The organism is Candidatus Rhabdochlamydia oedothoracis (assembly GCF_019453995.1).
GTDB classification, from domain to species: Bacteria; Chlamydiota; Chlamydiia; order Chlamydiales; family Rhabdochlamydiaceae; genus Rhabdochlamydia; species Rhabdochlamydia oedothoracis.
In genome coordinates, this window is sequence record NZ_CP075587.1 from 1,662,665 (window position 1) to 1,778,007 (window position 115,343).

General features: G+C 36.5%; 100 protein-coding genes, 3 tRNA genes, 3 rRNA genes and 24 pseudogenes (2 of these 130 running past the window's edge). 70 read left to right on the top strand and 60 right to left on the bottom strand.

What is annotated here, in order from left to right:
• A protein-coding gene (locus RHABOEDO_RS09165) for a DUF3638 domain-containing protein (RefSeq protein ID WP_215216644.1) crosses the window boundary here: on the bottom strand, positions 1-3,786 show its 5' portion. Its footprint begins 5,922 nt before the window's first position; only the first 3,786 of its 9,708 coding nucleotides appear in the window; its start codon is at positions 3,784-3,786; its stop codon lies beyond the left edge, outside the window.
• A 167-nt stretch (positions 3,787-3,953) separates the two neighbouring features.
• Between RHABOEDO_RS09165 and RHABOEDO_RS09170 the strand changes: the two genes are divergently transcribed.
• The 3 genes from RHABOEDO_RS09170 to RHABOEDO_RS09180 all read left to right on the top strand — a co-directional run bounded on the left by RHABOEDO_RS09170 (position 3,954) and on the right by RHABOEDO_RS09180 (position 5,512).
• Positions 3,954-4,214: a hypothetical protein gene (locus RHABOEDO_RS09170; protein WP_215216643.1), complete on the top strand. Its 261-nt coding sequence runs from the start codon at positions 3,954-3,956 to the stop codon at positions 4,212-4,214.
• Positions 4,215-4,289: 75 nt separating this feature from the next.
• The gene (locus RHABOEDO_RS09175) at positions 4,290-5,174 is read left to right on the top strand and encodes an RluA family pseudouridine synthase (protein ID WP_245397515.1); all 885 of its coding nucleotides are present in this window, start codon (positions 4,290-4,292) and stop codon (positions 5,172-5,174) included.
• Positions 5,175-5,269: 95 nt separating this feature from the next.
• Positions 5,270-5,512, top strand: coding sequence for a KH domain-containing protein (locus tag RHABOEDO_RS09180; protein ID WP_194844732.1), 243 nt, complete (start codon positions 5,270-5,272; stop codon positions 5,510-5,512).
• A gap of 15 nt (positions 5,513-5,527) precedes the next feature.
• Here the strand turns inward: RHABOEDO_RS09180 and RHABOEDO_RS09185 are convergent, their stop codons facing one another.
• From RHABOEDO_RS09185 to RHABOEDO_RS09195, 3 genes are all read right to left on the bottom strand, one after another.
• Positions 5,528-8,191 (bottom strand): hypothetical protein, encoded by a 2,664-nt coding sequence (locus RHABOEDO_RS09185; protein WP_215216641.1) that lies wholly within the window; start codon positions 8,189-8,191, stop codon positions 5,528-5,530.
• Positions 8,192-8,219: 28 nt separating this feature from the next.
• Positions 8,220-8,292, bottom strand: a tRNA-Arg gene (locus RHABOEDO_RS09190).
• Between the two features lie 153 nt (positions 8,293-8,445).
• Positions 8,446-10,053, bottom strand: a complete 1,608-nt coding sequence (locus tag RHABOEDO_RS09195; RefSeq protein ID WP_215216640.1) for a secretin GspD/PilQ domain-containing protein — start codon at positions 10,051-10,053, stop codon at positions 8,446-8,448.
• Positions 10,054-10,232: 179 nt separating this feature from the next.
• On the opposite strand from RHABOEDO_RS09195, the gene dapB reads away from it, so the two are divergent.
• Positions 10,233-10,979, top strand: a complete 747-nt coding sequence (gene dapB, locus RHABOEDO_RS09200) for a 4-hydroxy-tetrahydrodipicolinate reductase (protein WP_215216639.1) — start codon at positions 10,233-10,235, stop codon at positions 10,977-10,979.
• A 306-nt stretch (positions 10,980-11,285) separates the two neighbouring features.
• On the opposite strand, the gene RHABOEDO_RS09205 is transcribed toward dapB, so the two are convergent.
• The gene (locus RHABOEDO_RS09205) at positions 11,286-11,525 is read right to left on the bottom strand and encodes a hypothetical protein (RefSeq protein ID WP_220017579.1); all 240 of its coding nucleotides are present in this window, start codon (positions 11,523-11,525) and stop codon (positions 11,286-11,288) included.
• On the opposite strand from RHABOEDO_RS09205, the gene RHABOEDO_RS09210 reads away from it, so the two are divergent.
• The 12 genes and pseudogenes from RHABOEDO_RS09210 to RHABOEDO_RS11005 form a co-directional block, all read left to right on the top strand.
• Positions 11,524-12,006 (top strand): hypothetical protein, encoded by a 483-nt coding sequence (locus RHABOEDO_RS09210; protein WP_215216638.1) that lies wholly within the window; start codon positions 11,524-11,526, stop codon positions 12,004-12,006. The genes RHABOEDO_RS09205 and RHABOEDO_RS09210 overlap by 2 nt on opposite strands.
• 191 nt (positions 12,007-12,197) lie before the next feature.
• Complete coding sequence (locus tag RHABOEDO_RS09215; RefSeq protein WP_215216636.1) at positions 12,198-13,019, top strand: hypothetical protein; 822 nt, start codon at positions 12,198-12,200, stop codon at positions 13,017-13,019.
• On the top strand, positions 13,006-13,839 hold the full coding sequence (gene kdsA / locus RHABOEDO_RS09220) for a 3-deoxy-8-phosphooctulonate synthase (protein WP_245397516.1): 834 nt from the start codon (positions 13,006-13,008) through the stop codon (positions 13,837-13,839). The genes RHABOEDO_RS09215 and kdsA overlap by 14 nt, the downstream gene beginning before the upstream one ends.
• Positions 13,833-14,426, top strand: coding sequence for a hypothetical protein (locus tag RHABOEDO_RS09225; protein WP_215216635.1), 594 nt, complete (start codon positions 13,833-13,835; stop codon positions 14,424-14,426). The genes kdsA and RHABOEDO_RS09225 overlap by 7 nt, the downstream gene beginning before the upstream one ends.
• Positions 14,427-14,430: 4 nt before the next feature.
• A complete protein-coding gene (locus RHABOEDO_RS09230) occupies positions 14,431-15,873 on the top strand; it encodes a hypothetical protein (RefSeq protein WP_215216634.1) in 1,443 nt (480 codons plus the stop codon).
• Positions 15,874-15,931: 58 nt separating this feature from the next.
• Positions 15,932-16,663: an LPS export ABC transporter ATP-binding protein gene (gene lptB / locus RHABOEDO_RS09235; protein ID WP_215216646.1), complete on the top strand. Its 732-nt coding sequence runs from the start codon at positions 15,932-15,934 to the stop codon at positions 16,661-16,663.
• A gap of 95 nt (positions 16,664-16,758) precedes the next feature.
• Positions 16,759-17,184: a nucleoside-diphosphate kinase gene (gene ndk / locus RHABOEDO_RS09240; protein WP_215216633.1), complete on the top strand. Its 426-nt coding sequence runs from the start codon at positions 16,759-16,761 to the stop codon at positions 17,182-17,184.
• A 119-nt stretch (positions 17,185-17,303) separates the two neighbouring features.
• Positions 17,304-18,325: pseudogene (locus RHABOEDO_RS09245) on the top strand (IS481 family transposase).
• A 262-nt stretch (positions 18,326-18,587) separates the two neighbouring features.
• Complete coding sequence (locus tag RHABOEDO_RS09250) at positions 18,588-19,601, top strand: IS30 family transposase (protein ID WP_215216525.1); 1,014 nt, start codon at positions 18,588-18,590, stop codon at positions 19,599-19,601.
• Positions 19,602-19,771: 170 nt separating this feature from the next.
• A complete protein-coding gene (locus tag RHABOEDO_RS09255) occupies positions 19,772-20,125 on the top strand; it encodes a transposase (protein ID WP_215217041.1) in 354 nt (117 codons plus the stop codon).
• The gene (locus tag RHABOEDO_RS09260) at positions 20,082-20,597 is read left to right on the top strand and encodes a transposase (protein ID WP_215216393.1); all 516 of its coding nucleotides are present in this window, start codon (positions 20,082-20,084) and stop codon (positions 20,595-20,597) included. The genes RHABOEDO_RS09255 and RHABOEDO_RS09260 overlap by 44 nt, the downstream gene beginning before the upstream one ends.
• A gap of 17 nt (positions 20,598-20,614) precedes the next feature.
• Positions 20,615-20,967: pseudogene (locus RHABOEDO_RS11005) on the top strand (transposase); the annotation flags it as partial.
• Between the two features lie 19 nt (positions 20,968-20,986).
• Here the strand turns inward: RHABOEDO_RS11005 and RHABOEDO_RS09275 are convergent.
• Genes RHABOEDO_RS09275 through RHABOEDO_RS09285 form a run of 3 tightly spaced genes read right to left on the bottom strand, consistent with a single transcriptional unit; the run spans position 20,987 to position 22,929 of the window.
• Positions 20,987-21,526, bottom strand: a complete 540-nt coding sequence (locus RHABOEDO_RS09275) for an IS630 family transposase (RefSeq protein ID WP_320412789.1) — start codon at positions 21,524-21,526, stop codon at positions 20,987-20,989.
• Positions 21,478-21,846 carry an IS630 transposase-related protein gene (locus RHABOEDO_RS09280; RefSeq protein ID WP_215216866.1) on the bottom strand — a complete coding sequence of 123 codons (369 nt, stop codon included), beginning with the start codon at positions 21,844-21,846 and terminating at the stop codon, positions 21,478-21,480. The genes RHABOEDO_RS09275 and RHABOEDO_RS09280 overlap by 49 nt, the downstream gene beginning before the upstream one ends.
• A 48-nt stretch (positions 21,847-21,894) precedes the next feature.
• Positions 21,895-22,929, bottom strand: coding sequence for an IS630 family transposase (locus tag RHABOEDO_RS09285; protein ID WP_220017482.1), 1,035 nt, complete (start codon positions 22,927-22,929; stop codon positions 21,895-21,897).
• A gap of 133 nt (positions 22,930-23,062) precedes the next feature.
• Between RHABOEDO_RS09285 and RHABOEDO_RS09290 the strand changes: the two are divergent.
• The 3 genes and pseudogenes from RHABOEDO_RS09290 to RHABOEDO_RS09300 all read left to right on the top strand — a co-directional run.
• Positions 23,063-23,323: pseudogene (locus RHABOEDO_RS09290) on the top strand (transposase); the annotation flags it as partial.
• A gap of 111 nt (positions 23,324-23,434) precedes the next feature.
• Positions 23,435-23,692 (top strand): annotated as a pseudogene (locus RHABOEDO_RS09295) (helix-turn-helix domain-containing protein); the annotation flags it as partial.
• On the top strand, positions 23,693-24,178 hold the full coding sequence (locus tag RHABOEDO_RS09300; RefSeq protein WP_281069582.1) for an IS630 family transposase: 486 nt from the start codon (positions 23,693-23,695) through the stop codon (positions 24,176-24,178). It begins immediately after the preceding pseudogene.
• A gap of 99 nt (positions 24,179-24,277) precedes the next feature.
• On the opposite strand, the gene RHABOEDO_RS09305 is transcribed toward RHABOEDO_RS09300, so the two are convergent.
• The 3 genes from RHABOEDO_RS09305 to RHABOEDO_RS09315 are packed head-to-tail and all read right to left on the bottom strand — an operon-like array spanning position 24,278 to position 30,691.
• A complete protein-coding gene (locus RHABOEDO_RS09305) occupies positions 24,278-26,068 on the bottom strand; it encodes a phosphoenolpyruvate carboxykinase (GTP) (RefSeq protein ID WP_215217393.1) in 1,791 nt (596 codons plus the stop codon).
• Between the two features lie 24 nt (positions 26,069-26,092).
• Entirely contained in the window at positions 26,093-27,187 is a 1,095-nt protein-coding gene (locus RHABOEDO_RS09310; RefSeq protein WP_245397518.1) for a rod shape-determining protein, read from the bottom strand.
• Positions 27,188-27,202: 15 nt separating this feature from the next.
• Complete coding sequence (locus RHABOEDO_RS09315; protein WP_215217394.1) at positions 27,203-30,691, bottom strand: DEAD/DEAH box helicase; 3,489 nt, start codon at positions 30,689-30,691, stop codon at positions 27,203-27,205.
• A gap of 395 nt (positions 30,692-31,086) precedes the next feature.
• Here RHABOEDO_RS09315 and RHABOEDO_RS11010 point away from each other — a divergent pair, with 395 nt between their 5' ends.
• Both RHABOEDO_RS11010 and RHABOEDO_RS09325 read left to right on the top strand, forming a co-directional pair.
• Complete coding sequence (locus tag RHABOEDO_RS11010) at positions 31,087-31,194, top strand: transposase (RefSeq protein WP_434062172.1); 108 nt, start codon at positions 31,087-31,089, stop codon at positions 31,192-31,194.
• Between the two features lie 12 nt (positions 31,195-31,206).
• Positions 31,207-31,392: pseudogene (locus tag RHABOEDO_RS09325) on the top strand (transposase); the annotation flags it as partial.
• A 146-nt stretch (positions 31,393-31,538) separates the two neighbouring features.
• Here the strand turns inward: RHABOEDO_RS09325 and RHABOEDO_RS09330 are convergent.
• Positions 31,539-31,724, bottom strand: a pseudogene (locus RHABOEDO_RS09330) (transposase); the annotation flags it as partial.
• Positions 31,725-32,443: 719 nt separating this feature from the next.
• Between RHABOEDO_RS09330 and RHABOEDO_RS09335 the strand changes: the two are divergent.
• The 6 genes from RHABOEDO_RS09335 to clpX all read left to right on the top strand — a co-directional run bounded on the left by RHABOEDO_RS09335 (position 32,444) and on the right by clpX (position 36,911).
• Entirely contained in the window at positions 32,444-33,349 is a 906-nt protein-coding gene (locus RHABOEDO_RS09335; RefSeq protein WP_220017583.1) for a hypothetical protein, read from the top strand.
• 128 nt (positions 33,350-33,477) lie between these two features.
• Positions 33,478-33,549 (top strand) — tRNA-Gly (locus RHABOEDO_RS09340).
• Positions 33,550-33,564: 15 nt separating this feature from the next.
• Positions 33,565-33,636: transfer RNA gene (locus RHABOEDO_RS09345), tRNA-Gly, on the top strand.
• A gap of 31 nt (positions 33,637-33,667) precedes the next feature.
• Complete coding sequence (locus RHABOEDO_RS09350; protein ID WP_215217066.1) at positions 33,668-34,978, top strand: trigger factor; 1,311 nt, start codon at positions 33,668-33,670, stop codon at positions 34,976-34,978.
• A gap of 82 nt (positions 34,979-35,060) precedes the next feature.
• Positions 35,061-35,666 carry an ATP-dependent Clp protease proteolytic subunit gene (locus RHABOEDO_RS09355; RefSeq protein ID WP_215217065.1) on the top strand — a complete coding sequence of 202 codons (606 nt, stop codon included), beginning with the start codon at positions 35,061-35,063 and terminating at the stop codon, positions 35,664-35,666.
• Between the two features lie 21 nt (positions 35,667-35,687).
• A complete protein-coding gene (gene clpX / locus RHABOEDO_RS09360) occupies positions 35,688-36,911 on the top strand; it encodes an ATP-dependent Clp protease ATP-binding subunit ClpX (protein ID WP_215217064.1) in 1,224 nt (407 codons plus the stop codon).
• Between the two features lie 30 nt (positions 36,912-36,941).
• Here clpX and RHABOEDO_RS09365 read toward each other — a convergent pair whose 3' ends face one another.
• The 9 genes and pseudogenes from RHABOEDO_RS09365 to RHABOEDO_RS11015 all read right to left on the bottom strand — a co-directional run.
• Complete coding sequence (locus RHABOEDO_RS09365) at positions 36,942-37,757, bottom strand: hypothetical protein (protein WP_215217063.1); 816 nt, start codon at positions 37,755-37,757, stop codon at positions 36,942-36,944.
• A 74-nt stretch (positions 37,758-37,831) separates the two neighbouring features.
• Positions 37,832-38,602: a hypothetical protein gene (locus RHABOEDO_RS09370; RefSeq protein WP_215217062.1), complete on the bottom strand. Its 771-nt coding sequence runs from the start codon at positions 38,600-38,602 to the stop codon at positions 37,832-37,834.
• Between the two features lie 101 nt (positions 38,603-38,703).
• Positions 38,704-39,147 carry a hypothetical protein gene (locus tag RHABOEDO_RS09375; RefSeq protein WP_215217061.1) on the bottom strand — a complete coding sequence of 148 codons (444 nt, stop codon included), beginning with the start codon at positions 39,145-39,147 and terminating at the stop codon, positions 38,704-38,706.
• Between the two features lie 11 nt (positions 39,148-39,158).
• A complete protein-coding gene (locus RHABOEDO_RS09380) occupies positions 39,159-39,944 on the bottom strand; it encodes a hypothetical protein (protein ID WP_215217060.1) in 786 nt (261 codons plus the stop codon).
• 1 nt (position 39,945) lies between these two features.
• The gene (locus RHABOEDO_RS09385) at positions 39,946-40,464 is read right to left on the bottom strand and encodes a hypothetical protein (protein WP_215217059.1); all 519 of its coding nucleotides are present in this window, start codon (positions 40,462-40,464) and stop codon (positions 39,946-39,948) included.
• A 12-nt stretch (positions 40,465-40,476) separates the two neighbouring features.
• Complete coding sequence (locus tag RHABOEDO_RS09390; RefSeq protein WP_215217058.1) at positions 40,477-41,370, bottom strand: hypothetical protein; 894 nt, start codon at positions 41,368-41,370, stop codon at positions 40,477-40,479.
• Positions 41,371-41,395: 25 nt separating this feature from the next.
• Positions 41,396-42,226 carry a hypothetical protein gene (locus RHABOEDO_RS09395; protein WP_215217057.1) on the bottom strand — a complete coding sequence of 277 codons (831 nt, stop codon included), beginning with the start codon at positions 42,224-42,226 and terminating at the stop codon, positions 41,396-41,398.
• A gap of 11 nt (positions 42,227-42,237) precedes the next feature.
• Positions 42,238-42,648: a hypothetical protein gene (locus RHABOEDO_RS09400; protein WP_215217056.1), complete on the bottom strand. Its 411-nt coding sequence runs from the start codon at positions 42,646-42,648 to the stop codon at positions 42,238-42,240.
• Between the two features lie 288 nt (positions 42,649-42,936).
• A pseudogene (locus RHABOEDO_RS11015) lies at positions 42,937-43,053 on the bottom strand (type II toxin-antitoxin system mRNA interferase toxin, RelE/StbE family); the annotation flags it as partial.
• 230 nt (positions 43,054-43,283) lie between these two features.
• Between RHABOEDO_RS11015 and RHABOEDO_RS09410 the strand changes: the two are divergent.
• The 6 genes and pseudogenes from RHABOEDO_RS09410 to RHABOEDO_RS09435 all read left to right on the top strand — a co-directional run.
• A pseudogene (locus RHABOEDO_RS09410) lies at positions 43,284-43,379 on the top strand (IS5/IS1182 family transposase); the annotation flags it as partial.
• Between the two features lie 5 nt (positions 43,380-43,384).
• Positions 43,385-43,707: pseudogene (locus RHABOEDO_RS09415) on the top strand (helix-turn-helix domain-containing protein); the annotation flags it as partial.
• 73 nt (positions 43,708-43,780) lie between these two features.
• Positions 43,781-44,794, top strand: a complete 1,014-nt coding sequence (locus tag RHABOEDO_RS09420; RefSeq protein WP_215216525.1) for an IS30 family transposase — start codon at positions 43,781-43,783, stop codon at positions 44,792-44,794.
• Positions 44,795-44,847: 53 nt separating this feature from the next.
• Positions 44,848-45,180: pseudogene (locus RHABOEDO_RS09425) on the top strand (transposase family protein); the annotation flags it as partial.
• A 398-nt stretch (positions 45,181-45,578) separates the two neighbouring features.
• Positions 45,579-45,932 carry a transposase gene (locus RHABOEDO_RS09430; RefSeq protein ID WP_220017413.1) on the top strand — a complete coding sequence of 118 codons (354 nt, stop codon included), beginning with the start codon at positions 45,579-45,581 and terminating at the stop codon, positions 45,930-45,932.
• Positions 45,889-46,404, top strand: a complete 516-nt coding sequence (locus tag RHABOEDO_RS09435; protein WP_220017412.1) for a transposase — start codon at positions 45,889-45,891, stop codon at positions 46,402-46,404. The genes RHABOEDO_RS09430 and RHABOEDO_RS09435 overlap by 44 nt, the downstream gene beginning before the upstream one ends.
• A gap of 2 nt (positions 46,405-46,406) precedes the next feature.
• Here the strand turns inward: RHABOEDO_RS09435 and RHABOEDO_RS09440 are convergent, their stop codons facing one another.
• Positions 46,407-46,610 carry a hypothetical protein gene (locus tag RHABOEDO_RS09440; protein ID WP_220017585.1) on the bottom strand — a complete coding sequence of 68 codons (204 nt, stop codon included), beginning with the start codon at positions 46,608-46,610 and terminating at the stop codon, positions 46,407-46,409.
• A 123-nt stretch (positions 46,611-46,733) separates the two neighbouring features.
• Between RHABOEDO_RS09440 and RHABOEDO_RS09445 the strand changes: the two genes are divergently transcribed.
• Complete coding sequence (locus RHABOEDO_RS09445) at positions 46,734-47,102, top strand: IS630 transposase-related protein (protein ID WP_215216866.1); 369 nt, start codon at positions 46,734-46,736, stop codon at positions 47,100-47,102.
• 5 nt (positions 47,103-47,107) lie between these two features.
• Complete coding sequence (locus RHABOEDO_RS09450; protein ID WP_245397582.1) at positions 47,108-47,593, top strand: IS630 family transposase; 486 nt, start codon at positions 47,108-47,110, stop codon at positions 47,591-47,593.
• On the opposite strand, the gene RHABOEDO_RS09455 is transcribed toward RHABOEDO_RS09450, so the two are convergent.
• Positions 47,590-48,072 (bottom strand): exonuclease/endonuclease/phosphatase family protein, encoded by a 483-nt coding sequence (locus RHABOEDO_RS09455; protein ID WP_220017586.1) that lies wholly within the window; start codon positions 48,070-48,072, stop codon positions 47,590-47,592. The genes RHABOEDO_RS09450 and RHABOEDO_RS09455 overlap by 4 nt on opposite strands.
• A gap of 132 nt (positions 48,073-48,204) precedes the next feature.
• Here RHABOEDO_RS09455 and RHABOEDO_RS09460 point away from each other — a divergent pair, with 132 nt between their 5' ends.
• Positions 48,205-49,218, top strand: a complete 1,014-nt coding sequence (locus RHABOEDO_RS09460; protein ID WP_215216525.1) for an IS30 family transposase — start codon at positions 48,205-48,207, stop codon at positions 49,216-49,218.
• 120 nt (positions 49,219-49,338) lie between these two features.
• Here the strand turns inward: RHABOEDO_RS09460 and RHABOEDO_RS09465 are convergent, their stop codons facing one another.
• Entirely contained in the window at positions 49,339-49,485 is a 147-nt protein-coding gene (locus RHABOEDO_RS09465) for a hypothetical protein (protein WP_215217202.1), read from the bottom strand.
• Between the two features lie 321 nt (positions 49,486-49,806).
• Between RHABOEDO_RS09465 and RHABOEDO_RS09470 the strand changes: the two genes are divergently transcribed.
• The 4 genes from RHABOEDO_RS09470 to RHABOEDO_RS09485 all read left to right on the top strand — a co-directional run bounded on the left by RHABOEDO_RS09470 (position 49,807) and on the right by RHABOEDO_RS09485 (position 56,428).
• Positions 49,807-49,950 (top strand): hypothetical protein, encoded by a 144-nt coding sequence (locus tag RHABOEDO_RS09470; protein ID WP_215217201.1) that lies wholly within the window; start codon positions 49,807-49,809, stop codon positions 49,948-49,950.
• 101 nt (positions 49,951-50,051) lie between these two features.
• A complete protein-coding gene (gene alaS, locus RHABOEDO_RS09475) occupies positions 50,052-52,679 on the top strand; it encodes an alanine--tRNA ligase (protein WP_215217200.1) in 2,628 nt (875 codons plus the stop codon).
• On the top strand, positions 52,658-55,960 hold the full coding sequence (gene mfd / locus RHABOEDO_RS09480; protein ID WP_215217199.1) for a transcription-repair coupling factor: 3,303 nt from the start codon (positions 52,658-52,660) through the stop codon (positions 55,958-55,960). The genes alaS and mfd overlap by 22 nt, the downstream gene beginning before the upstream one ends.
• A gap of 126 nt (positions 55,961-56,086) precedes the next feature.
• Positions 56,087-56,428: a hypothetical protein gene (locus RHABOEDO_RS09485; RefSeq protein ID WP_215217198.1), complete on the top strand. Its 342-nt coding sequence runs from the start codon at positions 56,087-56,089 to the stop codon at positions 56,426-56,428.
• A gap of 129 nt (positions 56,429-56,557) precedes the next feature.
• On the opposite strand, the gene RHABOEDO_RS09490 is transcribed toward RHABOEDO_RS09485, so the two are convergent.
• Positions 56,558-57,379, bottom strand: a complete 822-nt coding sequence (locus RHABOEDO_RS09490; protein ID WP_215217197.1) for an AMP nucleosidase — start codon at positions 57,377-57,379, stop codon at positions 56,558-56,560.
• 133 nt (positions 57,380-57,512) lie between these two features.
• Here RHABOEDO_RS09490 and RHABOEDO_RS09495 point away from each other — a divergent pair, with 133 nt between their 5' ends.
• Positions 57,513-58,553, top strand: a complete 1,041-nt coding sequence (locus tag RHABOEDO_RS09495; protein WP_215217196.1) for a coiled-coil domain-containing protein — start codon at positions 57,513-57,515, stop codon at positions 58,551-58,553.
• Positions 58,554-58,560: 7 nt separating this feature from the next.
• On the opposite strand, the gene RHABOEDO_RS09500 is transcribed toward RHABOEDO_RS09495, so the two are convergent.
• The gene (locus tag RHABOEDO_RS09500) at positions 58,561-59,076 is read right to left on the bottom strand and encodes a transposase (RefSeq protein ID WP_215216393.1); all 516 of its coding nucleotides are present in this window, start codon (positions 59,074-59,076) and stop codon (positions 58,561-58,563) included.
• Complete coding sequence (locus tag RHABOEDO_RS09505) at positions 59,033-59,386, bottom strand: transposase (protein ID WP_215217041.1); 354 nt, start codon at positions 59,384-59,386, stop codon at positions 59,033-59,035. The genes RHABOEDO_RS09500 and RHABOEDO_RS09505 overlap by 44 nt, the downstream gene beginning before the upstream one ends.
• Before the next feature lie 306 nt (positions 59,387-59,692).
• On the opposite strand from RHABOEDO_RS09505, the gene efp reads away from it, so the two are divergent.
• Together efp and epmA are read left to right on the top strand one after the other, a co-directional pair.
• The gene (gene efp / locus RHABOEDO_RS09510) at positions 59,693-60,259 is read left to right on the top strand and encodes an elongation factor P (protein ID WP_215217040.1); all 567 of its coding nucleotides are present in this window, start codon (positions 59,693-59,695) and stop codon (positions 60,257-60,259) included.
• Positions 60,252-61,184, top strand: coding sequence for an EF-P lysine aminoacylase EpmA (epmA, locus tag RHABOEDO_RS09515; protein WP_215217039.1), 933 nt, complete (start codon positions 60,252-60,254; stop codon positions 61,182-61,184). The genes efp and epmA overlap by 8 nt, the downstream gene beginning before the upstream one ends.
• Here the strand turns inward: epmA and RHABOEDO_RS09520 are convergent.
• Together RHABOEDO_RS09520 and RHABOEDO_RS09525 are read right to left on the bottom strand one after the other, a co-directional pair.
• Positions 61,181-62,794 carry an NAD+ synthase gene (locus RHABOEDO_RS09520; RefSeq protein ID WP_215217038.1) on the bottom strand — a complete coding sequence of 538 codons (1,614 nt, stop codon included), beginning with the start codon at positions 62,792-62,794 and terminating at the stop codon, positions 61,181-61,183. The two genes, epmA and RHABOEDO_RS09520, sit on opposite strands and share 4 nt — an antisense overlap.
• 482 nt (positions 62,795-63,276) lie before the next feature.
• Positions 63,277-63,435 (bottom strand): annotated as a pseudogene (locus tag RHABOEDO_RS09525) (DUF4277 domain-containing protein); the annotation flags it as partial.
• Between the two features lie 228 nt (positions 63,436-63,663).
• On the opposite strand from RHABOEDO_RS09525, the gene htpG reads away from it, so the two are divergent.
• A complete protein-coding gene (gene htpG / locus RHABOEDO_RS09530) occupies positions 63,664-65,490 on the top strand; it encodes a molecular chaperone HtpG (protein ID WP_215217036.1) in 1,827 nt (608 codons plus the stop codon).
• Positions 65,491-65,500: 10 nt separating this feature from the next.
• Here htpG and RHABOEDO_RS09535 read toward each other — a convergent pair whose 3' ends face one another.
• Entirely contained in the window at positions 65,501-65,671 is a 171-nt protein-coding gene (locus RHABOEDO_RS09535) for a hypothetical protein (RefSeq protein ID WP_215217035.1), read from the bottom strand.
• Between the two features lie 85 nt (positions 65,672-65,756).
• Entirely contained in the window at positions 65,757-65,894 is a 138-nt protein-coding gene (locus RHABOEDO_RS09540; RefSeq protein ID WP_215217034.1) for a hypothetical protein, read from the bottom strand.
• A gap of 533 nt (positions 65,895-66,427) precedes the next feature.
• On the opposite strand from RHABOEDO_RS09540, the gene RHABOEDO_RS09545 reads away from it, so the two are divergent.
• Positions 66,428-70,201 carry a hypothetical protein gene (locus RHABOEDO_RS09545; RefSeq protein ID WP_220017587.1) on the top strand — a complete coding sequence of 1,258 codons (3,774 nt, stop codon included), beginning with the start codon at positions 66,428-66,430 and terminating at the stop codon, positions 70,199-70,201.
• A 54-nt stretch (positions 70,202-70,255) separates the two neighbouring features.
• Here the strand turns inward: RHABOEDO_RS09545 and RHABOEDO_RS11880 are convergent.
• Positions 70,256-70,372, bottom strand: a pseudogene (locus RHABOEDO_RS11880) (IS481 family transposase); the annotation flags it as partial.
• Between the two features lie 5 nt (positions 70,373-70,377).
• Here RHABOEDO_RS11880 and RHABOEDO_RS11885 point away from each other — a divergent pair.
• Both RHABOEDO_RS11885 and RHABOEDO_RS11890 read left to right on the top strand, forming a co-directional pair.
• Positions 70,378-70,599: pseudogene (locus tag RHABOEDO_RS11885) on the top strand (IS5/IS1182 family transposase); the annotation flags it as partial.
• A gap of 9 nt (positions 70,600-70,608) precedes the next feature.
• Positions 70,609-70,812: pseudogene (locus tag RHABOEDO_RS11890) on the top strand (transposase family protein); the annotation flags it as partial.
• Positions 70,813-70,845: 33 nt separating this feature from the next.
• Here the strand turns inward: RHABOEDO_RS11890 and RHABOEDO_RS09560 are convergent.
• Entirely contained in the window at positions 70,846-71,493 is a 648-nt protein-coding gene (locus RHABOEDO_RS09560) for an IS1634 family transposase (protein ID WP_320412798.1), read from the bottom strand.
• 33 nt (positions 71,494-71,526) lie between these two features.
• Complete coding sequence (locus RHABOEDO_RS11630) at positions 71,527-71,709, bottom strand: DUF4277 domain-containing protein (protein WP_350339719.1); 183 nt, start codon at positions 71,707-71,709, stop codon at positions 71,527-71,529.
• 112 nt (positions 71,710-71,821) lie between these two features.
• Between RHABOEDO_RS11630 and RHABOEDO_RS09570 the strand changes: the two genes are divergently transcribed.
• Positions 71,822-72,835 carry an IS30 family transposase gene (locus tag RHABOEDO_RS09570; RefSeq protein ID WP_220017590.1) on the top strand — a complete coding sequence of 338 codons (1,014 nt, stop codon included), beginning with the start codon at positions 71,822-71,824 and terminating at the stop codon, positions 72,833-72,835.
• Positions 72,836-73,015: 180 nt separating this feature from the next.
• On the opposite strand, the gene RHABOEDO_RS09575 is transcribed toward RHABOEDO_RS09570, so the two are convergent.
• The 4 genes from RHABOEDO_RS09575 to RHABOEDO_RS09590 form a co-directional block, all read right to left on the bottom strand.
• Positions 73,016-74,050 (bottom strand): IS630 family transposase, encoded by a 1,035-nt coding sequence (locus tag RHABOEDO_RS09575; protein ID WP_220017502.1) that lies wholly within the window; start codon positions 74,048-74,050, stop codon positions 73,016-73,018.
• Positions 74,051-74,277: 227 nt separating this feature from the next.
• A complete protein-coding gene (gene yajC / locus RHABOEDO_RS09580; RefSeq protein ID WP_215217323.1) occupies positions 74,278-74,658 on the bottom strand; it encodes a preprotein translocase subunit YajC in 381 nt (126 codons plus the stop codon).
• A gap of 79 nt (positions 74,659-74,737) precedes the next feature.
• Positions 74,738-76,111 carry a 23S rRNA (uracil(1939)-C(5))-methyltransferase RlmD gene (gene rlmD, locus RHABOEDO_RS09585; protein ID WP_215217324.1) on the bottom strand — a complete coding sequence of 458 codons (1,374 nt, stop codon included), beginning with the start codon at positions 76,109-76,111 and terminating at the stop codon, positions 74,738-74,740.
• A 62-nt stretch (positions 76,112-76,173) separates the two neighbouring features.
• On the bottom strand, positions 76,174-76,443 hold the full coding sequence (locus RHABOEDO_RS09590; protein ID WP_215217325.1) for a hypothetical protein: 270 nt from the start codon (positions 76,441-76,443) through the stop codon (positions 76,174-76,176).
• A gap of 174 nt (positions 76,444-76,617) precedes the next feature.
• Between RHABOEDO_RS09590 and RHABOEDO_RS09595 the strand changes: the two genes are divergently transcribed.
• From RHABOEDO_RS09595 to RHABOEDO_RS09615, 5 genes are all read left to right on the top strand, one after another.
• Positions 76,618-77,487 carry an aminotransferase class IV gene (locus RHABOEDO_RS09595; RefSeq protein ID WP_215217326.1) on the top strand — a complete coding sequence of 290 codons (870 nt, stop codon included), beginning with the start codon at positions 76,618-76,620 and terminating at the stop codon, positions 77,485-77,487.
• 241 nt (positions 77,488-77,728) lie between these two features.
• Positions 77,729-78,088 (top strand): RNA recognition motif domain-containing protein, encoded by a 360-nt coding sequence (locus tag RHABOEDO_RS09600; protein WP_215217327.1) that lies wholly within the window; start codon positions 77,729-77,731, stop codon positions 78,086-78,088.
• 93 nt (positions 78,089-78,181) lie between these two features.
• Entirely contained in the window at positions 78,182-79,948 is a 1,767-nt protein-coding gene (locus tag RHABOEDO_RS09605; RefSeq protein WP_215217328.1) for an ABC-F family ATP-binding cassette domain-containing protein, read from the top strand.
• Between the two features lie 190 nt (positions 79,949-80,138).
• On the top strand, positions 80,139-80,336 hold the full coding sequence (locus tag RHABOEDO_RS09610; RefSeq protein ID WP_215217329.1) for a YgaP family membrane protein: 198 nt from the start codon (positions 80,139-80,141) through the stop codon (positions 80,334-80,336).
• Positions 80,337-80,342: 6 nt separating this feature from the next.
• Entirely contained in the window at positions 80,343-81,548 is a 1,206-nt protein-coding gene (locus RHABOEDO_RS09615) for a BaiN/RdsA family NAD(P)/FAD-dependent oxidoreductase (RefSeq protein ID WP_215217330.1), read from the top strand.
• A 26-nt stretch (positions 81,549-81,574) separates the two neighbouring features.
• Here RHABOEDO_RS09615 and RHABOEDO_RS11895 read toward each other — a convergent pair.
• Positions 81,575-81,676, bottom strand: a pseudogene (locus tag RHABOEDO_RS11895) (IS701 family transposase); the annotation flags it as partial.
• A gap of 79 nt (positions 81,677-81,755) precedes the next feature.
• Here RHABOEDO_RS11895 and RHABOEDO_RS09620 point away from each other — a divergent pair.
• Positions 81,756-81,917, top strand: coding sequence for a helix-turn-helix domain-containing protein (locus RHABOEDO_RS09620; protein ID WP_215217331.1), 162 nt, complete (start codon positions 81,756-81,758; stop codon positions 81,915-81,917).
• 315 nt (positions 81,918-82,232) lie between these two features.
• Here the strand turns inward: RHABOEDO_RS09620 and RHABOEDO_RS09625 are convergent, their stop codons facing one another.
• From RHABOEDO_RS09625 to RHABOEDO_RS09670, 10 genes and pseudogenes are all read right to left on the bottom strand, one after another.
• Positions 82,233-82,781, bottom strand: a complete 549-nt coding sequence (locus RHABOEDO_RS09625; protein WP_320412799.1) for a helix-turn-helix domain-containing protein — start codon at positions 82,779-82,781, stop codon at positions 82,233-82,235.
• Between the two features lie 469 nt (positions 82,782-83,250).
• A complete protein-coding gene (locus RHABOEDO_RS09630) occupies positions 83,251-84,060 on the bottom strand; it encodes an IS110 family RNA-guided transposase (RefSeq protein WP_220017592.1) in 810 nt (269 codons plus the stop codon).
• A complete protein-coding gene (locus RHABOEDO_RS09635) occupies positions 83,993-84,346 on the bottom strand; it encodes an IS110 family transposase (protein ID WP_220017593.1) in 354 nt (117 codons plus the stop codon). Before RHABOEDO_RS09635 ends, RHABOEDO_RS09630 begins: the two co-directional genes overlap by 68 nt.
• A gap of 188 nt (positions 84,347-84,534) precedes the next feature.
• A complete protein-coding gene (locus RHABOEDO_RS09640; RefSeq protein WP_220017412.1) occupies positions 84,535-85,050 on the bottom strand; it encodes a transposase in 516 nt (171 codons plus the stop codon).
• A complete protein-coding gene (locus RHABOEDO_RS09645) occupies positions 85,007-85,360 on the bottom strand; it encodes a transposase (RefSeq protein ID WP_220017413.1) in 354 nt (117 codons plus the stop codon). Before RHABOEDO_RS09645 ends, RHABOEDO_RS09640 begins: the two co-directional genes overlap by 44 nt.
• A 169-nt stretch (positions 85,361-85,529) precedes the next feature.
• Positions 85,530-85,736, bottom strand: a pseudogene (locus RHABOEDO_RS09650) (transposase family protein); the annotation flags it as partial.
• 56 nt (positions 85,737-85,792) lie between these two features.
• A complete protein-coding gene (locus RHABOEDO_RS09655) occupies positions 85,793-86,806 on the bottom strand; it encodes an IS30 family transposase (RefSeq protein ID WP_215216525.1) in 1,014 nt (337 codons plus the stop codon).
• Positions 86,807-86,819: 13 nt separating this feature from the next.
• Entirely contained in the window at positions 86,820-87,794 is a 975-nt protein-coding gene (locus tag RHABOEDO_RS09660) for an IS30 family transposase (RefSeq protein ID WP_220017594.1), read from the bottom strand.
• 64 nt (positions 87,795-87,858) lie between these two features.
• Positions 87,859-88,206: pseudogene (locus RHABOEDO_RS09665) on the bottom strand (transposase family protein); the annotation flags it as partial.
• 186 nt (positions 88,207-88,392) lie between these two features.
• Positions 88,393-88,590 (bottom strand): helix-turn-helix domain-containing protein, encoded by a 198-nt coding sequence (locus RHABOEDO_RS09670; protein WP_220017596.1) that lies wholly within the window; start codon positions 88,588-88,590, stop codon positions 88,393-88,395.
• Between RHABOEDO_RS09670 and RHABOEDO_RS09675 the strand changes: the two genes are divergently transcribed.
• The 3 genes and pseudogenes from RHABOEDO_RS09675 (at position 88,547) to RHABOEDO_RS11635 (ending at position 90,288) form a co-directional block, all read left to right on the top strand.
• Positions 88,547-88,906 carry an IS30 family transposase gene (locus RHABOEDO_RS09675; RefSeq protein ID WP_220017597.1) on the top strand — a complete coding sequence of 120 codons (360 nt, stop codon included), beginning with the start codon at positions 88,547-88,549 and terminating at the stop codon, positions 88,904-88,906. The genes RHABOEDO_RS09670 and RHABOEDO_RS09675 overlap by 44 nt on opposite strands.
• Before the next feature lie 485 nt (positions 88,907-89,391).
• A pseudogene (locus tag RHABOEDO_RS09685) lies at positions 89,392-89,982 on the top strand (chloramphenicol phosphotransferase CPT family protein).
• Positions 89,983-90,012: 30 nt separating this feature from the next.
• Positions 90,013-90,288: a penicillin-binding transpeptidase domain-containing protein gene (locus tag RHABOEDO_RS11635; RefSeq protein WP_256439933.1), complete on the top strand. Its 276-nt coding sequence runs from the start codon at positions 90,013-90,015 to the stop codon at positions 90,286-90,288.
• 137 nt (positions 90,289-90,425) lie between these two features.
• Here the strand turns inward: RHABOEDO_RS11635 and ispG are convergent, their stop codons facing one another.
• Together ispG and RHABOEDO_RS09700 are read right to left on the bottom strand one after the other, a co-directional pair.
• Positions 90,426-92,342, bottom strand: a complete 1,917-nt coding sequence (ispG, locus tag RHABOEDO_RS09695; RefSeq protein WP_215217666.1) for a (E)-4-hydroxy-3-methylbut-2-enyl-diphosphate synthase — start codon at positions 92,340-92,342, stop codon at positions 90,426-90,428.
• A gap of 371 nt (positions 92,343-92,713) precedes the next feature.
• Positions 92,714-92,899 (bottom strand): annotated as a pseudogene (locus RHABOEDO_RS09700) (transposase); the annotation flags it as partial.
• 88 nt (positions 92,900-92,987) lie between these two features.
• On the opposite strand from RHABOEDO_RS09700, the gene RHABOEDO_RS09705 reads away from it, so the two are divergent.
• The 4 genes and pseudogenes from RHABOEDO_RS09705 to RHABOEDO_RS09720 all read left to right on the top strand — a co-directional run.
• Entirely contained in the window at positions 92,988-94,019 is a 1,032-nt protein-coding gene (locus RHABOEDO_RS09705; RefSeq protein ID WP_215217080.1) for an IS630 family transposase, read from the top strand.
• A 179-nt stretch (positions 94,020-94,198) separates the two neighbouring features.
• Positions 94,199-94,833 (top strand): annotated as a pseudogene (locus RHABOEDO_RS09710) (transposase family protein); the annotation flags it as partial.
• Between the two features lie 16 nt (positions 94,834-94,849).
• Positions 94,850-95,089, top strand: a pseudogene (locus tag RHABOEDO_RS11030) (IS5/IS1182 family transposase); the annotation flags it as partial.
• Between the two features lie 9 nt (positions 95,090-95,098).
• Positions 95,099-95,302, top strand: a pseudogene (locus tag RHABOEDO_RS09720) (transposase family protein); the annotation flags it as partial.
• Positions 95,303-95,436: 134 nt separating this feature from the next.
• Here RHABOEDO_RS09720 and RHABOEDO_RS09725 read toward each other — a convergent pair.
• Positions 95,437-95,640: a helix-turn-helix domain-containing protein gene (locus RHABOEDO_RS09725; RefSeq protein WP_220017599.1), complete on the bottom strand. Its 204-nt coding sequence runs from the start codon at positions 95,638-95,640 to the stop codon at positions 95,437-95,439.
• Positions 95,641-96,262: 622 nt separating this feature from the next.
• Between RHABOEDO_RS09725 and RHABOEDO_RS09730 the strand changes: the two genes are divergently transcribed.
• Both RHABOEDO_RS09730 and RHABOEDO_RS09735 read left to right on the top strand, forming a co-directional pair.
• Positions 96,263-96,778: a hypothetical protein gene (locus tag RHABOEDO_RS09730; RefSeq protein ID WP_215217776.1), complete on the top strand. Its 516-nt coding sequence runs from the start codon at positions 96,263-96,265 to the stop codon at positions 96,776-96,778.
• Between the two features lie 666 nt (positions 96,779-97,444).
• The gene (locus RHABOEDO_RS09735) at positions 97,445-100,006 is read left to right on the top strand and encodes a hypothetical protein (protein WP_220017600.1); all 2,562 of its coding nucleotides are present in this window, start codon (positions 97,445-97,447) and stop codon (positions 100,004-100,006) included.
• A gap of 82 nt (positions 100,007-100,088) precedes the next feature.
• On the opposite strand, the gene rrf is transcribed toward RHABOEDO_RS09735, so the two are convergent.
• The 5 genes from rrf to RHABOEDO_RS09760 all read right to left on the bottom strand — a co-directional run bounded on the left by rrf (position 100,089) and on the right by RHABOEDO_RS09760 (position 107,585).
• Positions 100,089-100,203: ribosomal RNA gene (gene rrf / locus RHABOEDO_RS09740) — 5S ribosomal RNA — on the bottom strand.
• A 128-nt stretch (positions 100,204-100,331) separates the two neighbouring features.
• Positions 100,332-103,273: ribosomal RNA gene (locus RHABOEDO_RS09745) — 23S ribosomal RNA — on the bottom strand.
• A 218-nt stretch (positions 103,274-103,491) separates the two neighbouring features.
• Positions 103,492-105,048 (bottom strand): 16S ribosomal RNA (locus tag RHABOEDO_RS09750).
• The 16S, 23S and 5S rRNA genes sit together here, the layout of an rRNA operon.
• 270 nt (positions 105,049-105,318) lie before the next feature.
• Complete coding sequence (gene nhaD, locus RHABOEDO_RS09755) at positions 105,319-106,578, bottom strand: sodium:proton antiporter NhaD (protein WP_215217641.1); 1,260 nt, start codon at positions 106,576-106,578, stop codon at positions 105,319-105,321.
• 38 nt (positions 106,579-106,616) lie between these two features.
• Positions 106,617-107,585, bottom strand: coding sequence for a KpsF/GutQ family sugar-phosphate isomerase (locus RHABOEDO_RS09760; protein WP_215217642.1), 969 nt, complete (start codon positions 107,583-107,585; stop codon positions 106,617-106,619).
• Positions 107,586-107,688: 103 nt separating this feature from the next.
• Here RHABOEDO_RS09760 and RHABOEDO_RS09765 point away from each other — a divergent pair, with 103 nt between their 5' ends.
• From RHABOEDO_RS09765 to RHABOEDO_RS09775, 3 genes are all read left to right on the top strand, one after another.
• Complete coding sequence (locus RHABOEDO_RS09765) at positions 107,689-109,110, top strand: NADP-dependent isocitrate dehydrogenase (RefSeq protein WP_215217643.1); 1,422 nt, start codon at positions 107,689-107,691, stop codon at positions 109,108-109,110.
• Positions 109,111-109,376: 266 nt separating this feature from the next.
• Positions 109,377-109,730 carry a transposase gene (locus tag RHABOEDO_RS09770; RefSeq protein WP_215217041.1) on the top strand — a complete coding sequence of 118 codons (354 nt, stop codon included), beginning with the start codon at positions 109,377-109,379 and terminating at the stop codon, positions 109,728-109,730.
• Positions 109,687-109,878, top strand: coding sequence for a hypothetical protein (locus RHABOEDO_RS09775; protein ID WP_220017601.1), 192 nt, complete (start codon positions 109,687-109,689; stop codon positions 109,876-109,878). The genes RHABOEDO_RS09770 and RHABOEDO_RS09775 overlap by 44 nt, the downstream gene beginning before the upstream one ends.
• Before the next feature lie 166 nt (positions 109,879-110,044).
• Here the strand turns inward: RHABOEDO_RS09775 and RHABOEDO_RS09780 are convergent, their stop codons facing one another.
• Positions 110,045-111,817, bottom strand: a complete 1,773-nt coding sequence (locus RHABOEDO_RS09780) for a peptide ABC transporter substrate-binding protein (RefSeq protein WP_215217006.1) — start codon at positions 111,815-111,817, stop codon at positions 110,045-110,047.
• Between the two features lie 210 nt (positions 111,818-112,027).
• On the opposite strand from RHABOEDO_RS09780, the gene RHABOEDO_RS09785 reads away from it, so the two are divergent.
• From RHABOEDO_RS09785 to RHABOEDO_RS09800, 4 genes and pseudogenes are all read left to right on the top strand, one after another.
• Positions 112,028-112,354 (top strand): DUF4277 domain-containing protein, encoded by a 327-nt coding sequence (locus RHABOEDO_RS09785; RefSeq protein WP_215217005.1) that lies wholly within the window; start codon positions 112,028-112,030, stop codon positions 112,352-112,354.
• Between the two features lie 27 nt (positions 112,355-112,381).
• Positions 112,382-112,543 (top strand): helix-turn-helix domain-containing protein, encoded by a 162-nt coding sequence (locus RHABOEDO_RS11200; RefSeq protein WP_281069584.1) that lies wholly within the window; start codon positions 112,382-112,384, stop codon positions 112,541-112,543.
• A 101-nt stretch (positions 112,544-112,644) separates the two neighbouring features.
• Positions 112,645-112,902 (top strand): annotated as a pseudogene (locus tag RHABOEDO_RS09795) (helix-turn-helix domain-containing protein); the annotation flags it as partial.
• Positions 112,903-113,133, top strand: coding sequence for a transposase (locus RHABOEDO_RS09800; protein ID WP_281069585.1), 231 nt, complete (start codon positions 112,903-112,905; stop codon positions 113,131-113,133).
• Here RHABOEDO_RS09800 and RHABOEDO_RS09805 read toward each other — a convergent pair.
• Positions 113,134-113,937: pseudogene (locus RHABOEDO_RS09805) on the bottom strand (IS5 family transposase).
• Positions 113,938-114,298: 361 nt separating this feature from the next.
• A protein-coding gene (locus RHABOEDO_RS09810) for a dihydrolipoamide acetyltransferase family protein (protein ID WP_215217419.1) crosses the window boundary here: on the bottom strand, positions 114,299-115,343 show its 3' portion. Its footprint extends 119 nt past the window's final position; 1,045 of the gene's 1,164 nt are visible here — the last part of the coding sequence; its start codon lies beyond the right edge, outside the window — the gene reads right to left on this strand; its stop codon occupies positions 114,299-114,301.

Consider the following 115,343-nt stretch of genomic DNA (forward strand, 5'->3'; position numbering starts at 1 on the left):
TAAACAGATTTTTTCCGAAAAAAACTTCTTACTTTGTTCAATTTGTTGAACTGGGATTAACACTTTCTGTTTATCGCGTTTTGTATCTTCTAAAATAAGATAATTTTCTATACACCCCACTAGTTTTGGAATGTGCTGTGCAATGGTAAACCCTTTTTCTCCCTCTAAGTGAGCCTTTTGTCCTGACTTATCAAATGTAAAACACAGCTCTTTTTTTTGTAGGGAACGAAGCCTTGGCACATGAACACGAGTGTACTTTTCATTCTCATCCCGAAATATAAGACACTCGTCTCTTGATTCTATTTTACTTAGAGACACCAAGCAGCCTTCTAAGGGGTCCTCTGGGCATAAGATGCGCTCTTGTTGCATGCTCTCTATTTGTAGTAAAACAAATTTGCCGGATGCAGACCCTTCACTGCTTGCATTTTCTGTAGATACTTTGGCGGTGAGTTGGTTATCTGCATTAAAAATCAGCATTTCACTGCGTTCTGCCGAGTGCCAGTGCAAATGATCTCGAACAAGAACACGGGGGAGCTTTGTCTTAATAAGATCCGTTTTAGGAATGTACTGATACCAATTTCCATCGATATTGCGTTCGATACTACAATCACTTGTTGAAGTAGACACCCAACTTGTTTCGTCATTCTTATCTTCAAATATCTGGATACGTATCCCTCCCTTTTCTGGACATGAAAAATGGTAATAGCCTTCTAACTTGTGGATAGTAAAAGCCTTGTCCCCAAATAAATCTTGATATTTTTGTTTGCTAAGCAATTCTTTTGTCGAAGCACTTTCTATAAGGCTACTTCCATTTGCAATTTGCGTTGTTAATAGGTTGAGTGTCCAAGTCTTCCCTTCTAGACACTCAATCGTGTACACAGGAAATTTTCCAAAAGATTGCAAATCGGTATCTTCTGAAATATTTGCTATCTCGAGAGTCTGAAGAACCTTACTCATAATTTGCTTTATTTGTTCTGGTTTCAATTTTTCAATGCAATGAACTATTCGACGAATAAATATGTTGGCTTGGTTTTCAAAATAAGGTAACCGTCTTTCTAGTACATGAGAACGGTTATAGAAAAACCAACTGGGAATAATTTCCTCTAGCTGCTGCATAGAAGCATTGGGAAGATACGCATATTGCATCATGCGATGTAAGTGTAAACAAGCTCTGTCCTCTACGCTGAGCTTTACGCTTTCTAACCAACCATTTACTTGATCTTGGCTAGATGGCAACTTTATTATAGGTAACTGAAGTTCTTGGCAAACTTGGTTCATCCGGTAGAGCAACCGCACAAAGAATAGGTAGGCAAAAAAATGATCTGGTTCTTCCGAGCTCTCTTTAGAAAATTGCTTGAGCCCTTTTACAATAAACTGGGTACACTGCTCTATAAAAAGGGACTTGGTTTGCACTTCTTGAAAAAGAGGGACTTCATCACCTACTTGCTTAAAAAAAAGTATGTCAAATAGAACTTGTTTATTTAAATCAGTCAGCTCTTCTATGTGCTCTTGAAAATAGTAGAGCAATTTCTGAGGTTGTAAAGAAGGTTCACATTTAGTAGTTTCTAGCTGTTTTCGATAGTACGGGTGTTCTTTTTGCAGTCGAAGCTCAGACTCTGCGTGCTGAGAAAAAATGTCGAGCTCTTTCACCAAATTTTGTATTTGATCTTTAGAAGTTAGCAGATGAAAGTAAATAGTAGGGTCTGATTTCCAATCATCTATCCCTTTCGCCTGCCAACAAGGGAAACAACATTTTATTGAACCAGTAATTTTTAAACTGATCTCGCATTGATAGCTCTTAAATTTTACTGTGCTTATCTTACCCTTACAGATCACACCTCTACAAGAAAACTGCTGGGCTATGTAGGAAATATTTCGTAAAAAAGCTACGTGTTGTGTCTCATTACACTCTGCTAACCACGCATTATCTGTAAGCAAAACAGACTCTTCTGCTAATTTTAAAGAAATTTTCCGATATTTTGCTTGCAGGGTAATAGCTCTTTCTCTAAGCTGGTCTTGCAAATCAGGGTTTTGTTGAATGAGTTGTTTGAAAAGCTCAGTTTCTGGCAAATCACCTTTTATACAGGAGTCGTGGACTTTTAAAAAATCAAACAATTGCTGTTTAACTTTATTAGTAGCTGCAAAGTAGGTAACAATTTCTTGTCTTCTTTGCTGTTCTCTGGGCTCAAAACAGATAAAAAAATTCTGATCGAAAAAGAATCTCTGCTCCTGACCAAAAAACGCATTCCAAATTCCATAGTCTGCCAGCTTTGCTAATTGCTGTTGGTCTATCCTTAAAGCTAAGCAGTACGCAATAGCAAATAAGCTAAGTGCTGTATTCTGCTGATTTGGGAAACAAGGAGGGTTACTCAAACAGAGATCTCCATAAAGCTCTATTAATGTTTGGATGGAAGAAAGGCTATTGTATAAATCTTCTTGAGGAAGATTTTGCCAGATATCGTTTTTAGGGTCTGGGTTAGGAATTGGTAAAGCTCTTACAAAGTTTTCAATTTGAAAAATTTTGGAATCTCTATCTAGTAAAAGAGGTATATGATTAAGTACAATTGTGCTATTTGGTAAAAAACCACTCGGCTCAATAGAAGAAAAAAGCTTAGGGGACTCACTGTTTATTGAAGATAGTAGTGCTTTAGCACTAGGACGCATGGCAACAAAAGAATAAAGCTTATATTCGTAAAGCCTTTCGTTCTTATATTCTTGTTTTGGCTTAAAGGCTTTGCTATTTGCTAAATGCTCTAACCGATCTAAAACCTCTTTTAAAGCGTTACAAACACCAGCAGTTTTTTCTTGAGAATGCTCGTCATAGAGTTTTGCTGCCGCTCGCAGCAAATTAGTTGTTGCTTCCTTTATAAGGATACAGCTCTCTAAATCAGGCCTCTCTTCACATTTTTTTAAAAAAAGAGCAAGAGTCAATAACTTAAGCTCAAAAATATATTTCTTATAAAGAATAGAGTCACAAAAGGTTTGCAAAACAAATGCCTGTAGTACCCTCCAGGAACATGTTCCTGAGTACTGCCCTTTGATAAAGGGTGAAAAGTCCTCTTTTGCAAGAACAAGTTTGTGGACAAGGTGGCCAAATCCTTTTTCATACAACGATGTGATATTTTTTTCTTCTAAATCATCAAGATTTTGTAGTTTTGCAAGATATTGAAAAAAAGAAGAATCTTGCCTAGAGTTTTGGGGAGAAAGATCTAGCTCTTCTGGAAGAACACCTTCAAATTTTATCGCTGCCTGGTAAAAAGATATTCCGTTTCTTTGAACTCGAGGATGATATTGGATCCCTTCCCCTGTATTGTACAGATAAATATCGTAGGTATTATCTGTCTTTTTATAGAATTCATATAATACCGCATGTCCTCCTGATAAATCTTGGTACCCTCCATCTACTAATAAAGATTCTCCAGGGGGCAACTCTCTAACTTTCCTTTCTGTTTCTTTAGCTGATATGCAGGATACTAGAGAATCAAGAGCTCTACATATCAGCTCTTTTGTATAGTTAGGAATATCGAGCACATCTAAACAACTTCTAAGGTATTTGGCATTCTCAGCGAGGCTTCCCCCTTCCAATAAGGTTCCTTTAATAGCATGATCTAAATGAATATGTGCAAAGAGTTTTTTGCTGATGTTTTTAAGACCCTCTCTATCCTGATGAGCGTCCACACGTGCAATAAGCTCTTCTATTAAAGAAGAAGAATCTGTTTTTGTATTTAAAGAATTTTCAATACAATTATTATTTAAGTTTGAATTAATATTTAATCTTACCGTCATAAAAACGCTCTTTAATAACTTTTAAATAGATTACTTTAAATTAAAAATTGTTTAAAATCAAGAATAAGATTTTTTTAAATTAGAAATCATTAGTAGTGTTTTTACTATTTATTTTAGTTTGAGTAAATATTTAGAATTTCTTATCCTAAAAGAAAAAGCGAGCATTTATGACAGAACAACTCCCTCCTATACCTCCATCTGGACAGCACCCGATTAAACCAAAAGAAGCTAATTCTAGTCATCAGCAAGACGTCACAGCTCTTTGGCAAAAATTTCTCTCGCAAGGAGAAAATATTGCTACTAAGGAGGAGGCTAAAATATTTATTGGCGGTTTACTAAAGTTTTTTAATGCGCTAGTTGCTAATGAAAGGGCTAGAATATCCAAGGCTAATGAACGTCTGAAACGAGTAATTAAAGGCGAGGAATAAAACTCCTTTTTCTGCTATACTCTGCCCATGCTCATAGATAAAATTTATTTCACATCTTCAATAGCAGAATCTCATTTGCGACTGGATTCCTTGCTGCGCCAAAGATTTCCTAAATATTCGCGTAGCTATTTTCAGTTTTTAATTAAACAGGGTTATGTCCTTATTAATGGAAAATCTGTCAAGAAAAGAGAGAAATTACAACCAGGAGATATAATTGAAGTATCTTTTCAAGTTACCCCTGAAATCGATTTAACTCCTGAACCTATTGATTTAGAGATTCTTTATGAAGATGAACATCTGATTGTCATCAATAAACCCGTTGGAATGGTTGTCTATCCTGCCCCTGGTCATTACAGAGGGACCTTTGTCAATGCTCTTTTGTTTCATTGTAAGCAGATAGACTCTGATGATCCCTTAAGACCTGGCATTGTTCATCGATTGGATAAAGATACTTCTGGGCTCCTAATTGCTGCAAAAACACGTATAGCACATACAGGTTTAACAGATCTATTTGCAAAACGAAAAATAGAAAAGATATACCTAGCCATTTGTATAGGTACGCCAACAGAGGGACTCATCGATGCGCCTATTGCACGTCATCCCTCTCGTCGTAAAGAGATGACCGTGTGCATGCAAGGAAGAGCATCTAAAACCATCTGCCGGGTTTTAGCTCAAAATGGTTCTCTTTCTTTGGTTAAGCTAAAGCTTCTAACCGGTCGCACACACCAATTAAGGGTACACTTAAAACACATAGGCACCCCTATTTTAGGTGATGAAACTTATGGAAATGCTGCTATTAATAAAAAATTTTCTACTAAAAGACAACTTTTACATGCCTATTTTATAAATTTTTTTCACCCTATTACTCAGCAAATTCTCTCGCTAACAGCTTCTATTCCAGAAGACTTAAGAAAAGTTATTGAACTAGTTGATCCTCAAAGAGAAAAAAAATCTATCTAGCTTAGAATTCTCTCTTTTCGTTATCATGAAATGTAAAGTAAGTTTCCTTTTTTCTTCTCTTACTTATTTTCTGCGTTTCATATGAGGATCGAACCATGAAAGAGTTTGTTGAATACATCGTCAAGAACCTTGTTGATCTCCCCCAAGAAGTTCAAATTAATGAAATTATGGGCCAAAGCTCCTTGATTATAGAGATAGCTGTAGCAAAATCAGATATCGGAAAAATTATTGGCAAAAAAGGTAAAACGATTAATGCGATTCGGGATCTGCTTAAATCTGTAGCCAGTCGCAATCAAATTCGTATTACCCTTGAAATCATTGAAGAAGAAGATAAATAAAGCATTTGGGCTAGATCATTCAATCAGTCTAGGAAGGCAAGGGGAAACCATAGCCTTTCTAGAATTGATTGAGCCTGCAGGAAATTTCAGAACCGCAATAGGCAAAGATCCTTTATTATTTATCTCTTTTTTAGTAATTAAAAAAAAGCTTTCAGCAAAAATTTGTTCATATGCTTTAGCTGTATCTCCATAAAAGCAAACAGCAAGATCCCATTTTATAAGAGCTGGACAAGAACGAAAAGCATTTAAAAAGCTTTTTAAATGCTCAATCGATTGCTCGGTAAAAGGGATCCAAATCCATAATTCATCTAAATGACTATCCTTAGTTTCCTTTCCTGAAAACAGATTATCTGCTCCTGCAATCGTACTAATCATTTGCAAATGTAAATCTACTTCTGGATGATCAGACCAATAATCAAATAGCATTTTATACCACTGTTCTTGCAAAGTAGCGACGTGTTTAGAAAAAGAAGGGTAATTACGAGTAAATATTTTTGTCTGTCCTACTCGAGCACAACCATTTTGTTCTTTTGTATCAACAAATATAGAAGATGGTTTGCCTTTAATACAAAGTCTGACATTTTTCTCTACGTTTTCTTCTTTAGCTTTATAGATTTTATAATAGATGGAATAGACATCGCGATTCTGTAAAATTCTCTTTGTTGCTAAAGAAACAAAATTCTCTTCTGTATAAATATCATCAAAGATGATGACTTCTACCTCTTCTTTTAAAATAAGCGATTTTAGACGATTAATTAGGGATGCGACACATTCAATATCTCTTCGAGAAACTTTGGTTAATAAGTCAGTATCTTCAAAAATAGCATATAAAAAATGGAAGTACTCTATAATTTCTCGTGTAGAATCAATAAAGTATGTATTTTTTTGCTCACAAGCGTTTTCCTTTTGCAATAACCGTTGCAAAATCCTTCGATCGCTAGCAGAATACAAAGAAGATGACTTCTCTTTTATTTGGCTTTTGATTTGTTGTAGATTTATACCCCCAGTACCATATTTGTCATTGATAGCAAAGCTCAGCTCTGCGCATAACACATTACAAGATTGTGCATCTGCAATGACTGCTAAAGGCGCAGATAGGGTTTGTAGATTGCTCTTATGATGATCTATTACACTAATCACTTCAAAGTAGGCTGGAATCTTTGTTTCTTCTCGATTGCAAAAATCCCGTAGAGAAACCGTACCAAGAATATTTTTATGCAAATCACTGGCATAAATCACTCCTAGAGGAATCACCTTGCCATTCGAATCAGCCATTGTTACTGTCAAATAGGGATAATTATTCATTTTACTACGAATCTCTTCTACTTCTGCTCGATAATTCACGTGTTGAGGAACATACCCAAACACATGGATTTTAATATTTAGAGCAACATCTAGTCTTTCCATAAATGCACGAATGCTTTGAATAGAACGATCTAGGCTCTTAATCATCTTTTCCAAAGCTAAAAAGATTCTAGGACGATTTTCGATTAAAAACCCAGAAGCATCAAAAAGAGAGGATTTGTTTAAAGAAGCAATTAATTCTAAGAATTGAGCAAATTCTAATAAATCATGCGTCTTCATAGCTTCTGCAAATTCTTGAAAAGTGCAACTTAAGCCTTTTTTTACACCAAGCACTTTGTGAAGATAAGCACGTGCGTGCTTTTTTTGCCCTTCTGTAAACTCTCGAGCAGTCTGACAATCTTCTATTTTTGTCATTAAGACGGCATTAATGAACTTTGGTAAATCTTTTAAAGAAAGATCTTTTTTAGCAAAAAGAGAAACCAATTTCACATGTAGATCATTTTCGAACCAGCGCAGGCAATTATTTAGCAAAATAATGACCTGTCTTACCCCCTCTACATCATAATGGCGCCAATCTCCTAAATAATACCCCTGTTCATCGACAAGTACAATCGCATGAGGGCGATGTTCATGATCAAATAGAGAAATGGACTCTGTTGTTAATTGTCTTGTTAAAGAGTTTTGAGTAACCAGATCAATTCCTGATAACGCAAGAGTGGTTCGATGTTTAGCTAAATGAACAAAAGCCTTCTTACCAAGCATTTGATCAAATAAGACATCAATCTCAACTTGAAAGCTAGGAGGTCCTCCTGGAACATTCCATATATGTAACCCATTTCCTACCCTTGCTGCAAATGCATCTACCCACCCCCAGAAAGAAGCAATTGCTGTATCTAGATCAGGCGAGCCATGTGCTGTTACAAAGTGCGAGCCTTCATATACCCTATTCATTCCAATAGGAAAAAAAGACTGATATTCTTCTCGCGGGATCCATTTACCTGCAATTTTTGCACGCAAACCATAGTTTTCATGAATGCTAATCCCAGAAAATTGGTTTAACCATAGTTCAAAATGAAAAAAGGCATAATTATCCAAAAGGGTCAAAGCGTTAATTGCTTCAATATAATCCAATACAGCGGGTAATAAAAAACAGGGAGTTTCTTCTTTATGGATAAGCTCATAAAGAGTTGAATTAATCCGTTCGCTTTTTTTGCGATCATTGAGTTTTTGGAATTCAGCCGAACGAAATTTTCTTAAGATAGTACCTAATTGATCAAACTTCTTAGGAGAATTTGCAAAATCTCCCAGATATTGCTGTTCTGATTTTTTAGATTTTGAGCGAATCAGACTTTTGGAGTCGGATTTTTTTTTCATATATTGATATTAACCAGTAAAAATCAAATGGGCTGAGCAGGATTCGAACCTGCGACCACCCGCTTAGAAGGCGGGTGCTCTATCCGCTGAGCTATCAACCCAAAGTTTGTTGTAAAGATCTCTATCTTAGTTGATTTTAAAAGATTTGACAAGATGCAATATTAAAACCTTAAGTTTTTCTATAGAAAGAATAATCTACAAAGGGAATGAGATAACCTATCAGGCTTACGTTTAAATTACAAGAGCTTTAAGATTTACTCACCTTCTATAGGATTAACTAACTCTATCCCTTCTATAAAATCTTGGCTTATTGCCTGATTTTCAAAAATTTTTTCCTGTTTTTCTGTCAATTTACAGTACTCTTCAAAAGAACGAATGATATAAGGACGTACAAAAATGACAATGTTGCGCTTTTCATCTGATTTAAGCGTTCTACTAAACATAGCTCCAACTACGGGAAGCCCACCTAAACAAGGTACTCCTGTTTTATGTTGTGATTTTGCATTGCGAATCATCCCACTCACTATTAAAAAATGTTGGTCTGGTACATGAGCATGTGTTGACATATTCGTTTTTGTCGTTCTAATTCCATTTGCAGTATTTTGCGTATGCATAACGTTCTGATCTAAGCTTTCTGTAATTTCCTGATGGATTTCTAATGAAATAATTTCATCCTCACCTAAACGAGGAGTGATACTTAGACTCACTCCTATATCTCGATATTCCACATTTGCCGTTAATTGCTGACTTTGACCAACTGTCTGCACCACGGACCCTGTAAAGGGAATGTTATCTCCCACAAAAATAGTAGAGTTTTTGTTATCTTGCGTAATGATCTTCTGATTAAGCACAATTGTGCTACTGCCATCTGATTGTAAAGCAGATACCAAAGTGCCTAAAGAGAGAAAGGATTTACCTTTGTGCATAATGATATCGCCAATAACCCCTAGATTAAACCCGGGAACTAGAGGAAGTTGCGATAAGCCAGTTGGAGGATTAGTAGGACTAATGCTTTGGACAGTATTGGCAAAAGATCCTGCTGTTAAATGCGCAGGAGAAAAGTTGCCTACCCCTACTCCCAACCTATTTTGGTATTGAGCCCCTGTTGACCATTGCAGGCCAAAATCCATACCTTTCTTTGTGTCTGTTTCAATAACCAAAACCTCAATAAATACTTGACGCAGAGGAGTATCTAAACTATCAATTAATTTACGTAAACTATAAAGCGTTTCAGGATCACCAGAACAGAGTAGAGAATTTGTCGCTTTGACCCATTGTAGAGATTGAATAGCATTCACTAATTTAATGGGAGCATTTGATTGATTGCGCATATCTACAGCAATCTTCTTTAATGATTGTTCCAGTTCCATTCCAGAGTGATACTGCACTTTATACACAAAAAAATCATACCCTTCTTTTAAACCTGGTATCTGAGGAATAGAATTAAATGCTGTTAAATCTGAAGCATCTAAAGACACTTTATGATGACCATCTTTTTGCTCATCATACCGTTTAATGACATGATAATCAGATTCTTTTTTTACAAATAAGCCATGAAAGTGCAATAATTCGATCAATGCTTGTAATACTTGCTTAGAAGACATCGCTTTCCCCATACAAAGAGAAATAGCAAATCCTAAATCATTATTACTGAAAATAAAATTTTCTCCGGAAATTTTACTAACAAAACGAATAAACTCAATAATAGGAATATCATTGAAATTAATCGAGTGATGTCCTTCGGTTTTCAACAGCATTTCTTCTTTCTGTTCTTCAGAAGATAAACAAGAGTTGCTGACTAAACATCCAACTAAGCCACTGCACCACAGAAAATATAATAATTGTTTGATTTTTTTTGTCATAAAGCACGGTTTTAAAGCTTAAATAGTATATAAATACAGCTGTTTTTAGAATAGAGAATTTCAAAGAAATCAGAAGGCTTTTGGTTTATTTTTTTTCATATAAACTAATTAGATCCCAAAAATAGCAAAAGCAATATACTTCTTGTGAAAAAAAATCTCCGTAAAAGACAGGGAACATTATGCTTATTGGGTTATCATTACTCGGCGCAACGGGAAAGATGGGAAAAAGCATTCTTGCTTTAGCAGCCAATCAGCCTAACTACAAAGTAGTTATGGGAACATCAAGAAAGTACTTAAAAAGACCTACTCCACAAAAAATAACAAATGTGGATATTAACATGACAAGCTCTGCTAAACTAGCTATTCACGCCTCAGATATCGCTATTGATGTCTCTTCTAAATACACGATTCTTCATCATTTAAAATATGCAAAGCAATTTTCTAAACCTCTTGTCATAGGAACAACTGGACATAGCATAGAAACACAAAAAAAAATCGAAGATACAGCCCAATATATTCCCATATTCTATACTCCTAATTTTAGCCCGGGTATTTCTCTTTTATTACAGCTAGTTGAATGTATAAAAACGTCTAGATTTAGCAAAAATTGCTGCATTGATATTGTGGAAACCCATCATATGCATAAAAAAGATTTGCCTAGTGGCACCGCTATTGCTCTTGCTAAAGCTACAGGCAAAGAGATTGCAGAAGATGCAACAACAAAAAGCAACTCCTCTCAAGTTCGCATTCATGCTATACGCAGCGGTGAAGTGATCGGAGAGCATCAAGTCATCTTTGAATATGGTAATGAACAAATAAAATTGATCCATCAAGCACACTCTCGCGACGTATTTGCACAAGGAGCCCTTGCTGCAGCTGCATTTTTAATCGATAAAAAACCAGGTCTCTATTCTGGTTTAATTTAAAATTTTGACAAATTTTCCTTCAAGAAACTTAAAAAGCAAATTTTTAGACAGCAAGAACACGAATACTTTGCTGACTCCTACATTCCTACCCCCTAGCGTATATTTTTGGAATTAGCTAAGAGCCTGTTTAAAATCTTCTCATTATACCTTAATGAGAAGATTTTAAACAGGCTCTTAATGAAAAAGGAGCCAGAATCATTTTTTATCTCTCAATTATCAAGCAAAACTTCATGCGTTGGCCCTGGTGGGAATGTAGGCAACATAAATGTAAAATCTCAATAGGTTATTATTTGTTGTAATAAAAACCTATATCCCCTTATGCAGGGTAGGAAGCCTATCTAATAGATCAAAAAACATTAGCTCTTTCTTGGAAATAGCTTTAAATCCTACCAAAAAAAGTAGTATTTTTAGATTTAGTTTGCTTATAAAATATTTTAAAACTAATAATTGCCAGAGTAGCCAAAAGACTACAAGAGATTTCTTGTAATTATTTTTGGTAACACCTAAAGATTTTGATCTATCTTTTACATAGGAGAAAAATGACATGAAAAATTTAGTAAAATTATTTGGTTTAAGTATTGTTTTATCTATTGCTGGTTTAAACGCTTTTGAAAACCCTTCTGAAAAAACTTACGTTGATTCAGAAGATATTACTTTTGAAAACGGAATTATCTATTTACAATTAGAAAACGGCACTTTAAAGCCAGTAACCGCTGTCTATTCAGATGAAAAAGGTGTATATGTTTTGGATCAAGACGAAGATCAAAGCACAGAGCCAGAAGTTGTATGCACACCAGAAGTTGTATGCACACAAGATAATCAAGACGAAGATCAAAGCACAGAGCCAGAAGTTGTATGCACACAAGATAATCAAGACGATTTAGATCAAGCTACCAAAGAAGAAATTTTATGTGCTCAAAATACCTATCGCGAACTCTTAGCTGGCTATGAGTGTTCTAATTGTAGTTGCATTAATCCACGTTACAGAAAAACTTGTAAAGACTGTGGAGCAACTATTATTCATTAAAATCCAAAAATCCCAGCATTTCCATAAATGCTGGGGCAATAAAAAATCTTATGAAGAAATCTCTTTATCCATTACAAATAAAGGCCCTGCTGCTCTGGTTTTCTCTAGCTGGATTGGCTTTTTGTTTTTTTCAAAAAAAATTACCCGTTTTAAAAAAAGAAAATTTCTTAATGGAGGCCCTGTTGCAAAGTATGATATTTGAACAGGGTTTTGGTTATACTTTATTCGGAAATAAACCTGTATCTTTAGCAGAATATTTTCTCAATCCCTCCTTTAACACTATTTTTTTTAGCAAAAAAAATTCCTTCTTTCCCATTGTTGAGGCTTGGTCTCTATTAGAAAAAAATGTCCTTTGTCACCTGCAAGGAAATTATATCCTGCTTAAACAAGTAGACCGTACAAAAAATTCCTCTACTTTTCAGGTAATTATCATAAATAAATTTAGTTTCTTACAAACAGTTACTAAGTATCTAGATTTATTCTGCAAATTGCTTGAGAAAAAAATAGACCCAAAAGAATTATTAGATGAAGTGATTCTCAACCAAAGAAGTTTATGGGACATCCTCAAAGGTAATCGGGCTCTTTATGGAATTATTTTAGGATATGGGGAAAAAAACTCTTTAGCTTTTAAAAGAAGATGGGAATTGGGACAAGTATTTAGCTGTAACTGTCAAAACTCGCTAATCACTCCTCCTTTCTATCCAAAACCTTCAAGAGGATTCTCCTCATCAGAAGAAGAGTATCGTTATTTTGAAGAGCAACAGGGTTTTTTTGATATACAAACCAGCTCCCTTTCTCCTCTTAATCCCCCTTGTTTTATGATTATGAAAGACATTGATATAGAAACAAAGTTACTTGCAAAAAAATATAAAGAGACCTTTAAGCAACTAATTGAGATTTATGCTGAAGGAGATTTTTGGTCTATTACTCTAGATCATCTAATGCAAAAAGATGCTTCCACATTGAACAAAACTTCCAATAGTTGCATACTTGTCAAGTATGAAAACAATTAAGATTAAAAAATTTTGCATTGGCAAAAACCAACCTTTAACAATCATTTGTGGTCCCTGTGTAATAGAGTCTGAAGACCACGCTCTTTTTTGTGCTGAGTACTTAATGAATATATTTAAAGGTTTTCCTGAGCTTAATTTCATTTTCAAATCAAGCTACGACAAAGCAAACCGCTCTGCCCATAGTTCTTTTCGAGGGCCTGGAATACAAAAAGGTTTAGAGATTTTAGCAAAAATCCAACAAACATTCGATCTTCCTGTTTTAACAGATATTCATTCTTCTGAAGAAGCTGTTGAAGCTGCTAAAGTTGTTGAAATTATTCAAATTCCCGCTTTTCTTTGCCGTCAAACCGACTTGATTGTAGCTGCTGCTCAAACAGGAGCTATTTTGAATATCAAAAAAGGACAGTTCATGTCTCCTTGGGACATGCAAAATGTGATTAATAAAATTCTCATTTCTGGCAACGATCAGATTATTCTAACCGATCGAGGAACGAGTTTTGGATATAATAATCTTGTAAGTGATATGCGAGCTATTCCCATTATGCAAGAGATGGGTTATCCTGCTTGTTACGATGCTTCCCATTCTGTACAGCTTCCAGGAGGACTGGGAAATGCTTCTGGCGGACAACGTCAGTTTATCCCTCCTCTTGCACAAGCTGCTATTGCAGCAGGTGCTAATTGCTTATTTATTGAAGCGCACCCTAATCCCATAGAAGCTAAAAGCGATAAAGAATCCGTTTTGGCTTTTGATATGCTTCCTAAGCTTCTTGCCACGGTTTCTCAAATTTATCAAATTGTGCAAAAGTGTGAACCATGTTAAAGCAAGCAACTTCTATCGGATGTATGCTCCTTGTAACTACAACGCTTGTATGGGGTTGGTTTTTCTTAAGAGTACGCCCTGCAGATAGATCTAAAGTTCTTAACCTTTTAGAAAGACAAATCCAATCCAAGACGGATTTTTTATCTGCTAATCAAACACGTTTAAAAGTTACTAAAGATATTTGGCTAACTCAAGATGACAATAGTAGATTACATCATAGAATTGCAAGCAAGTCCTCTTTACTTGTTTTAAAACCCAATAAAGGGAAATTAAAACTCATCGAAGAATTAGATCAGATTAATTACTTGATGCAAGAGCGTATCTACTATAGTAATGGACTTGCTATGCAACAAGTGCGTTTATTAGAAGCTAACTCTGGCGAATATCACTTTTCGGAAAAACAACTCCTGTCTCAAGGGGTTAGCATCTCGGTATATAAATTAAATACACACACCCTTCCTCAAGAAATGCTTTCAACATCGCCCATTTTTTCAGGAAATGCCGAAAATATCTCCCTGATTACATCGGGTAAAACTCCTGAGCTTCAGGCAAAAGGATTTATAGCACACATATATCCTAAGGATTAAATACATGCTTTATTTAACCGCTTTATTTCTGCTTACAACACCTCTTAATACTCAAAATTGTGGCCGGGTTTCTTCTGAAAATGCCTCTTATGATGGACAAGATCTTATTCTCTCAGGACATGTCGTTATTGATCATATTTTAGGGAAAATGCAAGCCAGAAAAGCCCTCTTAAAAAGACAGGAAAAAACCCATTTCCCATTCAACCAGATTGAGCTTGATCAAGAGGTTTTAATTCTACTAAAAGAGCATGGACGAATAACAGCTAATCGGGCGGATTTTGACCTACAAAAAAATCAAGGCATTTTAAGCTCTGATCAAGAACAAAATGTTACATACCAAGATATGATCTACGATAAAAGGGACAAACTAATCCCTTTTACCATAGAAGGACGCACTTTAGAACTTAAGTTATTATCAAAAGAAGAAAAGAACAGAGAATACCTAATCGATTCAATTTGCGCAGAGAAAAATGTGGCTATTTCTTATGCGAATGCTTTTTTTTTAACAGCTGCAAAAGCTACCTATAACCAGCTAGGTCTAATCAATCAATGGAAAGGATGTATCTCGGCATATGGACAGGATGCGAATACTAGCTGCTGTCTAACTCATGAACAAGATGTGGTATATGCAAAACAAATTGATATAAACCTTATCGATTCTTATCTGCAATTATTTTGTGCTAAAGGGATATTGCAAAGCTTTTTATCACCTAAAGCGGAAAAGAGTTCTCTTCATTTTTCTACAGATTCTCTTCATTGGAATAATCTAGAAAAAAAGCTGCTATTTAAAGGTTCAACTCAAATTGAAGAACAAGACCTTGGTATAATACATACGCAAGATGAGTTAACCATCAAAAATTGCATGGTTAATAACAAGATGGTTTTTCAAACCTTAGATGCAAAAGGACATACAGTTATGACCTGCAAAGATCTAAAAGGGCGCAATCATCGTATAGAATCGCACGGAAGGCTTTATATTGATCAAAATAAATTACAGGCCTGGATTGAAAGCCCTCAAGATCAAGAGGGCCATATACAAAATCAATTATACTACGAAACAGAAGACCTCAATATGTTTTCAGATAGGGCTCAATTAGATTACATCAACATAAATCAGCATGTAAAACCCTCATCCATTGTCCTAAAAGAACATATTCGCCTATTTTCTAAAGATCCAGACAAACCAGTTCAACTAGCAATTGCTGATAAAATGAGTTACTCTTTGGACACCCATTCCATTATCTTATCTGCTCATCCTGGAAAAAAGGTGCTTTTTTGGGATGTTTTGCAAGAATTGAGAATTAGCGCATCTGAAGTACATATAACCACAGACTGCTTGACCCAAGAAAAAGTCATTAAAGGAATTGGCAGAGTACAGTTTGCCTTCAGCAAAGAAGAGCAAACCCAATTCAACCAACACTTTCCACAATTTGCATCTCATGAATAATTTAATCCCTTCTCTACAAATAAACATTGCCGATATTTCCTTCAAAAAAACTGCTTCCATAAAACCTCCTATCTTATTTGAAGCAAAAAGTTTAAGAAAAAGCTATAGAAATAAAACTGTTGTCCATGACATTAGTTTAGAAGTAGGTGTAGGCGAAGTAGTGGGACTATTAGGACCTAATGGAGCTGGTAAAACCACAGCTTTTTATTTAATTACAGGACTCATTAATCCTGATAGGGGGCAATTTTTTTTTAAAGGACAAGAAATCAGTCATCTTCCTATTCATCAACGCGCTAAGATGGGCATGGGCTACCTCTCACAGGAACCTTCCATATTCCGCCAGCTTACAGTCGAAGAAAATTTGCTATGTATTTTAGAAACATTACCTATAAAAGCTCAAGAAAGAGCAAATCGTTTAAAAAATTTACTAGAAGAGTTGCATCTGACTCCTTTAGCTAAAAAGAAAGCTTTAACCCTTTCTGGTGGAGAAAGAAGACGTTTAGAAATTACTAGATCTCTCATTACTCAGCCCTGTTTCTTATTGTTAGATGAACCTTTTGCTAATATCGATCCCATTGCAGTGCATGATTTAAAGCTGATGATTCGACATCTTCAAAATAAAGGAATTAGTATATTGATTACAGATCATAATGCCCGTGAAATTTTTTCTATTGTAAATCGTAGCTATCTTATTCAAGAAGGCAGAGTCTTGTTATCAGGAACAGTTGATGATTTATTAAAAAACAAGGAAGCAAGAACAAATTATTTTGGAGAGCACTTTAAGCTATAGCTATCTACATTTATGTAATTAATATTTTATTAATGAGATTAATTGGTGAATTTTCTATAATTAGATGATATTTAACCTATTGTAGGAGATTGTATATGTCGCATGAACAAACACTTTCCATTATTAAACCAGATGCCGTTGCGGATAATAAAATTGGAGAGATTTTTTCCTATTTTGAAAAAGCTGGATTAGAAATTGTAGGGATTAAAATGCAACGTCTTACTGCAGAACAAGCAAAAGCCTTCTACGCAGTACATGCTCATCGACCCTTTTTCCAAGAATTGATTCAATTTATGACAGAAGGCCCTATTGTAGCATTTGTAGTAGAAGGTGAAAATGCTATTAATCGCACACGTGAACTCATGGGAGCTACAAATCCTAAAGAAGCAGCTCTTGGAACTATTCGAAGAGATCTTGGCTCTTCTATAGAACGCAATGCCATTCACGGTTCTGATACTTCAGAGAATGCGAAAACAGAGATTTCTTTCTTCTTTCAACCACAAGCAATTTTTATCCATTAATGTGTAATAGACAAGAATTAAATTGACACTTAATGGTAAATAGCAAAGAAAAACAGCTTTTGCAACTAAGGCATCATGCCTTAGTTGCAAAAGCAGAACCAAAGTGGTAATTTATGAATATAGCAATAGAGAGAAAAGTGATAAAAAATAAACTAGGCCTTTTAAAATTAGCAAAAACGCTAGGAAATGTATCTCAAGCATGTAAGCACATGGGATATTCAAGAGAAAGCTTTTATACATACAAAGAGCTTTATGAAAAAGGCGGAGAAGCCGCATTACAAGAAATCTCTAGAAGGAAACCCTGCCCTAAAAATAGATTGAAAGAAAAAATAGAAACTAGCGTAGTTGCATTTGCTATAGAAAAACCTGCATATCGATATGGCTAAGGCATGATCTAGAAACATGTAAGAAGAGACTAAAGGCGTTAGAAGCAAAAGCAGCTCAAGATCACTTGATCTTTACAGAAGATCAATTAAGAGCGCTTGAAAAAGCTAAAGAAGAAAAAGAAGCGCATGGTGAAATAGAAACACAACACCCTGGCTATCTTGTTGCACAAGATACCTATTATGTAGGCAATATTAAAGGTGTGGGAAGGATCTATCAGCAAACAGTGATTGAAACCTATAGTAAAGTTGCTTTTACTAAGTTGTATGACAGAAAAAATGCACTAGTAGCAGCAGAAGTATTAAATGATAAAACAATACCCTGGTTTGAAGAACAAGAGTTAAGAGTGTTAAGAATACTTAACCGTAGAGGGACAGAGTACTGTGGGAGTCGGGCATACCATGAATATGAGCTCTATCTTACAATAGAAGATATTGAACATACTCGAACAAAGGCAAGGCATCCTCAAACCAACGGAATCTGTGAGAAGTTTCCTCAGACGATTCAAAATGAATTTTCTGCATCAGCATTTAGGCAAAAAGTTTATCATAGTCTAGAAGAACTGCAAATGGATATGGATAAATGGGTAAAAGAGTACAATGAAGAGCGAGTCCATTCTGGGAAATATTGTTAAGGGAAGACACCATAGCAAACATTTCAGGATGCAAAGCATCTAGCACAAATGAAAATGCTAGACACATTACACCAAATTGACACTGTCAATGAAGTGCTGTCTGTCAACTCAGGTTCTGTCTAGGACAAGTCGTTGACTTGAACTCCATTAAGCTAGCCGTTTGAATCGGCACTACTATGTATAAAAAGGGTTTTCTTCAAAAAAAATACTTTAATTTCAATTAATGATGGTGGCCACCTCCATGCCTTCCGTGATGACCGCCTCCATGTCTATGATGGTTGTGCCAATTATCTTCATTATCAAACTATATTCCATAGTCTTTTCAAGTTTGAAGTGCACAGAAGAATTAAAAAAAGAATAGGCAGGCGATGAAAGAATCTCTATTGTGATTTTTAACAATCAAACACAAGGAGAGACCTTGCCTAAAGGCTACCATCACCTAACCTATGACCAAAGATGTCAGATTTATATTTTAAAAGCTAGAGGAGATACATCTAGCTCAATAGCAAACATTCTAAAAGTTCATCATAGCACTATTAGTAGGGAACTTAAGAGAAATAAAGGGCAACGAGGATACCGTCATCAGCAAGCTCAAGAAAAAGCATTTCTTAGAAAAAATTCTCAGCCCAATAAAAAAATGACTCCTCAAATAGTTACCCGTATTGAAGAAAAAATCAAGTTGCAATGGAGCCCTATACAAATATCCGGATGGCTTAAAAGACATGGTAAAGAACATGTTAGTCATGAGACCATCTATAATCATATCTGGAAAGATAAACGACAGGGAGGACAGCTTTATAGAGAGCTCCGTCATCGAGGGAAAAAATATAACAAGCAGAGAAAGGGAGCTTCTGGAAGAGGGAACATGCCTGGTCGTATAGATATTAAGCAACGGCCTTGTATTGTAGAAAAAAAGACTCGTTTAGGAGACTGGGAACTAGATACAGTCATAGGGGCAGGACATAAAGGCGTAATTGTATCAATGGTAGAAAGAACTTCCAAGCTAACTAAGCTCGCCAAAGTTTCTCATAAAACTGCAGAGGAAGTAAGTCAAGCGTTAATTGAACAACTTAAACCTATCAAAGATTTTGTACACACATTAACAGCAGACAACGGAAAAGAATTTGCCTATCACCAAATGGTTAGTTTCGAGCTAGAGACAGACTTCTACTTTGCAACGCCCTACCATTCTTGGGAAAGAGGCTTAAATGAGCATACAAACGGACTAGTTAGGCAATATTTTCCTAAAACACAAAGCTTTTTAGATACGACTTCCAAGGATATAGAAAGGGTGGAAACTTTACTAAATAACAGACCTAGAAAGGCTCTCAACTTCGAAACTCCACTAGAAGTGTTTACGAGATTATCTACAAACATGCTATGCTCGGGTGCACAATAGATGTTTTTTCAAGTATTTATATGTTCTTTTTTGTGCACTTCAAGGTTGAAAGGGCCCATTATAATAACCAGGACCATTCCAATAATACCCCTCATGAACCTATCTTGAATTGAATATAAATTTTCGCTATGATACCAGATCTTTTTATTTTTTAACTAAAGACAGATGACATGAGCAAGCAAGGATTAAATGAAGAACAGTTTAAAATACTCGAACCTCAAATGGAAAAATGGGTAAATCGTAACCATTATGGAAGAAAATTAGCGCCATGGAGACCTGTAGTGAATACTATTTTCTGGGTGCTTCGGACAGGAGCTCCTTGGAAAGATGCACCTAGAAACAAGGAGTTTTCTCATCCCTCAACAGCACACGCATGGCTTGGAAGAATGCAATCTGCTGGATTTTTAGATCAATTTTTAGAAGAGCTGCTTAAGCTTGCCGAACAGCTGGGGTGTATTGATGCCCAGAGACTCTCTGTAGATGGTTTTTTTTTCCAGCGGACGCGGAGGAGGAGAGCAAGTTGATTATGGCTACAAAGGTAAAGGCGTGACATCGCATTTACTGGTAGAAAAATCAGGAAAGCCTCTTGCAATCACTTTTACATCAGCATCCGGGGATGAGAAAAAACAAGTGATCCCTCTGCTTAGGAAAGTCATTCCCTTCATTAAAAAAGCATGGAATCAGGGAAAAGTACCCATACTTGAAGCAGATAAAGGTTATGACTCAGAGCAAACACGTATCGATGTTCTTTCCCATGAGGTTTTTCCTCTGATAGCTCGGAAAAGAAACACTAAGGGATATAAGATAAAAGGCATTTGCTACCTTGAAAAGCAACGTTGGGTCGTTGAGAGAACGATTTCTTGGTTAAAGACATGCTTCCGTCGTCTTACAGTGCGCTGGGAAAGAAAGGCAATATATTGGAACGGACTATTAATGTTTGGACTACTGGGATATTGGATGAATTTCTTAAGTCGGCAAGTATCTTTAAAACAGTAAATTTAATTCAAGATAGGTTCATTTTAAAAAGTGGTTGCCAGTGGCGTATGTTACTCGTAGATTATCCTAAATGGGAATTATGTTATTATTATTTCCCTCTTTGGAATAAAAAAGATGATAAAAATTCTAAGAGTATTCTTGAAATAGTTTTAAAAAAAATTGGTTGGCGAGATCAGAAAAAGCAGTGGTCGGAAAGAGAAAACAAGCTTTGTAATTATTGATGCTCAAAGTGTTAAAAATACTGATACAGCGGAGAAGATAAGGATATGATGCAGGGAAAAAAATATCAGGAATAAAAAGACATATAGCAGTCGATACCCAAGGGCTTCCTCATGCGATTCACATTACCACCGCTAATATCACTGACAGAAATAGGTGTATATAGTTATTTAAATCGACATTGATAAAACAGCTTGATCTAAGGCTTCGGATAAATTAGCTACAGTAGGTAAAAGTTCTCGGATTTTCGTTTTCATATTGGCCCAATATTTTTCGATAGGATTTAAGTCCGGTGAATAAGGCGGGAGAAAGAGCATTTCGTATCCACTTTCCTCTATCAATGTTCTAGTTGTCTTTGATTTATGAAAGCTCGCGTTATCGAGAATCAAAACTTGGCCATGAGTCAAATTTGGAATCAATTCCTGTTTTAGCCATACATTAAATAGATCCGTATTGCAAGTTCCTTCAAAACACATCGGTGCCAGCAATTTCTTCCCTTGTAGTGCCGAAATTACACTCTGTCTACCAAATCGTTTTCCTGAAATTCCTCCAAATATTTGTTTTCCCCTCGCGCTCCTCGCATATTGCCTATGCACATATTGACTGATTCCGCTCTGATCCAAATAGACCCTTTTTTCAGGAGAAATTGCTTCTATCTTTTTTAGATATTCCGCTCTTGCTTCCGCATTCCTTTCCTTATAAAACGCAATCTTTTTTTTCTTGTGATCTTGAGTCTTTTCAAAGCGTAAAAGATTGCTTGCAAAGTCAAACCAAAATGCTTTGCAATCTCTGATAAAAAATGATCGGGGTTTTTTTCTACATAAGCGATTAATCTCTGATCATCAATTTTCTTATAAGTGCTTTTCTTTTTTAGAGGTTCTACGTTTCCTCTTTGTTTCTTACGCTTTACCCATCGGTAGACAGTTGCAATCCCAACTTGAAATAGCTGGCTGGCCTTCATTTTGTCGTTATTTTCTTCTAGGTATTGAAGCACTCGTTTTCTTAGATCCATTGAATAAGGTTTAGGCATTTCTCTACCTCCATATATTTTGTTGGAGAAAAATATACTAGTGCCGATTCAAACGGCTAGCTTAATGGGATTTAAGTCAACGACTTGAAACTTGTCGTTTATCCTACATTTCAAAATATCTGTTATTTTCGGTATCTCTTCTAAGAAGAATCCTCTAATTGCCTGAAAAAAAGTCACCGACGTTTCGTAATATCGATTGTATACCTTCTTTTCCTTTAAGATCTTCCACAAGCGTTCAATAGGATTCAAATTCGGCGAATAAGGAGGGAGATAGTGCACTTTAATCCTAGAAGACATCAGAAACTCTTCTAGTTTCTTATTTTTGTTTGATCTTGCATTATCCAAAATTACATGAATAATTCGAGCCTCTGTCTGTTTTTCTAGCTTCTTGAAAAAATCGAGCATTGCATCGGCATCAACTGTCTTATATTCCTCTGTAAAAATCTTCATTCCTGTCAGGCAAAGAGCTCCAGCAAAATGCAATCGCAATTGTTTCCCGGATGTCTGCAAAGTCTTTTGAACGCCTTTTTTGATCCATCCACATACGGCTTGGGACTGATGTTCAGGATGCACAGCATCTATGAAATAGATCTCTTCATCAGGGTTTAAGGTCTCCTTTAAAGCCCTATATTGTTCTATGAAAATTCGTTGTTTTTCAGGATCTAATTTCCCAGGAATCTTTTTAGGACGTTTATAAACAAATCCGTGCTGTATGAGCCAATCTGTCATGCCACTTCGGGAATATTTTATCCCATATTGCTCATGCACATAAGCTATGATCCCTTTGACTTTAAGATAGGTCTTTTCATGTAGGTGTTTTAGTAGAGACTCTTTTTGGTCTTGTGAAAGTTTTGATTTGCTACCGCCTCGAGGGCTACTTCCAGTTTTATTTTCGGAATCATATTCTCTGAGGTATTTCTGAACAGTGATAGGGCTTATCCGGAGTGTTTTAGCAAGATTTTTTGTTGAGATACCCTCATCATAGCCCAAAATTACACAAAGCCTATTCCGTTCAGAATAGTCTTTTGGATGCTTTAACTTGTGTTCTAAGTCAGCTCTCTGGCTAGGGATCAGTTTTTTCATACTCAATAGCTTAACACAAAACAAAATATTTTTCTATACGATTGAATCGGAACCACTATATACAACTTTATCAATAATATTTTAAATAACTATAGAAGCATTTTCACTACATAAAAACCATTTGTTCGGTGCAAAAAATGTTTTAGCAGATGGAGGATATTCTGGAGAAAAATTTGCAAAGAGTGTGCAGGAGATATTAGGATGCATAGTAGAAATAGCTAAAAGAAATACACTTCATACTTTTACAGTTATTCCCAAAAGATGGGTTGTAGAGCATTCTTTTGCGTGGATAGAAAAATGTCGCAGGCTATGGAAAAATTGCGAAAGAAAACTACATACAAGCCTGAATATGTTGGTTCTTGCTTTTATTGCTCTACTTTTGAAAAGATTTTAATATGATTCCGAAAATAAAACTGGAAGTAGCCCTCGAGGCGGTAGCAAATCAAAACTTTCACAAGACCAAACAGAGTCTCTACTAAAACACCTACAGGAAAAGACCTATCTTAAAGTCAAAGGGATCATAGCTTATGTGCATGAGCAATATGGGATAAAATATTCCCAAAGTGGCATGACAGATTGGCTTATACAGCACGGATTTGCTTATAAACGTCCTAAAAAGATTCCTGGGAAATTAGATCCTGAAAAACAACGAATTTTCATAGAACAATATAGGGCTTTAAAGGAGACCTTAAACCCTGATGAAGAGATCTATTTCATAGATGCTGTGCATCCTGAACATCAGTCCCAAGCCGTATGTGGATAGATCAAAAAAGGCGTTCAAAAGACTTTGCAGACATCCGGGAAACAATTGCGATTGCATTTTGCTGGAGCTCTTTGCCTGACAGAAATGAAGATTTTTACAGAGAAATATAAGACAGTTGATGCCGATGCAATGCTCGATTTTTTCAAGAAGCTAGAAAAACAGACCGAGGCTCGAATTATTCATGTAATTTTGGATAATGCGAGATCAAACAAAAATAAGAAACTAGAAGAGTTTCTGATGTCTTCTAGGATTAAAGTGCACTATCTCCCTCCTTATTCGCCGAATTTGAATCCTATTGAACGCTTGTGGAAGATCTTAAGGGAAAAGACGGTATACAATCGATATTACGAAACGTCGGTGACTTTTTTTCAGGCAATTAGAGGATTCTTCTTAGAAGAGATACCGAAAATAACAGATGTTTTGAAATGTAGGATAAACGACAAGTTTCAAGTCGTTGACTTGAACCCCATTAAGCTAGCCGTTTGAATCGGCACTACTATATATTCATATTGATATTAATGGCTCCCAATTGTTTAAGATTCACAAAAACCTGTGCTTGTAAAACACGTTGAACTACAAGGCGCATTATTGAATTCTTTTTTCCAATGCTTGTAGTTGGTGTAGCATATGAGGAGGCAGCTCTGAGCCAAATAAAGTAAAATAGCGATGCATCTCTTTTACCTCTTGACGCCACTGTGTAACATGAATAGCAAAGAGTTGCTTTAATTGATCAGGGGTAAGAGATAACCCGGAGATATCCAAAGAATCTTCTTTAGGAAGGTTGCCAATAGCAGAAGTTTGAAAATTATCGCTTTGGTCTACCCTTTCAAAGATCCATTTTAATACACGAATATTATCTCCAAAACCTGGCCAAATATATTTACCTTTATCATCTTTTAAAAACCAATTCACATGAAAAATCTTAGGCAGGGCCACATTATTTTTCTCCATGTTTAGCCAATGATTGAAGTAATCTGCCATGTTATAACCACAAAAAGGAAGCATAGCAAAAGGGTCATGACGCAACTTACCTATCTCTCCACTAGCAGCTGCTGTCATTTCAGAAGACATACACGCACCTAAAAAAACTCCGTGACTCCAATCAAAAGCTTCATAGACCAAAGGTACGGTATTCGAACGCCTACCACCAAAAATAATGGCAGAGATAGGAACTCCCTCTGGATTTTCCCAGTTAGGATCAATCACAGGACATTGCTTGGCAGCGACGGTAAAACGTGCATTGGGATGAGCTGCGAGATGTTTAGCATTAGGAGTCCAAGGATTTCCTTGCCAATCTGTCAATTGAGAAGGAGGTTGCTGTGTCATTCCTTCCCACCATATATCTTTATCTTCTGTCAATGCAACATTTGTGAAAATGGTATCATGTGTAAGGGTGTTCATTGCATTGGGATTGGAAGTAAAAGAAGTTCCAGGCGCAACTCCAAAAAAACCAGCTTCTGGATTAATCGCGTAGAGCTTTTGGTCTTTTATATGCAACCAAGCAATGTCATCTCCTACACATTCAATTTTCCAATTGGGAAGAGTTGGTAATAGCATAGCTAAATTAGTTTTTCCACAAGCGCTGGGAAACGCAGCTGCAAAATATTTTTTTACTCCCTCTGGATTCGTAATTGCAAGGATTAACATATGCTCTGCTAACCAGCCTTCGTCTCGACCCATAACAGATGCAATACGCAAGGCAAAGCTTTTTTTACCCAAAAGTGCATTACCGCCATATCCACTTCCAAATGACCAAATGCCGCGCTCTTCTGGAAAATGTACAATGTATTTCTCATTAGAACAAGGCCACGGCACATCTTGTACATTGTCTAAAAGGGGCATGCCTACCGAATGTAAACAAGGTACAAATTCTGCATTAGCTAATTTATCGAGAATTTTCCTACCAACTCTTGTCATGATATGCATATTACACACTACATAATCTGAATCGGTGATTTGTATGCCAATTCGGCTAAAATTAGAATCTATTGGACCCATGCTAAAAGGGATAACATACATGGTTCTTCCTTGCATAGAACCGCGAAAACGAGCTTTTAATAAAAGCTTCATTTGCTCAGGGTCTTTCCAATGATTAGTTGGACCCGCATCTTTTTCATGTAGAGAACAGATAAAAGTAGACTCTTCAATACGAGCAACATCGTTAGCAGAAGAGTGACACCAAAAGCTATAAGGGCGTTTTTCAGGGTTTAATGGGACAAACAGGTTTTTTTCGACAAGAACCTGAGAGAGATTACGATATTCTTCTAAGCTACCATCACATAGATAGACTTGTTTTGGTTGGCAAAGTTCTTTAATCTCCTCAACCCAACTAATAAGTATTTGATTGCCAGTCCAATTTTGTATGAAATTAGACATGGCTTGTATTCCGCTTTAATTCCTTCAAGTAACTGATCTACGCTTTTTAAATTTATCTAAATATTCTAATGCCTTTCCTGTCCCCAAACAAACAGCTAAAAGAGGATTAGGAGCTACAATTACAGGCAGGCCTGTTTCTTTAATTAAAGATTTGTCAAATCCTTTAATTAAAGCACCTCCTCCTGCTAATACCATACCTCTTTCTACTAAATCTGCAGCTAATTCAGGAGGGCATTGTTCAAGTGTCAATTTTACACATTCAACGATTTGTTGAATAGGTTCTGCTAAGCATTCTCGAATTTCTACTGAATTAATTCTTTTCGTAACGGGAAGGCCTGCTACCTGATCTCGGCCACGTACTTCCATTTCAAGTTCATGCTCTCCTAAGGGATAAGCAGATCCAATGGTAACCTTGATTTCCTCAGCTGTTCTGGGACCAATCATCAAGTTGTAGGTACGACGCATGTAATTGACAATGCATTCATCAAATTCATCCCCTGCAATTCTTAAAGAACGAGATTCAACAATTCCCCCAAGAGAGAGAATGGCAATTTCGGTTGTTCCTCCACCCACATCAATAATCATATTTGCCACAGGCTCATGAACAGGAAGATCTACACCAATAGCAGCTGCCATCGGCTCTTCAATTAAAATGACTTCCTGAGCTCCAGCTCGCAGAGCAGAATCTTCAACAGCGCGTTTTTCCACCCCTGTAATACCAGAAGGAACTGCAATCAAAATCTTAGGACGAAAAAAACTACGTGCAGGAGTTACTTGTTTAATTAAGGCTTTTAACATCCCTTCTGCAATTTCAAAGTCAGCAATAACACCATCTTTCATGGGACGAACCGCATGTATTCTACGCGGGGTTTTTCCTAACATATCTTTTGCTTTACGTCCAACAGCTAAGACTTCATTATTCGTAGAGTCAACAGCTACAACAGAGGGTTCAGCTAATACAATTCCTTTTCCACGCACATACACAAGAGTATTTGCTGTTCCTAAATCAATTCCAATGTCACTAGAAAAAAGACCCGAAACATTGGTAAATTTATTCACAAATTTACCAGAAGCTGTTTTGAAAACCGTTTTAAACGAACCAGAATTTGCTTTTGCCATATCTTTGATTTCTTTTTACGTCTTTAAAAGCTCTAATACATCTTCCCAGGTGAGCTTTGCTATCACCTCATCATCGCAACTTACCACTTTCTTGACCAATCCTTTTTTTCTTCTCTGCATTTCTGCAATTTTTTCTTCAATGGTATCAAGCGCAATGAGCTTATAGGCCGAAACCGATTGCTTTTGCCCTAGTCTGTGCACTCTATCTGTTGCTTGATTTTCCAAAGCTGGGTTCCACCACATATCGTAATGAATGACAGTATCAGCTCCTATGAGATTTAAACCTGTTCCACCTGCTTTTAAAGAGACCAAAAATACAGAAATAGAAAGATCTTCATTGAACTTCTTAACAACCTCTAGGCGATTCTTACTAGATCCATCCAAGTATACGAAACGAATCCCTTTGGCGTCAAAATCTTCTCTCATGATTTGTAACATACGCGTGTATTGAGAAAAGATAACGGTTTTATGCTTACCTTCTATCAATGTTTGTAAGAGATCAAGCAGCATGTCATATTTAGCAGAATCACCGGGTTCTGCTTTCTCTTTTGCAAAAATCGCAGGATGGCAACAGATTTGCTTTAGCCTGGTAAGGGTTGCAAGAACATGAATTTGCACTCGATCAAAGCCATCTCTTTCTACTAACTTTACTAACTCATCACGAGCAGATTGCGCATAAGATCGATAGAGCTGTTGTTGCAATTCTGAAAGTTGACAATGGTAAATAATCTCTGATACAGGTGGTAGATCATCTAACACATCGCATTTCATCCTTCTTAAGATAAAAGGGGCCACTTTTTTGCGTAAATACTCTAAATTCTTAGCTTGTTCTTTGCCTGAAACACGGATGTATTTTTCTACAAACCTGTCATAGGTTCCTAAAAATCCAGGCATCAAGAAATCAAACAAACTCCAAAGCTCCTCTAAAGAGTTTTCAATCGGTGTTCCCGATAGAATTAATCTGTGATCCGCCGATACCATCTTAACCGATTTGGCATTTCGAGTACTTCGGTTCTTTATATGCTGTGCTTCATCTAAGATCAAATAAGAAAAGCTAGCTACTTTATAATGCTCAATGTCTTTTTGCAATAAGGTATAAGAAGTAATGATAATATCGTATTGATCTAACTGCCCAATCAATTTTTTCCGATTATTGGGGGCACCATCGACTACAATAGCTTTCATCTTAGGATTAAACTTGGACACTTCCTCTTTCCAATTATATAGTAGAGAAGTTGGGCAAATAATAAGAGAGGCTCGAGGATTTTTTGTTAAATGCTGTGTTAAAGCAACAATGGCCTGCAGGGTTTTACCAAGACCCATATCATCAGCAAGAATTCCATTTAAAAACATGGTTCTAAGCCTTTCTAACCAATGTACTCCTTCTAATTGATAAGCGCGCAGTGTAGCTTTTACAGAAGTCGGCACATTAGAAAAGATCAATTGTTTTTCACCAATCATCTGTTTGCGGATTTCTACCAACTGCTCCGTCATGGAAAATTCTACAGGTAAACCTTCAAATTGAGATCCATCGATATTAGCTAAGCTCCAAAGAGGTCTTTCCAGTTTATGGTTTTCAAGAACCTCTATACCCATCTCGTCAAATAACTGTACAACTGCATAAAGCCTATCTAGATCTAGAACTAAGATTTTAGGAATTTTATGACCTTCACTCCCTTTTTTTACACGGCATTTAGGTGAATCGAGCTCGATAAAAGATTTTCTAGACCCTACACATTCCCAGAGCTGATCGAGTTTAATTCCATTAAGAGAACCATTGACTCTTAGTGCAATCATATAAGTGCCAATCCGATCTGTATGAGACAAATCAATGACAAATTGTGTTTGATCATAGATAAATTGATCGAGTAAATTCTGTGGACAATTAAATTGCACTCTTTGTTGATATCGAGGAATAACATCCGTCATAAACTCAACAATCTTTTTCTCAGATTTCGAGATATACATCCCAGTATCCGGCTTAAAGAGAAAGTCCTGAAATAAATTTTCGATAATTTCTCTCTCTTCTACTAAATTACGAGCTAAAATCCCTTGCTCTGAAACAAAACAATTCACCGCTTTAAAGGTAAGTTGTGAGACCGCAACAGGAACTTTATGTCCATCATAATTGAAATGTAAACTAGCTTCTAACTCTCCATCCAAATAAGAAATATCACAAGTCGCTTCTAAGTTACCGACAAATGGTAAAGTAACAAAATCTTGCAGCGCTTCTTGATTAGCAATTTCCGCATAACGAGCCATTTGCGGTAGTGCATTTTCTACAAAAGTCCCAAATAACGGGGTCGGAATTGTCATATCCCGAATTTGCTTTAAGTTACGCAAATGCAGTCTTGTAATAGACTCAGGAAATCGGTAATAGACATTTTTATAAATCATTCCCGGTTTTGCACATTCAAAAAATCGAGATTCTTCCAATCCAATGGCATCACCTGCAACAAGGATGCGTGGATCGATTAAAATCTTAGAAGTAGGAGGAAGAATATATTGCAGGCAAAAGCGCAGCTGCGCTTGTGCTGGAGAAAAGCGTAAAGGCATTTCCATGGTAGCTTCATAGATTCCTGGCAAAAGAGGGGCTTCGTCTTCTTGCGACAATAAGCCAGATTTAGCCATTTTCTGTATGGCTATTTCATACGTTTTTGCCAAAATCATACCAAAGGTTTCTAAATCCAAATAAGCTATTCTTTGCGCTCTTTCTGTGTGATTGTTTTCATAAAAACGCGCTTGATCGCGTATAATTTGTACAATCTCTTGCTGCATTGCATCAAATGATTGCAAAGAGAAACAATAATTTTTGCCAGCAACACAGATGATTTCTTCATAACGCAATCTTTCTAAAAAGAACCTTGCATTTGGTACATATAAGGGCTTAGAGCGATAAGGAAGGCGCAGAGCAATCTGTATCTCTATAATCTTATTGTCTTCTTCTAAAACAGGATTAAAGATAAGAGCAAAATCTGCTTTATCTAACTCTTGTTTTTGATAAGACCTAAAAAAGGGAGAAATGGCAAGATGTCCAGAAGCTACCGCATATTCTTGCAGAACCTGTTTTTGATGTTGTTCTTCTTGTTGCTGAAAAATCTTGCTTTCTGCTTGCTTAATTTTTTCTAATAATTGCTCTTGCTCTACTTTGTCGATTCCAATCGTTGCTCCTAATTGCTTCAAATTATTTTCTTTGGAAAAAGCAACCAAAATAGAATCGAGATTCTCTTCTAAATAAAAAATAAGTGCGGCTAGATGTTGACAATCATAATTGTAGGGACAGTCGCAATTAGAGTCTCTAGTTTCACATTCTAATCGATCAATTTCAATCTCGCTTTCATAGCAATTATCATATTGTCCCATCACCTTGGCGGAAATTCGCATTGTCTTTGAGTCTAAATGTAAGAGCTTAGCCGATACGACTTTTTGCTTTTCGTAAAGCTCACGCCCTTCTTTCACAATTGCAGAAGAAAAATCCTGCTTTAATTTTCGAAAATTCAACATAAATAGTGCAATTGATTAATGATTCCTAAAATCTAACCGAATCTAGTTTATTAATTTATATAGAAAACTTTTTTATATATGTAAATCCATTCGGGTTTTCCATGCTTTTACCTTTTTCTTTTAACCTATGCAAGAAAAATTGCGGTTAATCTTTAAGATTTGCCAAAATGCACATGTCTTATCTCTTGTGTATTATAAAAGGAAACAAAGAATAAAAAGAACGACTCCCCTACCTTATCCTTCACATTTCTTTAAACAAGTCTTCAAGAGTAACCTGATTTGTTACAATCTCTTCAGATTGCACAAAGAATCGTGGTTATATGCGATAATGCTGCCTACTTAGGTCAAAAATCGTTGCAAATTACCTAAAAACATCCAGAGTAGAAATCAAATTCTTGCCTCCTTATTCTCCCGATCTCAATCTGATTGAACGCCTTTGGCGATTCATGAATAAAAAAGTTCTCAATAATCGATATTATGAAAAATTCTTAGAGCCTGTTTAAAATCTTTTCGATTTAGAAATAGCCAAAAGAAATACACTTCATACTTTTACAGTTATTCCCAAAAGATGGGTTGTAGAGCGTTCTTTTGCGTGGATAGAAAAATGTCGCAGGCTATGGAAAAATTGCGAAAGAAAACTACATACAAGCCTGAATATGGTGATTCTTGCTTTTATTGCTCTACTTTTGAAAAGATTTTAAACAGGATCTTAGAGAACTCGTTTGTTTTTAAATTAAGATTTAACTAAGCAAAATTATCCTAGATAAAAGAGGCTGGAATTCTTCTCGATATTTAGGAATGTTTTCAAAAAAGGCATAAATTGCCGCCTTGAAATCTAAGAGCCTGTTTAAAATCTTTTCAAAAGTAGAGCAATAAAAGCAAGAATCACCATATTCAGGCTTGTATGTAGTTTTCTTTCGCAATTTTTCCATAGCCTGCGACATTTTTCTATCCACGCAAAAGAACGCTCTACAACCCATCTTTTGGGAATAACTGTAAAAGTATGAAGTGTATTTCTTTTAGCTATTTCTACTATATACTAGTTTGATTTCAAATTAAGAATTGCATAAATAGATTTTTTTGAAAAAACTACTCTATCTTGCAAGAAGATGTTATCTTTTGTATAAAAATGTTTATATATTCAAACTCTTAATTTAAATGTAAACGAGTATACATCCTAATATCTCCTGCACACTCTTTGCAAATTTTTCTCCAGAATATCCTCCATCTGCTAAAACATTTTTTACACCGAACAAATGGTTTTTATACGAGAAATATCGCTTGGATAAGAGCGGGTCATAACTACCTCCAAAGGTTTTATGAAAACTATCATTATACCTTAATGAGAAGATTTTAAACAGGCTCTTAAAAGGGAAGCATATGGTTTTCGTGATCAAGAATACTTCAAACTAAAATTATACAATTTTCATAAGAAAAAATGCCAAATTAGTGGGGTAAGCCAATGTCATAATGGGAAATTATGTATGAAAGAGCTACCCCCAATTCTTCTCAAGAACCTAAAAATTTAAAGGTAGTGAAACAAGAGTGTTTAGGCTATGTGATTGAATCTTTCTTAGTACATAAGTCGCTTATAATTAATAATATGTATTTTTTTTAACAATAAGCAACTAATAAACAGAAGATTAGATGTAAATAATAATAAAACTTATTAATTAAATTATTTTATTTTAGTTAATTAACAATAAATAAATATTAATCCTATAAAATAGATGTAAATAGGAGAATAAATATATGAAGATCCATAACAATACAGCCCAAGTTGTTACTAACAACCTCTCTAGCCATGGAGGTTATGAAACCCCTCCTAGCACCAATCGGGTGGAAGAAGTAGCCTTTGATGTTGTATTTTCACAGGAACCTTTACCAGGCAAAGAAAAACTACGCTTTAAGCTAAAACAGTGTGGAAAAACCGGCTCTCAATATTATACAATAGTTAAATGGAGGGGCAAAAGATACCGCATCACCGTACATGATAATAAGAGAAAGCTAGCTTACTCAGAAGCAGATTGGCAACGAATAGAGCATCGAACCATTAAAGTATTAAATAAAGTTCAAAGAGAACATTTTTTTAGAGGAACTCTACAACTGCACGCTAAAACTAAAAAGAAATGGAAAGTCTATAAAAATAAATCTTCTCATATAAAGTGCTCTGTAAACAAAAAAGTTATTAGAGAATTTAAAAATTTACTTGAAAACCAGATCAAATCTACAAATATTTTACCTGCCACAAAAGCTCCCGTCAAAAGAAAAGCTTCAAATTTAGCAGCTTTAGACATCCCCTTCAAACAGGTAAAAAAAGAAGAAGCTTCTTTCCCTAAGAAAATTATTGAAAAAATTAAAAACTCTCTTTCCTACTTAAAATCGAATACAGATGAAGATACTGAAAAAACAGAAAGAAAAAAGGGACTTTTTAAGCAAGCTAAAAACTATTTCTTCCCTTCAAATGACCATGATAATTTTGACGATCTTGCTAGCAGTGACACAGCTAGCATAAGATCCTTTGAGGAATCAGATAACCGCCGAGAAGGTGATTTTGACGATAATACAAGCCTAGGTGGTATAACAGTTGCATCAAGTCATATATCTAGCGATAGCGGTTCTTCTTATTCTCCAAAAATCTCTCCAGAAAAAAAATAGAATTTTAAAAAACCCACTTTACTTATTTCATAAAGCTAAAGCGGGTTTCTTTTTTTAAATTCTATTTTTTTAATCGCAACACTTGCTGCAAAAAAATTCTATGGATATACTCTTTATCCTCTGTACAAGCGGGTGTAGCTCAGCGGTAGAGCATCACGTTGCCAACGTGAGGGTCGTGAGTTCGAGCCTCATCACCCGCTATTTTTTTAATACCTGCGGGTGTAGCTCAGCGGTAGAGCATCACGTTGCCAACGTGAGGGTCGTGAGTTCGAACCTCATCACCCGCTATACAATTTAAATTTAAAGGAGCGATTTACAATGGATAAAGCAACAGCAGAGCCCAGGCAGTTGATAAATGAGTATGTGCGTTTTACCATTCACAATAAGCCCTCTTGTATTGTTGAATTTGATGTTGAAGCTTTAAAACCATTGATACAAGCGACTTATAAAAAAGCGCTTAAGAAAGTAGGGAAAAGCGTTGCTCTGCCTCGCTTTCGAAAAGGAAAAGCTCCTGATAACCTCATTGAAAAAAACTTCCCCGATGAAATCAAAAAACAATGGCACCAAGAAATTGCCAATGCTGCTTTTCAAGAGTGCCAGAAGCTCGCTAGTATTCCTATGCTACACAAAGAAGCCAAAGTCTCTTATAGCATGAAAAATCATTCATCTCATGGGGCTCTCTTAGCGCTCTCTTTTGAAACCGAACCGACGCTTCCTTTTATAGATCCCAAAGAAATCCAGTTAAAAAGCGTGAAAAAACCGGAAGTAACCCCTGAAAAAATTACTGAAACTATCCGTCAAACGCAATTCTTCTTTGCTAAATGGAACAAAATAACCGATCGTCCTGTCCAGGAAAATGACTTTGTAACTTTAGATGTAGATCTGGTTGAAGAAGGAACTCCCTTATTTTCCAATACGCGTTTCGAGGTAAATGCAAAGGGGATGGCTGAGTGGATGCTACCCCTTGTCCTTGGCAAAAACATCTCTGATACAACTGAGGGCGTAAGTGTTCCCGATCAAAATGCGTCTCAGGAGGAAAAAGAAGAACTAAAACCGAAAAAAACGCGGATTACGATTAAATCTATTGATTTAGCAACATTGCCTCCTATTGATGAAAAGTTTGCTAAACTACTTGGGGTCTCTTCTGTTGAAGAACTACATCAACGAGTAGAAGAATTATTAAATAAGCAGGCTGATGCACACGTTCAAGAAGCTCTGCGTGAACAAGTAACAGAGATTTTATTAAAGCAATTTCCTTTTGATTTACCTGTGACGCTGGTTCAGAAAGAAGTCGAATTTAGAATTCAGCAGTTAGCTCAAAATGCTGATTTTAAAAGCTATTGGGATAATTTGAAAGCAGAAGAGCGCAAAAAAATGTTTGAAACAATCCAACAACAATCGGAAAAAGCTGTTCGAATGTTTTATTTATGCCGTAAAATTGTAGACGAAGCAAATATTCGGATTGCTGCAGAAGACATCCCCTCTGCTGCCTCTACCCCACTTGAAATTTTACTTAATCCCCAAAATACTAATCACTCTAATCATCCTGAAATTGAACATGCGGAAGCATATTCTCGCTTGATCTTAGAAAAGGCAGAAGACTGGATTATTAAATATGCAAAGTTTTAAGTTAAGCTAGTTCAACTTGCAGATTATCTTTTCATTGAGCAATACTAGATAATTCACATTAACCGCTTTTGAGGTCTATCGTATGAATGTTCCATATGTGATTGAAGATACAGGCCGTGGCGAGCGCGCCATGGATATTTTTTCCCGTTTATTAAAAGACAGAATTGTTTTTATAGGCACAGAGATTACAGATCAAGTAGCTGATGTAATCATTGCCCAAATGCTTTTTTTACGTGCTGAAGACCCTAAAAAAGCTATAAGTATCTACATAAATTCTCCAGGCGGTTATATCTCGGCTGGATTAGCAATTTATGACACCATGATGTTTATGGATTATGAAATTAATACTTACTGTATAGGACAATCTTGTTCTATGGCAGCTCTTCTTCTAGCTGCTGGCACTAAAGGCAAACGATTTGCATTACCTCACAGTCGAATTATGATTCACCAGCCTATGGGTGGTATTGGTGGTTCTTCTGCTGATATTGCTATTCAAGCTAAAGAAATTATTGAACTTAAAAGAATTTGCTCTAAGCTTTTAGCACAACTTACAGGTCAAGATATTGCTAAAATCGTTGAAGACTCTGAACGGGATTTTTTTATGAATCCAGAAGAAGCAAAAGAATATGGTCTCATTGACAAAATAGCTACACAACCACAAAAAACTCCAGCGACAAAACAAGAATAAAAACCGAGATTTTTAAGAGTTATGACAAAAAAAGAAAAAAATGGCGCCCACTGCTCTTTTTGCGGCCGCCCAGAAGAAGCTGTGGAGAAACTGATATCTGGTCCTGAATCCTACATTTGTGATAAATGTGTGCGCCTGTGCATTGAAATTGTCGATAAAAAGCCAATTCATCATGAGCTAAAGATACTAAAACCAAAAGAGATTAAAGCTTCTTTGGATGCTTATGTCATTGGCCAAGAAAGAGCCAAAAAGACCATTTCGGTTGCTGTTTATAATCATTATAAAAGGATTCGCTCTTTGCAAAAGGAGAGTGAAATCGAATATAGTAAATCCAATGTTTTATTGTTAGGGCCTACGGGATCTGGAAAAACTCTCATTGCGCGTACTTTGGCCAATATCCTAGATGTACCTTTTGCGATTGCAGATGCTACTACTTTAACCGAAGCTGGTTATGTAGGTGAGGATGTAGAGAATATCATTTTACGTCTTGTACAAGCAGCAGATTATGATATTGCACGTGCTGAACAGGGCATTATTTATGTAGATGAAATCGATAAGGTTCGCAAAACAACTGGTAATGTTTCTATTACACGTGATGTATCTGGAGAAGGAGTGCAACAAGCCCTTTTAAAAATTGTAGAAGGTACCATTGCCAATGTCCCTCCTAAAGGAGGAAGAAAACATCCTAATCAAGAGTATATTCGTGTAAATACACAAAACATTCTGTTTATTGTGGGTGGTGCCTTTGTGCATCTTGAAAAAATTATCGCTAAAAGGCTTGGTAAGAGTACAATTGGTTTCGATGTAGGAGAAGCGCGTGTATTTGATACCAATGAAATCAATTATCTGCTTTCCAAAGTAGAACCCGAGGACCTCATTCAATTTGGCATGATCCCAGAATTTGTAGGCCGCTTTAATAGCATTGCTAATTGTAATGAGTTAACCATTCAAGACCTTGTTGACATTCTGATTAAACCGAAAAATGCTATTATCAAGCAATATCAATATCTGTTTGCAGAAGAAAATGTCTCTTTAAAATTTACAGATGATGGTCTAAGAGCTATGGCTGAAAAAGCAAAGAAAACAGGAACAGGAGCTCGTGCTTTAAGAATGATTGTAGAAAGTCTTTTATTAGAGTTAATGTTTGATATTCCATCGGATCCAACCATTAAAGAAATCATCGTCGATGAAGAATGCATTACTTCTCAGAAAAAGCCTAAAGTAATTCGCTTGCAAACCAGTTAAAATAAGGCAGGCTGACCTGCCTTTATTTTTTTATCTTGTCTGATGTTGTACCATTACAGAAAGCTCTTCTTTACCCGCCCTAGCGCTTTCCTGCCCAGAGGCACTAAAGGAGCTAATAAACTGCATTTGAGCTTGCAGTTCAACTACTTTTTGTTGCGACATCCCCTGTCCTAATTGTTGCGCAGCATTGATATCTTGCACCCACATGCTTAAATAATCAACAATACCTTTATCATCGGTATCGTGATTCTTTTCATAGAATTGCTTGGCTAGCCAAACAACGTCTCCTTGTAGCGTTCCTGTTTGATCTTTCTGAAAGGAGGTATCGCCTTGCCATTTTTTAATATCGTCTGAAAATTTAAAGTCTCCTATTTTAGTGTCAAAATCATCTATAACCCCCTCTATAGCCGTTACAATGGGCCTAAAATCGGGTTGAGTTTTAGATGCATCTTTCAGGTTTTCATAATCTTCTACGAGCTTATTATAGGACTTTTGTATTTCGATGAGATGTTTCCCATCAAATTTATTCCAATCTTCTTGGGTTACTTCTTTTTTAGGTCCTAATTGATTTTGTATCTTGCTAAGAGAGGTACTTAAGGAGAGCAAATCGCTCATAACAGAGCTGAGCTTATCTGTTTCGTGAGTAATGCGTAAAATTCTTGTAGAAACATCGTCCATAGCTTTAGTATAAATGATTAAAACAATGAGGGTCATAGAAACCCCATCTGCTTTCATTCGATCTACAAGATCTTCCCATTGAGATTTGCTAATGTTTGTATCTTTAGATACTTGTCTATTGCTAGAATGTGCAATAGTAGAAGGAATCCCATTGATAATATGAGTCATGAAATATTCTTCTTTGGTTTATAAATAGAAAAAAGCCCTTAGAAACCTAAAGGCTTTTGCATAAGAGGCTTCTTTTAAGCTCTATGAAATAATTTTACCATTTCGCTAATGGTATCTTCTGCTGCTGATACAGCATTTACCAAAGTTCGATACATACTGAGCTTCTGATTAGCTTGGCTAGTAACCACTTTATCTTTAGCAGTAAGAAAATCTAAGCAGCTAAGAATCTTAGGATCATTTTTTAGTGCTTGTTGATCTTTATTTATCGACTCTTTCTCACCATTTAAACGACCTTGATTAAGCTTTAAATCTATCCATACCACACCTTTGCCTATTTCTAAGGCTCCTAAAGCTATATCTAAGCCTAATATTTCAAAATAAGCCCCAATGCGCGCAAAGAAAGAACCATGTTTTAAGGTATCTTCCGTAGCAGCTAGCTTTTGTACTAAAGCTGCAATTTTGCTGTCTAAATCAGCCATTGCCTTTGTATCTTGCTTTATACCTTCTCTAGTCTCTTTCAAATTTTCTTCATCTTGCTTAAGCTTATTCACCAGATCTTGGTTTGGTTTATAGCTATTAACTGATTCTAGTTCGCCTTTTACATAGTCATTTACATCTGCACCTAAATCTTGAGTAGCTAAATGGCTTAAAAAATTCTTCACCGCATTTAATCCACTTAAACGATCAGCTGCTGAGTTTTCAATGTCTTGTAAGGCTTCAATAATCGCCTTTTTTACCATCTCTTGTTCTATATCTGTATGGGATGCCTTTTCAGCATTACCACTTACTTTACTTTCCATCTCAGCTACTAGAGCTAAGACATTTCCTTTTATTGCTTCTACCATAATATTACCTTAATTTATTATACTTATTAAATTTTATTAAAAACCAAAATTTTCAAATTAACTTAATTTATCAAATATCACATTTTACAAATAACAGACAATTAAAAAGCTTTTTCATGTATTTCTGCAAATTCTTCTAAATACCGCCAAACCTCTTCTTCTATTCGACTTCTATGCATTTTAGTAAGCGGCACTTTAAATTGAGGTCCTATACATTTTAAATTTTTTCTCAAGTCATCAAATTTATAGATAACCACATAATTTTCTTGCGCATCTCCCTTATGCAAATCGCAAAACAGTCTACGATGATAAAGATCTTTCATTTGGTCTTTAAAATCTATCTGGTCTAGCCCTTGACACCTTTCCCCAAAAGCTTGGATATGCTGCAGGGCAAATTTTAATTCTTTTGCACGGCAATGAAACCCAGAAATCCTACCTTCTCCAAAATCTACCTCAATATAGCCTTCCTCTTTATCCTGATCCCAATTACATTCAAGGATCTCAAAACAGGCTAAATGAAGTTGCGCTTGTATTTCTAAACTCAATTGTCTCTCCTTTAAGCTCTAGAAGAAGCTACGTTTAATGCGTACATATCAATGCTCAAGAGTTTATCAACTGTTTGATTCACACTATGGCGAGTTGCTTCTTGAGTTTGATGGTTATGCTCAAATGACCCATTGGCAGCATCATTGCTAGCTTTTTGCGCCTGAGTACCGCCATCTATCATATGCAATAAACCGCCTAATCCTGATAGAACTTGACCTATTCCATAGTGTTTCTGATGATTATGGCTTATGTCTTCTCGGTCGGTAGCATATTTATGCTTTAAGGCATCTTTTTGGGCATGTAGAGCATCTACATCTATTCTCTCTTGGCTAATTGGAGCCTGAGGGACGGCATCAACTTGCTGAATTTGTACGACAATTCCGTCTTCTTCCACTTCGTTTATCACTGGGACAGGTTCAATAGATGTGTTAGCGCTATTTATCTGGCTGTCAAGGTTAGTATCATTTTCTTCAAAAGCAGTTCTTAACGCTCCCATTTCACCAGCTGTGTTAAAAGCAGCGCTTACTTGGTAACCCCCTCCTCCTACTTGGAATGCACCTACACCAGCTTGGATAAAGCCACTTGTTTGCACGCTACTTGCTGCATCAAATCCAAATTTAAGCTGTGACACTGAGGTTTTAGCTTGGGCTAAAGAAATAACCTCTCTCAGCTTATTTAAAGTATCTGACATTTGAACCATAAACGCAGACACCACTTTCTGCATAAGCTGAGGATATTTCACCCAATCTATACTGTTTAAGCCTTGATCAAATTGACTATTTATTGTGTTGCTCATATTATCTACCTATTATTTTTTGATTTGCTATTTGACCTTCATTAGAGATCATTTGAGCGATATCGCCCCCTACTTTAATCTGCGTTTCACTTTCGTGCTTGAGCGAATCAAAGTTGGTTTTAATATTGTGATTTATTGACTCCACACCGCCCTTATTGATAGCTATTTGGCTATCTAAGCCTGCTTTATAACTTTGTGTTCCTGCTGTTGCAGATCCTAATGTTACTTGTGCGCCTGCAGAAGAGAAAGAAGTTGCTGTTGCTAAACCTTCGCTTAATCCGGCAGTGGCAACGCCAACACCCAAAATAAGTGGGGTTAATACGATGGTTAGAATTTGGATCCAATCCATAGCTTTTACCACTTTAAGCATCTCATCGCCTCTTATTACGCTACCATGTGCAAAATCAGACTCTACATTAGAGAAAGACTGGCTAGCTTGCATTTGGCTGATCTGTGCGCTTATCTGCTCACTCATTAATTGAGAGAGCAGATTTGCTTTTGCTATAGTACCTATTGCCATGTTAGCCTCCTTTTACCTTGCTAACTGAAAACGAGACATTTGTCCCCATTCCGATATAATCTGTGAAGCCTGCTGACCTTGTTGTGTATTGCTACTTGAAGCATTTACAATGTTCAACTGCGTACCGGTTTGAATATTTTGGTTAGCTTTTTGTGCAAGCAGGTTCCAAAAGCTATTCAAAATACTGATCTGAGCAAGTTTTGCTTGATCAGGGCCTTCTTGAGTAACAGGCCCTAAACCAGCTCCTTCTGGATTAGTCATAGCTGGAACGACAAACCCTAAAGAGACACCTGTTCCGGCAAAAGCACCTGCTCCGGCTAGCGTATAACCACTAGCTGTTGCCATAGCTCCTTCCGTAGCTAATAATCCAGTTGTAGCTGCTCCTTCTGTGGCTAGTAACCCGGCTCCTGCTGCAGTACCAATTCCTGTAAAGAGCAAGGCAAATCCAATGATAGCAAGAAGAGCAAAGCCGATAATCGCTCCGATATTTGCATGACGCCCTTGCGTAGATTCATTAGCAATTTTCTTCTGTTCTTTAGCGGAATCTTCTAATAAAAGATTTTGTACGTGTTGCTGATCCATCCAACCCGCTTCTAATTTGTCGTTTTGATCCATTTGATTTTGAGCAAATGCGATATAAAGCATTAAGATGTTTGTTACTCGTGGATCAAAACCTGATTTTTTAACAGCTGTTTTCATTTCGCTTAAAATGGCTCTTACTTTCTCTTTTAAAAGAGACTCTTCTCCCTTTTCTAAATAATTTAATCTAATAGCATCCGCAGGAAGCATGCCTTTATGCTTTTTATTCTTTACTTCTGAAACTACAGAAGAGTTTTTAGGTTTTAGGTCGTTAGAAGGTAAAATTCCATCTACTTTAACGCTATTTATTTGTATTTTTTCTATCATATTATTTCTCCTTATTACGTATTTTTTATACGGCTAGTTGAGCCATTTTAGATTTTAATTCATTCATTGCTTTAATCATTTCTTGAGCAGAGTTATTGTATCCGTTTAATGTTTGCATATAGGCTTGCACTTGGATCGATTGTTGTTGAGATTGTCCTGTTACCATGTGCTCTGCGGCACTTCCATCCATCCAAAAGTTAGCCAAATCGCTTTGTTTACCTGTTCCACCACTATGATTTGATTGATAGTACTGCTCTGCTAAATAAGCTAATATTCGATTCAAGCGTGTAGGATCTTTTCCCTGAGCATTAGGATGAAATCCTGTGTCTTTACCGTGATAACCTGTGTCATTTACCCACTGCTCAATGGCTTCAGAAAAAGATTCTCCTCCTATTTTGGTATCAAAGTCTGCTTTAAACTGTTCTACTGTTGTTAGAAGCGCCTTTAAACCAGGGTCTTTCTCTCCTTTTTTCTCTACTTCTGCTAAATCTTTAATAAATTGTTTATAATCATCCGCTATCTTCTGGATCAACTCTTGCATTTTATTCGCTTTCCAAGCTTCCTCACTAGCACTTGGAACATTGCCCAATCCAGCTTCTAGCTTACTCAAGTCCCCATTTAGTTTAATCAAGTCATCCTGCAACTTACTCAGTTCGTTTGATTCTTCTACAATATCGGCAATACTCTGAGAGGTGCGATCCATCGCTCCCGTTTTCTTCTTATTGGACATCACTAAAAGCACGAGAATTTCCAAGGTAACGCCTTCTTTTTTGAGTTTTTCGATCCAATCGCTAAAAGAAGGATAGCTTCCTAATCTAAAAACCGGTGGTATGGGTTCTTGTCTTATAATTTCCATAAAATCCTCTCTTAAGATGAAATCCAACTCGCTCTAGAAGCGCGTCTTTTTTTCTTTTTTTCCTTCTTTCCTACCATCTCTACAATCTCATCGGAATGCTTTTTAAACTCTTTGCTAAAGCTCACGATTTTTTCTTGGTTAGGGGTATTTCTCTTTGTTGCATATTCTACAAGCTGCTCAATTTCTTCTGGGCTTAAGTCTAAAGATTCTTTAACCTTTTCAAAGTAATCCTTCAAAAGACCTCGGACTTGGTTTAATCTTTCCATAGCTTGCATCTGTTCTTCTTTAGAGCCCTTAATAATAGCGTTTTTCCAGTTGAGCATTAAATCGTTGATCAACTCTAAGATCTCGCTTAAATGCGTCTCTTTATATTTAGCATTAGATTCTAAGAACTGTTTTGCTTGTTCTAGATGTGTTGTCATGGCTTCCTATTTTGTTATTGTTTATTATTTCTTCTATTTATCTATTATAATTATCCCACAAACTAATTAAGATAATATTAATAATAAATTATAAAAATGTTATATAACTGAATTTAAAATACTTAAAAATAAAAAAAACAATTCTTTGAAGCTTAAAAGGTTAAGATATTTCTTAAGGAAGAATTAAGTAATTTATTATCAATTACTTATATTTATGGAATCCATAAAAAACCTGTGAGAAAAGGTTTTTAAGATAAGATGGAAGAGATTATAGAGATTAATTATTTATTAGAAAAGTTCTGAATGAGAGCCTACCCAAGCTAAATAAAGGACTTTTTTAGCTAAATTTAGTTTGTAAACGAGTAATACATCCGGTTTAACATGACATTCCCTATATCCATAATAACTTCCAGATAAAAGATGGTCTAAATATTTTTTAGGTAATTTCTTTTTTTGCTGAAAGCAGCTTTATGCCTTCTTTTTTATATTGAAATTTCTTTAAATCCTTTTTAATTCGAGTGCTATAATCAAGGTCAAGCATCTGGATTAATTCCCATTTGTTTCCAGAAATCATCAATGGATGTATACTTATTTGCATTCAAATTAAGAGTTTGATTGTATAAACATTTTTATAAAGTCGCAGGCTATGGAAAAATTGCGAAAGAAAACTACATACAAGCCTGAATATGGTGGTTCTTGCTTTTATTGCTCTACTTTTGAAAAGATTTTAAACAGGCTCTTAGAGTATCTAAGAGAGTATAGAACCTATTTTCACATAAGCCAGAGCTATAATATCAGTGAAAGTACAGCTTATAAAACAATAAAATGGGTAGAATACACCCTGATAAAACATCCCCTATTTGCACTGCCTGGACGTAAAGGGCTATTAAAAAGCGATATGGAATATGATGTTATTTTAATAGATGCCACAGAAACACCCATAGAGCGCCCTAAAAAAAACAAAAACATTTTTACTCAGGGAAGAAGAAAAGGCATACCTTAAAGACGCAGCTTGTAATGAGCAAGGACACAAAAAAGATTATTTGTACCTTTTTTTCCAAAAGTCTTTTCAAGTTTGAAGTGCACAGAAGAATTAAAAAAAGAATAGGCAGGCGATGAAAGAATCTCTATTGTGATTTTTAACAATCAAACACAAGGAGAGACCTTGCCTAAAGGCTACCATCACCTAACCTATGACCAAAGATGTCAGATTTATATTTTAAAAGCTAGAGGAGATACATCTAGCTCAATAGCAAACATTCTAAAAGTTCATCATAGCACTATTAGTAGGGAACTTAAGAGAAATAAAGGGCAACGAGGATACCGTCATCAGCAAGCTCAAGAAAAAGCATTTCTTAGAAAAAATTCTCAGCCCAATAAAAAAATGACTCCTCAAATAGTTACCCGTATTGAAGAAAAAATCAAGTTGCAATGGAGCCCTATACAAATATCCGGATGGCTTAAAAGACATGGTAAAGAACATGTTAGTCATGAGACCATCTATAATCATATCTGGAAAGATAAACGACAGGGAGGACAGCTTTATAGAGAGCTCCGTCATCGAGGGAAAAAATATAACAAGCAGAGAAAGGGAGCTTCTGGAAGAGGGAACATGCCTGGTCGTATAGATATTAAGCAACGGCCTTGTATTGTAGAAAAAAAGACTCGTTTAGGAGACTGGGAACTAGATACAGTCATAGGGGCAGGACATAAAGGCGTAATTGTATCAATGGTAGAAAGAACTTCCAAGCTAACTAAGCTCGCCAAAGTTTCTCATAAAACTGCAGAGGAAGTAAGTCAAGCGTTAATTGAACAACTTAAACCTATCAAAGATTTTGTACACACATTAACAGCAGACAACGGAAAAGAATTTGCCTATCACCAAATGGTTAGTTTCGAGCTAGAGACAGACTTCTACTTTGCAACGCCCTACCATTCTTGGGAAAGAGGCTTAAATGAGCATACAAACGGACTAGTTAGGCAATATTTTCCTAAAACACAAAGCTTTTTAGATACGACTTCCAAGGATATAGAAAGGGTGGAAACTTTACTAAATAACAGACCTAGAAAGGCTCTCAACTTCGAAACTCCACTAGAAGTGTTTACGAGATTATCTACAAACATGCTATGCTCGGGTGCACAATAGATGTTTTTTCAAGTATTTATATGTTCTTTTTTGTGCACTTCAAGGTTGAAAGGGCCAAAGGTAGAAGACATGATTTTAGGATATTTAAGGATTCTAAAATCAAGTTTCATTCCGAAATAAACCTTCTAACAGATGTAGGGTATCTAGGACTTAAAAAGCTTCATGCTAAAACCCAAATGCCTAAAAGAAGAAGCAAGAAAAATCCTTTAACAAAACAAGACAAAAAAAATAATCAATTCCTTTCCAAAGAACGTGTAATTAATGAAAATGCTATTGGTCTGCTTAAGCGATTCAAAATTTTAGCTGATCGTTATAGAAATAGACGAAAAAGGTTTGGTCTTCGGTTCAATCTAATTGCGGGCATTTATAATCTGGAGCTATGTTAATGGGTTTTGAAAGAGGTCTAACGAGTCCCGTGACCTTCATATAGTTCTTTTATAGCTGTAAGAGTTTCTTTATTGAATTGTTTAGGAAAGTCTTTACTCAAATAAGATAAGATTAAATCACTGTAACTATAATTTAAAATCACTACCTATTTAGGACTACCCAAAATGTGGAAATAAATGCTTGCAATTTTCTTTTTATTTTAAGAAGTTTTACAAAGAGTTGAATGGACACTAATTCAAATGCTCATTAATAAATCAGAGTTGTTTAAACGAACTTTTGCAATTTAACTTTTATATTTCAAACCGACTTAAAAGGCCTCTATGAACCTATCTTGAATTGAATATAAATTTTCGCTATGATACCTGATCTTTTTATTTTTTAACTAAAGACAGATGACATGAGCAAGCAAGGATTAAATGAAGAACAGTTTAAAATACTCGAACCTCAAATGGAAAAATGGGTAAATCGTAACCATTATGGAAGAAAATTAGCGCCATGGAGACCTGTAGTGAATACTATTTTCTGGGTGCTTCGGACAGGAGCTCCTTGGAAAGATGCACCTAGAAACAAGGAGTTTTCTCATCCCTCAACAGCACACGCATGGCTTGGAAGAATGCAATCTGCTGGATTTTTAGATCAATTTTTAGAAGAGCTGCTTAAGCTTGCCGAACAACTGGAGTGTATTGATGTCCAGAGACTCTCTGTAGATGGTTTTTTTTTCCAGCGGACGCGGAGGAGGAGAGCAAGTTGATTATGGCTACAAAGGTAAAGGCGTGACATCGCATTTACTGGTAGAAAAATCAGGAAAGCCTCTTGCAATCACTTTTACATCAGCATCCGGGGATGAGAAAAAACAAGTGATCCCTCTGCTTAGGAAAGTCATTCCCTTCATTAAAAAAGCATGGAATCAGGGAAAAGTACCCATACTTGAAGCAGATAAAGGTTATGACTCAGAGCAAACACGTATCGATGTTCTTTCCCATGAGGTTTTTCCTCTGATAGCTCGGAAAAGAAACACTAAGGGATATAAGATAAAAGGCATTTGCTACCTTGAAAAGCAACGTTGGGTCGTTGAGAGAACGATTTCTTGGTTAAAGGCATGCTTCCGTCGTCTTACAGTGCGCTGGGAAAGAAAGGCAATATATTGGAACGGACTATTAATGTTTGGACTACTGGGATATTGGATGAATTTCTTAAGTCGGCAAGTATCTTTAAAACAGTAAATTTAATTCAAGATAGGTTCATGATTAGAAAGAGCATCTATGGTAAACGTTGTATCATCATAACCGGTTTCTATTAATAAGGTTTCAGCATTCATCTCAGAGTCTTTTGTGATCAATGTATAGTCTAAGTTTAAAGGGCCAGAATTTCTTTTCCCTACCATTTTTGCACAAAATTCGTCACCCCCATGTTCTTGAACCATTTTCATCAAAGGGCACATCTTGAAAAGTTCCTATCCAAGAAGATTTGGCATATTCTGTATTATAGTTATTTAAAATATTATTGATAAAGTTGTATATTTTTCTCCAACAAAATATATGGAGGTAGAGAAATGCCTAAACCTTATTCAATGGATCTAAGAAAACGAGTGCTTCAATACCTAGAAGAAAATAACGACAAAATGAAGGCCAGCCAGCTATTTCAAGTTGGGATTGCAACTGTCTACCGATGGGTAAAGCGTAAGAAACAAAGAGGAAACGTAGAACCTCTAAAAAAGAAAAGCACTTATAAGAAAATTGATGATCAGAGATTAATCGCTTATGTAGAAAAAAACCCCGATCATTTTTTATCAGAGATTGCAAAGCATTTTGGTTTGACTTTGCAAGCAATCTTTTACGCTTTGAAAAGACTCAAGATCACAAGAAAAAAAAGATTGCGTTTTATAAGGAAAGGAATGCGGAAGCAAGAGCGGAATATCTAAAAAAGATAGAAGCAATTTCTCCTGAAAAAAGGGTCTATTTGGATCAGAGCGGAATCAGTCAATATGTGCATAGGCAATATGCGAGGAGCGCGAGGGGAAAACAAATATTTGGAGGAATTTCAGGAAAACGATTTGGTAGACAGAGTGTAATTTCGGCACTACAAGGGAAGAAATTGCTGGCACCGATGTGTTTTGAAGGAACTTGCAATACGGATCTATTTAATGTATGGCTAAAACAGGAATTGATTCCAAATTTGACTCATGGCCAAGTTTTGATTCTCGATAACGCGAGCTTTCATAAATCAAAGACAACTAGAACATTGATAGAGGAAAGTGGATACGAAATGCTCTTTCTCCCGCCTTATTCACCGGACTTAAATCCTATCGAAAAATATTGGGCCAATATGAAAACGAAAATCCGAGAACTTTTACCTACTGTAGCTAATTTATCCGAAGCCTTAGATCAAGCTGTTTTATCAATGTCGATTTAAATAACTATATCTAAATTAAGATCTCCAGTTACTATCACATTGCTAGTATCCTGATTTACTTTTTCGATAATTAAGTCCATCGCTGCTTCTCTAGCTTGTATTTCTTTTTTAGTCGGATATTGCGGCTGTTCTGAATGCTGCAGATGCGTTGCGTAGACTTTTACATTTTTTCCTTCGATTTGCATGTCAAAAGAAAACACGCCTTTTTCGGATATCTTGGTTCTTCCAAATAGCATCTGTTTGGGAAAAGGAGTAAATTCAGGACTGATTATTTCAGCTCTGCTGGCTACAAATATCCCAGAAGAGCACCCTATTGCTCTTGGTCCTATATTGAAATAAAAATGAGCGTACTTTTCCTGCAACTTTTCATATAGGTAAAATCCAGCAGCTGTATCCATAACCTCATATAAGATAAGAATATCTGGATCTTCCTCAAGAATTTTCACAATGATTTTATCTATTCTAAAATGCCAAGGCATTACACCCCCATCGCTAATAGAATAGCCTCCCCCTACACAACAAATATTCCAGGATAAAAGAGAGTCTTTTCAAGTTTGAAGTGCACAGAAGAATTAAAAAAAGAATAGGCAGGCGATGAAAGAATCTCTATTGTGATTTTTAACAATCAAACACAAGGAGAGACCTTGCCTAAAGGCTACCATCACCTAACCTATGACCAAAGATGTCAGATTTATATTTTAAAAGCTAGAGGAGATACATCTAGCTCAATAGCAAACATTCTAAAAGTTCATCATAGCACTATTAGTAGGGAACTTAAGAGAAATAAAGGGCAACGAGGATACCGTCATCAGCAAGCTCAAGAAAAAGCATTTCTTAGAAAAAATTCTCAGCCCAATAAAAAAATGACTCCTCAAATAGTTACCCGTATTGAAGAAAAAATCAAGTTGCAATGGAGCCCTATACAAATATCCGGATGGCTTAAAAGACATGGTAAAGAACATGTTAGTCATGAGACCATCTATAATCATATCTGGAAAGATAAACGACAGGGAGGACAGCTTTATAGAGAGCTCCGTCATCGAGGGAAAAAATATAACAAGCAGAGAAAGGGAGCTTCTGGAAGAGGGAACATGCCTGGTCGTATAGATATTAAGCAACGGCCTTGTATTGTAGAAAAAAAGACTCGTTTAGGAGACTGGGAACTAGATACAGTCATAGGGGCAGGACATAAAGGCGTAATTGTATCAATGGTAGAAAGAACTTCCAAGCTAACTAAGCTCGCCAAAGTTTCTCATAAAACTGCAGAGGAAGTAAGTCAAGCGTTAATTGAACAACTTAAACCTATCAAAGATTTTGTACACACATTAACAGCAGACAACGGAAAAGAATTTGCCTATCACCAAATGGTTAGTTTCGAGCTAGAGACAGACTTCTACTTTGCAACGCCCTACCATTCTTGGGAAAGAGGCTTAAATGAGCATACAAACGGACTAGTTAGGCAATATTTTCCTAAAACACAAAGCTTTTTAGATACGACTTCCAAGGATATAGAAAGGGTGGAAACTTTACTAAATAACAGACCTAGAAAGGCTCTCAACTTCGAAACTCCACTAGAAGTGTTTACGAGATTATCTACAAACATGCTATGCTCGGGTGCACAATAGATGTTTTTTCAAGTATTTATATGTTCTTTTTTGTGCACTTCAAGGTTGAAAGGGCCGAGAAAAAAACTCTTTTAAGGCCTTATCTGGTAGCTTGCCTCGATAATAGATGAAGGGTTCTTTTTATAGACAACTTGCTATACCGCGTAAAGCAACCCCTGGGGGAGCAGTGCCCACAGATAAGAAAGAACTAATAATAATCCCCATACCTAGAAAAAATTTTCTGGCCCAATTGCTTGTTTTACTAGCTTTAGGATTCAGTACATCCACTAGGTACAATCTTCTAAAAAGCTCATGAGCTTTACATATAGGCTCGGTTAAGAGAGAAGCAAAGCGAAAGGTGTTCTTTTTAAGAAAATCTAGGGAATGAGTCGTAGGAAAATAACCAGTAGATATACTAGTTTGATTTCAAATTAAGAATTGCATAATTAGGTTTTTTTGAAAAAACTACTCTATCTTTCAAGAAGATGTTATTTTTTTATATAAAAAATGTTTATGCATTCAAACTCTTAATTTGAATGCAAACGAGTATATAGTGGTTCCGATTCAATCGTATAGAAAAATATTTTGTTTTGTGTTAAGCTATTGAGCATGAAAAAACTGACCCCTAGCCAGAGAGCTGACTTAGAACACAAGTTAAAGCATCCAAAAGACTATTCTGAACGGAATAGGCTTATATCGTATCGAAAAACCGCTGCTATAGCCATTATCAATAACCTCTTAGATTTTTTTTAAAAAATACAAGATTACTGCATTTTATTACCTGCACTTTTTGACTTTTAGCACTAGTTTTGCTACTGTGGATCTTTTTAATCGTGTAAATAGATACAAATTTTATGCTTTCTCAACAAATTCGGACTAAGTTTCTTCAGTATTTTAAAGACAAAGGACATACAATTGTTTCCTCTTCATCGGTCATTCCTCATGATGATCCTACAATATTATTTATCAATGCAGGAATGAACCAATTCAAAGATGTATTTTTAGGCAAAAATGAACGAGGCTATACCAAAGCTACAACTTGCCAAAAGTGTATTCGTGTTGGTGGAAAACATAATGATTTAGATAATGTAGGCCATACTTCGCGTCACTTAACTTTTTTTGAAATGTTAGGCAATTTTTCTTTTGGTGATTATTTTAAAGCCCAAGCGATTCAATATGCTTGGGAAGTATCGACCACTGTATTCGGCTTTGATGCAGAAAAAATCTGGGCTACTGTATTTGAAGAGGACGATGAGGCTTTTGAGCTATGGAAAGCCTATTTGCCAGAAAAACGCATTGTACGAATGGGCGAAAAAGATAATTTTTGGTCCATGGGAGACACAGGTCCTTGTGGACCTTGTTCTGAACTGCTTTTTGATCGTGGCCCCTCTTATGGCAGGGCTTTTTCTCCTTTAGAAGATCCCGATGGAGAGCGTTTTTTAGAGTTCTGGAATCTTGTATTCATGCAATTTAACAGAGATGCTTCTCTAAAACAACACCCTCTTCCTAAGAAATCCATCGATACAGGAGCTGGCCTTGAGCGCATTGTCTCTTTAAAATTAGGGGTTGACTCCGTATTTGAAATAGACATTTTCCAAGCGTTTATTGCAGAGGTTGCAAGATTGTGTAACAAACCCTATCGAAAAGAGGATCCTCAATTGGCTCCTGCCTACCATGTAATCGCAGATCATGTTCGCTCTCTTAGCTTTGCTATTGCAGATGGAGCTCAACCCAGTAATACAGAAAGAGGTTATATCTTACGCAAACTTTTGAGACGAGCAGTACGCTATGGTCGCATATTGGGACTTCAAAAACCCTTTTTAGCAGATATGCTCCCCTGTTTGATAGATACAATGGGAAGTGACTATAAAGAGCTTGTAGAATCGCAAACAAGAATTGCTGATATCCTCTCTTTAGAAGAAGAGACTTTTCTACGCACCTTAAAACGAGGTGGTAATATATTAAACACCATTATCGATCAGACTAAAACAAGCTCTAGTAAACAAATTTCAGGCAAAAACGCATTTAAACTCAAAGACACATATGGTTTTCCTCTCGAAGAAATTCTACTCATTGCTAAAGATAATGGTTTAAAGGTAGATTTAGATGCGTATCTTGTGCTAGAAAATCAAGCAAAAATACGCTCTAAAGCAGCGCAAACAATCCATTTTCCACAAAAAGAAAATGACGTATTTAAAGAATATATCAAACATCATCCAACTACCGGTTTTTTAGGCTATACGCAAACCGAAGCAGAAGCTGCTATTATAGGAATTTTAATCGATGGTAAATTTGTCGAAGAGATAAAAGAAGGGCAAAATGGTCATATTCTACTCGATAAAACCCCCTTTTATCCAGAAAAAGGTGGACAAGTAGGCGATACAGGCTCATTGACCCATAAAGAAGCTCATTTTAAAGTCACTCATTGCCACTCTCCTTTTCCAGGGATTATTGCTCACCTAGGTAAATTGGAAAAAGGATGTCTACTTTTAGGTGAGCCTTTAAGTGCTCAAGTAGATAAACAAAAAAGACAAGAAATTGCAAATAATCATACCGCTACACATTTATTGCATTGGGCTCTTCAAAAAGTAGTCGGAGCTCATATTAGACAAGCAGGTTCTCTTGTAGCTGAAGATCATTTACGTTTTGATTTTAATCATCACAAAGCGCTTTCCAAAGAAGAGATCCGTCAAATCGAAAGGCTTATTCAAGAAAAAATCAGAGAAGGCCAAAGAGTACAAACCTATGAAATTTCTTTTGAAAAAGCTCAAAAAGATCCTGACATCAAGCAGTTTTTTGGAGATAAATATGCAGCTATTGTAAGGGTAGTTGATATCGATTATTCCAAAGAGCTATGCGGTGGTACTCATGCTGAAAATGTCTCTACCATTGGCTCATTTAGGATTGTCAAAGAAAGTAGTATTGCTTCTGGGGTAAGACGCATTGAAGCATACACAAGAGTTAAAGCAGAAGAATGGATCTATGAGCAAGAGGATAGACTTGAAAAAGCAGCGACTCTTCTAAAAAGCTCTCCTTTGCAGCTTGTAGAAAAAACACAAAATCTCATCGAAGAAAACAAAATTCTTCATACGGAAATAAAAGCCTTAAAAAGCTCACAGTTAAAACAACTTACTCAAACTCTTCTGACTAAAGTGCAATATGTTGGATCTATTCCTTTTATGGCACAAATCGTAGATACAGAAGAGTTAAATGCCTTAAGCGAACAAATTGCACAGGCGCTTAGCTCTTATGTCGTAATTTTAGCCCACACAACAAAAGAGCGTTGTCAAGTGATGGTTAGAGTGTCCAAAGATCTTAGCCAAAAAGGAATTTTGGCTTCTTCTTTAATTAAAGAAATTGTCCCTATTATTTCAGGTGGTGGAGGGGGGAAAAAAGAAAGTGCTCAAGCTGGAGGCAAAAATCCAGAAGGGTTATTACAAGCATTTGAACAAGTACAAAAATGGCTCTTACAAAACGCCTAAAAGAAATTCTAACCACCCATCCTCTATTACAAGAATTTCTTGATGCCATAGTTCATGAACCATCTATTTTGATAGAACAGCTTTGGGATGGGCCCAAAGCTGTTATCATTTGGGTGTTATCTCAGATTATAAACAAACATGTACTTATCATCAGTAGCGGATCTCAAGATAGCTTACTCGAAGATATGCAGTTGTTTTCTCTGCCTCACCTTTGTGAGTTGCCTGCTTGGGAAACCCTGCCCGGTGAAGAAATTGCACCTAGTTCTGATTTAATGGGAAAGCGATTTGAAGTGCTTGACTCTCTTTTGGAAAATGATTCTCCTCATGTAGTTTTTGCTCCTCTGCAGGCTGTTTTGCAAAAATTGCCTTGTAAAGAAACCATGCGTACGCTTTTTCAAAAATACCGCGTCCATCAGTTTCTCGATTTTTCCTTATTTATTAAGCATCTGGAACTCTTAAACTATCAGCGTGCAAACATAGTAAGCGATAAAGGAGAATTTGCTGTAAGAGGAGGGATTATCGACTTTTTTCCTCCTTCTGCTTTGTCTCCCTTTCGGATCGAGTTTTTTGGCAATGAAATTCAAGAGATTAGATCTTTTGATCCTTTAACGCAAATCACAACGGAAAAACATACACAATGTTGGCTCTGTCCTGCATCTGAACTTACCCTTCTACAAAAAACACAAAAACTTACTTCTTTTTTAGATTATTTAGGCCCTAATACCATTGTCATTTTTAACGATCTACTAGCTATTGAAGACCGTTTGGTTTCTCTTACAAAAATGCCTGTTTTACACAATCGTTTAGTCCTTTCTTTTCAAGAGTTTTTTTCTTGTGTGCAGCCTCTATCGCAAATTTTCTTAAGCCATGAGAGCGCTGAATCTCTTTCCTTTGTTCAAGAAAAACCCATGGTGTACATGGGACAAATCTCCCTCCAGCCTTTGCAATTTGAAATGTTTAACCAACAGATACAAACCAAAAGATGTAGACATCCCTTTATTCCAGTGGCTGAGTTCTTCTCTACTTTAGATAATCAAACATCCATCCAAGCAGAAGAAATTCTACAAGCTCTGCACCGACATCCTCACATGCAAGTGCATTTTATTTGCTCTACTCTTGCGCAAAAAACTTTATGGGAAGAAAAAACCAAGACACTCGAAAAAACCGATTTTCAAATCGGTTATCTATCTAGTGGATTTGTCTTGAAAGATGCAAAACTATCGCTCATCACCACAGCAGAACTCTCTCATCGCTTAAAACCTAGACGTCAAAAATGGCGCCAGTCCCATTCTGTCCCCATCTCTGAATTTCATGAATTACTTCCTGGTGATATTGTGGTGCACTTTCATAATGGAATAGGCCGCTATATAGGAACAGAAAAACGGACGAATCATTTAGGAGATATATCAGAATTTATGGTGATTGAGTATGCAGAAAAGAGTAAACTTTTTATCCCGCTCTCCCAATCTCATTTAATTAGCCGATATATTGGAACTAAGGACAAAATCCCCACATTTAGTCAATTAGGATCGGCAAGGTGGCAAAAAACGCGTCAAATGGCACAAAAAGCCATTGTGGGATACGCTGATCAATTGCTACGCATGCAGGCAGAGCGCACAGTCCAAGGAGGATTTGCCTACCCAGCTGATTCTGAGATAATGGTAGCTTTTGAAGAAGATTTTTCCTTCATAGAAACAGAAGATCAAATCAATGCCATCACAGCTATCAAACAAGATATGCAATTAGAGATAGCTATGGATCGTCTCATTTGTGGAGATGTCGGTTATGGAAAAACAGAAGTAGCTATGCGCGCTGCTTTCAAGGCAGTATGTGATGGGCATAAACAAGTTGCAGTTCTTGTCCCTACTACTATTTTAGCCATGCAGCACTACGAGACATTTTGCCAAAGAATGGCAAACTTTCCCGTCCAAATAGGACTTGCTTGTAGATTTTGCTCCTCTTCTCAAATAAAAAAAACACTTCAATCTCTCCAAGAGGGCGCCATTGATATCTTAATCGGTACCCAACGGGTAATTAGTCAAGATGTACGGTTTAAAAACCTAGGTCTCATCATTATCGATGAAGAACAACGGTTTGGAGTCCGCGCAAAAGAGCGTTTAAAAACCACAAAAATAGGCGTTGATTGCTTAACCCTTTCTGCGACACCGATTCCTCGCACTTTGTATCTTTCCTTAATTGGTATTAAGAAAATCTCGATGATCAATACCCCTCCGCAAGATCGCCTGCCCATTAAATCGATAATCACAGAGCGCAATCACTCTGTTATACAAAATGCTATAGCCAGAGAGCTATTGCGCGATGGACAAGTGTTCTTCATTCATAATCGCATTGAAACTATTTTTCAAATCGCTAAAGAAATACAAAAATTAGCCCCAGAAGCGCGTATCGTAGTAGGACATGGGCAAATGTCTTCTGATGAAATCGATGCGGTCTTTCATGCCTTTAAACAAGGAGAAGCAGATATTTTAGTCTCCACTACCATTGTAGAAAATGGGATTGATATCCCCAATGCCAATACCATTTTGATTGACCGATCTGATACATTTGGAATAGCTGATCTCTATCAGATGCGAGGCCGAGTAGGCAGATGGAATAAACCAGCCTATGCATATTTTTTAGTCCCAACTAAAAAACAACTTCCTGAAATTACTTTGAAACGTTTAGAAGCTCTGAGTTTATCCTCCGGCTACGGAGGAGGCATGAAAGTTGCTATGCGCGATTTAGAGATCAGAGGAGCAGGCGACATACTTGGCACACAACAATCAGGACAAGTCTCTTCTATTGGATTTCATCTCTATTGTAAATTGCTAAAAAAAGCGGTAAATGCACTAAGCAACGATAAAGCCATCTCTTTTACAGAAACCAAAATGGAGTTTTCTTTTGACGCGCTCATTCCTGATACCTACATAAATGAGCCCACTTTACGTATGGAAATTTACCACCGTTTTGGAGATGCTACTACCTCTCAAGAACTAGATACTCTTCTTGTAGAGTTAACAGACCGCTTTGGCGCTTATCCTATGCAAATACTTTGGCTCTATCATTTAACACGCTTAAGAATATTTGCCTCTGCCCATCAATTCACGCTGCTCAAATTTAGTAAGATGACTCTTACCACACAACAACAAAGCGGGAAAACCACCTTAAAGAAACTATTAGCTCTACCTAAAATTACTCACCCCAAGCAACTCGAAGAGAGCGTCATTGCTGCTCTAAAAAAAGAGTTTCCGATTAAGAGCTCAAGAGATTCTTTAGCTTAAATGGAAAATATTTTTACCTGTTAAAAAAATATAGACATTTTTTCTCATACAAGTTATAAAGTGGGCCCGTTTTTTAGCATTGTTCTTATTTTTAGAGCTTTAGCATGTAACCAAAGGAGAAACTTTATGCAAATGCATTTCCCATTACAATCTTTACAAGGTCCTTTTCATGCCGTTGGTCTATTAGAGATCAATAAACCTGTCATAGTAAATTCTATAGCAGAACCTATATTTAAAGCTATGCAAGAAGGAGCAACCTATCTCGCAAATAAATTAACGCTTAGTAAACTTGTCAAAGCAGGTTTTTTACTTGGATCTGTACAAGCAATGAGCAGTATTCCAACAGCTGATGCAGGGTTTGGTCTTTTTGCTCTTTGTATGTCGACTTGTTTAGCATCAACGGGTGGAGCATTTCCTCCTATGTGTTGGGCAATATGCTGCGGGACTGTTCCAACTCCAACTCCATAGGATCTCTAGAACCTAAAATGGACCCAAAAAAAGATCTTATCTTTGCAGATTTGGGACTTATTTTTAATAAATAAGCTTAAACTAGCAATCCACAAGAGCTAACCTAAAGCAATTGTGGATTGCTTTTTTTTAACGCGAGTGACTTTTGACACCCATTCCGATATTGCGATGATAGGCTCCTTTAATGCGTTGTTCTTGCATCTCTCGAGAGCGTTTAATGATGTCTATTCCTTTTTCAACGTGATCGGCCATATAGCGCTGATAAACAGACTCTGAACTTTTTTTGGTCTTTACTCCAAAGTTAGCTAGTGGTAGATCAGAAACGAGTAGAAGAGCTCCTAATGTAAACTTGCGCTTATAGCTTGCTGAAAATAATGTGGCACATTCCATTTCAATGGCTTGTGCTTTTGTGGCTTTGAGTAAGTTCTTAAACTCTTCATTGAACTCCCAAAAACGCATATTTGTCGTATAGGTGATGCCAATATGATAAACCGCTTTTTGCAGTTCCAATACATCGGTTACCGCTTTTTGCATCAAAAAATTAGATAAAGCGGGCACATCAGAAGGAAAATAGAAATCAGACGTTCCCTCCCCTCGAATGCTTGCTACTGGAACAAGATAGTCCCCTATTTGATAACGCCTTCTTAAGCCTCCACACATTCCTAAAAGCAAACTTGCTTTAATCGGTAAAAAGGAACACAAATCAACCACTAAGGCAGCAGCAGGTGAGCCAATTTTAAAATCTAAAATGCTGATATCTTCTGCTGGGCAATGAGCCACTTTAAACATCGATCCTTCGATAACCGACACAGATCTACTTTTTGCAAAGTACTCTACATATCTAGGGAAATTGGTTAACAATAGATTTGATTGAAATTTTGCAACTTCACATCCTGAATATCGCTCTAATGTCTCTATCGCAAACTGCTCTTCTGTAATCTCTTCTCGCATTTATTATCTCCTTACATCCCTTTTTACCTTAGATCATTTTATTGACAAAGAATCAATTTTAAAATCTTTATAAGATGTTTTATTTTGATCTTTATTAGATTCTTCTTCATCTTATCATAAAGGAGCTAAAAAAGTGCTTATTTCATCTATTCAAACAGCTACAAATTATATCTTCTCTCCCATTAATCAAAAAATCTTGAATATAACGCAAACAGCTGATTGGAAAGAAAAGACCATGCTTGCAGGCCTTATTATTTCCGTCTGTTGTGCTGTGATCACTTTTTTTACACAAACGGTCTTTATTTGCAGCGCATTTGTAGCGCTCTCCGGGGTGTGTAGTTTAGGAGCTTTATTCATACGCCATTATGAGAGTTTAAAAAAAATGAGAGAATGTGTCGAAGACCTAGAAAGACAAAATCAAAACCTTGCTGCTCATAATCAAGAATTAAGCTCTTTAGTCACCCAGCAAAGAGATATCGTCGTTGATTTCACAACAGAAAATGGAAATCTAAAAACAGAAGTGACAAAGCTGATTATTCATACAAATTATTTAAGTCAAACCAGCAAAGATCTGCTTGATTCTGTTGAAGAATTACGTGTCAACCTTGTAGATCTGAAACCTACTACAACAGGAATTCAAGAAGCAGAGAAAAAACTCAGTGCTTTTTCTGTAAATATGGAAAAGCAACAAACAATAACTAAATACTTAATGGAGTTAATTTCCAAAGTATCAACAGAACAATCTGGTCAATTAGAAAGCGAAAAAGAAATTCTTAACCAGCTACAAACCTTGCAAAAAAGCGATACGACTCTACAAAGAATCAAAGAGCTAAACCATCTACATCAACAAATCTCTTGGAGCTATGATAAATTAGCAAATGTTCTTAAAAGTTATAACGATTTACAAGTTAAAACAGAGCAAACATCTACTCAACTATTCAGTTTGCGAACAGAATACACCTTGGAAAACACTCGCTTGCAAGAAACACGTCAAGAACTATCTGAGGTTTCTAGTGAGTTACAAAAAATACGTTCTGATTTGCAATCTGTTTTATTAGAATACAGAGCTCTTTTATCAGAGCAAAAAGATGATAAATCCATCCTAGCTTTACAAGTTGATCGCTTACAAAAATTACATGCTGAGCTAAACTTACACTACTTGAACCTATCTTGAATTAAATTTACTGTTTTAAAGATACTTGCCGACTTAAGAAATTCATCCAATATCCCAGTAGTCCAAACATTAATAGTCCGTTCCAATATATTGCCTTTCTTTCCCAGCGCACTGTAAGACGACGGAAGCATGTCTTTAACCAAGAAATCGTTCTCTCAACGACCCAACGTTGCTTTTCAAGGTAGCAAATGCCTTTTATCTTATATCCCTTAGTGTTTCTTTTCCGAGCTATCAGAGGAAAAACCTCATGGGAAAGAACATCGATACGTGTTTGCTCTGAGTCATAACCTTTATCTGCTTCAAGTATGGGTACTTTTCCCTGATTCCATGCTTTTTTAATGAAGGGAATGACTTTCCTAAGCAGAGGGATCACTTGTTTTTTCTCATCCCCGGATGCTGATGTAAAAGTGATTGCAAGAGGCTTTCCTGATTTTTCTACCAGTAAATGCGATGTCACGCCTTTACCTTTGTAGCCATAATCAACTTGCTCTCCTCCTCCGCGTCCGCTGGAAAAAAAAACCATCTACAGAGAGTCTCTGGGCATCAATACACCCCAGCTGTTCGGCAAGCTTAAGCAGCTCTTCTAAAAATTGATCTAAAAATCCAGCAGATTGCATTCTTCCAAGCCATGCGTGTGCTGTTGAGGGATGAGAAAACTCCTTGTTTCTAGGTGCATCTTTCCAAGGAGCTCCTGTCCGAAGCACCCAGAAAATAGTATTCACTACAGGTCTCCATGGCGCTAATTTTCTTCCATAATGGTTACGATTTACCCATTTTTCCATTTGAGGTTCGAGTATTTTAAACTGTTCTTCATTTAATCCTTGCTTGCTCATGTCATCTGTCTTTAGTTAAAAAATAAAAAGATCTGGTATCATAGCGAAAATTTATATTCAATTCAAGATAGGTTCTTAACCGTAAATAATAACTTTTCATCAATAAATTAGATGAGCATAAAGCTATTTCTGCAAACATTATGCAATAGAAAAGAGTTTTTTACTGTATGGATATAAAATAAAACTTAACTATCTTGCAAATGTATTTTTCTTGGATTTTAAAGTAACACCAATCTTGTAATAGGCTTGAAATCTTGCATTTTAAACATCTGTTATTCAAAATGGTCTTTTTAAAAAAGGAACGACATGGCCCAATACAGCACAAGTGATCTAAGAGGTGGTTTTAAAGTAGAAATCGAAGAAGAACCCTATACCGTGGTTAGCAATGAGTTTGTTAAACCGGGGAAAGGACAACCTTTCAATCGTATTAAACTCAAGCATTTAATAACAGGGCGTGTTATAGAAAAAACCTTTAAATCAGGCGAAAAGGTAGCAACGGCAGATGTAGAAGAACTAAAGATGCGTATGTTATACAAAGAATCCGATGGAGTTGTTTTTATGGACGATGAGTCCTTTGAACAATTTACCATTCCTCTTTACATATTAGAGGATAAACAGCAGTGGCTGCTTGAAGAGATCCTGTATGATGTAACCTTCTATAAGGGACAACCGATTGATGTTACTCCTCCTACTTTCATGGAAATGCGTGTTGTTGAAACAGCTCCGGGAGCACGTGGAGATACCGCTTCTGGACGAGTTTTAAAACCAGCGATTACAGAGAGTGGTGCAAAAGTACAAATTCCCATCTTTATCGAAGAAGGAGAAAAGATTAAAATAGACACACGTACGGGAGATTACGTCGCTCGTGTCTAAAAAAGATCTCTCTTTATTGTATAGCAGAGCTGATCTACTTACTAAAATACGCCACTTTTTTTTGCAGAGAAAGGTTTTAGAAGTAGATTGCCCTGCATTATCTCTGACAGCCTCCATAGATCCACATATCGATGTAATGAAAGTTTGCTTAAGCAATAAATTAGGCTATTTGCATACATCTCCAGAATACCGCATGAAACGACTGCTCTCTTATGGTATCAAAGATATTTATCAACTCAGTCACGTATTCCGTAATCATGAATTCGGTAGATGGCACAACCCAGAATTCACCATGCTGGAATGGTATCGAATAGACTGGTCCTTAGAACAACTCATTAGAGAAACTTTGGATTTATTGCAGATGACCTTGGGTAATCTTCCTATTCATACTTATACCTACCGAGAAGCTTTCACTCAAGCTACAGAAATCGATTGTGATACATGTGATGTACAAGAGTTATTTGACTGTCTAAAAGCCTATGACATTCAAATATCCGATACAAGTTGGGATAGGGATTTTCTGATTCAATTAGTAATGGGATCTGTAGTAGAGCCCACTTTGGATCCTCATTATCTGACTGTGATTACCGATTTCCCTATAGAACAAGCAGCGCTTGCTAAAACCCGTTTAGTCGATCAAAAGCTCGTAGCATGTCGTTTTGAGGTATATTATAAAACAGTAGAAATAGCCAATGGGTATCAAGAGTTAACCGACCCACAAGAAAACAAACTACGTATCGAAAAAGCTAATCAAACTCGCCTTTTAATGGGAAAAGAAGCTCTTCCTATTGATGAAAAATTTCTCCAAGATCTTGAGCTCCCTCCTTGCTGTGGAGTAGCCTTAGGGTTTGATCGCCTGCTCGCTCTTAAGCATGGATTAAATAATCTAAAGCCCATTCTGCCTTTTTCCTGGGATGAAACCTAAACCCATTTTTGTACAATGGGAAATCGCCTTCCTGCTTGAAAAGCCCTGCGACTCACGCGAATTCCAGGAGCTGCTTGTTGGCGTTTATACTCTGCGTTATACATTCTTTTAATTAATTGCTTCACGAGATCAAGAGGTATTTGATATTGATAAGAAATCTCTTCAGGAGAAAAATATTCCTCTATATAACCTTGTAATACTTGATCTATAATATCATAAGGAGGAAGAGAATTACTGTCTAATTGATTGAACTTAAGCTCAGCTGAAGGGGGTTTTTTTAATGTAGATTTAGGAATGCGTTGTTTATGTAGATTGGCTAAGATATACACCTGCTGTTTAGTCAAATCTGATAGCACACTTAAACCTCCACACATATCCCCATATAAAGTGCAATAACCCATTGCCATTTCACTTTTATTACCCGTACTTAAAACTAAGCATCCAAACTTATTGGAAAAAGCCATTAAAATGGCCCCTCTAATACGAGCTTGCAAATTCTCCTCGGTTGCATCGAATTTTTGGTCTACAAAATAAGGTTGTAAAAGTTCAAGATATGCTTGAAATGGTTTTTCAATGGGAATCTGCTTTAGTGTTATTTTTAAGTTGTCTGCTAATTCTATAGCATCCAAGAGGCTTTGTTTTGAGTTATAACGAGAAGGCATGGTAATGCCTAATACATTTTCACTACCTAATGCATCCACTGCTATGCAAGCTACCAAAGCGGAATCAATTCCACCTGATATCCCAAGACAAGCTTTTTTAAATCCTAGTTTAACAAAGTAATCCCTCAAGCCTAATACCAGTGCCTGATATAAATCCTTGAACGGATCGATAATAAAGGTATAGGGTGTAGATACAGCTTCTGTATCCAGAAGCATTGTATCTTCTTCAAATCCCTTTGCTAACTGTTGCAGTTCAGCTTGCTTATTTACATAGGTACTATAGCCTGCAAATACAAGTTGATCATTAGCTCCCACCTGACAGCAAAGTATAACAGGACATTTCAATGTGCGTGCACAAGCAAGACATACTTCAATACGAGTCTCTAATGTTTGAAATCCATAGGGAGAAGCGGATAAGTTAAGGATAAGATCTGGTTGCAAATCAACCAGGTCTAATACAGGATCGTGTGCATAATTACCTTCTAGATGTTGCCACATATCCTCACAAATCAAAATACCAATTCTTTTACCTTTCAATGGCCAAATACGGGTTTTTAAAACCGGTTCAAAATAGCGCCTCTCATCAAAGACATCGTAGGTAGGAAGCAACTGTTTGTCTTGAAAGCCTAAAAGTTTCCTATCGTAAATAACAGCAGCACTATTTATCAGAGATTTTTCTGCCCTCTCTTTATTTTGACGAACCAATCCCAAAATAACAATTAAACCAGAAGATGCTGCAATGACCTGTTCCAAATAATACGCATGCGCTTCAACAAAAGACCTTTGTAATAATAAATCCTCTGGAGGGTAGCCAGATAAAATAAGTTCTGAGAAGAGAATAAGCTCTGCATGGGCTAAACGCGCCTGTTCTAAAGAATAAAGTATTTTTTTTGTGTTTCCTTCTAAATCACCAATAATTGGATTTAATTGAGAAACAAAAATACGCATAGATCCTTTCTTAACCTCTTTTTTTCAAAATAGCCGATTTAATCAATTAGCCTCAATACTTGACGTTTAATCCACGAAAACCAGTTGTTCCTCTGATTTCAAAAAATACTGAAACAGATATGAGAGCATTGTCAAACAGCATATGAACCTATCTTGAATAGATGTCATGAGAATGAAAGGATTAAAAGAAGAACAATAGATCTCTTGCATAACCAATAAGCAATCTAAAATTTTAAAGTATTTTAATCCAGGAGATATGATTGTTTGAGCGATATACTAGTTTAATTTCAAATTAAGGATTATCTCTTGGTATTTTGAAAAAAATCTCTTTACCTTCATAGAAGGTATTGTTCTTTGCTTAAAGATTTTTATATGGTTCAAATTCTTAATTTGAAGCCAAACTAGTATATAGCTGGAAATGCTTTTATTAAGATAGGAATCTATAAATGAAAGCTTTAAAATAGGGGGTTATGCAAGAAATCTAATGTTCTATTCGTAAAGCCCAGACCATTGATGATCATAGCCACCGCTGCTATTCCTGGACTAACTTTCCTTTGAGGGCCTGATGGCAGACGATTGTCAATCCTTTCAGCAATTTTTAAGTCCTGACAAATGACAGCCACTAAGCCATAATGATCCATTACTGTCGTTTGAATTTCTCCTTCTGAAACCTCTACCATACCGCACCTCTTTGTTCAAAAAAGACATAATAGCACAAAAAGCTTAGCTAATTCCAAAAATAGATGATTAGGTGATTAGCTCCCCCTTGCGATCTTGCTGATTGTTTTAGAAGAAGATAAATTAATTGATATTAATTTGTTCTCAAACTATTGTCGTATTCCATCTAATACGATTAAAGGAGGTATATAATGAAAAAATGCGGCAATTTAAAAATTGACACGGAAAATATTTTACCGATCATTAAACAGTGGCTCTATTCAGACAAAGAAATTTTTCTCCGAGAGCTTATTTCTAATGGGTGTGACGCTATTCATAAATGTAAAGTGTTAAAAGATCATGAAAAACTCTCTATTGAAAATAGCTCTTTTCGAATTGATCTAACAATCGATAAAGAGAAAAAAACCCTGACTTTTAGCGATACTGGCCTTGGTATGAGTGCAGAGGAAATAGAAAAGTATATTGCACAGCTTGCCTTTTCAGGAGCTAAAGAGTTTTTAAGCAAATATAAAACCGAAAAAGAACAAGATCAGATCATTGGACATTTTGGCCTTGGATTTTATTCTGCCTATATGGTTGCGGATAAGGTTAGTATTGATTCTCTCTCTTACGTTCCAGAAGCAGAGCCAGCTCTTTGGTCTTGTGATGGTTCTTCTTCTTATGAACTAGAGAAAGGAACTAGAACTTCTAGGGGAACTGCGATTACATTACATATATCCTCAGAAGCAGAAGAGTTCTTAGAAGAGACAAGAATAAACACTCTTTTGCAAAAGTACTGTGGATTTTTGCCGGTTCCTATTTACCTAAACGGCAAGCAAATCAACGCTAAAGAGCCTCTTTGGTTGAAAAATTCTGCTGACTGCACAGATAAAGAATACATCGATTTCTATCACCAACTCTATCCCCTAGAGCCAGATCCCATCTTTTGGATTCATTTAAATGTAGATTATCCATTTAATCTAAAAGGGATCCTCTACTTCCCTAAAATTACAGGTCGCTTTGACTGGAATCAAAATACCATTAAGCTCTTTTGCAATCGCGTATATGTATCAGATAACTGTAAAGATGTTTTGCCTGACTACCTTATGATACTAAGAGGCGCTATCGATAGTCCTGATATTCCTTTAAATGTATCGCGTAGTACCTTGCAAGTCGATCGTACGGTAAGACAACTCTCTCAACATATCTCTAAAAAAGTAAGCGATCGCCTACTCTCTTTATATACCACCAATCGCGAGCGGTTTATTCAAACATGGCCGGACATTGAGTGGATCATAAAACTGGGGATTTTACAAGATGACAAGTGGTATGAGCGTCTTAAAAGCTTGCTCATTTGGCAGCAAACAAACAAAGATTGGACAACAGTAGAAGAATACATAGAGCGTAATCGTTTGTCTCATGAAAATAAGATCTTCTATGTCTCTCAAGAGCATTCTCATAGCCATATTCTTGATCTATATCAAGCAAAAGGTATGGAGGTTTTATATGCCCCCTCACCGATTGATAACCATCTTATGAGTTTTTTAGAGAGCAAATTAGATAAGATAAGCTTTCAAAGAATCGATGGAGCACTGGATGAAACTATTCTAGATAAAACTAGAGAGCATACTCTACTTGATACAGAAGGGCGTACAGAGGCTGCTAAAATAGCAGACTTCATCCGTTCCAAATTACAAATAGAGCATCTTGAAGTAGAAGCAAAAAGTCTTGTCAATGACACAGTTCCAGCTCTTTTAGTGATTGATGAGCATATGCGAAGGATGCGTGAGACAATGGCTTTAACCAAACAGTCCTTCAATTTGCCTTCTAAAAACACTTTCGTGGTAAATACCAATAATAAGCTTGTACAAAAAGCCTATCAATTAGAAACAAAAGAACCAGAACTGGCTAAGGAACTTATTCATCATATTTATGAGCTCTCCTTGCTTTCTCAAAAAGAACTAGCACCAGAGGCTCTATCGTCTTTTATTTTGCGCTCTAATCGCGTGTTGGAAAAAATGGCAGATTTCTGCCCTTAAAAAACCCTTCTCAAGGAGCAGATCCTGCTCCTTGAGGCATAATTGTCACCGAATCAATCACTCTTCCCTTTATATCTAAAGCATCCACCACAGCTTTTTCTTGATCTATTCGCACTAAACAGACGGAATTGACTTTTGCTATTTTTTCTAAATTTCTCGTAAACAATTTAGCAAAATTCATCTAATACTTGAGTCTACACGATAGAAATAGACGAAAAAGGTTTGGTCTTCAGTTCAATCTAATTGCGGGCATTTATAATCTGGAGCTATGTTAATGGGTTTTGAAAGAGGTCTAATAAAATAGATTTGATTCTATCGCATAGCCTTTTATCCCGTTCATGGCGATGACGAGCCTTGAGGATGTCTTTTTGGTTTCTTGTTAAAAAGTTCGCTTTTAGTTGCATATGAGCAAAATTTATATCTCAATCCATTAGAAAATTTCAATGAATTTAGTGTTTGAAAAGTCTTTTTTCTAATGCATTTCAGTATATAGCCTCCTACTACGACAAAATCCGGTGATCTAGCTGCGATTTGCAAAGCCATTTTACGCATCAAATCCAAGTAATAATAAGCATCCCCACCTACAGCAAAACAAAGAGGGATATCCATTGGCTAAAGTCCTAAATCGATAAATCTTCTTGCCAAAGCTGAACTCGTATTCTGTATTTTAGGCTCAAGGTTAAACAGTTCCACCGAATGAATCCGCTTCCCAGGACAGATATATCGTAGGTTGCATTTTGGGAATAGCAAAAGAAAAAACATAAAATACTGGTAATTAAAAGCATAAGACCTCTTAAAAAGAGGATTATCATATTTATTAATTTATCGCAAGTAAAAAATAGTTAATTTTATATACCTGTCTTTAACATAAATTTACCTTTAATATATAAAATATAATCAAACAACCTACTTAATATAAAAATAATAAGAAAAAATCATGATAAATATTCATAATATATCAAATTTAGAAATGTTTGATCAGAAAGGGTCTTTCTTACCCTGCCCTAATGATTTGCAAGAAGCCATACAAGCAGGGATCGCAGAAAAAGTAGGAACTCTTCTTAATGCAGAAGGATTTCTTGCTCTTATCTCTAACTTTAACCCCACAAAAGACATAAAACTTCGCATCCACCTTACCAAAGATGGGATTACGATCCAGCTGTTGAGGAGAGAAAACTTAGAAGATTCTAAAGTAGCAAAAAAAGACTCAGAACTCTCCCAAGAAATTAAAGAAAGAAAAGAAAAAATTATTACAAAAGCAGCCTCCTTATTTAAAGAATCCTTTTCTCTTGGTTCTTCTGCTGGATTGAAATCTAAAGTCCGCCCTTTATTTATCCCTTCACAAACAAACAAAGAACAAGTTCCTTCTAAAATTCATTTTGACGCTACTCTATCAAACTCTCAAATACAACAATTGCATGCTAAAATAGAGGATTTACAAGATCAGCTAAATAAGAAAACTCCTTCTTCTGAAGAACTAAAAGTAATAAAAGAACAACTTGTATTCTTAACCCAAGCTATTCACAACTTATCACTTAAACAAGAAAACATTACCTATCCCTATACTGAAGAATATGCTCTGATTAATAAATTAGTAGATAACCAACAAGACATTTACCGAGCATTACTAGATCTTTTATCCAGAAATTTAAATCAATCCCCTATCACTCCGTTAACTTCACCTCCTGCTCAAGGGATTGAAAATTCAGCTCTTAAGGAAATGCTTCTTAAACTACAAAAAGAAAAAACAGAGTTAGAACAAACTAATGATCTTACAGGTCAATCTTATAAAAAAGCTTCTCTGCTCTTAGCACAAAAAGAACATGAAATTGCAACCCTGCAAGAAAAACTTGAAGCTTTGCCTAACTTACAATTGCAGCTATCTGATTTACAAAGAGAAAAAAATAATTTAGATTCAGAATATGGGACCCTTACAGAGCAACTTTCTCAAATTAAAGAAAGTCAAATTAAGCTATCTACAAACTATAATAATAAAATTGAAGAACTAAATAGCTCAAATGCGCTTTTACAAACACAACTTTCTGCTAAAGATGAACAAATTAACGAGCTAATCAAAAGCTCAGACAATACCCATCAAGGACTAGAAAGACAACTTTCTCAGCTACAACAAGAGATAGATACACTCAAGCAGGCTAATACTCTTATAGAAAAAAATTATAGGGAAACTTCTCAACTTTTAGAAGACAAAAAGCAGGAGATCATAACCCTAAAAGAAAAACTTGAAAGCCTATCTAATCTACAACAAGAAAAAGAAGCCTTAGAGTTAGAACATACTGAGCTATCTATAGACTATAATAATAAAATTAAACAATTAGAGAACTCGAACACAGATCTACAAACACAACTCTCTACTAAAGATGCACAAATTGCACAAATAGAAATAAAGATTCAAAACTTACCTAAACTTGAAGAACTTCAAGAATTACAAAATCAGCTCTCTAAATTAAAACAAGAGAAAACAGGTTTAGAACAAGCTAATGAATCTTATAAAGAAGCTTCTCTACTCTTAATACAAAGAGAACAAGAAATTGTAGTCATACAACAAGAACTCAAAGCCCTACCTGAATTACAATCACAGCTATCTCTTCTACAACAAGAAAAAGAGGCTTTAGATTTAGAACGTGGAAATCTCACAAGACAACTTATTCAAGCTAAGAAAACTCAGACTGAGTTATCTACAGACTATAGTAATAAAATTAAACAATTAGAGCGCTCATACAACACCCGTCAAGGACTAGAAAGACAACTTTCTCAGCTACAACAAGAGATAGATACACTCAAGCAGGCTAATACTCTTATAGAAAAAAATTATAGGGAAACTTCTCAACTTTTAGAAGACAAAAAGCAGGAGATCATAACCCTAAAAGAAAAACTTGAAAGCCTATCTAATCTACAACAAGAAAAAGAAGCCTTAGAGTTAGAACATACTGAGCTATCTATAGACTATAATAATAAAATTAAACAATTAGAGAACTCGAACACAGATCTACAAACACAACTCTCTACTAAAGATGCACAAATTGCACAAATAGAAATAAAGATTCAAAACTTACCTAAACTTGAAGAACTTCAAGAATTACAAAATCAGCTCTCTAAATTAAAACAAGAGAAAACAGGTTTAGAACAAGCTAATGAATCTTATAAAGAAGCTTCTCTACTCTTAATACAAAGAGAACAAGAAATTGTAGTCATACAACAAGAACTCAAAGCCCTACCTGAATTACAATCACAGCTATCTCTTCTACAACAAGAAAAAGAGGCTTTAGATTTAGAACGTGGAAATCTCACAAGACAACTTATTCAAGCTAAGAAAACTCAGACTGAGTTATCTACAGACTATAGTAATAAAATTAAACAATTAGAGCGCTCATACAACACCCGTCAAGGACTAGAAAGACAACTTTCTCAGCTACAACAAGAGATAGATACACTCAAGCAGGCTAATACTCTTATAGAAAAAAATTATAGGGAAACTTCTCAACTTTTAGAAGACAAAAAGCAGGAGATCATAACCCTAAAAGAAAAACTTGAAAGCCTATCTAATCTACAACAAGAAAAAGAAGCCTTAGAGTTAGAACATATAAAACTTAAAAAGCAATTAGAGCAAGCTAGTCAAAATCAATCAGCCTTTTTGGAATCTCATCAAAATGAAAAAACTAGTTTACAAATGCAACTTTCTATCAAAGATGAGCAAATTTCTGAACTAAATGAAGAAATTCAACGTTTATCTGAAGCCTATCAAACATTACAAAACCAACTAAAAGACGAAAAAGAAATATTAAGTATTTTAGAAACAGCTGCTATACCAGCAATAAGTACTGAGATAGCTTCAATAGATGCTACCATAGAAGAAGTAGAAAATAAAATGGAACAAGATCTCTCTTCTCTAGAGAATAGCATTATTCCAGAAGACCTATTAACACTTACTTCTGATTATTACACTCTAGCAATGCCATATCTGGAAGAAAGCCTCGAAACAGCCACAGAAATAACTACTTTACAAGCAGAAATAAAAGACCTTCGAGAAGAACTCGAAGCTATTAAACCTATTGCATACAACACTACTAGAAAAATAGAAAAAATGGAAAAATCCAATAAGGATTTAACACTAGAACTATCTGAAAAAACAAAAACCATTGAAAACTTAGAAGAAGAGAAAAAATTCCTAGAATCTCGATTAAATAAATCAGAATCACAGTTAAAAGATCTACAAAGAGTTCAAGATACCTTTAATGAACAACAAAAAGAAATAATCATTTCTTCAGAAGAAAATAATGATCTTTTAGAAAATTTAGAAAAAATACAAGAACAATTATCATCAGAAAAAAAAGAAAGAGCCAAATTAGAACAAGCTTATGAAGACCGGCTAGAAAAATTAAAAGATCTATATCATGAGAATGCTTTAGAGAAAATGGAGCGTATACACGCAAAGATAATTAACTTTCAAAAACAACAACAAAATACATGTTTCAATCTAGCTGAGGTTTTAGTAAAAGATATACAATCAGGGTCTATTACTGAGGGAATAGGGCAAAACATAATTAAATCAATAGAACAAGCCTTAGATACAACTGGGTATAAAACCTTATTAGACTTAGTAAACTCCGAAGAAAAAGACCTTGCATCTGAAGAAAGTGTTAGTTTAGACGAGTACATGGAAGATTCTTACCTTGTCCTAGACAGAACTTGAGTTGACAGACAGCACTTCATTGACAGTGTCAATTTGGTTTAATGTGTCTAGCATTTTCATTTGTGCTAGATGCTTTGCATCCTGAAATGTTTGCCATGGTGTCTTCCCATAACAATATTTCCCAGAATAGACTTGCTCTTCATTGTACTCTTTTACCCATTTATCCACATCCATTTTTTGCAAAGAGTGTACAGGAAATATTAGAATATATAGTAGAAATAGCAAAAAGAAATGCACTTCATACTTTTACAGTCATTTCTAGAAAATGGATTGTAAAGCGTTCTTTTGCGTGGATAGAAAAATGTCGCAGGCTATGGAAAAATTGAGAAAGAAAACTACATACAAGCCTGAATATGGTGTTTCTTGCTTTTATTGCTCTACTTTTGAAAAGATTTTAAACAGGCTCTAAAAGAAGAAGCAAGAAAAATCCTTTAACAAAACAAGACAAAAAAAATAATCAATTCCTTTCCAAAGAACGTGTAATTAATGAAAATGCTATTGGTCTGCTTAAGCGATTCAAAATTTTAGCTGATCGTTATAGAAATAGACGAAAAAGGTTTGGTCTTCGGTTCAATCTAATTGCGGGCATTTATAATCTGGAGCTATGTTAATGGGTTTTGAAAGAGGTCTAATGAAAAGAACTTTTATCTGTGTATTAAATGAACAAGGTAAGATTGTCCATTTTTGACCGCTTCAAAGGCTTTGATTGCATCTTTTTTGCAATGAAATATTTGATTGCCGAGTTGCCAAAGCGCTTGTTTTAACTTTTCTGCTTGCCTAGTAATTTTCTTCTCCAGCGTCCTCTGCTCTCGATAATAAGCTTGCTCCGAAAAAACCAGTAACCATCGCTGCATAATCTCTCCATATGAAGAGTTGAATCTTGCTATTCTGTATCCATTTCCTGCTTCGATCCAAGGTATGTCTTCTGATGGCTTTTCCATCATTCTTTTTGCTTCAGTAGTTGTCTCAGGAACTCGTGTCACCCACAAATAGTCATTATTTTTCAGTAGCCTCTCCTTCGTGTACAGAGCCGAATCTGCTATCCACCTGGAGGGCTTATCTAGATCTATTTGAGAACGAAAATTCTCTACGTTTTTGATGGTTTCGTGGAAAGACACTTTGTCAGAGCTATTCCCATCTAAAGGATCCATCCACAAAGGAATAGAACTCGGACCATTTACAACCAATGATAAAAAGACCTGCTTCAAATCTGGCCTGTGGTCTTTGGAAAATCCATGTGTACCCTCTATAATTTTGGGATCATCGTCTCTATGTGATTTATTCCATCCAATAAATGATTATCCACAGCGATCCCAAAAGCTACTTCAAGAAAATAATTTGCTTGCACCATACTCTGCAATATTATCGAGAGCACAGCCTAGCTCATGATCGGTACTATCTTTGGCCTTAAGACCAACTCCTAGGAGCCTTTCTATTGGCTTGGATGCAAAAAATTGATGAGCTAAATACAATGTCCTATTCGTAAAGCCCAGACCATTGATGATCATAGCCACCGCTGCTATAATCGTTTACATTCAAATTAAGAGTTTAGTCTTTTCAAGTTTGAAGTGCACAGAAGAATTAAAAAAAGAATAGGCAGGCGATGAAAGAATCTCTATTGTGATTTTTAACAATCAAACACAAGGAGAGACCTTGCCTAAAGGCTACCATCACCTAACCTATGACCAAAGATGTCAGATTTATATTTTAAAAGCTAGAGGAGATACATCTAGCTCAATAGCAAACATTCTAAAAGTTCATCATAGCACTATTAGTAGGGAACTTAAGAGAAATAAAGGGCAACGAGGATACCGTCATCAGCAAGCTCAAGAAAAAGCATTTCTTAGAAAAAATTCTCAGCCCAATAAAAAAATGACTCCTCAAATAGTTACCCGTATTGAAGAAAAAATCAAGTTGCAATGGAGCCCTATACAAATATCCGGATGGCTTAAAAGACATGGTAAAGAACATGTTAGTCATGAGACCATCTATAATCATATCTGGAAAGATAAACGACAGGGAGGACAGCTTTATAGAGAGCTCCGTCATCGAGGGAAAAAATATAACAAGCAGAGAAAGGGAGCTTCTGGAAGAGGGAACATGCCTGGTCGTATAGATATTAAGCAACGGCCTTGTATTGTAGAAAAAAAGACTCGTTTAGGAGACTGGGAACTAGATACAGTCATAGGGGCAGGACATAAAGGCGTAATTGTATCAATGGTAGAAAGAACTTCCAAGCTAACTAAGCTCGCCAAAGTTTCTCATAAAACTGCAGAGGAAGTAAGTCAAGCGTTAATTGAACAACTTAAACCTATCAAAGATTTTGTACACACATTAACAGCAGACAACGGAAAAGAATTTGCCTATCACCAAATGGTTAGTTTCGAGCTAGAGACAGACTTCTACTTTGCAACGCCCTACCATTCTTGGGAAAGAGGCTTAAATGAGCATACAAACGGACTAGTTAGGCAATATTTTCCTAAAACACAAAGCTTTTTAGATACGACTTCCAAGGATATAGAAAGGGTGGAAACTTTACTAAATAACAGACCTAGAAAGGCTGTCAACTTCGAAACTCCACTAGAAGTATTTACGAGATTATCTACAAACATGCTATGCTCGGGTGCACAATAGATGTTTTTTCAAGTATTTATATGTTCTTTTTTGTGCACTTCAAGGTTGAAAGGGCCTTTGAATATATTAACATTTTTATACAAAAGATAACATCTTCTTGCAAGATAGAGCAGCTTTTTCAAAAAAACCTAGTTATGCAATTCTTAATTTGAAATCAAACTAGTATATACTAGTGCCGATTCAAACGGCTAGCTTAATGGGATTTAAGTCAACGACTTGAAACTTGTCGTTTATCCTACATTTCAAAATATCTGTTATTTTCGGTATCTCTTCTAAGAAGAATCCTCTAATTGCCTGAAAAAAAGTCACCGACGTTTCGTAATATCGATTGTATACCGTCTTTTCCTTTAAGATCTTCCACAAGCGTTCAATAGGATTCAAATTCGGCGAATAAGGAGGGAGATAGTGCACTTTAATCCTAGAAGACATCAGAAACTCTTCTAGTTTCTTATTTTTGTTTGATCTTGCATTATCCAAAATTACATGAATAATTCGAGCCTCTGTCTGTTTTTCTAGCTTCTTGAAAAAATCGAGCATTGCATCGGCATCAACTGTCTTATATTCCTCTGTAAAAATCTTCATTCCTGTCAGGCAAAGAGCTCCAGCAAAATGCAATCGCAATTGTTTCCCGGATGTCTGCAAAGTCTTTTGAACGCCTTTTTTGATCCATCCACATACGGCTTGGGACTGATGTTCAGGATGCACAGCATCTATGAAATAGATCTCTTCATCAGGGTTTAAGGTCTCCTTTAAAGCCCTATATTGTTCTATGAAAATTCGTTGTTTTTCAGGATCTAATTTCCCAGGAATCTTTTTAGGACGTTTATAAACAAATCCGTGCTGTATGAGCCAATCTGTCATGCCACTTCGGGAATATTTTATCCCATATTGCTCATGCACATAAGCTATGATCCCTTTGACTTTAAGATAGGTCTTTTCCTGTAGGTGTTTTAGTAGAGACTCTTTTTGGTCTTGTGAAAGTTTTGATTTGCTACCGCCTCGAGGGCTACTTCCAGTTTTATTTTCGGAATCATATTCTCTGAGGTATTTCTGAACAGTGATAGGGCTTATCCGGAGTGTTTTAGCAAGATTTTTTGTTGAGATACCCTCATCATAGCCCAAAATTACACAAAGCCTATTCCGTTCAGAATAGTCTTTTGGATGCTTTAACTTGTGTTCTAAGTCAGCTCTCTGGCTAGGGATCAGTTTTTTCATACTCAATAGCTTAACACAAAACAAAATATTTTTCTATACGATTGAATCGGAACCACTATATTAATAAATTACCACTTTGGTTCTGCTTTTGCAATTAGGGCATGATGCCTTAGTTGCAAAAGCTATTTTTCTTTGCTATTTACCACTAAGTGTCAATTTAAGTCTTGTCTATTACAAAATTATAAAGACAGAAAAGAGCTCTTTTCTGTCTTTTATAGCTAAACTTCTTATTTAATTTCTGTAGGTTCTACTTCTTTCTCTTTGGTAACAGGGGGTTGAATATCGGTAATAGCATTTTTCAACACTTCCATTTTTCCACCTTGGTAAAGGGATAAAATCACGGTATCTTTTTCTACTTTATCGATTGTGCCAAGGATCCCCATGACGGTAACACGATCTCCTTTAGCAATGGAGCTTCTCATTTGTTCCATCTGTTTACGACGTTTTTGGTCGGGACGCCAGATAATAAAATAGAAGAAAATCACAGCAAATCCAATCATAAATAGCATTTGCATTAAGTTACTATTACCACCGGTTGCTTCTGCATCAGCAAATACAGAGCTTGTTACACAAAGAGCTGGAATGGTAAATTTACATGTTTTATTCATAACTCTATCCTTATCATTTGAGATATTTTTGCTCTAGAATGCCCAAGTACCTTGGATAAATCAAGAAAAATTCAAACGCTTAAAAAAGTCTTAATAGGGCAATTGTTTCAATGTGCACTGTATGAGGAAATTGATCTACTGGTTGAAGTAATACTAATTGGTATCCTTTTGGCATAAGCAATTGAATATCGTGTGCTTGAGTAACTGGATTACAAGAAATGTAAAGAATTTCTTGAGGACGTAATTCTAAAAGAGCTTTAATAGCTTTGCCATCTAATCCTGTGCGAGGAGGATCAACAATGACTAAATCTGGGAAAATAAAGTCAGGATCATTTTTTAATTCCTGTACTTTTGACCCTACATCTCCACAGATAATTTCAAGGTTCTTAATATGATTTAACTCTTTATTTACTTTAGCGTCAAATACAGCGTGAGGGTTTAGTTCAATAGCAGTTACCCTATCAGCTATTTTAGCGAAAACAATGGATAAAGTAGCGGTCCCTGCATAGAGATCAAGAATATGTTTTTTAGGACCTTGTATAGCTTGAAGCGCAGAGGAAAACAACTTTTCCGCTTGTCTTGGATTCGGCTGAAAAAAAGAAGTGGGGCTAATTTTAAAAGTTAGGGTTTTACCTTCTATGTTAAGCTTCTCTAACATATGATCTGGACCATGCAAGTGCATTTCAAAAAACTGAGTGGGTTGCCCTTTGATTGCTTGTTGAATGCGCAAAAAGATGCTGACCTTTTCTGGTTCAGGAGCTGTAAGCAGGATCTTTTGAATAAATTGCTGGATCTGCTGCTTATTTAAAGCATATTCTGGCCTACCGGAAACAGTAAGCATCACAAGCCTATCAGATGTGCTTAGGGACTGGCGTACAATTAATGTTCGTAAAGACCCTGTATTATCTAAGCGATAAGCACTAAGACCGCTTTGTTTCCACCACAGCCTAACCTGAGCAACAACGGATGAAAACCATACGGATACCAGCCAACATTCTTGTAGGTTAAATACATGACCTCTGCTACCAGCAAAGATGAGTCCTAAGAATTGTTGCCCAGATCGATCTTGAGAAAAACTAAACTCCATCTTATTGCGATATTGCCAAATCTGATCGCAGCTAAGAATCGATTTAAGAATAAACTGCTCTTTGATAAAGCAAGCAAATAACTCATGGACTCGTTGCTGTTTCTGCTCTAATTGAAACAAATAATCTACTTGCTGCCAACTACATCCTCCGCAAGAGGGAGCATGAGAACACTTTGGAACTGTTCTATAGGGCGACAAGTGGGTAATCTGCTTGATGAAAGCGCGTTGTTTTGTTTTGACTTCAACAATTAATTCATCCCCTATAACTCCACCTATAACGTGAAGTGGCTTTGAAAACCCAGGACTTTTCCCTGTTCCATAGCCTTTTTTATGAAATCTTTGAATGCAACAAACGCTTTCTTTCATTTTTTTTCTCTTTTATGAATCTAAAATCATAACGAGAAAAAAAATTAACCTTTAGCAAATTCTTATCTTTTTTTCTTGCGAGCGGGCGCTTTCTTCTTAGCAGGAGCTCTTTTTGCGCCCTTTGCTTTTTCTGCTCTAGCTGCTTTTTTCATTCCAGATCTTGCAGCGGCCACAGACTCTTTACGAAATACTTTAGATGTTTTAGAAAATCTAATTGTGTTCGTTCTTGCTCTTTGAGCTGCTGCTTTATTACCTTCCATTGCTTTTTCCAAATCATGCCGAATGTCAGCAATTTGATGTAGTAATCTTTGAATTGTCTCTTTTAACGCCATAACTTCCCTCCTTAAGGATAGCCCATTTTCAAGTTTATTTTACATTCACGATTCATAAACTGTTTTTAGAAATTGTGCAACTATTTTTACATATATGTTTATATATTAAAAAAACCAAACAGCTTTACTAAGAAGAAAGACTTTGTTAAGCTAATCTAAAAAAGCTTAAATCTCATGAACCAACCTATTTATTATATAAATGGTAACTATGTACCAGAAAGCGAAGCCAAGCTTTCTGTTTTTGATCTCTCTATTCTAAGAGGATTTGGTGTTTTTGATTATTTACGCACTTATAAGAAACGCCTTTTTCATCTTTGGGATCATCTCGAAAGATTAAGCTACTCAGCTGAAAACTTAAGGCTAAAAATTCCTTGTAGCCTAGAGGAAATTGCAAAGATTATCGATTCTTTGATTGCATTAAATCACTTAGAAGAAGCCGGGATTAAAATCCTTGTAACAGGAGGAATTAGTCCCGATCAATTCACTCCTCAAACGGCTTCTTTAATTGTTCTTGTCTTTGCTCTAACCAAGTACCCCAAATGCTTTTATACAAAAGGAATTTCTGCAATTACTACTTCTTTAGCACGCAGCTTTCCGAAACTAAAAACAACCCAATATATTCCAGCAATTGTCACCCTACATACAAACCATCAGGCAAAAGAGGCTATTTATTTAAATCAAGACCGAGAATTATTAGAAGCAACCACTAGTAACTTCTTCTGTTTTAAAAAAAATACATTATACACCTGCAACTCTGATGAAATATTGCTTGGCATTACTCGTGAGATTATTCTTAAACTAGCAGCTTCTAAATTCCCTATTCAATTTTTTCCTATTACTTATGAGGAACTACCTACAGTTGATGAGGCCTTTATAACCTCTAGTAATAAAGAAATTATGCCTATTGTTAAAATCGATCATCATCCGATTGGAACAGGAAAAGTGGGAATAAAAACAAAAGAGCTGATCCAAGCCTTTAAAAAATATACCCAACAACCTGAATGGGCAGCTTTATCTATTCCAAGGCATAATGTAAATAAATAAATTGATTAATTTTTTATTATTTAATATGGACAGAGAATCTTCTCTTACGCTATCCTAGATTCTAGTGAGCAAACTCTAATTTTAAGAGTTTTTTTTCACCACACTTTCGTGTTGGTCCCGTGTGTTGTCATCCGCGTCCCGTTTTTTAGCCGGCGCTTTAGATTCCGCGAATCAACTTCAGTGTTAATTTTTAACATCGTTAAACTTATTTTAACGATTTGTATGTATTCTTGGAGAATTTATGAACGAATCAAATAACAAAAAAAAGCTGTATGTAGGCAGCCTACCTTTTAAAACATCTGAAGAAGAGTTACATAACCTTTTTGCCCCATATGGCACTATCGTTTCTGCTCGTATTGTAGTAGATAGATCCAATAATGATGCCTCAAAAGGCTTTGGTTTTGTTGAAATGGAAAACGCTGAAGATGCTCAACGCGCTGCAGAAGCATTAAACGGATCCCTATATGAGGGACGCACTCTGATTGTAAATGAAGCACGTCCTGAACAAAAAACCAATTTCGCACGCCGAGATGATCGAGCAGGTAGTGGTCGTTCTTTCGGTAACGATCGTTCTTTCCGTACTCGTCGTGATCGCGGTTAGTTTGTATGTTAAGTTTTTTTAAGCCAAGAACTCAAAATTCTTGGCTTCTTCTTTTCCTGATCTAGATAATATATATTTTTCTTAAATTTTATCATGACGCTTCTTTTAAATTCTCAGTCTCTTTCTAAATCATTTGGGGCTAAGACTCTGTTCACCGATCTGTTCATTAGCATTTTTACTAAAGATCGCCTAGGGCTAATTGGTCCTAATGGTTCTGGGAAATCCACTTTTTTGAAAATTTTAATAGGGATAGAAAACCCCGATTCTGGAGAAGTTATTTCTAAGAAGGGATTAAAAATTGGTTATGTTCCACAATCCTGTGAGTTTCCCTCAATACCTGTTGAACAAGTTTTAATGGATGCTTTGACGAAAGAAAATCTTACAGATTATGATAAACAACTACTTGTAGAAACCTGGCTTAGCAAAATGGGATTTAACAAAAAACATCCAGCAACAGCAGCTTTGCTCTCAGGAGGCTGGAAAAAAAGACTTAGCGTGGTTCAACAGTTGATTTTATCCCCTGATCTTTTACTCCTTGACGAACCGACAAATCATTTAGATCTTGAAGGGATCCTCTGGCTAGAAAAGCTTCTTATGAAAGAAATTTCTTCTTATGTTTTGGTTAGTCACGACCGATATTTTTTACAAAATGTAGTCAATCGATTAATAGAAATCAATTCTACTTATCCCAAAGGAATGTTTGCCATTGGTGGCTCTTACGCTAATTTCTTAGAAAAAAAAGAGCAATTTTTACAAGGCCAGATCCAACAAGAGCGTTCATTGGCTTCTAAAGCACGTAGAGAAAAAAATTGGTTACGTCAAACTCCTAAGGCACGTACAACCAAAGCACAGTCAAGAATAAATACAGCAACCGAAGTGTTCCAGAATTTAACTCTTGTTCAAAATAGAAACCGTCAAAAAAAAACAGATATTCGTTTTTCTACAACTCAAAGAGAAACAAAGAAACTGCTTGTAGCAAAAAATCTCTCTAAAAAAATGGGAAATAAGACTCTTTTTGAGCACGTAGACTTTACTTTGAGCCCTAAAACTCGTATTGGCTTAATGGGGCCTAATGGTTCTGGGAAAACAACGCTTCTACGCATTCTTGCAAAAGAGCTCCTTCCAGAGCTTGGAACTATTAAAGAAGCCAATGAGATTAAAATCGTATACTTTGATCAACATAAAATACAAATTCCCGATCATATTACTCTCAAAGAAGCTCTCTCTCCTAATGGAGATTATATTTCCTTTCGAGGGCAATCGATCCATGTAAATGGATGGTGTAAACGATTTTTATTCTCACCTGATTTATTAAACATGCCTATTGGCTCTCTTTCCGGTGGGGAAAAAGCACGAATCTCCATTGCCCATCTTATGCTTAAGCAAGCAGATATTCTTTTACTAGATGAGCCAACTAATGATCTAGACATTCCCACCTTAGAAAGGTTAGAAGAAAGCTTAATTGATTTTCCTGGAGCTATTGTCTTAATCACCCATGATCGCTGTATGCTTGATCGGGTTTGTAATTGCTTACTTAGTTTAGGAGATCTTAATCAAACTACCCTGTATCCAGATTATGCTCAATGGAAAGCGGCCCAAAAAAGCCCGGTTCTTAAAACTAAAGAAAGCAAACACTCCCCTATTTCTAAACCAAAACTCTCTTATTTAGAACAAAAAGAATATCAGCAAATTGAAAAAAAAATTGAGGTTTTAGAAGAAGAAATTAAACAGTTTCATCAGTTACTAGAAACAATAACAGATACAAATGATCTTGCAGAGATTTGCACAACAATTGGTTTAAAGGAAAATCAAATTGAACAGCTCTACTTACGCTGGCAAATACTTGAACAGAAAGAATAAACATGTCCATTCCTTCAGATAGCGATTTCTCCGACCAACCACTTGATTTATCTTTTCACGCCTTCAGAAAAAACAGATATGCCTGCTTAGAACAATTGTGTTACACTGTAAATCAAATTCCTAATAGAGGTTCTTTCTCAAAAATTAAAAACGTTATTGCATTTTCAACGCATTCAACAACTTAAAGGATATGAAAAAAAATATAGGATCTAAAGATCGCTTTATTCGTTTAGGTTTGGCATTTATTCTCATTGCCTGCTCTATTTGGAAAAGCAGTTGGCTTTTGCTAATATTTGGTGTATTTACCCTACTAGAGGCTCTTTTTAGTTGGTGTATTCTGTATCAGATTTTAGGGAAAAATAGCTGCCCTATCAATCGTAAAAAATAATCTTTTATGCTCTATGATTTGATCATTCTAGGAGGAGGAGCTGCTGGTATTTTTGCAGCCATTAACGCTAAGCTAACTCATCCAACAGCAAATGTTCTCCTACTTGAAAAAAACGCCGTTTTACTCACAAAGGTGCGCATTTCCGGAGGGGGGAGATGCAATGTAACTCACGCTTGCTTTGAGCCCAAACAACTGATTAAAAATTATCCTAGAGGAGAAAAAGAACTCCTTGGTCCTTTTCATGTTTTTGGACCAGCTGATACGATAAAATGGTTTGAATCTAAAGGAGTACTTTTTAAGACAGAGGCCGATGGACGTATTTTCCCTCAAACAGACCAATCGGAAACAATCATTCAAGCTTTATTACAAGAAGCCCATGGATTAGCGGTGCTCATTAAGCTAACAGAACATATTGAAATACTCGAAAATCATGCATCTTATTTCACCCTACGTACAAAAAAAGAGATCTATCAAACCACAAATCTTTTACTAGCTACAGGCAGTAGCCGTCAAGGTTATCAATGGGCAGAACAGTTAGGCCATACTATTCAAAAACCGGTTCCTTCGCTATTTACTTTTAATGTTCCTGCTTCTTCCTTAAAACATTTAAGTGGAGTCTCTATTCATCCGGTTCGTCTACAGATTCTAGGGACAAAGCTCTTTCAAGAAGGCCCTATTTTAATCACACATTTTGGCTTTAGCGGTCCTGCTATTTTAAAATTATCCGCTTGGGGATCCAAATATTTACATGAACAGAACTATCAAACTCGGTTAATGATTAACTGGGTAGCTCTTTCCAAAGAAGAGACTTTTGTTAAATTACAAGAAGCAAAGACACATTTTCCCCATAAAACACTTTTACAAAAAAACCTATTCGATTTACCTAAAAATCTATGGAAGACCTTTTTAGAAATATTAGGCATTTCTTATAAAAAACGCCTTATAGAAATCTCTTTACAACAATTAAAAAATCTTGCTCAAAAACTCACCGGAGATCGCTATCAAGTTGAAGGGAAAACGACTCATAAGCAAGAATTTGTCACTTGTGGAGGAGTCACTTTAAAAGAAGTAGATTTTAAAACAATGCAAAGTAAAATATGCCCTCGGCTTTTTTTTGCAGGAGAAATTCTTGATATTGATGGGATCACAGGTGGATTTAATTTTCAAAATGCTTGGACAACCGGTTATATTGCAGGAAAATCTTCTCTTTAAGCCACATCCTCAAAAAAATTGACTAACGTCAACTTGCTAACAGCTTTATAAGGCTCAGAAGAACAAGTTTTACTAACGTTTCTATTGGCTTTAATAGGAGCATAATAATATTTACCTAAGGAGTCAAGATAGGAATCAGTCTTTTCAAGTTTGAAGTGCACAGAAGAATTAAAAAAAGAATAGGCAGGCGATGAAAGAATCTCTATTGTGATTTTTAACAATCAAACACAAAAAGAAACCTTGCCTAAAGGCTACCATCACCTAACCTATGACCAAAGATGTCAGATTTATATTTTACAAGCTAGAGGAGATACATCTAGCTCAATAGCAACCATTCTAAAAGTTCATCATAGCACTATACTAGTTTGATTTCAAAGTAAGAATTGCATAACTAGGTTTTTTTGAAAAAACTGCTCTAGCTTGCAAGAAGATGTTATCTTTTTGTATAAAAATGTTTATATATTCAAACTCTTAATTTGAATGCAAACGAGTTCTCTAATTGCACACAAGGGGAATATAAATTCTCTTAATTCTTCATAAGCTCTCCGAGCCGATATTTTGCTTGCAAAATAAAAGGCGTTTTTTAAGATCTTAGGACAGCAAAGTTTAATGCGGGAGATAAGTCCAGGGTTCTCTGCGGAGTCTTTTTGAAGAAAACTATTTTAGATTCTTCGCTCCATTATGCTATCCGACATAAGAGGGTTTGGAATTGTGTTGAGGATGAACCCCATCTAAATAAAGCAGTTGATCTGTTTGAGCGAGTTCTTTTTCTAGATTTTGCAATTCTTGTGAAAAAAGCTCTTTAGCTTTCTCATTCACTTTTCCAGGAATCAGCTTAGGCTTTTTATAGGTAAAGTTTAACCGATGCAATAAAGAAACCATAGCTGATGGTGTATAACATATTCCAAAGTGGTCTTTGGCAAAATTGACAACTTGTTTAGCTGAACTGGGAGCTTCTTCTTTTACATAGATTTTTAGTTGTTTAAGTTGGCCTTGATTGAGCCGGCATGCCTTTCCTGCATAGTTCAAATTCAGCAATGCTTCTTTGCCACCTTCTAAATAAGTTTTATAGTAACGCCTTATCGTATCCTCATCTAAGAGTAAAGCATGTGCTACTTGTGGGTATGTCCACCCTTCATCTAACAATAAAATAGATTTGATTCTATCGCATAGCCTTTTATCCCGTTCATGGCGATGACGAGCCTTGAGGATGTCTTTAATAATCGATATTATGAAAAATTCTTAGATTTTAAGAAGGCAATTTGTGCTTTTTTTGAAAATATTCCTAAATATCGGGAAGAACTGCAACCTCTTTTATCTAGGAAATTTTGCTTAGTTAAATCTTAATTTAAAAACAAACGAGTTCTCTAATTGCACACAAGGGGAATATAAATTCTCTTAATTCTTCATAAGCTCTCCGAGCCGATATTTTGCTTGCAAAATAAAAGGCGTTTTTTAAGATCTTAGGACAGCAAAGTTTAATGCGGGAGATAAGTCCAGGGTTCTCTGCGGAGTCTTTTTGAAGAAAACTATTTTAGATTCTTCGCTCCATTATGCTATCCGAAATGAAATGGGCAAGACAATGTATATTACGGCTTCTAAGAGCCAACTCATTTGTCGTCTTTACCTATTTCTTCGGTTTTCTCCTGCAAAAAATTTTAGTCACTTTTCCTAATGTTTTTATTTCTAAAAAAATGCGTTTTTAAGCTGCCTTTGGCTCACCGTAAATAAATTCTTTTTGTTCAATCAGCATCTTATGCATAATTACGGATAACTTTCTACCTACTGCTAAGGCGGCTTTCTTCATTCCTTTTTTTCTCATGATTTTTAATCCCCAAGCTTTTAGCTTGCTCCATTTCTTACTTCGTGTCAGCATTACTATTCCGGCTTCAACTAATAGAGATCTAAGTTCACTGGATCCACATTTTGAAATTCTTCCCTGTCTTTGCACCTCTCCGGAGGCATACTGTTTAGGCGTCATACCAAGATAGGCTCCTACTGATTTAGAATCGTTAAAACGAGTGGGATCAAAAATTTCTGTTTTATAGGTTAATGCTGTTACAGGTCCTACGCCAGGGATTGTCATAAGCCGTTGTACTTCTTTATCTTGACTGACCAGCTTAAGCATTTCTTTATCCAGTTTTTCTACTTCCTCAACTACCTTATCAAAGGTATTTAATAGAGAGGTTATGCTCAGAACAATACTTTTTTCCTGTTTTTCTATCTGTTTTACAACCACAGACGAAAATCTTTTGGATCCCACAGATCCCAATCGTATTCCGTAACTTTTAAGCAAGCCCCTTACAGTATTTTTTAACTGCGTTTGCTGTTTAATTAGCGCTCTTCTGGAAACTAACAAAATGCTTTTTTCTACTGAATCTTGGGGCTTACAGTGTACTCGTGTATACATACCTGATCGAAGGGCTTCTGCGATTCCTCGTGCATCATTTTTGTCTGTGTACTCGTGTATACATACCTGATCGAAGGGCTTCTGCGATTCCTCGTGCATCATTTTTGTCTGTCTTATTTATTTTCAAAGCAAGAATCGTACTCAGCTTCCTTGCATCCATACATAGGGGATCTATAGCTCTTTTTCTAAATCCTGTGACTAGGTAATGAGATAAACATCCACTTTCAAAGCCAACAACGATTTCTTGAAAATCTCTTTTGGAAAAATAATCTGCTAGTAAATCAGGATCTGTTTTTTCTGAACCTTCATGGACAATCTTACCTTGTTCATTTAATACACAGATAAAAGTTCTTTTCATTGATACATCTAATCCAATATAATGCTTCATAGGTTGCTCCTCATTTTTTTTGCTCTTTAATGAGCGGTTTTGAGATTTGAAAAAATCTCGTTTATATTGGAGAGTTTAACCTACTCCGTTTAAGGAGCAACCCCTTCTTTGTGTGCAATTATGGCATGTATAGTTCAAATTTAGTAAGGCTTTTTTTCCGTCCTTCATGAACCTATCTTGAATTAAATTTACTGTTTTAAAGATACTTGCCGACTTAAGAAATTCATCCAATATCCCAGTAGTCCAAACATTAATAGTCCGTTCCAATATATTGCCTTTCTTTCCCAGCGCACTGTAAGACGACGGAAGCATGCCTTTAACCAAGAAATCGTTCTCTCAACGACCCAACGTTGCTTTTCAAGGTAGCAAATGCCTTTTATCTTATATCCCTTAGTGTTTCTTTTCCGAGCTATCAGAGGAAAAACCTCATGGGAAAGAACATCGATACGTGTTTGCTCTGAGTCATAACCTTTATCTGCTTCAAGTATGGGTACTTTTCCCTGATTCCATGCTTTTTTAATGAAGGGAATGACTTTCCTAAGCAGAGGGATCACTTGTTTTTTCTCATCCCCGGATGCTGATGTAAAAGTGATTGCAAGAGGCTTTCCTGATTTTTCTACCAGTAAATGCGATGTCACGCCTTTACCTTTGTAGCCATAATCAACTTGCTCTCCTCCTCCGCGTCCGCTGGAAAAAAAAACCATCTACAGAGAGTCTCTGGACATCAATACACTCCAGTTGTTCGGCAAGCTTAAGCAGCTCTTCTAAAAATTGATCTAAAAATCCAGCAGATTGCATTCTTCCAAGCCATGCGTGTGCTGTTGAGGGATGAGAAAACTCCTTGTTTCTAGGTGCATCTTTCCAAGGAGCTCCTGTCCGAAGCACCCAGAAAATAGTATTCACTACAGGTCTCCATGGCGCTAATTTTCTTCCATAATGGTTACGATTTACCCATTTTTCCATTTGAGGTTCGAGTATTTTAAACTGTTCTTCATTTAATCCTTGCTTGCTCATGTCATCTGTCTTTAGTTAAAAAATAAAAAGATCAGGTATCATAGCGAAAATTTATATTCAATTCAAGATAGGTTCATCTAACAATAAAATAGATTTGATTCTATCGCATAGCCTTTTATCCCGTTCATGGCGATGACGAGCCTTGAGAATAGACCTCTTTCAAAACCCATTAACATAGCTCCAGATTATAAATGCCCGCAATTAGATTGAACCGAAGACCAAACCTTTTTCGTCTATTTCTATAACGATCAGCTAAAATTTTGAATCGCTTAAGCAGACCAATAGCATTTTCATTAATTACACGTTCTTTGGAAAGGAATTGATTATTTTTTTTGTCTTGTTTTGTTAAAGGATTTTTCTTGCTTCTTCTTTTAGGGGCCCTTTCAACCTTGAAGTGCACAAAAAAGAACATATAAATACTTGAAAAAACATCTATTGTGCACCCGAGCATAGCATGTTTGTAGATAATCTCGTAAACACTTCTAGTGGAGTTTCGAAGTTGAGAGCCTTTCTAGGTCTGTTATTTAGTAAAGTTTCCACCCTTTCTATATCCTTGGAAGTCGTATCTAAAAAGCTTTGTGTTTTAGGAAAATATTGCCTAACTAGTCCGTTTGTATGCTCATTTAAGCCTCTTTCCCAAGAATGGTAGGGCGTTGCAAAGTAGAAGTCTGTCTCTAGCTCGAAACTAACCATTTGGTGATAGGCAAATTCTTTTCCGTTGTCTGCTGTTAATGTGTGTACAAAATCTTTGATAGGTTTAAGTTGTTCAATTAACGCTTGACTTACTTCCTCTGCAGTTTTATGAGAAACTTTGGCGAGCTTAGTTAGCTTGGAAGTTCTTTCTACCATTGATACAATTACGCCTTTATGTCCTGCCCCTATGACTGTATCTAGTTCCCAGTCTCCTAAACGAGTCTTTTTTTCTACAATACAAGGCCGTTGCTTAATATCTATACGACCAGGCATGTTCCCTCTTCCAGAAGCTCCCTTTCTCTGCTTGTTATATTTTTTCCCTCGATGACGGAGCTCTCTATAAAGCTGTCCTCCCTGTCGTTTATCTTTCCAGATATGATTATAGATGGTCTCATGACTAACATGTTCTTTACCATGTCTTTTAAGCCATCCGGATATTTGTATAGGGCTCCATTGCAACTTGATTTTTTCTTCAATACGGGTAACTATTTGAGGAGTCATTTTTTTATTGGGCTGAGAATTTTTTCTAAGAAATGCTTTTTCTTGAGCTTGCTGATGACGGTATCCTCGTTGCCCTTTATTTCTCTTAAGTTCCCTACTAATAGTGCTATGATGAACTTTTAGAATGTTTGCTATTGAGCTAGATGTATCTCCTCTAGCTTTTAAAATATAAATCTGACATCTTTGGTCATAGGTTAGGTGATGGTAGCCTTTAGGCAAGGTCTCTCCTTGTGTTTGATTGTTAAAAATCACAATAGAGATTCTTTCATCGCCTGCCTATTCTTTTTTTAATTCTTCTGTGCACTTCAAACTTGAAAAGACTTAAAGTTTCCACCCTTTCTATATCCTTGGAAGTCGTATCTAAAAAGCTTTGTGTTTTAGGAAAATATTGCCTAACTAGTCCGTTTGTATGCTCATTTAAGCCTCTTTCCCAAGAATGGTAGGGCGTTGCAAAGTAGAAGTCTGTCTCTAGCTCGAAACTAACCATTTGGTGATAGGCAAATTCTTTTCCGTTGTCTGCTGTTAATGTGTGTACAAAATCTTTGATAGGTTTAAGTTGTTCAATTAACGCTTGACTTACTTCCTCTGCAGTTTTATGAGAAACTTTGGCGAGCTTAGTTAGCTTGGAAGTTCTTTCTACCATTGATACAATTACGCCTTTATGTCCTGCCCCTATGACTGTATCTAGTTCCCAGTCTCCTAAACGAGTCTTTTTTTCTACAATACAAGGCCGTTGCTTAATATCTATACGACCAGGCATGTTCCCTCTTCCAGAAGCTCCCTTTCTCTGCTTGTTATATTTTTTCCCTCGATGACGGAGCTCTCTATAAAGCTGTCCTCCCTGTCGTTTATCTTTCCAGATATGATTATAGATGGTCTCATGACTAACATGTTCTTTACCATGTCTTTTAAGCCATCCGGATATTTGTATAGGGCTCCATTGCAACTTGATTTTTTCTTCAATACGGGTAACTATTTGAGGAGTCATTTTTTTATTGGGCTGAGAATTTTTTCTAAGAAATGCTTTTTCTTGAGCTTGCTGATGACGGTATCCTCGTTGCCCTTTATTTCTCTTAAGTTCCCTACTAATAGTGCTATGATGAACTTTTAGAATGTTTGCTATTGAGCTAGATGTATCTCCTCTAGCTTTTAAAATATAAATCTGACATCTTTGGTCATAGGTTAGGTGATGGTAGCCTTTAGGCAAGGTCTCTCCTTGTGTTTGATTGTTAAAAATCACAATAGAGATTCTTTCATCGCCTGCCTATTCTTTTTTTAATTCTTCTGTGCACTTCAAACTTGAAAAGACTATATTCCATAGCGCTTTTTAATAGCTCTTTACGTCCAGGCAGTGCAAATAGGGGATGTTTTATCAGGGTGTATTCTACCCATTTTATTGTTTTATAAGCTGTACTTTCACTGATACTATAGCTCTGGTTTATGTGAAAATAGGTTCTATACTCTCTTAGATACTCTAAGGTCATCAGTAACATGTCTTCTATTTTTAATTTATTGACGCGGCCTCCTCGGGCTTTTTTCTCTTTGTGACTTATCTCCAAAATCAAGCTCATTTGATCAAATGTGCTACGTTTTACTCCGGTTAATCTTCGGAATTTCTCGTTGTCTAAACTTTTTGCTTTTTCAAATTTCATCATGCCCTTACGTATTTTTAAGGGCATTATTTTATACAAGGGCTTTTTTATTTCCTAGTTTTGAAAGAGCTCTAATGTCTTTTTGGTTTCTTGTTAAAAAGTTCGCTTCAGGTTGCATAGATGTAAGATTTATAACTCAATCAATGAGAAAAATTCAATGAATTTAGTGTTTGAAAAGTCTTTTTTCTAATGCGTTTCAGTATATTCTCTGAGGTATTTCTGAACAGTGATAGGGCTTATCCGAAGTGCTTTAGCAAGATTTTTTGTTGAGATACCCTCATCATAGCCCAAAATTACACAAAGCCTATTCCGTTCAGAATAGTCTTTTGGATGCTTTAACTTGTGTTCTAAGTCAGCTCTCTGGCTAAGGGTCAGTTTTTTCATACTCAATAGCTTAACACAAAACAAAATATTTTTCTATACGATTGAATCGGAACCACTATATAATCATATCTGGAAAGATAAACGACAGGGAGGACAGCTTTATAGAGAGCTCCGTCATCGAGGGAAAAAATATAACAAGCAGAGAAAGGGAACTTCTGGAAGAGGGAACATCCCTGGTCGTATAGATATTAAGCAACGGCCTTGTATTGTAGAAAAAAAGACTCGTTTAGGAGACTGGGAACTAGATACAGTCATAGGGGCAAGACATAAAGGCGTAATTGTATCAATGGTAGAAAGAACTTCCAAGCTAAATTAAGCTCGCCAAAGTTTCTCATAAAACTGCAGAGGAAGTAAGTCAAGCGTTAATTGAACAATTTAAACCTATCAAAGATTTTGTACACACATTAACAGCAGACAACGGAAAAGAATTTGCCTATCACCAAATGGTTAGTTTCGAGCTAGAGTCAGACTTTCTACTTTGCAACGCCCTACCATTCTTGGGAAAGAGGCTTAAATGAGCATACAAACGGACTAGTTAGGCAATATTTTCTTAAAACACAAAGCTTTTTAGATACGACTTCCAAGGATATGGAAAGGGTGGAAACTTATACTAAATAACAGACCCAGAAAGGCTCTCAACTTCGAAACTCCAATAGAAGTGTTTAGGAGATTATCTACAAACATGCTATGCTCAGTTGCACAATAGATGTTTTTTCAAGTATTTATATGTTCTTTTTTGTGCACTTCGAGATTGAAAGGGCCTTCTAACTTCTTTGACAAACGAAAACTGGCGTGCTTAGTATGACACAAGAACCTGTGCAGATCATATATTTAAATGGGCCATCGAGTAGCGGAAAGACAACTCTTGCAAAAGCATTACAACATGCATTTGAAGAACCTTTTTTGCATATTGGGATCGATAAGATCATTGGCTAGATGCCAGAGAAAGTCAATGATTGGAAAGGGGGAGAAGCTCCTATCGGATACAGTTGGAAGAAAAGTGAAGATGCATCTGGCAATCCTATTCAGGAACTACAAGTAGGTCCGTACGCTCAAAAGATAGGCAAAACATTCCAAGAGGTAGTCCTTGCCCTTGCCAAAATGGGTCATCATCTTATTATTGATGATGTCTCTTTCGGCAAACAACAGCTTGACGAATGGAAGAAAACTCTAAAAAACTTCCCAGTTTTATGGGTTGGAGTAAATGCTCCCCTCTCTGTTTTGGAACAGAGGGAAAAAGAAAGAGGTAATCGTATTCCAGGATCAGCAAGGGGACAGTTTAATAAAGTACATGTTGGTGCTACATACGACTTAGAGATAGATACACATCATGCAAGCATTAGTGAAAATACTGAAAAAATTAAGTCCATTGCATATCGAACGAGAAAATAGTAGAACTAGGTCCTCAATATCAACGAGCGCATTACTCCTTGCTCTACATTTAAGATTGCTTTAAGCTTAATGGGATATGATGCAGGGGTTTTACAAGACGAAAAGACTCCAACTTGGTTGTTTCAAGAAAGTTATGATCATTTCTTAGAATCATGGAAAACTCCACAATCTTGGATGAAAACCTCTTGCGTTTGGTTTTCCCGCATTTTAGCAACACAATTGGGATGGGAGAATATGCAAAAATATCTGAGCTTATTAGAATACGGCAATTCAAATCTATGGGCTAATTCCAAAAAAGTGCCCTAGGGGGTGGAAATGTAGGATGTCTCCTCAAGAATTTGAAACAAGATGGATGAATCAGCAAAGCATTCGTGTTTTTGCTGTCTAAAAAAAGGTGACAAGATCCATTGTTATAATTACCACCGTTAGAATATAACAAGATTTTAAGTAAATTCTTCTACTATTTCTGGTTCTATCCATTGCCCATGTTTTTTGATAAGTTCAATTAAGCGATTATCGGCATGAGTAAAATCAATATCTTTCTCCACACAGGTTTTCCCAAGATAGAGATCGATCTTCCCTGGCTTAGATCCAACGTAACCAAAGTCCGCATCTGCCATTTCTCCTGGGCCATTTACAATACAACCCATGATAGCAATTTTCACACCAGGAAGATGTGAAGTACGCGCACGGATACGCTTAGAAACATCTTGAAGATCAAAAAGCGTTCTACCACAACTTGGACAAGAGATAAAATCGGTTTTGAAAGAGCGCATTCTTGTAGATTGCAAGATAGTAAAACTTAAATTTCTTAAGAAATCAAAATCATACGGACCCTTTAGCCAGATTCCATCCCCTAAGCCATCGCAAAGAAGCGCTCCTAGCTCTGCAGAGGATTGAATAATAAAATCTTCTTGAATACAGCTATAGTTAAAGTGCAAAATCACAGGAAGGTGTAGCTTTTGCATTTGAAGCCAATAAAAAAACTGCCTACAGTAATGCAATCGATGATCTTCTGGCGCTAAAACAATAAGCGCTGGTTGTGTCTTTAAAAGTTTTTCCCATTCTGTAGAGGATTCGTTTTTTATGATAACAGCTAATAAAGATGGTGCAGGAGCTAGCTTATCAAGTTCTGATAAAGAAATAAGCTTAACTCCGCCTTCAATGGGATTATAGGAAAACACGCTCATTCCCATTTCTTGCAAATGCTTGAGAATAGGAGTATTAAAATTAACATCCTTATCTAAAACAATACAATCAGCACTAGTTCTTTTAAGTTTAGGAAGGCTTAGCTGAATATCACATCCTAATTTTTTATAAAAATCGCAATCTTCTACATCACTCTTATTGACACTGATAAAGACTGTTCCATCTCTATGCAAAGAAATATTTCTTGGTAAATTAACTGTGCGTCGCTCTATCTTTTCGATATTACGATAGATCTCTTCAAAAGGAGGCATCCCCTGCTTTTTTTCATATGTAGAAGCCAATGCAACAAGGCGTTGACAAGGGTCGATTTCATGCCAAGGATCTTCTGTTAGAGAAATACGAATGGTATTGCCTATTCCATCTAGCAAAAGTGAGCCAATCCCCATAGCTGATTTAACTCGGCCATCTTCTCCCTCTCCTGCCTCTGTAACTCCTAAATGCAGAGGATAATCCCATCCCAAAGACATCATTTCAGCAACTAAAAGCCGATAGGCTAAAATCATTACCTGTGGATTAGATGACTTCATCGAAAACATAAAATCATGAAAATCGTTCTTACGACAAACTCTTGCAAATTCCAATGCTGACTCCACCATTCCTTGTGGTGTATCGCCATAACGGTTCATAATACGGTCAGACAAAGAACCATGATTTGTACCTATACGCATGGCTCTCTTCAAAGATTTGCATTTTTCTACAAGAGAAGTAAATTTTTCTTCAATTTTTTCTATTTCTTTTGCATAAGATGCATCATCGTATTCTCTCGTTTTAAATGAAGCTCTTCTATCTACGTAATTACCAGGATTTACCCTCACTTTATCAACAAAATCCACAACACGCATCGCAGCAGGAGGGAAAAAATGTATATCTGCAACAAGAGGAATTGTATAACCACGCTGAAGAAGTCCACTTTTAATACCCTCACAAGCATCAGCTTCTTTCATCCCTTGAACCGTTACCCTAGCAATTTCACAACCTGCATCAGCAAGTCGAATAATCTGATCTATGGTAGCTTGGACATCACGTGTGCTAGAGGTGGTCATAGATTGAATACGTATAGGATTGTTTCCCCCAACCCCTACTTTACCCACCATAACCTCGCGTGTTTTCCACCTCTTTGTCTTATAAGTAGATTCGCAATATTTAATCATAGGCCCTTTCAACCTTGAAGTGCACAAAAAATAACGTAATAAATACTTGAAAAAACATCTATTGTGCACCCGAGCATAGCATGTTTGTAGATAATCTCCTAAACACTTCTAGTGGAGTTTCGAAGTTGAGAGCCTTTCTAGGTCTGTTATTTATACTAGTTTGATTTCAAATTAAGAATTGCATAACTAAGTTTTTTTGAAAAAACTGCTCTATCTTGCAAGAAGATGTTATCTTTTGCATAAAAATGTTTATATAGTAGTGCCGATTCAAACGGCTAGCTTAATAGGTTTCAAGTCAACGACTTGAAACTTGTCGTTAATCCTACATTTCAAAACATCTGTTATTTTCGGTATCTCTTCTAAGAGCCTGTTTAAAATCTTTTCAAAAGTAGAGCAATAAAAGCGAGAACTACCATATTCAGGCTTGTATGTAGTTTTCTTTCGCAATTTTTCCATAGCCCGCGACATTTTTCTATCCACGCAAAAGAACGCTCTACAACCCATCTTTTGGGAATAACTGTAAAAGTATGAAGTGCATTTTTTTTGGCTATTTCTACTATATACTGAAATGCATTAGAAAAAAGACTTTTCAAACACTAAATTCATTGAATTTTTCTCATTGATTGAGTTATAAATCTTACATCTATGCAACCTGAAGCGAACTTTTTAACAAGAAACCAAAAAGACATCCTCAAGGCTCGTCATCGCCATGAACGGGATAAAAGGCTATGCGATAGAATCAAATCTATTTTATTGTTAGATGAAGGGTGGACATACCCACAAGTAGCACATGCTTTACTCTTAGATGAGGATACGATAAGGCGTTACTATAAAACTTATTTAGAAGGTGGCAAAGAAGCATTGCTGAATTTGAACTATGCAGGAAAGGCATGCCGGCTCAATCAAGGCCAACTTAAACAACTAAAAATCTATGTAAAAGAAGAAGCTCCCAGTTCAGCTAAACAAGTTGTCAATTTTGCCAAAGACCACTTTGGAATATGTTATACACCATCAGCTATGGTTTCTTTATTGCATCGGTTAAACTTTACCTATAAAAAGCCTAAGCTGATTCCTGGAAAAGTGAATGAGAAAGCTAAAGAGCTTTTTTCACAAGAATTGCAAAATCTAGAAAAAGAACTCGCTCAAACAGATCAACTGCTTTATTTAGATGGGGTTCATCCTCAACACAATTCCAAACCCTCTTATGGATGGTATGAAAAAGGATCTAAGGCTATATTGCTAACAAATACAGGACGTAAACGTATCAATATCAATGGAGCCTTAGATGTAAAGCGCTTAGAAGTTACAACTCTTTCTTCCGACTCTATCAATGCGCAATCTACTCTTGATTTGTTTAAAAAATGGGAAGAAAAGTATCCTTTTGCACAAAGAATCGTGGTTATATGCGATAACGCTGCCTACTATAGGTCAAAAATCGTTGCAAATTACCTAAAAACATCCAGAGTAGAAATCAAATTCTTGCCTCCTTATTCTCCCGATCTCAATCTGATTGAACGCCTTTGGCGATTCATGAATAAAAAAGTCCGCAATAATCGATATTATGAAAAATTCTTAGATTTTAAGAAGGCAATTTGTGCTTTTTTTGAAAATATTCCTAAATATCGGGAAGAACTGCAACCTCTTTTATCTAGGAAATTTTGCTTAGTTAAATCTTAATTTAAAAACAAACGAGTATACATCCTAATATCTCCTGCGCACTCTTTGTAAATCTTTCTCCAGAATATCCTCCATCTGCTAAAACACTTTTTACACCGAACAAATTAGAGCTCTTTCAAAACTAGGAAATAAAAAAGCCCTTGTATAAAATAATGCCCTTAAAAATACGTAAGGGCATGATGAAATTTGAAAAAGCAAAAAGTTTAGACAACGAGAAATTCCGAAGATTAACCGGAGTAAAACGTAGCACATTTGATCAAATGAGCTTGATTTTGGAGATAAGTCACAAAGAGAAAAAAGCCCGAGGAGGCCGCGTCAATAAATTAAAAATAGAAGACATGTTCCTGATGACCTTAGAGTATCTAAGAGAGTATAGAACCTATTTTCACATAAGCCAGAGCTATAATATCAGTGAAAGTACAGCTTATAAAACAATAAAATGGGTAGAATACACCCTGATAAAACATCCCCTATTTGCACTGCCTGGACGTAAAGAGCTATTAAAAAGCGATATGGAATACGATGTTATTTTAATAGATGCCACAGAAACACCCATAGAACGCCCTAAAAAAAACAAAAACATTTTTACTCAGGGAAGAAGAAAAGGCACACCTTAAAGACGCAGCTTGTAATGAGCAAGGACACAAAAAAGATTATTTGTACCTTTTTTTCCAAAGGTAGAAGACATGATTTTAGGATATTTAAGGATTCTAAAATCAAGTTTCATTCCGAAATAAACCTTCTAATAGATGGAGGGTATCTAGGACTTAAAAAGCTTCATACTAAAACCCAAATGCCTAAGAGCCTGTTTAAAATCTTTTCAAAAGTGAGGATATTCTGGAGAAAGATTTGCAAAGAATGTACAGGAAATATTAGAATATATAGTAGAAATAGCAAAAAGAAATGCACTTCATACTTTTACAGTCATTTCTAGAAGATGGATTGTAAAGCGTTCTTTTGCGTGGATAGAAAAATGTCGCAGGCTATGGAAAAATTGAGAAAGAAAACTACATACAAGCCTGAATATGGTGGTTCTTGCTTTTATTGCTCTACTTTTGAAAAGATTTTAAACAGGCTCTAAAAGAAGAAGCAAGAAAAATCCTTTAACAAAACAAGACAAAAAAAATAATCAATTCCTTTCCAAAGAACGTGTAATTAATGAAAATGCTATTGGTCTGCTTAAGCGATTCAAAATTTTAGCTGATCGTTATAGAAATAGACGAAAAAGGTTTGGTCTTCGGTTCAATCTAATTGCGGGCATTTATAATCTGGAGCTATGTTAATGGGTTTTGAAAGAGGTCTATTGACTTTAAGATAGGTCTTTTCCTGTAGGTGTTTTAGTAGAGACTCTGTTTGGTTTTGTGAAAGTTTTGATTTGCTACCGCCTCGAGGGCTACTTCTAGTGTTATTTTCGGAATCATAATTCTCTGAGGTGTTCCTGAACAGTGATAGGGCTTATCCGGAGTGTTTTAGCAAGATTTTTTGTTGAGATACCCTCATCATAGCCCAAAATTACACAAAGCCTATTCCGTTCAGAATAGTCTTTTGGATGCTTTAACTTGTGTTCTAAGTCAGCTATCTGGCTAGGGGTCAGTTCAAACCAACAGTCGATTTTTACCATCTAAAACATATACCATAAGACATAACGTTGAGAGAAGGAATCCCATCAATTCTTTGACAGCTCCCTAATACTTCTGTTCCAGAAAGAAAAAGATCTTGCCAATCATCCGTATCAACAATAAGGACATTTTTTTGACTAGTTGTTGTTAAACCTACGATCAAAGCTTTAATAGACCTCTTGCGTAGTTAAATAAAAATTTCATAATTGTAGATTCCAGCAATAAGATTGAACCGTAAACCAAACCTTTCTATATCTTTTGTTTTGCTCTTCCAATAAAATTAAGAGCATTTCTTCAAAAGTTTTTCGTTTCACTCCTATCAGTCTTCCATACTCGTTTAAATTCAAATTAAGAGTTTGAATATATAAACATTTTTATATAAAAAGATAACATCTCCTTGCAAGATAGACCAGTTTTTTCAAAAAAACCTAGTTATGCAATTCTTAATTTGAAATCAAACTAGTATACTTGCATAATAAACTTATGCTTATAAATATGTTTAAATATTAAAACATATTAATTTATTTTTAATTATCTTGTGTATTCTATTATAATGGAAGCAATTATACTATTAATATTTACAGATCTTTAACTTGTTTACAGATCTTTAACTTGGATGTTTAAATGACTTCTCCAATAGGTGACAATTTTCGTATTGAATCTTGTAATAATTTTTTACATAACAAGGATAAAGTAGCGAATAGTATTGAATCTTTTTTTGTTACAATTTCCACTCAACAATCTACAACCTCTCAAAATACTCACGAATATGAGATTAAAGACTCAGAATCCCTAATAAATCTTGCTAATAGGCTTATTCAGAATCGCGGTGCCTTTTCCATTCAGGATGACGAAGGTAAAATTTCTCAATATATTCAAAATTATGCGATTGAAAATGAGGACATCCGAATAGAGCTTGCTAAGCTTGCTATACAAAATAATCCATATAAAGCTTCTGAATTTATTCAGAACTATAAGATCAAAGATGAGAAAATACGAGTAGAACTTGCAACGCTTGCCGCTCAGAGGGATGGGAAAGGAATTTCTCAATACATTAAGAGATATGAGATTACAGATCAGAAAGCTCTAATTGAAATTGCAAAGCTTGCTGCTCAGAGGGATGGAAAAGGAGTTTCTTAATACATTAACAGATATAAGATTACAGATCAGGAGGCTCTAACAGAGCTTGCAAAGCTTGCTGCTCAGAATAATGGAGAAGGAACATCGCAATACATTAAGGAATATGGGATTGCAGACGAAAACATCCGAATACATATTGCTCTATATGCTGCTCGCAATTTTAGAGGGAAAATTTCTCAGTACATCAAGAACTATAGAATTAAAGACCAGAACTCCCTAGTACAGATTGCAGCGCTTGCTGCTCAGTGTGATGGAGGAGGAACATCGCAACACATTAAGGAATATGGGATTACAGATCAGGAAACTCTAATAGAGATTGCAAAGCTTGCTGCTCAGTGTGATGGAGGAGGAACATCGCAACACATTAAGGAATATGGGATTACAGATCAGGAAACTCTAATAGAGATTGCAAAGCTTGCTGCTCAGTGTGATGGAGGAGGAACATCGCAATACATTAAGGAATATGGGATTACAGGTCAGGAAACTCTAATAGAGATTGCAAAGCTTGCTGCTCAGTGTGATGGAGGAGGAACATCGCAATACATTAAGGAATATGGGATTACAGGTCATGAAACTCTAATAGAGATAGCTAAGCTTGCTGCTCGGAGTGATGGAGAAGGAACATCGCAATACATTAAGGAATACCGCATTACCGAGCCAGAGGACTTGGTAGAGATTGCAAAGCTTGCTGCTCAGAGTGATGGAGGAGGAACATCGCAATACATTAAGGAATATGGGATTACAGATCCGGAAACTCTAATAGAGATTGCAAAGCTTGCTGCTCAAAATAATATAAGGGAAATTTCTGAATTTATTCAGAATTACGGAATTAAAGATCAAAAATTTTTAATGACAGTTGCTGAACCTTGTGTTAAGAAAGATAGGGAATTTTCTAAATTTATTCAAAATTATAAAATTGTAAGCGAAAAAGATCGAATAGATCTTGCCAAGCTTGCTGTTCAGAAAGATGCAGGTACAACTTCTGAATTTATTGGGAACTATAAGATTACAGACCAAGACGCCTTAATAGCAATTGCTAAAGACGCGGTTCAGAAGGATGCTAGAGCTTCTATGTTCATTAAGAGCTATAAGATTAAAAGAGAGGAAGCGCGAGTAGACATTGCTAAATTTGCTGCTCAGAATAATGGAGTTGCAAATTCTCTATTCATTAATAGCTATGATATTATAGACAAGGACTCTCTAGTTGAAATTGCTCAATTAAGCATTAGAAAGTCTATTGCGAGCAATACAATATCTGAGATTTGGGAATATTTACCTAAGTATGATATTTCAGATACAAATATACATCTGAATAGTCTTCAACTACTGTGCGCTTGTTACTATAGCTTGTTAGGCAATAAGACTAATGCTACAATCGAAGGCTTTATAAAACAGCATTATGCAGAGATTGAAGAGCTTGATTTATTTCCTAATTTCCAAAAAAAATTAGAGGAGCTGGGCGGGGAAATTCTTAAAGCTACAGAAGAGCTCAAACAAGAAAAATTAAAAAAGGAAAAACAAAGAACGCAAGAAAGGTTTTCCTTAATAGCAAGGTTTTGTAAAGAGAAAAGCATTGTTCTAGAGTCAGATATACAAGATTTTTTTATTAAAATTTTGAAACATCGCAACCCAAAAGAAGCTTGTTTTTTAATCCAAGTTCTTATGGAAAACCTTAACAAACCCTCGTATTTTTCTAACTATCAATTACTCATTTCTAAGGAGAACAAAAAAATAGAACATTTGATTCTTCCCATGATTATTATTAATCAGATAGTTACCGAGTCTGATCAAAAAGAAGATTCTTTACAAAATGCTCAGAAAATTCGTGAATTTCTTGCAGGAAGCGCTCAAAGAGCTAGTCTTAGAGATGCTAAAGGGTTCCTACCTAATCTGCTCCAAGCATTAATAGCTCTATCTTCTTATTCTAGCGTTTCCTCAGAAAAAAAACTCTATCTCCTTAAACAGTGTTTCTCTTCCTCTTTAGAAAAACCCCATTGGGAAAAATCTTGTAAGCAATCTTTAGATATTGTGCGTGTTCTTGGAGATACAAATTTGTTGCCAAATATTCTTGAAAAACTAGACGAAAATTACGAGTTTAAAGATATTACAGAGCAATTCAATGAAAAGTTACAAACAGAGATTTTTGCTTTTAATACACAAATTAGCGATTTTCATGAAAAATACTTACAAGTTGAAAATAGCCTGCGTGTCCCCTTAGGACTAGTCAAATATGCGAGCAATGTAAAGTCTCATCAAGAGCCCAGAGTTTCTGAGGAACTTCAAAGGTTAGTAATAAACATTTTTGAAGGTACTATCCAAAAAGAGCGTTACCAAACAAAAAACAATCCTCATCTACAACGTATTGAAAAGGAAAACCCTAAACTATTTAACGATTGGCAAAAGACACAGATTCCAGAGGAGAAAGTTGTAAGTAATAGCAAAAAGAGATCTATTAATTTCTATGCTTTTTTACAAGAAAAGATTCTTACAGACAAGCATTTTACTGTTGCTCCTCAACAGTTAATACAATATCTCCAGGATGCTGAAAAGTCGCTTCCTATTGATAATTTGAGTAAGACAGACCAAGAAATTTTTCTTTTATGCAAGGATCTGTGTAATTCTTCCATAGTCTTTCAAAAGAAACTCGAGCTTCTTAAGAAGCTATTAAATGTATTATATGAGTGTGAATTCAAAAATGATATTAAAGCTTTGATTGTAGGTTTAACAACAACTAGTCAAAAAAATGTCCTTATTGTTGATACGGATGATTGGCAAGATCTTTTTCTTTCTGGAACAGAAGTATTAGGGAGCTGTCAAAGAATTGATGGGATTCCTTCTCTCAACGTATGTCTTATGGCATATGTTTTAGATGGTAAAAATCGACTTCTCGCCATTAAAGATCTCGCCAGCGGAAAAATTTTAGCTCGCTGTATCCTCCGTCTTTTATGGGATCCAAAAGAAAACACACCAGTTCTTTTTCAAGAGAGGATCTATCCTTTCTCCGCTCCAGAATATGAAAAGCTTTTAAATAGCTTAGCAAACACCCGTGCAAAAGCCTTAGGTCTTGAGCTATATACGCTTAATCAACGAGATGACTTAAGCGATAAAAAAAGCTCTCTTGAATCATTAGGCAGTTGCTCTCCTTATGAATACGCAGATGCTTCATCGGGCGTCATGAAAGACGGTGAATTTATAATTCTTGAAGCAAAAGCTGTTGCTTTGAAATAAGACAGCCAATTATGGCATGTCTATTATCTCTAGGCATAAAAAAACCCTAGTTAGATCTAGCTAACTAGGGTGGATAAAAAAAACTTGGCGGCGACCTACTCTTCCATACTCTTGAGTATAGTACCATCGGCGATGAAGACCTTGACTTCTGAGTTCGGGATGGGATCAGGTATTTCCTCTTCTCTATTGCCACCAAGACTAAATTTTGTCAGATCTCTCACTAATGCAAATTGACGCTTGAGTTTGTTAGTTTCCAAAACAGCTTTTTTAGCTGCATCTTCAGTATTCTCCTTATTTTAAGGAAAATAGTGACGATGAAAAAAAAGTAATCAAGCCAATGGACCTATTAGTATTGGTTAGCTCAACACATTACTATGCTTACACATCCAACCTATCAACCCTGTCATCTTCAGGGGGTCTCGTTGGGATATCTTATCTTGAAGGAGGCTTGGCGTTTAGATGCTTTCAACGCTTATCCTTTCCGAACATAGCTACCCGGCTATGCACTTGGCAGTACAACCGGCACACCATTGGTTCGTCCACTTCGGTCCTCTCGTACTAGAAGCAGCTCTTCTCAAATATCCTACGCCCACAACAGATAGGGACCAAACTGTCTCACGACGTTTTGAACCCAACTCGCGTACCGCTTTAATTGGCGAACAGCCAAACCCTTGGGACCTTCTCCAGCCCCAGGATGCGATGAGTCGACATCGAGGTGCCAAACCGCCACGTCGATATGAACTCTTGGTGGCGATAAGCCTGTTATCCCCGGAGTACCTTTTATCCGTTAAGCGACGGCGATTCCACTTTCTACCGCCGGATCACTAAGTCCTACTTTCGTATCTGCTCGACTTGTTGGTCTCGCAGTTAACCTCCCTTATACCTTTACGCTCTATTCGTGATTGCCAACCACGATGAGGGAAGCTTTGAACTCCTCCGTTACTCTTTAGGAGGATACCGCCCCAGTCAAACTACCCGTCTGACAATGTCCAACTCCCGGTTTCACGGAATATTGTTAGATTTTCAACCTTTCAAGACCGGTATTTCAAGGTCGACTCCATTTGCCCTAACGAGCAAACTTCAATGTCTTCCGGTTATCCTACACATGAAAAGTCAAAAGCCAATATCAGAGTATAGTAAAGGTTCACGGGGTCTTTCCGTCTTGTTGCGGGTAAACGGCATCTTCACCGCTACTACAATTTCACCGAGTCTCTCGTTGAGACAGTGCCCAGATCGTTAGGCCATTCGTGCAGGTCGGAACTTACCCGACAAGGAATTTCGCTACCTTAGGACCGTTATAGTTACGGCCGCCATTCACCAGGGCTTTAATTCAATGCTTTGTCGATTGCTCAACTGACATCTCCTTTTGACCTTTTGGCATTGGGCAGGCTTCACACCATATACGTCGTCTTAGACGACTTTGCATAGTGCTGTGTTTTTGTTAAACAGTCGCCTGGGCCATTTCTCTTCGACCAGTTTTCGCTTCTATTCGCGAAGAATATTACGAACCCTGGCCCCTCTTCTCCCGAAGTTACGAGGGTAATTTGCAGAGTTCCTTAACGAGAGTTCTCTCGCGCGCCTGAGAATATTCATCCCACCCACCTGTGTCGGTTTTGGTACGGTCGCTAAATTACGGTTAGAAACTATTTCTTGGAAGCATCGCGCTACGTTATCGGTTCCCTTTTCAGTTCCCCTTAGTCTCTGCCTAGATTTTTGTCTGCGGGCTTTCCTTCAGACCCTCTTCACAGCTCCACGGACATCCAATCGTCCGCACGCTTAACTTACTCCGTCATCTCATCACCATTGCTCTTTAGCGGCGCAGGAATATTTAACCTGCTTCCCATCGCCTACGCTTTTCAGCCTTAGCTTAGGGACCGGCTAACCCAGGGAAGACGAACTTTACCCTGGAAACCTTAGGTTTTCGGCGAAGAGGATTTTCACCTCTTTTATCGTTTACTCATGCCATGCATCTTCACTAGTATGCGCTCCAACACTCCTCACGGTATATCTTCTCTGCACATACTACGCTCTCCTACCGCGTATCTTATCGATACACCCGCGATTTCGGCTCTATGCTTTAGTCCCGTCTATTATCGGCGCAAAGTTTCTCGATTGGTGAGCTGTTACGCACTCTTTAAATGATGGCTGCCTCTAAGCCAACATCCCAACTGTCTTTGAAACTTCACTTCCTTACTCACTTAGCATAGAATTTGGGGCCTTAATCGGCGATCTGGGCTGTTCCCCTTTTGACTATGTAGCTTATCCCACATAGTCTATCTCCCGGCTTCCTTCTCGGTATTCGGAGTTTGATTCCCTTCGGTAAGGCGGTAGCCTCCCTTGTGGATTCAGTGCTCTACCCCCGAGTCGGCTTTTCCGAGGTTAACCCTAAAGTTATTTCGAAGAGAACAAGATATCTCCAAGTTTGATTGGCCTTTCACCCCTATCCACAACTCATCCAAGTCTTTTTCAACAGACACTGGTTCGGACCTCCAATCGGTTTTACCCGAACTTCATCCTGGTCATGGATAGATCACTTGGTTTCGTGTCTAAGCCACACGACTATACGCGCTATTCACACTCGCTTTCGCTTCGGCTCCAGAACGTTTGTTCTTTAACCTCGCCATGTAGCTTAACTCGCTGGCTCATCATGCAAAAGGCACGCCGTCAGCCATTCACCTTACGGTGCATAGGCCTTCGACCGTTTGTAAGCTGCTGGTTTCAGTTTCTATTTCACTCCCCTAACAGGGGTTCTTTTCACCTTTCCCTCGCGGTACTTGTTCACTATCGGTCATCGTTTTAGTATTTAGCCTTGGAGGGTGGTCCCCCCAGTTTCAGACCGGATTTCCCGTGCCCGGTCCTACTCAGGTTCCTATTTCGCTTATCTTATCTTTCGCATACGGGACTCTCACCCTGTTTCATTGGCCTTTCCATGCCATTTTGCTAGATTAAACTTCGCTTTATAATAGGCCCTACAACCCCAGGAATTAATCCCTGGTTTGGGCTCTTCCCACTTCGCTCGCCGCTACTATGGGAATCTCTTCTAGATTTCTTTTCCTCTGCTTACTGAGATGTGTCACTTCAGCAGGTCTTGCTTCTTTAAACTATGTATTCATTTAAAGATGATAGAGGGCTTCTCTATCGGGTTCCCCCATTCGGATACCTTCGGTTCTACGCCTTTTCCGACTCCCCGAAGCTTTTCGCAGGTTACACGTCCTTCTTCGCCTTTCGATGCCAAGGCATCCACCAACAGCTCTTAGCAGCTTGATTACAAAACTTTTTTGCTGCTAATTTTGATTTTTCTTTCATTCTCAAGCGCCAATTTACATCAGTGAAATCTTTTCCACTTATTTTACTTTTGCGCTTTATTTGAGATTTCTCTCTGACTAAATTTAGTTCTATCAAGATAACTTTGCTTAACAGCAAAAAAGAAGTGACGTGGACAAAATAGAGCTTGTCTCAACCTTAAAGAACTACTTTAGTCCTTAAAAGGAGGTGATCCAGCCCCACCTTCCGGTAGGGCTACCTTGTTACGACTTCATCCCAGTCATCAGCCTTACCTTAGGCGCCTCTTCCCTTGCGGTTAAGTCAGCGACTTCGGGTAAAACCAACTCCCATGATGTGACGGGCGGTGTGTACAAGGCCCGGGAACGTATTCACGACGTTGTTGCTGACACGTCATTACTAGCAATTCCAACTTCATGTAGTCGAGTTGCAGACTACAATCTGAACTGAGATCGGCTTTTCGGGATTTGCTCCACCTTACGGTCTTGCTGCCTTTTGTACCGACCATTGTAGCACGTGTGTAGCCCCAGACATAAAGGCCATGCGGACTTGACGTCATCCTCACCTTCCTCCTAGTTAACCTAGGCAGTCTCATTAGAGTCCCCACCTTTACGTGTTGGCAACTAATGATAAGGGTTGCGCTCGTTGCGGGACTTAACCCAACACCTCACGGCACGAGCTGACGACAGCCATGCAGCACCTATACAAAGATCCTTTCGGAACGCATCATCTCTGTTGCTGTCCTTTGCATTTCGAGCCTGGGTAAGGTTCTTCGCGTTGCATCGAATTAAACCACATGCTCCACTGCTTGTGCGGGCCCCCGTCAATTCTTTTGAGTTTCACCCTTGCGAGCGTACTCCTCAGGCGGTATACTTATCGCGTTAGCTACGACACAGCCAGGGTTGAGCCTAACTACATCAAGTATACATCGTTTACGGCAAGGACTACCAGGGTATCTAATCCTGTTTGCTCCCCTTGCTCTCGCGCCTCAGCGTCAGGTAAAAGCTAGGAAACCGCTTTCGCCACAGGTGTTCTTCCACATATCTACGCATTTCACCGCTACACGTGGAATTCCGTTTCCTCCGCCATCCCTCAAGAATTGCAGTTTCAAATGCGGCTCCGAAGTTGAGCTTCGGAATTTCACATCTGACTTTTAATCCCGCCTACGCGCCCTTTACGCCCAATAATTCCGATTAATGCTTGCACCCTCCGTATTACCGCAGCTGCTGGCACGGAGTTAGCCGGTGCTTCTTTACGCAGTACTCTCACATGCCTTAGCTATTCACTAAAACACTTTGCTCTTGCGCGAAAGAGTTTTACAACCCGAAAGCCTTCATCACTCACGCAGCGTCGCTTCGTCAGGCTTTCGCCCATTGCGAAAGATTCTCGACTGCAGCCTCCCGTAGGAGTTTGGGCAGTGTCTCAGTCCCAATGTTGGCGGTCAATCTCTCAATCCGCCTAGACGTCTTTGCCTTGGTGCGCTTTTACCACACCAACTAGCTGATATCCCATGAACCTATCCTTTACCGCAAGGCCTTTTTACAAGGGCCCCCACTTTGATAGCCAATAATTTTTTATCGGTACCTCATTCGGTATTAGCGCCTGTTTCCAGTCGTTATTCCCAGGTAAAGGGTAAGTTATTCATGTATTACTAACCCTTTCGCCACTAAACTAAAAGTTGCCCTTTAGTTTCGTTCGACTTGCATGCCTCATCCACGCTGCCAGCATTCAATCTGAACCAAGATCAAATTCTCAGAAAAATATTTCTTGAAAATTTGCTCATATTAAAAAATTAACAGGCAAATAAAATGATTTTATTCATTCCATTTACACAAGCTCTTTTTTGCTTGCACGTCACTTCTGTTTTGCTGTTAAACATTTTTTGAACCAATCTCGTTGATTCTATTCCTTTTGCGCTTTGCGCCTAAGGAAGTAAACAACATACATAATATACTCCTTTTTTCGCAATTCCTTTTCTCGCTTTTTTTTGCTTTTTCATAGAAAGAAAAAAAATATAAATGTCTTTGAATTTAAGCTAAAAGAGGTCTGAGTATTAAATAACTCGCCATGCCTACTAGATAACCAACCCCCACAGGAATACTCATTTTTTTAGCATAAGAGAGAAAATCAATTTTTTCGATACCCATAATGGCAACACCTGCTGATGAGCCAATGATTAAAATACTACCTCCTGTTCCAGCTGCGTAGGCAATCATATGCCAAAAGGAAGAATCCATTGGGAATACTTCCAATGGATACATGCCCATTGTAGCTGCAACTAAAGGAACGTTGTCTATAATTGCAGAAAAAATGCCTAATAAAGTAGCAATCAGAGCTGGTTCGTCAATTATTTTATTTAACCACTCCGCTACAATTTTTAGCATCCCAGCAGATTGCAGAGCCGCTACGGATAGCAAAATTCCTAAAAAAAACAATACCCCTGAAGTATCTACTCGAGTAAGCACATGAGGTACCCTCAAATGCTTTCTTTCTTCATGTGGATAGTGCATTAGATCTGTAACAATCCATAAAACAGACAAAGCTAAAATCACTCCCATAAAAGGAGGAAGGCCTGTTAGTCCTTTAAAAATAGGCACAAAAATTAAACCTGCTACTCCTAAACAAAAAACAACTTTAGCGCCAGGTTCATCAGGCTCTACTTTTTGCAAATCACCAGAAGCAAATTTTCCCTTTAACTTTAGAGAATACCAAATAAGAGGAAGGAATAATGAGATAATTGATGGGATAATTAAAGCTTTTATAACAGCAAAGCTAGAAAGTTGACCATTGATCCAGAGCATTGTGGTTGTAACATCTCCAATTGGAGTCCAGGCCCCCCCTGCATTTGCAGCAACTACGACAATGCAAACCATGAGAAACCTCTCTTTTCTATCAGGGATTAATTTGCGTAGCAAGGAGACTATTAAAATAGTTGTAGTTAAATTATCGAGAACCGCGGAAAGAAAAAACGAAGCGGCTGAAATGATCCATAACATTTTTCTTTTAGATCTTGTCCTTAATCTATCGGTAATGATCTTAAAGCCACGATGAGAATCAATAAGCTCCACTAACGTCATAGCTCCGATTAAAAAGAAGATAATTTGTGAAATTTCTGAGATGTGATGGCCCAAATCATATAAGTCGGACGAATTTTTGCATGACATATAAATCGTCCAACAAATAGCGCCGATAAGCAGTCCAACAGCTGTTTTATTCACCCTGATATAATACTCTAAAATAATTGCTAAATACCCCAAGGCAAAAACAACTACAATCAGAAAACATTCCATTTTCTTAAAGCTCCTTGATAAAACAAAATTAATAATTTTTAAGCAATTCCTGCTTGAACGATATCGTGCATGCGTAAAATACCTATTACGGTACGATCGTCTAACACAACAGGCAAAATCGTGATATACCTTTTTGGATCTTTTTGCATGAGAGCCAGCGCATCCCAAGCAAGCAGATCTTGATTTACGACTACAATAGAGTTTGTCATTAAATCCCTCACTGGTTGCTCTAGAGCAGAAGTGCCCCTTACCTGCAAAGCCCTTCGTAAATCTCCATCTGTGAAGATACCTAGCAGTTTTTTTTTCTCATCTACAATCAAAATCGCTCCACATTTTTTATCAGACAGTTCAAATAAAACATCAATGAGTTTATCCGAAGGATCTGCTAAGGGGATAGCTTGATTGCGAAACATCAAATCTCCTACTTTTAATGTCGCCTTTTTACCAATCGAACCAGCAGGATGGTTAAGAGAATACTTGATAAGATCAAATTGGTTTTTATGCATCAAAGAAATAGCTAGAAGATCTCCGAATAATAATTGCACCATTGTAGAAGTAGTTGGAGCCAAATTAAAAGGGCATAATTCTTTTTCAACAGGCAAATAAATAGATAAATCAGCTAAACGAGAAAGGCGGGAGTTTAGATGAGAAATAACTGCTACAATAAAAGTTTTTCTTTTTTTAGCAAAAGGGACCAAATGTAGTAACTCTTCTGTTTCTCCACTGCGACTAAATAATAAAAGCAGATCCTTCTCTGATAAGATCCCTATATCTCCATGTAAAAAATTAGTGGGAGGAAAGTACAATGCTTTTGTTCCTGTAGAAATAAGCGTCATTGCAATTTTTTCAGCAATAATTCCACTTTTTCCAACGCCTGTAAGGACCAATAACCCTGACACTTTGCTACATTGCTTGATGACTTTTTGCAGCTGCTCCAAAGGCAAATTGGTAAAGTAATGCGCTAAATATTGTTTCTGCCGACTAAGGATTTCTTGTATTTCTTGCATAAAAACTTTTGTGTTTGTGTATTTGATAGTATATGCAAATCCTATTTTTGCTTGAAGTCTTCAAAAAAAAGCCGTAAAAGAAAGCTTTTTAATTGAGGTAAGAATGAGCAAAAAAATTCCTATAGCAGTAGCCCATGGTGATGGAATTGGACCTGAAATCATGAAAGCCACCTTACATATTCTACAAGAAGCTGGTGCTCCTTTAGATATCCATTCTATTGAAATAGGAGAACAAGTATACAATAAAGGTATTCTAACAGGAATTGCATATAATTCCTGGGAAATACTACGTCATACAAAAGCTTTTTTAAAAGCACCTATTACTACTCCACAAGGAGGCGGTTTTAAAAGCTTAAACGTAACTATTCGTACTACTTTAGGATTGTATGCAAATATACGTCCATGCATTTCTTATGCACCTTTTATCACTACAAAACACCCTAAGATGGATGTAGTTATTGTAAGGGAGAATGAAGAGGATTTATATGCGGGCATTGAATATCGTCAAACGCCGGATGTGTATAAATCGCTTAAAATAATTTCTCGTCCTGGTTCAGAAAAAATCATTCGCTATGCTTTTGCATATGCCTCTCATCACAATCGAAAAAAAGTGACCTGCTTTACAAAAGATAACATCATGAAATTCTCAGATGGATTATTTCATAAAGTATTTGATGAAATTGCAAAAGAATATCCACACATTCAGAATGAGCATTGGATTGTAGATATTGGGGCTGCTAAATTAGCTGATACTCCGGAAATATTCGATGTCATTGTTATGCCCAATCTTTATGGAGATATCCTTTCTGATGTAGCTGCTCAAATTTCTGGATCGATTGGCATTGCAGGCTCTGCAAATATCGGTGATAGAGGTGCGATGTTTGAAGCAATTCACGGTTCTGCTCCAAGAAGAGCTGAACAAAATGTAGCAAATCCTTCTGCTCTTCTCTTAGGAAGCGTCCTAATGCTGCTTTACTTGGAAGAGACTCTATTAGCAGAAAGGATCCATAATGCATGGTTGAAAACAATAGAAGAAGGTTTTCACACATATGACATCTTTAAAGAAGGGGTTAGTAAGCATAAAATGGGGACACAAGAATTTGCCTCACAAGTAATCAAATTCTTAGGTGAGAAACCACAGTATTTGACCCCGGTTACCTATCAAAATAAGAATAAGTTTCAAGCCGTTCATGCTCATTCTCATTCTATTTCTGTTCAAAGAGAGCTTGTTGGTGTCGATGTTTTCACCTATGCTGATAAAAATCCCACTAAAGCACTTACCGCCAATAAATGGAATGCGCTTGCCTTACAAACGATCAGTAATAGAGGGGTCAAAATCTGGCCCGATGGACAGTCAGAGACCTTTTGTATTGATCAATGGCGTCTACGCTTTTTATCTAAAGACAACTCATGTATTGCAAAAGAGAGAGTTCTTGCCATCTTAGAAGAAGTATCTCAAGCAGGATTTGATAGCACAGGCTCGGAAAACCTGTATCTTTTCGATAAAAAGCCTGGATTTTCCTAAGAGCCTGTTTAAAATCTTCTCATTAAGGCATAATGATATACATGCCATAATTGCACACAAAGAAGGGGTTGCTCCTTAAACGGAGTAGGTTAAACTCTCCAATATAAACGAGATTTTTTCAAATCTCAAAACCGCTCATTAAAGAGCAAAAAAATGAGGAGCAACCCATGAAGCATTATATTGGATTAGATGAACCTATCTTGAATTGAATATAAATTTTCGCTATGATACCAGATCTTTTTATTTTTTAACTAAAGACAGATGACATGAGCAAGCAAGGATTAAATGAAGAACAGTTTAAAATACTCGAACCTCAAATGGAAAAATGGGTAAATCGTAACCATTATGGAAGAAAATTAGCGCCATGGAGACCTGTAGTGAATACTATTTTCTGGGTGCTTCGGACAGGAGCTCCTTGGAAAGATGCACCTAGAAACAAGGAGTTTTCTCATCCCTCAACAGCACACGCATGGCTTGGAAGAATGCAATCTGCTGGATTTTTAGATCAATTTTTAGAAGAGCTGCTTAAGCTTGCCGAACAGCTGGGGTGTATTGATGCCCAGAGACTCTCTGTAGATGGTTTTTTTTTCCAGCGGACGCGGAGGAGGAGAGCAAGTTGATTATGGCTACAAAGGTAAAGGCGTGACATCGCATTTACTGGTAGAAAAATCAGGAAAGCCTCTTGCAATCACTTTTACATCAGCATCCGGGGATGAGAAAAAACAAGTGATCCCTCTGCTTACTCTAAGACTTCAAAAGTGGCCTTAAGGCCACTTTTTTGTTGTGATTCTTCTTAAAAGAGATCCCATTTTTTTGGAAAATGCCCCGCTTACAAGCGGCCCTCAATGAACATTTTCTTCAAATGGATAAACTATTTACAGATAAAAAGCATTCCTTCTATTCATGGATCAAGTCATTTATCAAGAGAACTCTTTTACTTAGTAAATTTAAAAAAATAAGAATTTTTCTTTTTTACGTGTTTATTCTCTTTTTGTACTTCTTTTTGTTCTGAGGATAGCGGAAACAGCAATCTATCTCCCCATAGAGAGACATTAAACTCTAATTCTGGATTCATAAGATATATATAATTTCTGTGGTACAAAGGTATAACTGGCATATCGTTGATCATAACTCTTTCTGCTTCTTCTAGAGTCAGTAAACGCTTATCTCCTTCCTCATAATTAGAACGATCGATTAGCTCGATAAATTTTGGATTTTCCCAACCCGTGCGATTCATTTTATAGTTCTTATACTTAAACCTTTGAAGGACATTTATTGGGTCGTCATAGAAAGCAAGCCAGCTACCAAGGCACATGGAATAGTCACCATTATTTAATCTATCTGTAGCAACGCTAAAATCTAGCTTTTCTAGTTTTATAAAAATTCCAAAAGTTTTTGCTAATTGCTGCTGAATAATTTGTACTATCTCGTCTGCTCCATAAACCCGGGAGCAATAAAGGAAAGTCAGTGATTTAAAAGCCTCTTTGGTAATACCCAGCTCAGCCATTCCTTCATTAAGCAAAATATTAGCTTGAGCCGCATCATTATCTTTGAAAAATTGGGAACATCGATTTTCTTTTAAGCAAGGAGCTACTAGACCTGTTGCGCACAGACCAGTTTTATAAGCAAGATTGATGGAATTCGTTTTAATATTTTTCTTATATCCTTTCCCCAACATTCCTAGTAATTCTTGGCGATTAATGGCTAAAGCAAAAGCTTTTCGAATCTTCGCATTATTAAAAGGTTGTTTGGTTGTATTGAGATAAATAAATACAGAATAAGGTTGTGGCTCTGAGTTAAAGGTCCATTTTTTTTCTAGCTCAGACACCTCTTCTAAAGGAATATCCGTTAAAGAGTCACCAATCATATCAACTTTTCCTTTCTTAAACATTTCTAATGTTACATGATCACTTTCGACGATATTAAATACGATTTTTTCTGGGTGGTTATCCTCTATTTTTCTATATTGAGGATTAGCATTTAGAACGATTTGATCCCCTTGCTTAAAGCTTTCCAATATAAAAGGTCCATTACACAAAAATTGAGTGCCTGTTTGGATTACCCAATTAGGATTTTTTCGATCTTGCTCAATATTTACAGGATAAAAATAAGGTAGACAAATTAATTTAAGAAAATAAGGAGTCGGGTGTTCTAGCTCAATCACAAGGGTTTTTTCATCTAGAGCTTTTATACCTACCTGGTTTAGGGAAACAAGTCCTTCTTTAGCTTTTTTTGCATTTTTAATAGGTTCAAATTGATGATATCCTATCGAAGGAAACTTAGGATCAAGAGTATCCTTCCACGACTGCTCAAAATCATAAGCGGTAACAGGCTCACCATTAGACCAAAGGTTATCTCCTAAAGTAAATGTATGGGTAAGCTTATTATCTGATACTTTATACGATTTAGCTTGAGCAAGTTTAATGGACCCATCAGGATATCGTTTAACAAGTCCTTCAAAAAGCAAAAAAATCACTTGAGAAGAAAAAACATCTGCTGCTTTACGGGGATCAAATGTTTTAGGAGATGTTTTCATATGTAAATTAAGCATAACAATCCTATTTATCAGTGTAAATGAAGAAGTCAACATGACAATACAAACAGTAATAAACCCAAAAATGGATATATTTCTTAGGACAAGACGTCTTAGTTTTTTTATGATACAAGAAAAAACCGTTAAGTTTTTATTTGAATTCTTATGATTCATGTTAAATATCCTTAAAGATTAATTGTAAGATCTATAAAGATAAATTTTTAGATGCATATTCCACAACAACAAAAAAAAAATTTAAGTTAGTTCTGTCAATTTCTGATCTTTATCCCCTCTAAAACCTACATTCCTACCCCCTAGCGTATATTTTTGGAATTAGCTAAGCCTTTTTTGCTATTACGTCTTTTTTGAACAAAGAGGTGGGGTATGGTAGAGGTTTCAGAAGGAGAAATTCAAACGACAGTAATGGATCACCATGGCTTAGTGGCTGGCATTTGTCAGGACTTAAAAATTGCTGAAAGGATTGACAATCGTCTGCCATCAGGCCCTCAAAGGAAAGTTAGTCCAGGAATAGCAGCGGTGGTTATGATCATCAATGGTCTGGGTTTTACGAATAGAACATTGTATTTAGCTCATCAATTTTTTGCATCCAAGCCAATAGAAAGGCTCCTAGGAGTTGGTCTTAAGGCCAAAGATATAGTGGTTCCGATTCAATCGGATAGAAAAATATTTTGTTTTGTGTTAAGCTATTGAGCATGAAAAAAACTGACCGCTAGCCAGATAGCTGACTTAGAACACAAGTTAAAGCATCCAAAAGACTATTCTGAACGGAATAGGCTTTGTGTAATTTTGGGCTATGATGAGGGTATCTCAACAAAAAATCTTGCTAAAACACTCCGGATAAGTCCTATCACTGTTCAGGAATACCTCAGAGAATTATGATTCCGAAAATAAAACTGGAAGTAGCCCTCGAGGCGGTAGCAAATCAAAACTTTCACAAGACCAAACAGAGTCTCTAACACCTACAGGAAAAGACCTATCTTAAAGTCAAAGGGATCATAGCTTATGTGCATGAGCAATATGGGATAAAATATTCCCGAAGTGGCATGACAGATTGGCTCATACAGCACGGATTTGCTTATAAACGTCCTAAAAAGATTCCTGGGAAATTAGATCCTGAAAAACAACGAATTTTCATAGAACAATATAGGGCTTTAAAGGAGACCTTAAACCTTGATGAAGAGATCTATTTCATAGATGCTGTGCATCCTGAACATCAGTCTCAAGCCGTATGTGGATAGATCAAAAAAGGCGTTCAAAAGACTTTGCAGACATCCGGGAAACAATTGCGATTGCATTTTGCTGGAGCTCTTTGCCTGACAGGAATGAAGATTTTTACAGAGGAATATAAGACAGTTGATGCCGATGCAATGCTCGATTTTTTCAAGAAGCTAGAAAAACAGACAGAGGCTCGAATTATTCATGTAATTTTGGATAATGCGAGATCAAACAAAAATAGACCTTTTGCGTAGTTAAATAAAAATTTCATAATTGTAGATTCCAGCAATAAGATTGAACCGTAAACCAAACCTTTTTCTTCTGTTCCTATATTTGCCACTGAAAATTTTACATCTTTTTAGACTGCCAATCACGTTTTCATTAACAACTCGCTCAGAGGAAATCTCTTGATTCTGCTTTTTCTCTTCTTTTGTTAACGGCTTCTTCTTACTGGATTTTTTTGGTAGTCTTGAGTTTTTTTGAATCTTTTTTATGCCTGTATAACCACTGTCGGTCATACCACAACGTTGATCTGTCCTCCGCACCCTACTCTCTTCAAACAGTCTAACATCATGTTTTTTGCCATTACAAAAGTTTATTCTGACAACTTTTTTCGTTTTCTTATCTACGACTATTTTGATCGTATGCTTTTTCTTCTTTCCGGAGTAAAAATGCTTCTGTCTATTATTGCGATTTTTTATCCTCTTTTTATCTTTGTCTTTTTTTGGGGACGCTCTATAGGTGTTTCTGATGCATCTATAAGAATTACTTCGTATTCCATGTCTCTCTTAAGAAGAGCTTTTTTCCCAGGCTGTGAAAACTTCTTGCTTTTAATCCATGTGTCTTCTACCCATCTGCAGGCTCGATAACATGCGTTTTCTCTCAGACCGTAACTACAACCTGTGTGAAAATACGTTCGATATTCTCTCAAATATTCTAAAGTCTTTAAAAGCTTGTCTTCTAGGCTTAAGTAAGCCTTTTCTCCTAGCTTTTCTCTATCTTTTGTTTTGCTCTTCCCATAAAATTAAGACCTTTTCTTCAAAAGTTTTTCGTTTCACTCCTGTTAGTCTTCTAAATTGCTCGGGTGAGAGTGATTGAAGTTCTAAGTAATTTTTCCTTTCCCTTCATTTAGGAAGGAAGTATAGCAAAAATCTAATTACGCAAGAAGTCTATTTTTTAAATGCCTATAACTTTGCGAAAAGATTGAAAGCTCTAAAGGGATTGACACCTTTTAAATATAGTGGTTCCGATTCAATCGCATAGAAAAATATAGGATTAACGACAAGTTTCAAGTCGTTGACTTGAATCCCATTAAGCTAGCCGTTTGAATTGGCACTACTATATATTATCAAAAGTTGGCAAAAAAAACCAAAAATTTTTAGAATTAATCCATTCCATCACACTTTGGGACTAAACATCTTAGAGTTCTTTATCCGTTTCTAAATGATGCTTTAGCGCATTTAAAAAAGCACAACCATACATACCATCAAGTACGCGATGATCAAAGGTTAAAGAAAGATTAATCATACTGCAAATGGCAAGACTATCATCTTCCCGAGGAATCACTTTTCTATAACTAGCCCCTACACCAATGATGGCAACTTCGGGATATCTAATGATGGGAATTCCAATTTGCACACCAGACATACCAAAATTTGTAATGGTGATTGTGCCTTCGGTTACATCATCAGGTACTAATTTTCCCATCCGAGCTTTATGAGATAGAGCGCTGATCCCTTGAGCAATTTTTGGAAGAGACAAATCTTGAGCTCCTTTTAAAACAGGTACAAGCAACCCTTGTTTAACACTTACCGCAATCCCTAAATTAATGAACCTCTTCATTAAAATGGTATCTTTATCTAGAGAGGAATTTAACAAAGGAAATTCTTGAAGGGCTTTAATTAAAGCTCTAGCAATAAAACTGGTTAAGGTAAGTTTTGCTTGGCACTTCTCTAAAAAAATTTGTTTTTCTTTTTGGATACATTGCACCACATTTGTAATATCTATTTCTGTAATCAGCGTAGCATGAGGTGCTTCATAAAAAGAGCGCACCATATTATCTGCTATCGCTTTGCGCATACCAGTCATTTGCAATCTTTCTATAGATTGCAAAGAGCCCTTTTCTTTTACAGTCCTTTTTTCTAGATAAAGCTCTAAGTCTTGCTTAGTGACTCTCCCTCCAGAACCTGTTCCTGTAATTTTTTGCAACTCTTCTAAATTCAGTTTATGTTCTCTAGCTAATCGTAAAAGAGCGGGTGAAAAAAAATATTGATTCCTCTTAGCATTGATCGAAATCGGCGAAGGGTTATTTTTTTCCAGATTTTTGTTTGTTTGCCTATCCTCTGTAGAAATAATTGCTAAAAGATCTCCTATTTGAACCTCTTGATCTACTTCTGCACAAATTTCTTGTAAAATACCTGCTATAGGTGAAGGGATCTCGCTACTAAGTTTATCGGTAGAAACT

Bases quoted from the DNA above. Each gene is read 5' to 3' on its own strand.
- RHABOEDO_RS09170 (WP_215216643.1), top strand. From the start codon at position 3,954: ATGACAGAACAACTCCCTCCTATACCTCCATCTGGACAGCACCCGATT.
- RHABOEDO_RS09180 (WP_194844732.1), top strand. From the start codon at position 5,270: ATGAAAGAGTTTGTTGAATACATCGTCAAGAACCTTGTTGATCTCCCC.
- RHABOEDO_RS09185 (WP_215216641.1), bottom strand. From the start codon at position 8,191: ATGAAAAAAAAATCCGACTCCAAAAGTCTGATTCGCTCAAAATCTAAA.
- RHABOEDO_RS09195 (WP_215216640.1), bottom strand. From the start codon at position 10,053: ATGACAAAAAAAATCAAACAATTATTATATTTTCTGTGGTGCAGTGGC.
- dapB (WP_215216639.1), top strand. From the start codon at position 10,233: ATGCTTATTGGGTTATCATTACTCGGCGCAACGGGAAAGATGGGAAAA.
- RHABOEDO_RS09210 (WP_215216638.1), top strand. From the start codon at position 11,524: ATGAAAAATTTAGTAAAATTATTTGGTTTAAGTATTGTTTTATCTATT.
- RHABOEDO_RS09205 (WP_220017579.1), bottom strand. From the start codon at position 11,525: ATGTCATTTTTCTCCTATGTAAAAGATAGATCAAAATCTTTAGGTGTT.
- RHABOEDO_RS09215 (WP_215216636.1), top strand. From the start codon at position 12,198: ATGATATTTGAACAGGGTTTTGGTTATACTTTATTCGGAAATAAACCT.
- kdsA (WP_245397516.1), top strand. From the start codon at position 13,006: ATGAAAACAATTAAGATTAAAAAATTTTGCATTGGCAAAAACCAACCT.
- RHABOEDO_RS09225 (WP_215216635.1), top strand. From the start codon at position 13,833: ATGTTAAAGCAAGCAACTTCTATCGGATGTATGCTCCTTGTAACTACA.
- RHABOEDO_RS09230 (WP_215216634.1), top strand. From the start codon at position 14,431: ATGCTTTATTTAACCGCTTTATTTCTGCTTACAACACCTCTTAATACT.
- ndk (WP_215216633.1), top strand. From the start codon at position 16,759: ATGTCGCATGAACAAACACTTTCCATTATTAAACCAGATGCCGTTGCG.
- RHABOEDO_RS09255 (WP_215217041.1), top strand. From the start codon at position 19,772: ATGAGCAAGCAAGGATTAAATGAAGAACAGTTTAAAATACTCGAACCT.
- RHABOEDO_RS09260 (WP_215216393.1), top strand. From the start codon at position 20,082: ATGGTTTTTTTTTCCAGCGGACGCGGAGGAGGAGAGCAAGTTGATTAT.
- RHABOEDO_RS09280 (WP_215216866.1), bottom strand. From the start codon at position 21,846: ATGCCTAAACCTTATTCAATGGATCTAAGAAAACGAGTGCTTCAATAC.
- RHABOEDO_RS09285 (WP_220017482.1), bottom strand. From the start codon at position 22,929: ATGAAAAAACTGATCCCTAGCCAGAGAGCTGACTTAGAACACAAGTTA.
- RHABOEDO_RS09305 (WP_215217393.1), bottom strand. From the start codon at position 26,068: ATGTCTAATTTCATACAAAATTGGACTGGCAATCAAATACTTATTAGT.
- RHABOEDO_RS09310 (WP_245397518.1), bottom strand. From the start codon at position 27,187: ATGGCAAAAGCAAATTCTGGTTCGTTTAAAACGGTTTTCAAAACAGCT.
- RHABOEDO_RS09315 (WP_215217394.1), bottom strand. From the start codon at position 30,691: ATGTTGAATTTTCGAAAATTAAAGCAGGATTTTTCTTCTGCAATTGTG.
- RHABOEDO_RS09335 (WP_220017583.1), top strand. From the start codon at position 32,444: ATGAAGATCCATAACAATACAGCCCAAGTTGTTACTAACAACCTCTCT.
- RHABOEDO_RS09350 (WP_215217066.1), top strand. From the start codon at position 33,668: ATGGATAAAGCAACAGCAGAGCCCAGGCAGTTGATAAATGAGTATGTG.
- RHABOEDO_RS09355 (WP_215217065.1), top strand. From the start codon at position 35,061: ATGAATGTTCCATATGTGATTGAAGATACAGGCCGTGGCGAGCGCGCC.
- clpX (WP_215217064.1), top strand. From the start codon at position 35,688: ATGACAAAAAAAGAAAAAAATGGCGCCCACTGCTCTTTTTGCGGCCGC.
- RHABOEDO_RS09365 (WP_215217063.1), bottom strand. From the start codon at position 37,757: ATGACTCATATTATCAATGGGATTCCTTCTACTATTGCACATTCTAGC.
- RHABOEDO_RS09370 (WP_215217062.1), bottom strand. From the start codon at position 38,602: ATGGTAGAAGCAATAAAAGGAAATGTCTTAGCTCTAGTAGCTGAGATG.
- RHABOEDO_RS09380 (WP_215217060.1), bottom strand. From the start codon at position 39,944: ATGAGCAACACAATAAATAGTCAATTTGATCAAGGCTTAAACAGTATA.
- RHABOEDO_RS09385 (WP_215217059.1), bottom strand. From the start codon at position 40,464: ATGGCAATAGGTACTATAGCAAAAGCAAATCTGCTCTCTCAATTAATG.
- RHABOEDO_RS09390 (WP_215217058.1), bottom strand. From the start codon at position 41,370: ATGATAGAAAAAATACAAATAAATAGCGTTAAAGTAGATGGAATTTTA.
- RHABOEDO_RS09395 (WP_215217057.1), bottom strand. From the start codon at position 42,226: ATGGAAATTATAAGACAAGAACCCATACCACCGGTTTTTAGATTAGGA.
- RHABOEDO_RS09400 (WP_215217056.1), bottom strand. From the start codon at position 42,648: ATGACAACACATCTAGAACAAGCAAAACAGTTCTTAGAATCTAATGCT.
- RHABOEDO_RS09430 (WP_220017413.1), top strand. From the start codon at position 45,579: ATGAGCAAGCAAGGATTAAATGAAGAACAGTTTAAAATACTCGAACCT.
- RHABOEDO_RS09435 (WP_220017412.1), top strand. From the start codon at position 45,889: ATGGTTTTTTTTTCCAGCGGACGCGGAGGAGGAGAGCAAGTTGATTAT.
- RHABOEDO_RS09440 (WP_220017585.1), bottom strand. From the start codon at position 46,610: ATGAAAATGGTTCAAGAACATGGGGGTGACGAATTTTGTGCAAAAATG.
- RHABOEDO_RS09445 (WP_215216866.1), top strand. From the start codon at position 46,734: ATGCCTAAACCTTATTCAATGGATCTAAGAAAACGAGTGCTTCAATAC.
- RHABOEDO_RS09455 (WP_220017586.1), bottom strand. From the start codon at position 48,072: ATGCCTTGGCATTTTAGAATAGATAAAATCATTGTGAAAATTCTTGAG.
- RHABOEDO_RS09470 (WP_215217201.1), top strand. From the start codon at position 49,807: ATGAAAAAACTGACCCCTAGCCAGAGAGCTGACTTAGAACACAAGTTA.
- alaS (WP_215217200.1), top strand. From the start codon at position 50,052: ATGCTTTCTCAACAAATTCGGACTAAGTTTCTTCAGTATTTTAAAGAC.
- mfd (WP_215217199.1), top strand. From the start codon at position 52,658: ATGGCTCTTACAAAACGCCTAAAAGAAATTCTAACCACCCATCCTCTA.
- RHABOEDO_RS09485 (WP_215217198.1), top strand. From the start codon at position 56,087: ATGCAAATGCATTTCCCATTACAATCTTTACAAGGTCCTTTTCATGCC.
- RHABOEDO_RS09490 (WP_215217197.1), bottom strand. From the start codon at position 57,379: ATGCGAGAAGAGATTACAGAAGAGCAGTTTGCGATAGAGACATTAGAG.
- RHABOEDO_RS09500 (WP_215216393.1), bottom strand. From the start codon at position 59,076: ATGGTTTTTTTTTCCAGCGGACGCGGAGGAGGAGAGCAAGTTGATTAT.
- RHABOEDO_RS09505 (WP_215217041.1), bottom strand. From the start codon at position 59,386: ATGAGCAAGCAAGGATTAAATGAAGAACAGTTTAAAATACTCGAACCT.
- efp (WP_215217040.1), top strand. From the start codon at position 59,693: ATGGCCCAATACAGCACAAGTGATCTAAGAGGTGGTTTTAAAGTAGAA.
- RHABOEDO_RS09520 (WP_215217038.1), bottom strand. From the start codon at position 62,794: ATGCGTATTTTTGTTTCTCAATTAAATCCAATTATTGGTGATTTAGAA.
- htpG (WP_215217036.1), top strand. From the start codon at position 63,664: ATGAAAAAATGCGGCAATTTAAAAATTGACACGGAAAATATTTTACCG.
- RHABOEDO_RS09535 (WP_215217035.1), bottom strand. From the start codon at position 65,671: ATGAATTTTGCTAAATTGTTTACGAGAAATTTAGAAAAAATAGCAAAA.
- RHABOEDO_RS09540 (WP_215217034.1), bottom strand. From the start codon at position 65,894: ATGCAACTAAAAGCGAACTTTTTAACAAGAAACCAAAAAGACATCCTC.
- RHABOEDO_RS09545 (WP_220017587.1), top strand. From the start codon at position 66,428: ATGATAAATATTCATAATATATCAAATTTAGAAATGTTTGATCAGAAA.
- RHABOEDO_RS11630 (WP_350339719.1), bottom strand. From the start codon at position 71,709: ATGATCATCAATGGTCTGGGCTTTACGAATAGGACATTGTATTTAGCT.
- RHABOEDO_RS09575 (WP_220017502.1), bottom strand. From the start codon at position 74,050: ATGAAAAAACTGATCCCTAGCCAGAGAGCTGACTTAGAACACAAGTTA.
- yajC (WP_215217323.1), bottom strand. From the start codon at position 74,658: ATGAATAAAACATGTAAATTTACCATTCCAGCTCTTTGTGTAACAAGC.
- rlmD (WP_215217324.1), bottom strand. From the start codon at position 76,111: ATGAAAGAAAGCGTTTGTTGCATTCAAAGATTTCATAAAAAAGGCTAT.
- RHABOEDO_RS09590 (WP_215217325.1), bottom strand. From the start codon at position 76,443: ATGGCGTTAAAAGAGACAATTCAAAGATTACTACATCAAATTGCTGAC.
- RHABOEDO_RS09595 (WP_215217326.1), top strand. From the start codon at position 76,618: ATGAACCAACCTATTTATTATATAAATGGTAACTATGTACCAGAAAGC.
- RHABOEDO_RS09600 (WP_215217327.1), top strand. From the start codon at position 77,729: ATGAACGAATCAAATAACAAAAAAAAGCTGTATGTAGGCAGCCTACCT.
- RHABOEDO_RS09605 (WP_215217328.1), top strand. From the start codon at position 78,182: ATGACGCTTCTTTTAAATTCTCAGTCTCTTTCTAAATCATTTGGGGCT.
- RHABOEDO_RS09610 (WP_215217329.1), top strand. From the start codon at position 80,139: ATGAAAAAAAATATAGGATCTAAAGATCGCTTTATTCGTTTAGGTTTG.
- RHABOEDO_RS09615 (WP_215217330.1), top strand. From the start codon at position 80,343: ATGCTCTATGATTTGATCATTCTAGGAGGAGGAGCTGCTGGTATTTTT.
- RHABOEDO_RS09630 (WP_220017592.1), bottom strand. From the start codon at position 84,060: ATGATGCACGAGGAATCGCAGAAGCCCTTCGATCAGGTATGTATACAC.
- RHABOEDO_RS09635 (WP_220017593.1), bottom strand. From the start codon at position 84,346: ATGAAGCATTATATTGGATTAGATGTATCAATGAAAAGAACTTTTATC.
- RHABOEDO_RS09640 (WP_220017412.1), bottom strand. From the start codon at position 85,050: ATGGTTTTTTTTTCCAGCGGACGCGGAGGAGGAGAGCAAGTTGATTAT.
- RHABOEDO_RS09645 (WP_220017413.1), bottom strand. From the start codon at position 85,360: ATGAGCAAGCAAGGATTAAATGAAGAACAGTTTAAAATACTCGAACCT.
- RHABOEDO_RS09670 (WP_220017596.1), bottom strand. From the start codon at position 88,590: ATGAAAAAACTGACCCTTAGCCAGAGAGCTGACTTAGAACACAAGTTA.
- ispG (WP_215217666.1), bottom strand. From the start codon at position 92,342: ATGATTAAATATTGCGAATCTACTTATAAGACAAAGAGGTGGAAAACA.
- RHABOEDO_RS09705 (WP_215217080.1), top strand. From the start codon at position 92,988: ATGCAACCTGAAGCGAACTTTTTAACAAGAAACCAAAAAGACATCCTC.
- RHABOEDO_RS09725 (WP_220017599.1), bottom strand. From the start codon at position 95,640: ATGGTAAAAATCGACTGTTGGTTTGAACTGACCCCTAGCCAGATAGCT.
- RHABOEDO_RS09730 (WP_215217776.1), top strand. From the start codon at position 96,263: ATGACTTCTCCAATAGGTGACAATTTTCGTATTGAATCTTGTAATAAT.
- nhaD (WP_215217641.1), bottom strand. From the start codon at position 106,578: ATGGAATGTTTTCTGATTGTAGTTGTTTTTGCCTTGGGGTATTTAGCA.
- RHABOEDO_RS09760 (WP_215217642.1), bottom strand. From the start codon at position 107,585: ATGCAAGAAATACAAGAAATCCTTAGTCGGCAGAAACAATATTTAGCG.
- RHABOEDO_RS09765 (WP_215217643.1), top strand. From the start codon at position 107,689: ATGAGCAAAAAAATTCCTATAGCAGTAGCCCATGGTGATGGAATTGGA.
- RHABOEDO_RS09770 (WP_215217041.1), top strand. From the start codon at position 109,377: ATGAGCAAGCAAGGATTAAATGAAGAACAGTTTAAAATACTCGAACCT.
- RHABOEDO_RS09775 (WP_220017601.1), top strand. From the start codon at position 109,687: ATGGTTTTTTTTTCCAGCGGACGCGGAGGAGGAGAGCAAGTTGATTAT.
- RHABOEDO_RS09780 (WP_215217006.1), bottom strand. From the start codon at position 111,817: ATGAATCATAAGAATTCAAATAAAAACTTAACGGTTTTTTCTTGTATC.
- RHABOEDO_RS09785 (WP_215217005.1), top strand. From the start codon at position 112,028: ATGGTAGAGGTTTCAGAAGGAGAAATTCAAACGACAGTAATGGATCAC.